Annotated in this window: 84 protein-coding genes, 3 tRNA genes and 4 pseudogenes (1 of these 91 running past the window's edge); 47 read left to right on the top strand and 44 right to left on the bottom strand. The window is 44.1% G+C overall.

Annotated elements, in window-relative coordinates:
* Positions 1-325 (top strand): annotated as a pseudogene (locus ACED28_RS03090) (IS5/IS1182 family transposase); the annotation flags it as partial.
* 56 nt (positions 326-381) lie between these two features.
* A pseudogene (locus tag ACED28_RS03095) lies at positions 382-600 on the top strand (hypothetical protein); the annotation flags it as partial.
* Between the two features lie 81 nt (positions 601-681).
* Here the strand turns inward: ACED28_RS03095 and ACED28_RS03100 are convergent.
* The 3 genes from ACED28_RS03100 to ACED28_RS03110 all read right to left on the bottom strand — a co-directional run bounded on the left by ACED28_RS03100 (position 682) and on the right by ACED28_RS03110 (position 4,975).
* On the bottom strand, positions 682-1,905 hold the full coding sequence (locus tag ACED28_RS03100) for a DUF819 domain-containing protein (RefSeq protein WP_371709255.1): 1,224 nt from the start codon (positions 1,903-1,905) through the stop codon (positions 682-684).
* Between the two features lie 526 nt (positions 1,906-2,431).
* Positions 2,432-4,357, bottom strand: a complete 1,926-nt coding sequence (locus ACED28_RS03105) for a monovalent cation:proton antiporter-2 (CPA2) family protein (protein WP_371709256.1) — start codon at positions 4,355-4,357, stop codon at positions 2,432-2,434.
* A gap of 3 nt (positions 4,358-4,360) precedes the next feature.
* Entirely contained in the window at positions 4,361-4,975 is a 615-nt protein-coding gene (locus ACED28_RS03110; protein ID WP_009845593.1) for an NAD(P)H-dependent oxidoreductase, read from the bottom strand.
* Between the two features lie 303 nt (positions 4,976-5,278).
* Between ACED28_RS03110 and ACED28_RS03115 the strand changes: the two genes are divergently transcribed.
* Positions 5,279-6,355 carry a low specificity L-threonine aldolase gene (locus ACED28_RS03115; protein WP_371709257.1) on the top strand — a complete coding sequence of 359 codons (1,077 nt, stop codon included), beginning with the start codon at positions 5,279-5,281 and terminating at the stop codon, positions 6,353-6,355.
* Between the two features lie 124 nt (positions 6,356-6,479).
* Here ACED28_RS03115 and ACED28_RS03120 read toward each other — a convergent pair whose 3' ends face one another.
* Complete coding sequence (locus ACED28_RS03120; protein WP_017060906.1) at positions 6,480-6,605, bottom strand: hypothetical protein; 126 nt, start codon at positions 6,603-6,605, stop codon at positions 6,480-6,482.
* Positions 6,606-6,852: 247 nt separating this feature from the next.
* Between ACED28_RS03120 and ACED28_RS03125 the strand changes: the two genes are divergently transcribed.
* Positions 6,853-7,287 carry a YccF domain-containing protein gene (locus ACED28_RS03125; protein WP_017111843.1) on the top strand — a complete coding sequence of 145 codons (435 nt, stop codon included), beginning with the start codon at positions 6,853-6,855 and terminating at the stop codon, positions 7,285-7,287.
* Positions 7,288-7,407: 120 nt separating this feature from the next.
* On the opposite strand, the gene ACED28_RS03130 is transcribed toward ACED28_RS03125, so the two are convergent.
* From ACED28_RS03130 to ACED28_RS03140, 3 genes are all read right to left on the bottom strand, one after another.
* Positions 7,408-8,331 (bottom strand): hypothetical protein, encoded by a 924-nt coding sequence (locus tag ACED28_RS03130; RefSeq protein ID WP_371709258.1) that lies wholly within the window; start codon positions 8,329-8,331, stop codon positions 7,408-7,410.
* A gap of 237 nt (positions 8,332-8,568) precedes the next feature.
* Positions 8,569-9,717 carry an L-threonine dehydrogenase gene (yiaY, locus tag ACED28_RS03135; RefSeq protein ID WP_012600397.1) on the bottom strand — a complete coding sequence of 383 codons (1,149 nt, stop codon included), beginning with the start codon at positions 9,715-9,717 and terminating at the stop codon, positions 8,569-8,571.
* Positions 9,718-9,954: 237 nt separating this feature from the next.
* Positions 9,955-10,140: a hypothetical protein gene (locus tag ACED28_RS03140; protein ID WP_009845588.1), complete on the bottom strand. Its 186-nt coding sequence runs from the start codon at positions 10,138-10,140 to the stop codon at positions 9,955-9,957.
* Positions 10,141-10,353: 213 nt separating this feature from the next.
* On the opposite strand from ACED28_RS03140, the gene yjjG reads away from it, so the two are divergent.
* Together yjjG and yddG are read left to right on the top strand one after the other, a co-directional pair.
* A complete protein-coding gene (yjjG, locus tag ACED28_RS03145; RefSeq protein ID WP_017103719.1) occupies positions 10,354-11,028 on the top strand; it encodes a pyrimidine 5'-nucleotidase in 675 nt (224 codons plus the stop codon).
* A gap of 186 nt (positions 11,029-11,214) precedes the next feature.
* On the top strand, positions 11,215-12,141 hold the full coding sequence (gene yddG / locus ACED28_RS03150; RefSeq protein WP_017101727.1) for an aromatic amino acid DMT transporter YddG: 927 nt from the start codon (positions 11,215-11,217) through the stop codon (positions 12,139-12,141).
* An 18-nt stretch (positions 12,142-12,159) separates the two neighbouring features.
* On the opposite strand, the gene ACED28_RS03155 is transcribed toward yddG, so the two are convergent.
* Positions 12,160-13,056: a cation diffusion facilitator family transporter gene (locus tag ACED28_RS03155; RefSeq protein WP_065105429.1), complete on the bottom strand. Its 897-nt coding sequence runs from the start codon at positions 13,054-13,056 to the stop codon at positions 12,160-12,162.
* Between the two features lie 282 nt (positions 13,057-13,338).
* Between ACED28_RS03155 and ACED28_RS03160 the strand changes: the two genes are divergently transcribed.
* Positions 13,339-13,689: a hypothetical protein gene (locus tag ACED28_RS03160; protein ID WP_009845584.1), complete on the top strand. Its 351-nt coding sequence runs from the start codon at positions 13,339-13,341 to the stop codon at positions 13,687-13,689.
* Positions 13,690-13,750: 61 nt separating this feature from the next.
* On the opposite strand, the gene ACED28_RS03165 is transcribed toward ACED28_RS03160, so the two are convergent.
* Positions 13,751-14,629 (bottom strand): LysR family transcriptional regulator, encoded by an 879-nt coding sequence (locus tag ACED28_RS03165; protein ID WP_009845583.1) that lies wholly within the window; start codon positions 14,627-14,629, stop codon positions 13,751-13,753.
* A 161-nt stretch (positions 14,630-14,790) separates the two neighbouring features.
* Here ACED28_RS03165 and ACED28_RS03170 point away from each other — a divergent pair, with 161 nt between their 5' ends.
* The 3 genes from ACED28_RS03170 (at position 14,791) to ACED28_RS03180 (ending at position 18,329) form a co-directional block, all read left to right on the top strand.
* The gene (locus ACED28_RS03170) at positions 14,791-15,390 is read left to right on the top strand and encodes a class I SAM-dependent methyltransferase (RefSeq protein ID WP_009845582.1); all 600 of its coding nucleotides are present in this window, start codon (positions 14,791-14,793) and stop codon (positions 15,388-15,390) included.
* 409 nt (positions 15,391-15,799) lie between these two features.
* Positions 15,800-17,365, top strand: coding sequence for a YjjI family glycine radical enzyme (locus ACED28_RS03175; protein ID WP_371708306.1), 1,566 nt, complete (start codon positions 15,800-15,802; stop codon positions 17,363-17,365).
* A gap of 49 nt (positions 17,366-17,414) precedes the next feature.
* The gene (locus ACED28_RS03180; RefSeq protein ID WP_371708305.1) at positions 17,415-18,329 is read left to right on the top strand and encodes a YjjW family glycine radical enzyme activase; all 915 of its coding nucleotides are present in this window, start codon (positions 17,415-17,417) and stop codon (positions 18,327-18,329) included.
* Positions 18,330-18,394: 65 nt separating this feature from the next.
* Here the strand turns inward: ACED28_RS03180 and ACED28_RS03185 are convergent, their stop codons facing one another.
* The 5 genes from ACED28_RS03185 to yccS form a co-directional block, all read right to left on the bottom strand.
* Positions 18,395-19,306 (bottom strand): LysR family transcriptional regulator, encoded by a 912-nt coding sequence (locus ACED28_RS03185; protein ID WP_009845579.1) that lies wholly within the window; start codon positions 19,304-19,306, stop codon positions 18,395-18,397.
* A 53-nt stretch (positions 19,307-19,359) separates the two neighbouring features.
* Positions 19,360-20,619 carry a hydroxymethylglutaryl-CoA reductase gene (locus ACED28_RS03190; protein ID WP_029223050.1) on the bottom strand — a complete coding sequence of 420 codons (1,260 nt, stop codon included), beginning with the start codon at positions 20,617-20,619 and terminating at the stop codon, positions 19,360-19,362.
* A 167-nt stretch (positions 20,620-20,786) separates the two neighbouring features.
* The gene (locus tag ACED28_RS03195) at positions 20,787-21,107 is read right to left on the bottom strand and encodes a hypothetical protein (RefSeq protein ID WP_009845577.1); all 321 of its coding nucleotides are present in this window, start codon (positions 21,105-21,107) and stop codon (positions 20,787-20,789) included.
* A 121-nt stretch (positions 21,108-21,228) separates the two neighbouring features.
* Positions 21,229-21,390, bottom strand: coding sequence for a hypothetical protein (locus ACED28_RS03200; protein WP_009845576.1), 162 nt, complete (start codon positions 21,388-21,390; stop codon positions 21,229-21,231).
* Positions 21,391-21,742: 352 nt separating this feature from the next.
* Positions 21,743-23,929 (bottom strand): YccS family putative transporter, encoded by a 2,187-nt coding sequence (gene yccS, locus ACED28_RS03205; protein WP_017098466.1) that lies wholly within the window; start codon positions 23,927-23,929, stop codon positions 21,743-21,745.
* Positions 23,930-24,106: 177 nt separating this feature from the next.
* Between yccS and helD the strand changes: the two genes are divergently transcribed.
* Together helD and ACED28_RS03215 are read left to right on the top strand one after the other, a co-directional pair.
* Complete coding sequence (gene helD / locus ACED28_RS03210) at positions 24,107-26,182, top strand: DNA helicase IV (protein WP_371709259.1); 2,076 nt, start codon at positions 24,107-24,109, stop codon at positions 26,180-26,182.
* Positions 26,183-26,334: 152 nt separating this feature from the next.
* A complete protein-coding gene (locus ACED28_RS03215; protein ID WP_017103728.1) occupies positions 26,335-26,685 on the top strand; it encodes a VOC family protein in 351 nt (116 codons plus the stop codon).
* Between the two features lie 185 nt (positions 26,686-26,870).
* Here the strand turns inward: ACED28_RS03215 and tkt are convergent, their stop codons facing one another.
* Both tkt and tal read right to left on the bottom strand, forming a co-directional pair.
* A complete protein-coding gene (gene tkt / locus ACED28_RS03220; RefSeq protein WP_122046270.1) occupies positions 26,871-28,862 on the bottom strand; it encodes a transketolase in 1,992 nt (663 codons plus the stop codon).
* A 90-nt stretch (positions 28,863-28,952) separates the two neighbouring features.
* On the bottom strand, positions 28,953-29,903 hold the full coding sequence (tal, locus tag ACED28_RS03225; protein WP_029223051.1) for a transaldolase: 951 nt from the start codon (positions 29,901-29,903) through the stop codon (positions 28,953-28,955).
* Between the two features lie 459 nt (positions 29,904-30,362).
* Here tal and ACED28_RS03230 point away from each other — a divergent pair, with 459 nt between their 5' ends.
* The gene (locus ACED28_RS03230) at positions 30,363-31,361 is read left to right on the top strand and encodes a sugar-binding transcriptional regulator (RefSeq protein ID WP_065679926.1); all 999 of its coding nucleotides are present in this window, start codon (positions 30,363-30,365) and stop codon (positions 31,359-31,361) included.
* Positions 31,362-31,407: 46 nt separating this feature from the next.
* Here ACED28_RS03230 and ACED28_RS03235 read toward each other — a convergent pair whose 3' ends face one another.
* The 7 genes from ACED28_RS03235 to moeA form a co-directional block, all read right to left on the bottom strand.
* On the bottom strand, positions 31,408-33,711 hold the full coding sequence (locus ACED28_RS03235; protein ID WP_371709260.1) for a putative bifunctional diguanylate cyclase/phosphodiesterase: 2,304 nt from the start codon (positions 33,709-33,711) through the stop codon (positions 31,408-31,410).
* A gap of 435 nt (positions 33,712-34,146) precedes the next feature.
* Positions 34,147-34,995, bottom strand: coding sequence for a sulfurtransferase (locus tag ACED28_RS03240; protein ID WP_032499412.1), 849 nt, complete (start codon positions 34,993-34,995; stop codon positions 34,147-34,149).
* Positions 34,996-35,030: 35 nt separating this feature from the next.
* The gene (locus tag ACED28_RS03245; protein ID WP_065679928.1) at positions 35,031-35,345 is read right to left on the bottom strand and encodes a hypothetical protein; all 315 of its coding nucleotides are present in this window, start codon (positions 35,343-35,345) and stop codon (positions 35,031-35,033) included.
* Positions 35,346-35,565: 220 nt separating this feature from the next.
* Positions 35,566-36,336 carry a hypothetical protein gene (locus ACED28_RS03250; protein ID WP_371709261.1) on the bottom strand — a complete coding sequence of 257 codons (771 nt, stop codon included), beginning with the start codon at positions 36,334-36,336 and terminating at the stop codon, positions 35,566-35,568.
* A 10-nt stretch (positions 36,337-36,346) separates the two neighbouring features.
* Positions 36,347-38,482 (bottom strand): LruC domain-containing protein, encoded by a 2,136-nt coding sequence (locus tag ACED28_RS03255; protein WP_371709262.1) that lies wholly within the window; start codon positions 38,480-38,482, stop codon positions 36,347-36,349.
* A 263-nt stretch (positions 38,483-38,745) separates the two neighbouring features.
* A complete protein-coding gene (gene moeB / locus ACED28_RS03260; RefSeq protein WP_102582322.1) occupies positions 38,746-39,495 on the bottom strand; it encodes a molybdopterin-synthase adenylyltransferase MoeB in 750 nt (249 codons plus the stop codon).
* Between the two features lie 12 nt (positions 39,496-39,507).
* Positions 39,508-40,743 (bottom strand): molybdopterin molybdotransferase MoeA, encoded by a 1,236-nt coding sequence (gene moeA, locus ACED28_RS03265; protein ID WP_371709264.1) that lies wholly within the window; start codon positions 40,741-40,743, stop codon positions 39,508-39,510.
* Positions 40,744-40,959: 216 nt separating this feature from the next.
* Here moeA and folE point away from each other — a divergent pair, with 216 nt between their 5' ends.
* Positions 40,960-41,613, top strand: a complete 654-nt coding sequence (gene folE, locus ACED28_RS03270) for a GTP cyclohydrolase I FolE (protein ID WP_004731548.1) — start codon at positions 40,960-40,962, stop codon at positions 41,611-41,613.
* 65 nt (positions 41,614-41,678) lie between these two features.
* Here folE and ACED28_RS03275 read toward each other — a convergent pair whose 3' ends face one another.
* From ACED28_RS03275 to ACED28_RS03295, 5 genes are all read right to left on the bottom strand, one after another.
* Entirely contained in the window at positions 41,679-43,151 is a 1,473-nt protein-coding gene (locus tag ACED28_RS03275) for a C69 family dipeptidase (RefSeq protein ID WP_371709265.1), read from the bottom strand.
* Between the two features lie 676 nt (positions 43,152-43,827).
* A complete protein-coding gene (locus ACED28_RS03280) occupies positions 43,828-44,409 on the bottom strand; it encodes a hypothetical protein (protein ID WP_371709266.1) in 582 nt (193 codons plus the stop codon).
* Complete coding sequence (locus ACED28_RS03285) at positions 44,402-44,941, bottom strand: YaeQ family protein (RefSeq protein WP_004731545.1); 540 nt, start codon at positions 44,939-44,941, stop codon at positions 44,402-44,404. The genes ACED28_RS03280 and ACED28_RS03285 overlap by 8 nt, the downstream gene beginning before the upstream one ends.
* Before the next feature lie 114 nt (positions 44,942-45,055).
* Positions 45,056-45,265 carry a cold-shock protein gene (locus tag ACED28_RS03290; protein WP_004731543.1) on the bottom strand — a complete coding sequence of 70 codons (210 nt, stop codon included), beginning with the start codon at positions 45,263-45,265 and terminating at the stop codon, positions 45,056-45,058.
* Positions 45,266-45,685: 420 nt separating this feature from the next.
* On the bottom strand, positions 45,686-46,798 hold the full coding sequence (locus tag ACED28_RS03295; protein ID WP_371709267.1) for a PQQ-dependent sugar dehydrogenase: 1,113 nt from the start codon (positions 46,796-46,798) through the stop codon (positions 45,686-45,688).
* Between the two features lie 297 nt (positions 46,799-47,095).
* On the opposite strand from ACED28_RS03295, the gene ACED28_RS03300 reads away from it, so the two are divergent.
* On the top strand, positions 47,096-48,289 hold the full coding sequence (locus ACED28_RS03300; RefSeq protein WP_371709268.1) for a multidrug effflux MFS transporter: 1,194 nt from the start codon (positions 47,096-47,098) through the stop codon (positions 48,287-48,289).
* A 156-nt stretch (positions 48,290-48,445) separates the two neighbouring features.
* On the opposite strand, the gene ACED28_RS03305 is transcribed toward ACED28_RS03300, so the two are convergent.
* A complete protein-coding gene (locus ACED28_RS03305; protein WP_017098449.1) occupies positions 48,446-49,231 on the bottom strand; it encodes an ABC transporter ATP-binding protein in 786 nt (261 codons plus the stop codon).
* A 61-nt stretch (positions 49,232-49,292) separates the two neighbouring features.
* Complete coding sequence (locus ACED28_RS03310) at positions 49,293-50,066, bottom strand: siderophore ferric iron reductase (protein WP_371709269.1); 774 nt, start codon at positions 50,064-50,066, stop codon at positions 49,293-49,295.
* A 219-nt stretch (positions 50,067-50,285) separates the two neighbouring features.
* On the opposite strand from ACED28_RS03310, the gene ACED28_RS03315 reads away from it, so the two are divergent.
* The 12 genes and pseudogenes from ACED28_RS03315 (at position 50,286) to ACED28_RS03370 (ending at position 67,503) form a co-directional block, all read left to right on the top strand.
* A complete protein-coding gene (locus ACED28_RS03315) occupies positions 50,286-51,194 on the top strand; it encodes an AraC family transcriptional regulator (protein ID WP_017103741.1) in 909 nt (302 codons plus the stop codon).
* 261 nt (positions 51,195-51,455) lie between these two features.
* Complete coding sequence (locus tag ACED28_RS03320; protein WP_371709270.1) at positions 51,456-53,585, top strand: TonB-dependent siderophore receptor; 2,130 nt, start codon at positions 51,456-51,458, stop codon at positions 53,583-53,585.
* 90 nt (positions 53,586-53,675) lie between these two features.
* Positions 53,676-54,629 (top strand): iron-siderophore ABC transporter substrate-binding protein, encoded by a 954-nt coding sequence (locus ACED28_RS03325; RefSeq protein WP_371709271.1) that lies wholly within the window; start codon positions 53,676-53,678, stop codon positions 54,627-54,629.
* On the top strand, positions 54,629-56,623 hold the full coding sequence (fhuB, locus tag ACED28_RS03330; protein ID WP_371709272.1) for a Fe(3+)-hydroxamate ABC transporter permease FhuB: 1,995 nt from the start codon (positions 54,629-54,631) through the stop codon (positions 56,621-56,623). The genes ACED28_RS03325 and fhuB overlap by 1 nt, the downstream gene beginning before the upstream one ends.
* Before the next feature lie 237 nt (positions 56,624-56,860).
* Positions 56,861-57,673: a crotonase/enoyl-CoA hydratase family protein gene (locus tag ACED28_RS03335; protein WP_371709273.1), complete on the top strand. Its 813-nt coding sequence runs from the start codon at positions 56,861-56,863 to the stop codon at positions 57,671-57,673.
* A 93-nt stretch (positions 57,674-57,766) separates the two neighbouring features.
* Positions 57,767-58,957, top strand: a complete 1,191-nt coding sequence (locus ACED28_RS03340; RefSeq protein ID WP_371709274.1) for an OmpP1/FadL family transporter — start codon at positions 57,767-57,769, stop codon at positions 58,955-58,957.
* Positions 58,957-59,646 carry a hypothetical protein gene (locus ACED28_RS03345; protein WP_371709275.1) on the top strand — a complete coding sequence of 230 codons (690 nt, stop codon included), beginning with the start codon at positions 58,957-58,959 and terminating at the stop codon, positions 59,644-59,646. The genes ACED28_RS03340 and ACED28_RS03345 overlap by 1 nt, the downstream gene beginning before the upstream one ends.
* A 333-nt stretch (positions 59,647-59,979) precedes the next feature.
* On the top strand, positions 59,980-61,092 hold the full coding sequence (locus tag ACED28_RS03350) for an NADH:flavin oxidoreductase (protein ID WP_371709276.1): 1,113 nt from the start codon (positions 59,980-59,982) through the stop codon (positions 61,090-61,092).
* A 409-nt stretch (positions 61,093-61,501) separates the two neighbouring features.
* On the top strand, positions 61,502-62,137 hold the full coding sequence (locus tag ACED28_RS03355; protein ID WP_371709277.1) for a CatB-related O-acetyltransferase: 636 nt from the start codon (positions 61,502-61,504) through the stop codon (positions 62,135-62,137).
* A 178-nt stretch (positions 62,138-62,315) separates the two neighbouring features.
* Complete coding sequence (locus tag ACED28_RS03360; RefSeq protein WP_371709278.1) at positions 62,316-63,962, top strand: ABC transporter transmembrane domain-containing protein; 1,647 nt, start codon at positions 62,316-62,318, stop codon at positions 63,960-63,962.
* Positions 63,959-66,197 (top strand): annotated as a pseudogene (locus ACED28_RS03365) (ABC transporter transmembrane domain-containing protein). The gene ACED28_RS03360 and the pseudogene ACED28_RS03365 overlap by 4 nt, the downstream one beginning before the upstream one ends.
* The gene (locus ACED28_RS03370) at positions 66,190-67,503 is read left to right on the top strand and encodes an HlyD family type I secretion periplasmic adaptor subunit (protein ID WP_017098437.1); all 1,314 of its coding nucleotides are present in this window, start codon (positions 66,190-66,192) and stop codon (positions 67,501-67,503) included. The pseudogene ACED28_RS03365 and the gene ACED28_RS03370 overlap by 8 nt, the downstream one beginning before the upstream one ends.
* A gap of 107 nt (positions 67,504-67,610) precedes the next feature.
* Here the strand turns inward: ACED28_RS03370 and ACED28_RS03375 are convergent, their stop codons facing one another.
* Positions 67,611-80,543 carry a VCBS domain-containing protein gene (locus ACED28_RS03375; protein WP_371709279.1) on the bottom strand — a complete coding sequence of 4,311 codons (12,933 nt, stop codon included), beginning with the start codon at positions 80,541-80,543 and terminating at the stop codon, positions 67,611-67,613.
* Positions 80,544-80,776: 233 nt separating this feature from the next.
* On the opposite strand from ACED28_RS03375, the gene ACED28_RS03380 reads away from it, so the two are divergent.
* The 5 genes from ACED28_RS03380 to ACED28_RS03400 all read left to right on the top strand — a co-directional run bounded on the left by ACED28_RS03380 (position 80,777) and on the right by ACED28_RS03400 (position 88,342).
* Positions 80,777-81,241 (top strand): hypothetical protein, encoded by a 465-nt coding sequence (locus ACED28_RS03380; protein ID WP_017059270.1) that lies wholly within the window; start codon positions 80,777-80,779, stop codon positions 81,239-81,241.
* A 99-nt stretch (positions 81,242-81,340) separates the two neighbouring features.
* Positions 81,341-82,780, top strand: a complete 1,440-nt coding sequence (locus tag ACED28_RS03385; protein WP_371709324.1) for a TolC family protein — start codon at positions 81,341-81,343, stop codon at positions 82,778-82,780.
* An 11-nt stretch (positions 82,781-82,791) separates the two neighbouring features.
* The gene (locus ACED28_RS03390) at positions 82,792-84,534 is read left to right on the top strand and encodes an efflux RND transporter periplasmic adaptor subunit (RefSeq protein WP_371709280.1); all 1,743 of its coding nucleotides are present in this window, start codon (positions 82,792-82,794) and stop codon (positions 84,532-84,534) included.
* Complete coding sequence (locus tag ACED28_RS03395; RefSeq protein WP_371709281.1) at positions 84,531-87,674, top strand: efflux RND transporter permease subunit; 3,144 nt, start codon at positions 84,531-84,533, stop codon at positions 87,672-87,674. Before ACED28_RS03390 ends, ACED28_RS03395 begins: the two co-directional genes overlap by 4 nt.
* A 107-nt stretch (positions 87,675-87,781) precedes the next feature.
* Positions 87,782-88,342: a cupredoxin family protein gene (locus ACED28_RS03400; RefSeq protein WP_371709282.1), complete on the top strand. Its 561-nt coding sequence runs from the start codon at positions 87,782-87,784 to the stop codon at positions 88,340-88,342.
* A 108-nt stretch (positions 88,343-88,450) separates the two neighbouring features.
* Here the strand turns inward: ACED28_RS03400 and ACED28_RS03405 are convergent, their stop codons facing one another.
* The 4 genes from ACED28_RS03405 to ACED28_RS03420 all read right to left on the bottom strand — a co-directional run bounded on the left by ACED28_RS03405 (position 88,451) and on the right by ACED28_RS03420 (position 89,325).
* Positions 88,451-88,708, bottom strand: a complete 258-nt coding sequence (locus ACED28_RS03405) for a hypothetical protein (RefSeq protein WP_371709283.1) — start codon at positions 88,706-88,708, stop codon at positions 88,451-88,453.
* A 316-nt stretch (positions 88,709-89,024) separates the two neighbouring features.
* Positions 89,025-89,099 (bottom strand) — tRNA-Gly (locus ACED28_RS03410).
* Positions 89,100-89,137: 38 nt separating this feature from the next.
* A tRNA-Gly gene (locus tag ACED28_RS03415) sits at positions 89,138-89,212 on the bottom strand.
* Between the two features lie 38 nt (positions 89,213-89,250).
* Positions 89,251-89,325: transfer RNA gene (locus ACED28_RS03420), tRNA-Gly, on the bottom strand.
* Between the two features lie 524 nt (positions 89,326-89,849).
* On the opposite strand from ACED28_RS03420, the gene ACED28_RS03425 reads away from it, so the two are divergent.
* The 3 genes and pseudogenes from ACED28_RS03425 (at position 89,850) to ACED28_RS03435 (ending at position 92,077) form a co-directional block, all read left to right on the top strand.
* The gene (locus tag ACED28_RS03425; RefSeq protein ID WP_009845522.1) at positions 89,850-91,013 is read left to right on the top strand and encodes a threonine/serine exporter family protein; all 1,164 of its coding nucleotides are present in this window, start codon (positions 89,850-89,852) and stop codon (positions 91,011-91,013) included.
* A gap of 178 nt (positions 91,014-91,191) precedes the next feature.
* A pseudogene (locus ACED28_RS03430) lies at positions 91,192-91,562 on the top strand (zinc ribbon domain-containing protein YjdM).
* Positions 91,563-91,606: 44 nt separating this feature from the next.
* On the top strand, positions 91,607-92,077 hold the full coding sequence (locus ACED28_RS03435; protein WP_371709284.1) for a GNAT family N-acetyltransferase: 471 nt from the start codon (positions 91,607-91,609) through the stop codon (positions 92,075-92,077).
* Positions 92,078-92,124: 47 nt separating this feature from the next.
* Here the strand turns inward: ACED28_RS03435 and ACED28_RS03440 are convergent, their stop codons facing one another.
* The gene (locus ACED28_RS03440; RefSeq protein WP_371709285.1) at positions 92,125-93,234 is read right to left on the bottom strand and encodes a helix-turn-helix transcriptional regulator; all 1,110 of its coding nucleotides are present in this window, start codon (positions 93,232-93,234) and stop codon (positions 92,125-92,127) included.
* Between the two features lie 20 nt (positions 93,235-93,254).
* Here ACED28_RS03440 and ACED28_RS03445 point away from each other — a divergent pair, with 20 nt between their 5' ends.
* Positions 93,255-95,261, top strand: a complete 2,007-nt coding sequence (locus tag ACED28_RS03445) for a TonB-dependent siderophore receptor (protein ID WP_371709286.1) — start codon at positions 93,255-93,257, stop codon at positions 95,259-95,261.
* A gap of 172 nt (positions 95,262-95,433) precedes the next feature.
* Here ACED28_RS03445 and ACED28_RS03450 read toward each other — a convergent pair whose 3' ends face one another.
* The 6 genes from ACED28_RS03450 to ACED28_RS03475 all read right to left on the bottom strand — a co-directional run bounded on the left by ACED28_RS03450 (position 95,434) and on the right by ACED28_RS03475 (position 101,424).
* Positions 95,434-96,378 carry an ADP-ribosylglycohydrolase family protein gene (locus tag ACED28_RS03450; RefSeq protein ID WP_009845518.1) on the bottom strand — a complete coding sequence of 315 codons (945 nt, stop codon included), beginning with the start codon at positions 96,376-96,378 and terminating at the stop codon, positions 95,434-95,436.
* Between the two features lie 192 nt (positions 96,379-96,570).
* Positions 96,571-97,497 (bottom strand): amino acid ABC transporter permease, encoded by a 927-nt coding sequence (locus tag ACED28_RS03455; protein WP_371709287.1) that lies wholly within the window; start codon positions 97,495-97,497, stop codon positions 96,571-96,573.
* Positions 97,498-97,674: 177 nt separating this feature from the next.
* Positions 97,675-98,484 (bottom strand): transporter substrate-binding domain-containing protein, encoded by an 810-nt coding sequence (locus ACED28_RS03460; RefSeq protein ID WP_371709288.1) that lies wholly within the window; start codon positions 98,482-98,484, stop codon positions 97,675-97,677.
* 12 nt (positions 98,485-98,496) lie between these two features.
* A complete protein-coding gene (locus ACED28_RS03465) occupies positions 98,497-99,294 on the bottom strand; it encodes an amino acid ABC transporter permease (protein WP_009845515.1) in 798 nt (265 codons plus the stop codon).
* Positions 99,294-100,040 carry an amino acid ABC transporter ATP-binding protein gene (locus ACED28_RS03470; protein ID WP_371709289.1) on the bottom strand — a complete coding sequence of 249 codons (747 nt, stop codon included), beginning with the start codon at positions 100,038-100,040 and terminating at the stop codon, positions 99,294-99,296. Before ACED28_RS03470 ends, ACED28_RS03465 begins: the two co-directional genes overlap by 1 nt.
* Before the next feature lie 235 nt (positions 100,041-100,275).
* Positions 100,276-101,424, bottom strand: coding sequence for an iron-containing alcohol dehydrogenase (locus ACED28_RS03475; RefSeq protein ID WP_371709290.1), 1,149 nt, complete (start codon positions 101,422-101,424; stop codon positions 100,276-100,278).
* Between the two features lie 193 nt (positions 101,425-101,617).
* On the opposite strand from ACED28_RS03475, the gene ACED28_RS03480 reads away from it, so the two are divergent.
* From ACED28_RS03480 to ACED28_RS03520, 9 genes are all read left to right on the top strand, one after another.
* Entirely contained in the window at positions 101,618-102,502 is an 885-nt protein-coding gene (locus ACED28_RS03480; protein ID WP_371709291.1) for an AraC family transcriptional regulator N-terminal domain-containing protein, read from the top strand.
* 664 nt (positions 102,503-103,166) lie between these two features.
* Positions 103,167-104,414, top strand: coding sequence for a RidA family protein (locus ACED28_RS03485; RefSeq protein ID WP_371709292.1), 1,248 nt, complete (start codon positions 103,167-103,169; stop codon positions 104,412-104,414).
* A 215-nt stretch (positions 104,415-104,629) separates the two neighbouring features.
* The gene (locus tag ACED28_RS03490; RefSeq protein ID WP_017102883.1) at positions 104,630-105,043 is read left to right on the top strand and encodes a lysozyme inhibitor LprI family protein; all 414 of its coding nucleotides are present in this window, start codon (positions 104,630-104,632) and stop codon (positions 105,041-105,043) included.
* 101 nt (positions 105,044-105,144) lie between these two features.
* Complete coding sequence (locus tag ACED28_RS03495; RefSeq protein WP_017101361.1) at positions 105,145-105,501, top strand: hypothetical protein; 357 nt, start codon at positions 105,145-105,147, stop codon at positions 105,499-105,501.
* Between the two features lie 94 nt (positions 105,502-105,595).
* Complete coding sequence (locus tag ACED28_RS03500) at positions 105,596-105,748, top strand: hypothetical protein (RefSeq protein ID WP_017102882.1); 153 nt, start codon at positions 105,596-105,598, stop codon at positions 105,746-105,748.
* A gap of 954 nt (positions 105,749-106,702) precedes the next feature.
* Complete coding sequence (locus tag ACED28_RS03505) at positions 106,703-108,112, top strand: EAL domain-containing protein (RefSeq protein WP_371709293.1); 1,410 nt, start codon at positions 106,703-106,705, stop codon at positions 108,110-108,112.
* A 128-nt stretch (positions 108,113-108,240) separates the two neighbouring features.
* The gene (locus ACED28_RS03510; protein WP_371709294.1) at positions 108,241-108,969 is read left to right on the top strand and encodes a hypothetical protein; all 729 of its coding nucleotides are present in this window, start codon (positions 108,241-108,243) and stop codon (positions 108,967-108,969) included.
* A 60-nt stretch (positions 108,970-109,029) separates the two neighbouring features.
* Complete coding sequence (locus ACED28_RS03515) at positions 109,030-109,695, top strand: hypothetical protein (RefSeq protein ID WP_371709295.1); 666 nt, start codon at positions 109,030-109,032, stop codon at positions 109,693-109,695.
* Between the two features lie 211 nt (positions 109,696-109,906).
* Entirely contained in the window at positions 109,907-110,425 is a 519-nt protein-coding gene (locus ACED28_RS03520) for a GNAT family N-acetyltransferase (RefSeq protein WP_371709296.1), read from the top strand.
* Positions 110,426-110,554: 129 nt separating this feature from the next.
* Here ACED28_RS03520 and ACED28_RS03525 read toward each other — a convergent pair whose 3' ends face one another.
* Complete coding sequence (locus tag ACED28_RS03525) at positions 110,555-111,001, bottom strand: DUF417 family protein (RefSeq protein ID WP_017102879.1); 447 nt, start codon at positions 110,999-111,001, stop codon at positions 110,555-110,557.
* A gap of 281 nt (positions 111,002-111,282) precedes the next feature.
* On the opposite strand from ACED28_RS03525, the gene ACED28_RS03530 reads away from it, so the two are divergent.
* Positions 111,283-111,645, top strand: a complete 363-nt coding sequence (locus tag ACED28_RS03530; RefSeq protein ID WP_135381529.1) for a RidA family protein — start codon at positions 111,283-111,285, stop codon at positions 111,643-111,645.
* A 144-nt stretch (positions 111,646-111,789) separates the two neighbouring features.
* On the opposite strand, the gene ACED28_RS03535 is transcribed toward ACED28_RS03530, so the two are convergent.
* Positions 111,790-113,376, bottom strand: a complete 1,587-nt coding sequence (locus ACED28_RS03535; protein WP_009845503.1) for a BCCT family transporter — start codon at positions 113,374-113,376, stop codon at positions 111,790-111,792.
* Between the two features lie 450 nt (positions 113,377-113,826).
* Between ACED28_RS03535 and ACED28_RS03540 the strand changes: the two genes are divergently transcribed.
* A protein-coding gene (locus ACED28_RS03540; RefSeq protein ID WP_371709297.1) for a chitinase C-terminal domain-containing protein crosses the window boundary here: on the top strand, positions 113,827-115,343 show its start. The gene runs 1,651 nt beyond the window's last position; only the first 1,517 of its 3,168 coding nucleotides appear in the window; its start codon is at positions 113,827-113,829; the stop codon falls past the right edge of the window.

A 115,343-nucleotide genomic window follows, 5' to 3' on the forward strand; every position in this document is an offset into this window, starting at 1 on the left:
AGCATGTCACGATGCAATTAAGATTAAGCGAGCCGTTGCGCTTATTCCTCCAAGAGAAGGGGCTGCCTTCTGGGAGCGGGGTCATCCCCGAAATCTCGCAGTAGGTTGCCAGAAGTTATATGGCTCAAATAAGTATTGGAAAGAGCGGTATGGTTACCACAAACGCTCCCTCTCAGAAACAGCGATGTATCGAGTTAAACAGTTATTTGGTGGTCGTTTAAGTTTAAGAAATTACAATGCACAAGTGGGAGAAACTTACGCGATGATAAAAGCGTTGAACAAGCTCACTGGGTTAGGTATGCCTGAAACTTGCCGTATTGACTAAGAAACGCACGAAATGGGGCTGCTCTGTCTCTAAACTGAATTACGCAACAAAGCCGCTCTGCGCCGACATTCTCGTATGATTGGAATAAGGATCAGGCGGAAATTCCGTTGAATATAAGCGTAAGCAAGACTACTGTGTTGAACGGACGTCCTTGGAAGTTTGGCATTGAAGCGAACTATTACCTTGAGAAAGACGAAGAAACGCGTCCAGATTTTATGTTGAGCTTTAATATCAGCCCAGTTGTTGAAAATAAGCTGGCGTCTTTGTTTGATTAATCTCAGTGTGGAAGAGTAGAAATGAAAAAGGCTGAACGATGATCGTTCAGCCTTTTGTGTTATTGGATTGAAGCGATTCTATTAACCCCCAGCAGCCTGCATGATGAGACCACAGATGTAAGCGCCGTATGTACCTAGTGCGTAACCAAGTACCGCCATTAGGATACCTACTGGCGCCAGAGCTGGGTGGAATGCAGCTGCTACGATAGGAGCCGATGCTGCGCCGCCAACGTTAGCTTGGCTACCGACAGCCATGAAGAACAGTGGTGCACGGATAAGCTTCGCCATCACAATCATTAGAATGGCATGGATAGTTAGCCATGTGATACCAATGAAGAAGTAGCCTGGATTGTCTAAGATAGCCGTCACATCCATTTGCATACCGATGGTTGCAACTAGGATGTAGATGAACGCTGAACCAACTTTAGACGCGCCGCTGTGCTCAAGGCTGCGTGTAGATTTGAAGCATGAAGCGATGAGCGCGAACGTTGTCACCATTACGATTAACCAGAAGAAGCCTGATGTAAGGCTGTATTTCGCGAGTTCTGGAGCGTTGGTCGAGATCCAAGGTGCGATTAGGTCACTGAATAAGTGAGCTAGACCGGTAAGACCGAATGCAATTCCCGTGATCTTCATTAGATCTGTTGTGGTTGTTGGGCGAGCGTTCTCTTCTTGGTATTTAGAAACCGTCTCTTTTAGCTCTTCGATAGATGATGTGTCTGCTTTTAACCATGCATCAATCTTCTTTTGGCGACCTGCCATGATAAGTAACACGGCCATCCAAATGTTCGCACAGATAACATCAACCGTAATCATTGCAGAGAATAATTGATCATCAACCTCGAACACTTCTTTCATTGCTGCTTGGTTCGCACCGCCGCCAATCCAAGAACCAGCAACGGTTGTGAGGCCGCGCCATACGTCGCCAGATACAAGCTCAGGGTTAATTTGGTCGATGATCAAGATAGCCAGCGGGCCACCGATGATAATGCCGACAGTACCGGTTAGGAACATGATGACGGCTTTTGAACCAAGGCCAAAGATTTTACGTAGGTCTGCTGAGATGATCAGTAGAACGAGTGCGCTTGGTAATAGGTAGCGACTTGCAACGAAGTATAACTTAGAGTTTGATGCGTCGATGATGCCTAAACTGTTAAGTAGAGAAGGCACAAAGTAACAGAGCAATAGACCCGGAACGAACGAGTAGAATTTTTTCAGTGCGCTATTTTGGCTACTTTCCGTGATAAAAACACCGCCAAGAATAACAGCTAACATGCCCATTATTACTGCATCATTAGTAATCATTATTATATCTCCTTTAAGGTGAGCGCAACCGCCTCACTTTTTGAAGTGCAGGACTATACCGACAACTGGCATGCGTTACAAATTGTAACGATAGACATACTTTGAAACGTTTGTGTTAATTTTTATGGTTTGGATTTGTGAATGCGGAGCGTTAATTATTGGCGATGTGAATGCTTTAGTGGCGACTTGTGAGGCGTGTTTAGATATATGCAATGTAACTCAAACGTTAGAGGATGGTCGCTACGAATTAGAACGACGACTGAAGGGCTTAAAAGAATGCATATATACCCGCACTAACGGTGTGGTTTTTATGGAGGGGTAATGTTTTATAAATGTAAAAAGTGAATTCATTTTTGACGGGTAGCTTGAGATTGAAAATTATAACTGGATCACATAAATGTCGTGGTTCATCTGATTTAGGTTCCGTGTTTTGGCTTCATCGGTCGTGCTATTCGTATTTAGAGAATGAAAAAGCGACCCGAAAGCCGCTTTTTGAGTGGTTGTTAACCTCGAATTTGAGCTCTGCTTAGGTTTGTTCTTCCTCAAAGCCATCTGCATAGCCTTTCGGTGGCGGTGTCCAACCTCGTTCTGAGCGAGAGTGCTTGTCTGAACGGTCCTTCTTCATGTCTTCTTTCATTGCTTCTTCAAGGTGAATGAAGATTTGTCGGTAGTTGTTGTCGTAACGTGGGTTCTCTTCAGCATCAGACCAAGCTTGGTAAAGCTTTTCAGACTTACGACTTTCAACACGTTGATACGTTGATTTTTGCTGTTCGACGAAGAAAGGGTGGTGCCCTAAAGAACGTAAAGCTTCTGCGCCCATTTCGAGTGCCGAGTGGTACGTTTCTGAGACTACAGAGTCTGCACCAGCTTCTCGTAGGCGGTAACTGTGACCACGGTCGAACGCACGCGCTAAAATTTTCACTTTAGGGTAGGTGTGTTTAACGTATTTTACTAATTCAACGCTTGAGTCTTGGTTATCGATAGCGACGACAAGCATTGCCGCTTCTTCGATTCCTGCGGTATGCAATAAGTCATGACGAGTTGCATCACCAAAGTAAGATTTGATATTGATGGAGCGTAACAAATCGACTTGGTTAGCTTGGTGATCCAAAACCACAGTATTGACATCATTCGACACCAATAAGCGGTTAACGATTTGACCGAATCGGCCAATACCAGCAATGATCACCGTGCCTTTCTCTTCGATAGTATCGGCCTCTCGATCGTTAGACTTTTGCTCGTAACGAGGAAGTATCACTTTATCAAATAGAATGAATAAGCCTGGTGTTAGGAACATTGAAAGAGCAACAACCAGCGACAGAGTTTGGACTATATCAGCAGGCAATACGTGGTTTTGAGCCGAGAAGCTAAGTAGTACAAAACCAAATTCACCGGCTTGCGCCAAGCTCAACGTAAACAACCAACGGTCGCTATTTTTAATTTTGAAGATCAACGCCAATGTAAACAACACCAAGGCTTTAAGTAGCATAACACCAAGAGTGAGGCCAATGATCAAACCAAAGTCGTTGAATAGAACATCAAAGTTGATGCCCGCACCTACCGTAATGAAGAACAAGCCAAGTAGCAGCCCTTTAAACGGGTCTATATTAGACTCAAGCTCGTGGCGGAATTCACTGTTCGCCAATACCACACCCGCAAGGAAGGTTCCTAAAGCTGGTGAGAGGCCGACTAGGCTCATTAGTGCAGCAATACCAATAACCAACATCAGTGCGGTTGCAGTAAAGATTTCTCGCAAGCCTGAGCTCGCCACAAAGCGGAACAGTGGACGACTCAAGAAGTGCCCGCCGACCACAACAATCGCAATAGATGCTGTGATCACAAGGCCATAAGCCCAGCCGGGTAGGCCAGCAACAAGACTCAACTCTTCATGGTGATCAGAAGTCGAAGCGACCGCGCTTTGTGCAGCTTCGATTAATTCTGGCAATGCCAATAGAGGGATAAATGCCAGCATCGGAATGACAGCGATATCTTGGAACAGTAAGACCGAGAAAGCATTCTTGCCGCCTTCTGTCTTGGAGAGCCCTTTCTCATTAAAGGTTTGGAGAACAATCGCGGTAGATGACAGTGCGAAGATCAAACCGATAGTCAGTGCGATCGTCCAAGGTTGCCCGAAGAACAGAGCAATCCCCATGACTATGGCCGTTGTGCCACCAACTTGTAGGCCGCCGAGCCCCATCAGGCGGTTTCTCATTGCCCAAAGCATCTTCGGCTCAAGCTCAAGCCCGACCAAGAACAGCATCATTACTACACCGAATTCGGCAAAGTGTTGAATGGTCGTGGTCTCTTCACCCACTAAGCCGATGATTGGGCCAATCACCACACCGGCAATCAGGTAACCAAGCACAGAGCCGAGGCCAAGCCTTTTGGCGATAGGGACGGCGATGACTGCCGCGAGCAAATAGATAAATGCTTGTAGAAAATATCCTGTCATGATCTAACCTCTGCTCATCATTTCATCGACATAATGGTTTAGCTTTTCAGCCTTGCTTGCCTTTTTAAGATCGACTTCTCCCGCAACAAAAGCCTCTAAAAGCGATTTGTAGCTATTTACATGATCTTGAATTCGGCCTTCTTCTAACGCAGTACGTGAACCAAACAAAGCCAATGGAGCCAAGTAGTTCATGCCGCACAAAGACGCCGTTTGTTCGATTGGGTGAAGCAGTTCACGGATGGTGAAGTGGTTATAACCGTCAGTTTGATAAGCCTCTTTTTTGCCGCCAGCGGTGATACTGCATAACAAGCTCTTACCTTGCAGTTCATTACCGTCGGTGCCGTAAGCAAATCCGTATTCTAGGACGAGGTCTTGCCATTCTTTAAGAATCGCGGGTGTTGAGTACCAATATAGTGGGAACTGAAAAATGATGATGTCATGGTCCAACAGGCGTTTCTGTTCACGATCGATATTGATCTTGAAGGTCGGGTATTCAGCATAAAGATCGACACAGGTGACGCCTTCAATACGCTTGGCTTGCTCAAATAAGGGTTTGTTCGCTTCAGAGCGATGCTGAGAAGGGTGGGCGAATAGCACCAAGACTCGATTTTTCGACATATAGCCCTCTTTGTCCATTAACGAATAATATTTATTGGAATTATAGATATACAATAATAGAAGAATGGTTGAACAACAACGAATTAGCCCATACTTATCTAGTTAGATGCGCGTGTTTTTAGGGACTTAATTATATAAAACACCCGTCAATTTGAGTATTTCCGGCACACGCAGCCGATGACTGCGTAAAACTAATTATTCGCTAATAATAAAAGCGAAGAGGTGCACTTTATGTCACCGTTGAAGGCTAACGTAAATAATTCAATCACCCTACATAGAACGACAATGAATAAAGGAAAAGGTATGAGCACGGACTTGCGTCAACAATGTAATTTGCTGCTTTCTGGTCACTTCGATCCAACACCAGCACAAACCTTCGCGCAAATGGCTGAATGGTGTGAGGCACCTAATGTGAGCCATGATAGCTACGGCGATGGTGAGTTTATCGAGAGCTTCGAAAACAAAGTCGCGGAACTGCTAGGTTATGAAGCGGCTGTATTTGTGATTACTGGCACAATGAATCAACCGACAGCGTTAGAGATTGCTTGCCAAGAAAAAAGAAATCCTTTGGTGGCGATGCACGAATCCAGCCATATTATGCGCCATGAACGCCAAGGGTATCAGCTCCAGAACCGTTTCAATATACTTCCGGTTGGTAATGTATTTCGCACTTGGAATGTCGACGACTTAAAGGCTTGGCCTGATGAGATTGCCGCGGCATTGTATGAACTACCGATGCGAGAGATTGGTGGTCAGTTGCCTGAGTGGGAAGAGCTTGAAGCGATAAAGCAGTACTGCAAAGAACAATCGATTCATCTGCATATGGATGGTGCTCGTTTGTGGGAGTGTGGCGCGTATTATCAAAAGCCATACAGCGAGATCGCGAAGGGGTTCGATACAGCTTATGTTTCGCTCTATAAAGGGTTAAATGGTCTTGGGGGGTCACTCCTACTAGGTGATAAGGCTTTCGTAGCAAAAGCTTCAGCGTGGATGAAGCGTCAGGGCGGAAATGTTTATCATCGCACGCCTTACGTGGTTTCGGCAGCAATGCAGTTTGATCAACGGATCGAGTTGATGCCAGCATTGTATGAGCGTACCAAGCAAATCTATCAAATATTACAAGATTACCCGCAGTTCAAAGTGAACCCGCAGCAACCCCAAGTAAACATGCTTCACCTCTATTTACCGGTGAGTTTTGAGGATGGCATTATCCTGCGCGACAATATAGCTAAGAAGCACAAGGTTTGGATAGGAAACCCAGCGATCAGCGAACTGCCTACCCAATGTAAGATTGAATGGTATGTGGGTGATAACTTACTAAACTTGCCAGATCATAAGCTGATCGACATTCTAGACTTTATTAACGAAGAGCTGATTTAATTAACTAAGAGTTGATTTGATCGCAGAAGAGTTGAATTGATTACAGCAGAAGTGAGTTAACTGAAATGAATACAGGACATGTTTCCTGTATTCATTTTTACGCCGATAGGATAGCGGGGGCTCGTTACATGTATTGGTTGATGTACACGTCGACTAAAAACATGAATACAGGCACTGTGCTGAGAAGTCCGAAGAAGACGATTGGCACCCAGTTTTTCATTTTCTTTTTAGGTTGCTCAGTGTTGTTCATAAATTCGGCCTTAAATTAGTTGTTGTAGCTGTTTAGCTTTGTGATACTAAAAATCTACGAACATGGTATCAAATAAAATCGATGATCCCTATGCGGATTTGGCGTTTCGTGGTGTGTATCAATCACAGAAAATGTAGGCGATTCATAAGCGGTTCATAAAGACTCAATAATAATGAACCTATTAGAACAAGTATTGCCTTACTCGGCATATGAAATAAACAGCATTCAAAGATTTGGATAAGACAACATGAGAACAATAGGAAACATCATTTGGTTTCTGTTTGGTGGCGTATTTATGGGATTGGCATGGTGGTTCTTCGGACTGCTCGCATTCCTCACCATCGTTGGTATTCCATGGGGTAGAGCGTGTTTTGTAATGGGCAACTTCTCATTCTTCCCATTTGGTCAAGAAGCGATTTCACGTGATGAATTGACCAATGAAACTGACATCGGTACCAGCCCACTTGGTCTGATTGGTAACATCATTTGGTTCTTATTTGCTGGAATCTGGTTGGCGATTGGTCACATCATGTCAGCAGTAGCGTGTTTCATTACTATTATCGGTATTCCGTTTGCGATTCAGCACCTTAAGCTTGCGGTTATCTCATTGGCGCCAATCGGTAAAACGGTCGTCGACAAGCGTGAAGCAGAGGCGGCACGAGTAAGAAACTACAAGGGTTAAGACTACAGTTTAAGCCTTATATAGAACTGAAAAAGCACATCACATGATGTGCTTTTTTGTGCCTCGTTTTCGATCTAACGATGCCCCAATCTCACAAACACTCACTAGATACTAGTTCCACTAGACATTGTTGAACAAGACTTCAAGCCTAAGGGTGATGTTGGCTTCTTCGGTATGTTTCTCATAGGGCTCTCGTTCCCATTGGTAGCGCGGAATCAATTCGTAGAACAGCCATTCTTTCCAAACGTTTTCTCGGTAGGTTATCGACACCTGTGAGTATTCGTAGTGGTTATACGGCACGCTGGTTGCTGCAATCGTCGCGCTGTATTGCAGAGCTTGGTCTTGAGAAAGATAGTGATACAAAGTTAGCCCCGTACCGTACTCCCAGCCTTTAAGGTCGTCGTTATAACCTGCAAAGTTCGCCCATCGCACTAAGAAGTCATCACTCAAAGAAAGATCAAAATCGATATCGGTGATCTCGCCAGTTTCTTGCTTTTCTTGATACACACGTTGGGTCAGCCTGAATACGGCATCGGTAGTGAGAGGGTAGGTAAAGCGATAACGAGCTTCAATACGCGGACGCAGTGTCGCTTTAATATTGAAGCTACTGTAACCCTTCGCATAAGCATCGTAACGAAGGCCGAGTGCGCTCTCTAATTCCTCTGAATCTTGTGGAAAGAAATCAAAGAACTCTTCATCGCTGACAGATTCGTAGATTAATTTTAGGCGCTTACTCGCAAAGGGAAGATGTAAACGTGCGTTGAGCTTGGTTGAGTAGTCGACGTCACCACCTTCTGAGTAAATAAAATCGTTGTACCAACGGACAGACGTGCCCGCTCGAGCATCTTCGGTAATGCGGTCATCGACAAAGAAACTGTCAAACCATAATGCGGGTTGGCAAAATTTACTGTTTAGGTAGTGATAGGCTTTTTCGACAGGGGCGTCTTCTAGCGGCTGACTGTGGCACTCATTTTGTTCCTCTGCTTGAGCGGAGTGGATAACGAGTGAAGCTAATAATGAGGTGCTAACTATCCAACGACTCAATGGAACCTGTTTGTCATTCTATATATCAATAGTTTAACTATAACCAAGCGATCGCAACAATGCGACTTTTTAGTGGTGAGCAGTGAGTGATTAGTCACTACTGATTAGTGATGAGGGTAAAGATCTGAAAGGTATCGGACAGATAAAAAAACGGGCTCAGAAGGTGAGCCCGTTTGTGTTAGCTATTTGTTTTTAGCAAGAGCCGCGTGTTTCTAGCTCGAATAAATTGTCGCTAGATTACATTGCCGCTTCGAAGATCGCTGAGATTTCTTCGTGAGTCGCTTGTTTAGGGTTAGTGAAACCACAAGCGTCTTTAAGAGCGTTGTCAGACAGAGTCGGGATGTCTTCCAATTTAGCACCCAGTTGAGCAATACCTGTTGGGATGTTCACGTCATTTGCTAGTTGAACAATCGCGTTGATAGCTGCTTCTGCGCCTTGCTCTGCTGTCATACCTTCAACATTCACACCCATCGCTTTTGCAACATCACGTAGACGATCTGGACAAACTTGAGCGTTGTAACGTTGAACGTGTGGTAGCAAGATAGCGTTACATACACCGTGTGGAAGGTCGTAGAAACCACCCAGTTGGTGCGCCATTGCATGAACATAGCCAAGAGAAGCGTTGTTGAATGCCATCCCCGCCATGAACTGTGCGTAAGCCATTTGCTCGCGAGCTTCAATGTCTTCACCGTGCGCTACTGCTGTTCTTAGATGTGCTTGCACAAGTTCGATTGCTTTAATCGCAACTGCGTCTGTGATTGGCGTTGCTGCGATTGAAACGTAAGCTTCGATTGCGTGTGTCAACGCATCCATGCCTGTTGCTGCCGTTAGTGATGCAGGTTTAGCAAGCATCAACTCAGGATCGTTTACTGAGATAAGCGGTGTTGTGTGCTTATCAACGATAGCCATCTTAATGTGACGAGCTTCGTCAGTAATGATGCAGAAACGCGTCATTTCAGAAGCTGTACCTGCTGTTGTGTTGATAGCAATTAGAGGCATCATTGGCTTTTCAGACTGGTCTACGCCTTCGTAATCTGCAATTTTGCCGCCATTAGAGGCAACCAGAGCGATACCTTTTGCACAGTCATGTGGCGAACCGCCACCTAGTGAAACAACGAAATCACAATCGTTGTCAGTTAGTAACTCAAGACCATCGTTCACGTTAGTGATGGTTGGGTTTGGTTGAGTGCCGTCGAATACAACTGCGTCTACGCCACGCTGGCTAAGAAGGTCTTGTACCTGTTTAACTACGCCAATTTGGTTCAGGATCTTATCAGTAACGATCAGACCTTTTTTAAAGCCTTGAGACTGAATGCTATCAGCAGCATCCTTCAGACAGCCAGTACCCATGAAGTTGATTGTAGGGATGTAAAATGCAGTAGACATTGGAAAACTCCGTTAATTATGATTTTTAATTTCCTACATGTTGTCGGCATTCAAGTGGTCGACCATTGTTCTGGAACAACTTTGATTCCGAACTACCACTTTGTGATTATGTGTTGTGATAGGGCTCATATAGCAATCGTTTTTATGGTTTTCTTATGTGTTTATTGTCAGTAATGGAAAGCGAACGATTGATAGATTTTATAACAGAATTACGTTCCATGACCATGAAAGTAAAGGCTATTCACTCAACGTCGGTTCAAGTTCAGTTTGTGTCGATGGTTTGCGTGAGTCATCGTTAGCTTCAATTTGAGGTTGCTGAGACTCATCGGTATCTAAGGCGTCAGAGGTGTCTTCTGGTTGTTCATCATAATACTTAACAAGGAATGGGGTGAGCATGACGGATGACGGTAAGAAGTGCTTCATGGTACCTCCCGGTACTTAAGTGTATTTCTTGTATGGTATTGGTTTAATATGTGGCAAAATTTGCGATACATCATGACTTGTTGCTTGTTTTCTATAAATTCTTAGAACTATATTCAGGCTCACAAAATTGATAGTAGAATGCACATCTGGCCTTTGAGGCAACGAGAAAATAAATACAAGCACTGCTCAACCGCGCGAATAATAGGACATAAAATGAAGTACGATTGGATATTCTTTGATGCAGATGAAACTTTGTTCCACTTTGATGCTTTTCAAGGAATGAAGCTGATGTTCTCCCGTTTTGGCGTGGACTTTAGCGAACAGGATTATTCAGTTTATCAAGAGGTTAATTTGCCATTATGGGTCGATTACCAAGATGGCCGTATTACGGCGGCACAACTGAAGCACGCGCGTTTTGAAAGCTGGGCAACAAAATTAGAGACAACAACGGCAGCACTAAACAGTGCGTTTTTAGCCGCAATGGCAGACATCTGTTCTCTGCTTCCTGGTGCAAAAGAGTTGATGGAGTCGTTAAAAGGCAAAGTGAACATGGGCATCATCACCAATGGTTTCACAGAGCTGCAGTCAATCCGTTTGGAACGAACAGGAATGACAGACTACTTTGACCATGTGATCATTTCTGAGGAAGTCGGTGTCGCTAAACCAGACGCGGAAATTTTTGAGCATGCGCACAAGCTGATTGGATTGCCATCAAAGCAAAGAGTATTGATGGTCGGGGACAACCCACACTCTGATATTTTAGGTGGCTTGGATTTTGGTATTGAGACCTGTTGGTTGAACCGCCAAGAGAAAGCGACGCCAGCAGGAATTAACCCTCATTATCAGGTCAAGTCTCTGGCTGACCTGCAAGCACTTTTGTTGGCATAATTGCTAATTGCTAATTGCTAATTGCTAACTGCTTTTAGAATTTTGAGTAAATGATTGATAGCCGAGTACAGTTATGTGCTCGGCTACTTATTTTTACTCACTGCAACTTATCGATAGTGGTGTTTAAGCCTACCTTTGCTTAAGCTCGCTTTGATTACCTAATTACAATAAAGAGAAGGAAGAGGCGTGCTGAAATCTCATCGCCATAGCTGCTACGGCATTGCTGCCATTTTACTATGGAGCTGCTTAATTGCATTGTCTCGTAGTGTGTCAGAACAACTGGGCCCAATTGGTGGTGCTGCCAGTCTTTATACAGTGAGCTCACTGTTGTTAGTCTGTGTTATGGGGTTACCTAAGCTGTCGCGCTTCTCTAAATCGTATTTGATGATCGGTGGTGCCTTATTCGTTTGCTACGAAATCTTCTTGGCTCTGGCTTTAGGAATGGCAAATAGCCGACATCAAGCCTTAGAAATGGCCGTTATCAACTACCTATGGCCTGCACTAACGGTGTTGTTTGCGGTGCTGTTGAGTGACAAAAAGATAAACTGGTTGGTTTATCCAAGTATCGTCTTAGCGTTTTTTGGCGTGGCTTGGAGTATCAGCGGCGATCAGGGGCTTTCTGTCGATCAAATCGCGGCTAATATTGCAACCAACCCTAAAACCTATTCGATGGCATTCTTCGGCGCGATTATTTGGGCGGTATATTGCAATTACACCCAACGCGTTGCTAAAGGACAGAATGCGATTGTGCTTTTCTTTATCGCTACGGCGATCACTTTGTGGATCAAATACGCATTGAGTGATGAAACCGGCATGGTGATGACTTCAAGTGCTGCGATTGACTTAGTGCTTGCTGGGGCATGTATGGGGGCTGGTTACGCGCTTTGGAACACAGCGATTCTGGGGGGGAATATGGTGTTTCTTGCAACCATGTCTTACTTTACGCCAATCTTCGCGACGTTACTTTCCTCGATGATTTTGGGCTTGTCATTGACCATGACGTTTTGGCAGGGCGTATGTATGGTAACTGTTGGTTCACTGGCTTGCTGGTGGGTAACCAGAGACAAAAAGACGACGGTTAACGCGTCGGCTTCTGAAGAGGTTCAGTCTTGAACTTAAGAGAGAATGCTCTTAGCTCGCGATATTGAGGTTCAATTGAAGCTCATAAGGCATCTTAGATAGGCGTCGCTTAAGTTGGCGGCGCGTACGTTCAATATCATCGACCGCAATCGCTTGTTGGTCGTTGGTATGAATATCAACATTGATTCTTAATTCAGGACCAACCTTAGTCACACCCATTAGCTCCAAATCTTGGTCCGCATCTTTGTCCACAGCGACAACATTCTTATCTACCGCGTCACAAATATCTTTGGTTGCCGACATCATTAGCAGTTCACGCATTGCTTCACGCAACATGTCGAACGGCACTTTGATGAAGTAGAAAGACATCAGCAACATCATCATTGGATCGGCATATACCGCGTATTCAGCAAACGGAGAGTAAGCCACCAACCAAGCAACAACGAAACCTGCCGTAACTGCCACACTCAACAGCGTATCCATTTGCCACTGTTTAGACTCAGCTTGAATCAAACCTGAAGAAATACGTTTGCTCTTGTTAGCGATGTACCACCAAGCGTAACCACAACCCAATACGTTGAAAATACCAAACAGAGTTGCGATAGAAGCATCAACTTCACGACCACCTGTCATCAGAGCACCAATCGCAGAGTAAAGCGAATAACCGACCACAAGCAGAATCACAATCGCTTTAATGGCGATTACGATTGGCTCAATGATTGCTCGACCGAACGGGAACTCCCTGTCTGATGGGCGATTAATGTATTTCGAAGCAGCTAGTGACAATAAAGTTAACAGTAAACTGATAAGAGAATAGACACCGTCAAATACTATGACTAGAGAGCCAACGAGAAGACCCAACACCAATCCGCCAATCGCGAAGCCTGATGCTAAAAGGGCTGAGAACAATAGTACTCGGTTTTCGTTTTGGCTTTTCCTGTCACACATAATATTTTCCAGATGTTTTTGATAACTTCATTGTTCTAATATTGAGCTAGCTTTACAAACTTTATCTGATGACGTTTATATGTCGGTAACTCGTTTTATACTCAAGTTATTATAATTCAATAGCTTAGTGACAGACTCGGGTGTCAGTAAAGTTGACGATGACTGTTTTCTAGAGATGGTGTGCAAGTAAAATAAGATCGCTTATGATTAATAAAACCGATTGGTTGCAAGCGTTTTATCGAATTGTGTTATTTGGCTGCAGTTTCAAAGGAATGGATGAAGATGAAATTTGATGATCTCAACGATAGCGAGTTGTGGGCGATTGCTAACCCGATCATGGACAATTTGATGGACGGTTCAACCAAGGTTGACCATGCTCAACACTGCCGAGACTTTACGCAGCGCATGAAGGATATTGTGACGCCTGAGTATCTGGAAAAGGTGTGTCATCATTATCAGCACAGTAATGGCTTTTTTGCTGAACGTGAGCCTGTGGCGCTATTCAGACGCTCCGATTCCATCGCCTTTGTTTGGAAGCAAGCGTATACCATTGCGAAAGGCGAATTTGTGGCAGAAATGGTGTTAGTTGAAGAAGACGGACGTTATTTAGTGGATCACGTGATGGTCTTCTAAAGAGAGGGCTTTCTATTTGTTAGACGATTTTAAGTGTCGAGATAGAACATTATCTGACACTTTAGAAATCAAACAAGTAATCGCTGATCTGATCCGCTAACCAATTCATACCTGGGTGTTCTGCCATACCTGCCGCGGTAAACATACAGTAGTCTTCTTGAGTCAGGCCATATGTGTGCTTGATCACTGCCAGTTCTTGTTCACGCAATAAATGGCGTATTAATGGCTCAGGCATTACGCCCCATGCATCTTCTCTTAGAATCGTATCCAACATAAAATCGAAGCTAGAAAAACCAATGTATCGGCGAGAGAAGGGCTCAAGCTCAGGGTTATCTTTTTCATTGAGATAAACCATGGTCGCTTGCATCGAATTTCTTAGTACTTCATCCGACACTCTTCGCATCGCACTCAAATCATGCCCTTTCTTACATACCGACATCATTCGGATCTTGCCGAGTGGGTTGTAGATAATTCTTGGGTCGTCGACACGCTCGTAATCGACACCAAACGCAAAATCAACTTGCTGAGTTTCGACAAGATTAGCCAAGTCGCCACTAGACGCGAGAACGAAGTTGAAAGAAGTGGAAGGGTATTTGTTGTTTAGGGCGTGCGACAAACTTTGCCACATTTCATCGGGAAGGGAATCGTCGCGTGCGATCCAAATCTCGGCGTTGAATTCACCCGAAACATGTAAGCAGGTTTGCTTAATGCGTGCTGCCGTTACCAACATGCCTTCGCAATCTTTGTAGATGGCTTTGCCTGCTTCAGACAGTTCGACATGGTTACCGCTGCGAACAAACAGTTCGACATCTAACTCTTTTTCCAAGGCTTTGATCGACATGCTCAGTTTGGTTCGGTTGCATTCAAGCTGTCGAGCAGCTTCAGAGACGGATCCTAAATCAGCAACAGAACAAAAGGCTTGGACTTGAGAAAGGTTCATTTCATTTCCATATTGAGCGGGTGGCGGTGCATATTATCTGAATATTGTGCTGACTATCTTAGAAATAGTCCATCTTTGCATGATAACTCTATGACGAATTGACTAATTTGGTTTATTCTGGGGGCGTTCCGAACCTACAAGAAGTAAAGATGGAGGCCATGATGGCGAAACAATGGGACGAGTACGCACCTGATTGGGATAACGACCCCGCTACTGCTGTATTCGCACAGTCCGCATTTGACCAGTTAACACAGCTCGTTGATTTGAACGGAACCCGTGTCCTTGATTTTGGTTGTGGTACAGGATTACTCAGCCAGAAAATATCTCCTTTTGCAAAAGAGATCATCGCTCTCGATATCTCAGAAGGGATGATTGAAGAGTTAGATAAAAAAGAGCTGTCTAATGTAGAGCCCGTCGTTGATATCTTATCGCGCGGACTTGCAGCCCAACACCCAGCATTCAGAAATCAGTTTGACTTAGTGGTAGCCTCTTCGGTATGTGGCTTTATTCCGAACCTACAAGATACGGTCAGCCTTATTTATACTCTGTTAGAAAACGATGGGGTTTTTGTACACTGGGATTGGTACTTAGAAAACGACAGCGAAGATTTTGGGGTCAGCGAACAGCGCTCCCAGAATGTATTGAGCGCAGCAGGTTTTTCGATTGTTGAAGTCTCAACACCGTTTTCAATCGACACCCCACAAGGTACTTTGAAGGTTCTGATGGGTGTAGGCCGTAAACAAGTGGTTCCTCACCTATAGGTTACTTGTCTGTAGTTGACGTATCTGGAGTTGACGTATAGATAACTCCAGATAACTGCACTCACGCTTAATTGACTAAACCCACATCAACGATCTTTGGATCCGTTATGTGGGTTTTCTATTTATACGCACTTGCGTTTTAAACTAAACGGTTCAATTAAGCGGCCTAATCTCTTCTGCTCATTCTTTCCCTTCCCCAACGACAATCATCGATAAACAACCATCGTTAATTGGCAAATGGCCAATTTAAAAACTGTCTATTCACAAAATTTATAAGCTATCTATTCATAAATTACTAAGTTACAAATGGTGTTTTCCATTTTGGAAATGTAGGCTTGCATACATTTCATTAGTGGAAATGTAAGTGTGAGATATAAAATAAGCCCATAAGAATATTAAGGGTTTAATCATGAGCCACCAATCTGCGTCATCTACTTCTTCAACACTTTCAGAACAACAACAATGCTTTAGCAATATCATTTCAGATGCCAACCTGTCCCCAAAACAGAAGTCGAGCTATCTTGCCTTAGAAGCTGAAGCCAGTCTGCCGTATATGCCGGTAAGCAATGAAGTAGAGCAAGCCTTACAACAAGGTGTGCTGTGTGACATGTTTGAAGGTCACGCCCCATTTAAGCCGCGCTATGTGCTTCCTGATTATTCTAAATACTTACATCAAGGCTCCAAGTATTTAGAGCTTAGCGCGGCTACTAATTTCGACGAAGCATTGAACATGCTCACCATCCTTTATCATCACGTTCCATCAGTGACTTCAATTCCGGTTTACTTAGGCCAGTTGGACGATGTGTTGATGCCTTTTGTTGGCGGTTTGACGGATGAGCAGGTATACCAAAAGCTGAAGCTGTTCTGGATCATGCTGGATCGCACGCTGCCAGATGCCTTCATGCACGTTAATATTGGCCCTAGTGACAACATTGTATGTCGCACTATTTTACGTGTGGATGCTGAACTCAAGCAGATCGCACCTAACTTAACCTTTATGTACGACCCTGCAGTCACATCTGATGACCTGCTTCGTCATGCTGCGAGCAATATCTGTGAATGCAGCAAGCCGCACATTGCCAATTATCCTGCACACGCCGCTGCGTACGGAGATAAGCGTTTTGGCATCGTGAGTTGCTACAACTCTTTGCCTCTGGCGGGTGGTTCAAACACGCTAGTACGTATGAACCTCAAGCAAGTGGCTCTGAAATCTGAAGACAGCGTAGACTTCTTACAGCAAGTACTACCTAACTACAGCAGCATCATGATCGAATTGATGAATGCACGTAGTCGCTTCTTACATGAAGAGTCTAACTTCTTTGAAGGCTTCTTAACCAAAGAAGGCTTGATTGAAGAAGATCGCTTTGCGCCAATGTTTGGTATTTATGGTATGGCAGAAGCGGTCAACATCTTAATGGAAAAAGAAGGCAAAGCAGGGCGCTATGGTCGCGATGAGTCGGCAAACCAGCTCGGTCATCGTATTTCCGAAAAGTTGGCTGAAATCGTTGAAAGCTCGGAAGTGAAATATGGGCTGGAAGGTAAGGCTCTGTTACACGCTCAAGGTGGTATCAGCCTAGATGAAGATGTGACGCCGGGTGTACGCATCCCTTATGGAACAGAACCGGATCCAGTGTCTTACGTACGTGCGACGGCTGGTCACCACAAGTTCTACACGTCGGGTATCAGCGACATTCTGACCATCGACGAAACGGTGAAGTCCAATCCAGAAGCGATGTTCAACCTGTGCAAAGGGGCGATTCAAGCGGGTTACCGTGAGTTCACCGCTAACGTAGCATCGAACGATTTGGTTCGTGTGACAGGTTATATGATTAAGCTGTCTGACATTGCCAAATATGACGAGCAAGGTTCACGCACCAATACCACTTTCCTTGGTGCTGAAGCTGCAAAAAATACGGGCATACTAGAGCGTAAACCACGCGTAGCGAGCTTAGAGATGTCGCCGACATACGAATAGCTTTAACGTACGCATGTTATGTGTTTCTCGAATACGAACAATGTGAATTATGAAAATTTCTGATCTAACAACTCAAATGGCTAGGGTTAAAAATAATAAGACAGAAAAACAAGCGAAGGTCAGCCGTGTGCTGACCTTTTCTTGTGTTGATGGACCAGGAAATCGCTTGGTGCTGTTCCTACAGGGGTGTAATTTCGATTGCATCACTTGTCATAATCCACACACCATCAATCACTGTAACCATTGTGGAGACTGCGTGAGTGGCTGCCCGAGCAGTGCTCTGAGTCTTATTGAAGGCAAAGTGAAGTGGGATCCGTTAGCGTGTACCAACTGCGATCAGTGCGTCGATATCTGTGATCATAAGTCTAGCCCCAAAATCACCACGATGACGGTATCAGATGTGCTTGAACTGGTTAGGCACAATCAATTCTTCCTGAGCGGTATTACCGTTTCGGGTGGCGAGGCGACCATGCAATTGCCGTTTATCATCGAGCTATTTCAGGCGATCAAAAGCGATCCGCAATTGGCACACTTAACGTGTTTTATTGATAGTAATGGCTCGTTGACACAGCAAGGTTGGGATAAGGTATTACCTTACCTTGATGGTGCGATGATCGACCTAAAATCATGGCAATCTGAAACGCATCAATGGTTAGTGGGTAGAGGGAACCATCGAGTGTTTGAAACCATTAACTACTTAGCTGATAAAGGCAAATTACATGAAGTTCGGTTACTGCATATTCCTAATAAAAGTGACCTAGATATCGAGGTAGAGCAGGTCGGGTATTACTTGAAGGGTTTGCCAAGTGATGTTCGAATTCGGTTAAATGCGTTTCAACATCATGGGGTAATTGGCGAAGCTTTAGAGTGGCCTAAATGCACCGAACAACAAATGCAGAGCTTTCACGATAAGCTCTACTCAATTGTTCAAAGAGCAATGCAAACCCCTGAGGTATATACTTAGTCTCTTATCAAATTTCAGTCTTTATAAAACCAGTCTTGTTAGTTCAATCTGCTTCTAACAAAGGTCTAGGCTTCTAAAAACAAGTCACACAACCATTTGATCGCCTGATCATTCATGTTTGGCTTGTTCCATACCAAACTATACGCTACTTTTCCGTAATCAAAAGGAAGCGGCTTACTTACCAAACCTTGTGCTTGTTTGGCATGCTCAGCCCATTGTTTTGAGCAAGTGAACAAGAAAGGTGTGTGGTGACATAGCACCGCAGCCGCGCCAAAGTCCGCTACCGATATCGCCATATCTCTAGGCTTATGACATTGCACTAAGTTTTGCTCAAAGTAAGGCTTAGACAGTTCGTTATCTAAGATTCCAATGTGTTTGTAATCTAAATAGCCTTCAACCGTTAGTTCTTGCTGAGCGAGAGGGTGGTGTGCACCCATCAAACAAACCATTTCATCAGGAAGAATCGTTTCCCACACCAGCTCTTTATTATCCGTTGGGGGTTGAGAGATATCGTGTGGCAACAGGATCAAGTTGACCTTACCACTGAGCAAAGCATCGAATCCAAGTTCTTGTTTCGAATAGATATTAAGTTTGGCTTTTGGTGCAAGTTCAGTGGTGATTTTGCTGATCTTCGAGGCAAACACTTCGAAGGTACTTTCACGCATCGAAAGTGAAAAGCTGCCTTGATACTCCTGAGGAGTAAAACTCTTTTGGTGAAGTAACCCGTTCATGCTGGAAAGAATCGCGTGAACAGTGGGCGCTATTTTCAGGGCAAAGGGAGTCGGGATCAGCTTGGTGCCGTCTCGATAGAAAAGTTCGTCATTAAGGATGTCACGCAGCTGAGACAATGTCTTACTCACACTCGAAGGGCTGACAAAGAGTTGCTCTGACGTTTGAGTGACGCTGTGGGTGTTCAGCATAATATGAAGCGCAGTGAGGTGTTTAAGGCTCACTCGCGATAAATGTAAGTAATCCATACACAACTCACTCAATGCGTGACAACGGTCGGTTTAAGGTTTTATAACAGAAACTAGCGCGCTAACTTGTGATGAGCGCGCGAAAAGTGACCCGCACAGAATGCGCCTACAATCGATAGCTCACCCGCCAAACATAAAGCCGCACAAACCTCAGCTAAGGCTTGTGATTTACCGTTGCCGTGTAGCCCTAGTAAATCGAGACACGCTTTTTGGCTTGGTAGGCCAGTACCGCCACCGACTGTTCCTAACATCAAGTTAGGCAGCGTTACACTCGCGTACAAACCACCTTCTTTGTTGAGCTCCATACGAGTCATACCAATCGCAGACTCAGCAACACACGCCGCGTCTTGACCGCAAGCAATGTAGAGTGCAGCAAGTGCATTGGCATAATGAGCATTGATACCAATCGTACCGCTTAGAGCGCCACCGACTGTGGTCATTTGTCCGAACTGCACCATCTTCTCTGGTGTGGTGTGGAGGTACTTAGCGACAAGTTCAGCAGAGATATTGACCTCGGCTGTGACTTTTTTACCACGAACGCTGCGCAAGGTTTGTGTATTGGCTTTCTTATCGCCTGATAAGTTGCCATCAAGGAAAGCATGATCGGGCTTAACCGGCGTATTTTCTATGATGTACTCAAATACAGCGTTGGTCGCGATAGTTACCATATTCTGACCAGAAGCGTCTCCGGTTAGAAATTCAAACACCAAGTAAACATGGTTACCTTCGATGTTGATATTGATGTCGGTAAGTTTGCCGTGCGACGTTGTTGATTCAGCTAAGGTTTTAAATTGGTCATACTGGGTCACTGCCCATGCCACAAACTGTCCTGCTTCAACTAATCCTTGGAATGCGAAACCAGGAGTGCGTGTTACGCCTTCATTGAGCAACATTGCACTTGCACCACCACAAGCTGTGATCAGCTTTGAACCACGGTTATACGACGCGACAAGCGCCGCTTCAGTGGTTGCAAGTGGGACTAGGTAGTCGCCTTTAGCAAACAGGCCATTGACTCTTAAAGGGCCAGATATACCAACAGGGACTTTTACCGTGCCAATAAAGTGCTCTATGTTTTTCTCATAAGCCTGAATCTGGCTTTGAGTATGAGGGTCGAGCAGTTCTTGCTGCGAGTCTGCATTATCGAGAGCCGCCCAGCGACGTGTAAGGTTTTTTTCAGTCAGGTAAGGGCTCGGAGTCAGTTTATTCACTGGCTTATCAAAATGAGGCTGGAGCTTCTTTTCTAATTCGTCTGCGGAGATGTCGCCTCCTAAAATAGAAACATAGTCACGGCGATGCAGATTTAGTTTTGGCATAAATAGTATGAAGTAAAGTTTGTGCAGCAAAATTGATTTGCGCTGATTCTACCGAGTAATAAACCAGAAACAAGTGCCTGATATAATGAGTTACAGTTTGTATGGATTTAGAGCCATTTGTTAGTCAAAAAGAGGGTAACCATCAAATCGATAAATAGTAGCTCGAATCAGATATGGATATCGAGAAGGCTACCAATGGCTTCGTTTTGACGATCAACCACACTCGCACCAACACGGTTGTAATTTGCGCTCTGTGTCAGCTTTAATAACGCTTCAGTAGAGGAAGAAGCTGGTTCAGGCTCTTTCTCTTTAAACGAAATGGGTTGTTCAGGTTCTATTTGATTGAAGCTCAAATCGCTAGTTTGGAAAGTGTCGTTGGTTTTTGGAGAGTGTTTGGAGTTTTGGTTAAGCTCGATAGCGGCTTCTTCAGCCATGTTGGTTGACTGCTGAATGATGGCGTAACCAGATTGAATACCAGATATCGACATAGCAGAACCTTTTATTGACGTATGAAATGAGTCTAGGCGGACGATATTTTGAGTGCAATGGAGAACGGCTACAAATTACTAAGATCAGGTGGATTTAAGCTAAAATAGTGACATTAGTCTATTAATTGAACAACTCATTCAGTACGTTTAACTCTTCATCTGTCAAAAGAGAAGGTTGATCTGTTTCAAGGTTTTCGTCTATTTCACCTTGAAGTGCTTTCAATTGCTGCGGGTTAAGGAGCTGTATTTTCTGCTTAAATGCTTCAAATTGCTGTGTATTCATAATGAGACCTTAGTTCAAATCCATATGCTCAATAGAGCATAGCTTACTGATTCAATAAATCAAACAAGATTAAGTGAATATTAAATGAAGTTTGAAGTTTCCTAAAACTAAGACAACTATAGATCCCTTTGGTTGTTTTTTGTCCGAGGAATGTTAGGCAAAGTTATGGATGAGTCAATCAAAGTCAGCAAGTTTACATGCGTGTAAGATTTGAACGGCCCTTGTAGATAAAGGGTAGGCAAGTGGTTGCTCTACCTAGATGAGCCTTTTGGTAGAGCAATGTATAAACACACGGAGTGTTCAAAAAATGAGCAGTTTCGTTATCTTTTTGTTTTTACTGTTGTTTTGTTTTTCATCTTGAAACTTCTTTTTCAAGCGGCTTTTCAATCTTAACTTTAACTGCAAATTTTGTGGCTAAGGTATGCAGTTCTGGAAGCATTCGATAAATCAAATGTAGCTGTTGTAGAACCATTCTAACAGAGCTCTCATCCTCTTCTCTCCATTCACTTAAACGCTTATCAAGTTCAGGATCGTAAGCGTTTTTTACTTCGCATTGTTCTTGATGACAAAACAGCTGGTCGTTGAGAGCGTCGAGATGCTCGTGTATTACTCTGTGTGCGTCCAGTACCAGTTTGTGTGTTGCTTCGTCATCGATACGTGTTCTATGAGCTCCCAGAGCAGAGATATAGCTGAGTAGTGCATGATTGAGTGTTAGGAATCGGAAGCTCTCATCTTCAGATGTACGATACTTACCCGGCTCAACCAGCATGCTACTAACAGCGGCAGTCAGATTTGCATCATTGTTATGTGCACTGCGGCGTGCAATACGATAGCTAAGGCTGTCTTTTTTGCCTACACGGTATTGGCCAATGATCTGAGCGAGATAATCTTTATTGGAATCAAGCGCATCTGCCATCACCTTGTGAAGTCGTTTTGATTGCCAGTCCGGTAAGATATAGCTAACCGCTAAAACAGCGAGCGCGCTGCCAATGAAGGTATCTGCTAGTCTGGGCAATACAACTGCGTAGCCTTCCCCTAATTGATTGAAGCAAAAGAGCACAAGCAGTGTGATAAAGGCGGTCGCGAAACCGTAGTTATTGATACGGAAAGCGAAGAACATCACGCCACTGACCACAATGAATACCAGCTGACTCTCTTGAGATGGGAAAAAGGTCAACAACGGTACTCCAATCAACAAGCCTGCGACGGTGCCAATGACACGAGCCGTCAGCTTTTGTCGCGTTGCACTGTAGTTTGGTTGGCACACAAACAGTGTTGTTAGCAAAATCCAATAACCTCTTTCAATCTCAAAACCTTGAATGATCCCGTAGCCGAGCGTCAATGTGATTGCCATACGAATTGCATGACGAAACAGCATCGAGTCGGTATTCAGGTTGGCTTTGATCTTGTGCCACATTGCCGTCAAAGTATGAGGGTTGGTATCGTCCAATACGTCTTCTTCCAACTTTTCCGCATCCGGGTTACTGATATTCGAGAGCTGCTTTTCGACGGTAGCTAGGTTATTGAATAAGTAATCCAGTTGGTTGAGCAGTGATTTCCACTCGGGCTTGTTCTGTTGGTTAAGATGGTTAAGCGAAGACATTAACTCATCAAGTGCTAATACAGACTTATCGCCATGTTGGTATTCAGCTCCGACTTTCAATGAGCTCGCCACTTCTTTACAGGCTGTGGCTTGGGCTTCTAGTAGATACTTGAATCGAAACAACACATCAGAGCGTTCAAAGTGCTTTGCCAGCTCTTGATAGCGGTAGTGGGTAGAGCTCACGCGTTCATGAATGTCTTGTGCGATGAAATAGGTGTTTAGGAATCGGTCACTCGGACCATCAATGTGCCCGCGCTTAGATCGGTTAAGCAGTGTTGCTTTACACATGTTGAGTGCATTAACGGTACTGGCGTTTAACTTAGCTTCAATAATGCGATGTGGCTGAGGAATAAGGTCAGATACAGGGTAGAAGAGTTCCGCTTTTGAGCCGATGTAATTGCCGATTTGATCGAATACCGTCGCCAGGTTTTGCTGTACGGGCTGCATCGGCCAAACAATCTGCCAAATCATCGACATGAAGTAGTACCAAGCGGCGCCGGTTAAAAGTAGAAGCGGTTGAAACCAAAGGTTGGTGCTCTCATGGGCACCGAGCATGGTATAGATAGCAACAAGCAGCGAACCAAACGCGATACTGGCATATTTAGGACCAATTGCCCCAAGTATAATAAAAGAGAAGGTTGAAACGAAAAGCCCTATCGCGAACAGCCAAGGGGTGTCGAAGAGAATTTCAATAGAGAAGGCTGCAACGGCAAAACAGATAAAGGTTAGCGTGAGTGCTTTCAAACGTCCGGTAAAGCTGTCATCACTTTCAGCAAGAGCCGCAGCAATAACCCCTAAAATTAATGGTGTGATCAGTGTGTTTTGACCATAATACCAAGCAGGTACTACAACACCGAGCAGAGTGATGAGAATTAATACGCTGTAATTTATGGTTTTATTCGCCCAATAAAGGCGTAGTTTTGCTGAGAAGTCCACAGTCGCTCACTTGACACACTAAAACCATAATCCTAACAGAAATCAAGCACAAGAATTTGATACTTATCCATAATTGCCCCTAGGTGGTCATGAAAGCGTCGATAAGCAGTGAGACATTATTAATTCTCACTGCATCATGATATAAATTCAATATTCCCAATTAAAGAGCACGCTCCAATGCAGCTAAGCGCTAATAAGACTGCACAGTTTTTTATTCAAAATGAATATCATCAAGTTGAGCTTGATGGTCCACGCCTGCTGTTATCTTCAGTAGGCAGTGAAGAACGTATCCCTTTCACTATTTGGAGTGGCAAGATCGCGATAAAGCGCGGATTGTTTTGGGGATCGTTGCAGTTTTTTGCTAATCAACAAGATGGCAAACAGCGAAGCTGGTTAGTCCAAGGCCTTCCATGGGAACAATGTCGTCAATTTGCGCGCGCATCGGTTGCTGCTTATCAGAAGTGGCATGACAGACAATGTGAACAGTTGGCAGAGCACGTTCCTCAATGGGAAGATGAATTGACACGTCTTGAGCAACTTCCTGCTTTCCTACCGCATTCTAAAGTGAAGACTTGGGTCGACATGGTCAACGCAGGTCTGGAAAATATGACGATGACTCTAGAGGAAGCGGCACAGCGCATGCCAAACCGCATTGCTCGAATGCAGCCATGGTTGTCTGAAACGGAAATTCAGCAAGCCGAGAGGAATCAACAGTGGTTAGAGACAGAAAGACAAAATTGGGAAGTATTGTTTGCTCAATGTGAGTCGTCACCCCTGAACTTATCGCAACAATATGCGGTCTTGATGAATGATGATCACAACCTTATTTTAGCGGGCGCAGGCTCAGGTAAAACCAGTGTTCTCACAGCTCGCGTCGCGTATTTATTGCAAAGCCACCAAGCTCAAGCTGAAGAGTTGTTACTGCTCGCCTTTGGTCGTGAAGCCGCGGAAGAGATGAAGCAGCGCCTTAACAGCAAAATTGGCATATCAGCCGAGAAGGTGCAAGTCAGTACTTTCCACCAGTTGGGTCTAAAGATACTGAATCAAGTTGAACCCGAACGCGTGGTTATTTCTCCGATCGCACTCGATGACAACCAACGCCAAGCATGGTGCATTGATTGGTTGAAGAAGCACTGGATGACGCCGACCAACTTTAAACGTTGGCAAAAGCACTTGTCTAAATGGCCAATTGCTTATTTAACCGGTGATGATGAGCTAGGTAGTCATGTTTCAAATCTTAAATTGATTGGTTGGCTTGAAAAGCAACTTGAACAGTTGAATGCATCGGGTTTAACGAAAAAAGAAGTACAGCAACAACTGATTGATCACCGTGACTATACGCGCCTCAATAGCGAGCTTTCACTGTGTTGGCCATGCGTAACCGCTTGGCAAAAGGAATTGAAAGAACAGAATCATATCGACTTCTCAATCATGATCAGCCGAGCGACACAGTATGTCGAGAAGGGGAAATTCATTTCGCCTTGGAAGTTCATCATGATCGATGAATATCAAGATATCTCACCAGATCGTTTAGCCTTGGTTGAAGCCTTGTGCAATCAATCGAAAGCGCAGCACCAAGCTTCTATTTTTGCCGTAGGTGATGACTGGCAGTCAATTTACCAGTTCGCGGGTGCAGATGTTGATCTAACGACGGGCTTTAAAGATCGTTTTGAGAGCTCGACAATTCATCATCTAGATACGACTTATCGATTTAACAATCAGTTAGGTTCGGTTGCCAATCGCTTTGTGCAGGAAAACCCGATTCAACTACCAAAAGAGCTCAACAGCTTCAAACAACAGAAGCAGAAGTCGGTTTATAGTGCGCCAAGCAAAGAAGTTGAGAAGATACTCGATCAGATAAACAGGCAAGCAAAAGGTAAAGCGAATAAATCCGTTATGTTGCTTGGGCGAAATCATTACCACAAACCAGAGCTGTTGGAAGACTGGAAAAAGATCTATACCTCAATTGATATCAGCTTCATGACTTGTCACGCGAGTAAGGGTAAAGAAGCGGATTTCGTGATTATTCTTTGCGTTGATGAAGGACAGTTCCCCGCGAAGAAGAAACAATTGCACATTGATGGCGCGTTGACTGAATCTTCGGATGTGTTCCCTTATGCGGAAGAGCGTCGTTTGTTTTACGTGGCAATGACGCGAGCGAAAGAAAAAGTATGGATCACGCACAGTGGCGACGGTTCTGGTTTTGTACAAGAACTGCATGGCTCTGATTACCCTGTCGTTCGTAAAAAGTGATGTCACTTGGCGTAATTGTCTAAGACTAGATCTTCAAGCACGCTCTCTATGCTCATTAGGGCGTAAGCTATTATCATTAGCGTGCTAGCTATTCTAATTAGGGCGTAAGATATTATCATTAGGAAAAAGGCATAAAGCAGAAGGAATCAGCTATGGAACACGGCTCTATTAACTACATTGAATTTGCTGCGCGAGACATCGCCGCTACGAAGGCGTTTTTCAGCCAAGTGTTTGGTTGGATCTTTGAAGACTACGGCCCTGAGTATTCTGCTTTTGAAGGTAAAGGCTTAATGGGTGGGTTTTATTTAGCGGATCTAGCGTCCAATGCTGAAAGTGGTGCGGCGTTGATGGTTTTTTATAGCGAAGATCTTGAGCAAACCGAGTGTGAGGTGTTGGATGCTGGTGGCGAGATAAACCGTGAGATATTCAGCTTTCCCGGCGGGCGACGCTTCCATTTTAGAGAGCCAAGTGGTAATGAAATGGCTGTGTGGAGCGATAAGTAGAGAGTTAAGATTCTGGTAAATAAAAAGCCACTATGTGAAATGATCCTGTAACGTTGGATATTTCTGTTAAGCGGTAATCAAGGCCTGACTATCGAAGTCAGGCCTTTTAGTTTCACTTTATACGTTTGGTATTGTAGAACTAATAATGCATCAACCCAATTAAGGGCGAGGCAATTTAATCAAGACTAAGCAAGAATCTCTTTTGCTGTGTTTACTACGTTTTCAGTAGTGAAACCGAACATCTTGAATAGCTCGCCTGCTGGTGCAGATTCGCCGAACGTTGTCATGCCGATGATCTTGCCACCGAAGCCAACGTATTTGTACCAGAAGTCAGCGATACCAGCTTCTACTGCGATACGTGCTGTAACGTCAGATGGAAGTACAGACTCGCGGTATTCTGCGTCTTGCTTGTCGAATGCGTCAGTAGCAGGCATAGAGACTACGCGTACTTTCTTGCCTTCAGCTGTTAGTTCAGCAGCAGCGCTAACCGCTAGCTCAACTTCAGAACCAGTTGCGATAAGGATAAGCTCTGGTTTGCCTTCACAATCTTTCAGGATGTAACCACCCTTAGCGATGTTTGCCACTTGCTCAGCGTCACGGTCTTGCTGTGCAAGGTTCTGACGAGAGAAGATAAGTGCAGAAGGACCATCTTTACGTTCGATTGCCAGTTTCCAAGCAACAGCAGACTCAACTTGGTCACATGGACGCCATGTGCTCATGTTTGGAGTTAGACGTAGAGAAGCGATCTGCTCAACTGGTTGGTGAGTTGGACCATCTTCGCCTAGGCCGATCGAATCGTGCGTGTAAACTTGGATGTTCTGAGTTTTCATCAGAGCAGCCATACGCATTGCGTTACGCGCGTATTCCATGAACATTAGGAACGTTGCGCCGTATGGTACGAAACCACCGTGCAGAGCGATACCGTTCATGATAGCCGTCATACCGAATTCACGTACACCGTAGTGGATGTAGTTACCAGAGAAGTCATTTGCTTCAAGAGACTTAGAACCAGACCACATAGTTAGGTTAGAAGGCGCAAGGTCAGCAGAGCCGCCCATGAATTCAGGTAGCATAGCACCGAACGCTTCTAGAGCATTTTGAGATGCTTTACGTGATGCGATGTTTGCTGGGTTAGCTTGAAGATCAGCGATGATTGCCGATGCTTTCTCTTCCCATTCAGCAGGAAGATCACCGTTTACTCGGCGTTTGAATTCAGCTGCCAGCTCAGGGTATGCTGCTTCATAAGCTGCAAGTTTCTCGTTCCACGCTGCTTCCTTAGCTGCGCCTGCTTCTTTCGCATCCCACTCTGAGTAAACTTCCGACGGAATTTCAAAAGGACCGTGCTCCCAACCTAGTTGTTTACGAGTTGCTGCGATTTCGTCAGCGCCTAATGGTGCACCGTGACAGTCGTGCGTGCCTGCTTTGTTTGGAGAACCAAAGCCGATTACTGTTTTAGTACAAATTAGAGTCGGACGAGGATCCGCTTTAGCCGCTTCGATAGCCGCGTTGATAGCGTCAGCATCGTGACCATCAACTGCTGGGATTACGTGCCAGCCGTAAGCTTCAAAACGCTTAGGTGTATCGTCAGAGAACCAACCTTCAACTTCGCCATCGATAGAGATGCCGTTGTCATCCCAGAAAGCAACCAGCTTACCAAGACCTAGCGTACCCGCTAGAGAACATGCTTCGTGAGAGATACCTTCCATCAGACAGCCATCACCCATGAATGCATAAGTGTAGTGGTCTACGATGTCGTGGCCTTCTTTGTTGAACTGTGCCGCAAGTGCTTTCTCAGCCATCGCCATACCAACAGCGTTGGTGATGCCTTGACCTAGAGGACCTGTAGTCGTCTCGATACCTGGTGCGTAGCCGTACTCTGGGTGACCTGGAGTCTTAGAGTGCAGTTGACGGAAGTTCTTAAGATCTTCAATTGAAAGCTCGTAACCTGCTAGGTGAAGCAGAGAGTAGATCAGCATTGAGCCGTGGCCGTTAGACAGGATAAAACGGTCGCGGTCAGCCCATTCTGGGTTTGACGGGTTGTGGTTTAGGTGAGAGCGCCAAAGTACTTCAGCGATGTCAGCCATACCCATAGGTGCGCCAGGGTGACCAGAGTTTGCTTGTTGTACGCCGTCCATGCTTAGAGCACGAATAGCGTTAGCTAGATGTTTGCGGTTCATAATTGCTTCCAAAATTGATTCGAAATTAAAAATTCGTGGATAGATGTAAAAGAGGAACGAAATTCGTTCCTCTTATTTATTCGGTAGTGATTACAGCTTAGCTGCGATCATGTCTTCTAGTTTGCCTTGATCTACGGCGAAGTTGCGGATGCCTTCAGCTAGCTTCTCTACAGCCATTGGGTCTTGGTTGTGATCCCATAGGAACTCAGCGTGAGTCATTGCAGCAGGACGCTCTTTAGTACCGTTAGAGTCGATTAGCTTCTCTACTACTTCGCCTTCAGCTGCTTCTAGGTCAGCTAGAAGTTGAGGAGCGATAGTTAGACGGTCACAGCCAGCAAGTTCAAGGATCTCGCCGATGTTACGGAAGCTTGCGCCCATAACAACAGTCTTGTAACCGTGCTCTTTGTAGTAGTTGTAGATGTCTGAAACAGAGATTACGCCTGGATCTTCTGAAGCTTCGAAATCACGACCTTCTTTCGCTTTGTACCAGTCCATGATGCGACCAACGAAAGGAGAGATTAGGAATACGCCAGCTTCAGCACAAGCACGAGCTTGAGCGAAAGAGAATAGAAGCGTTAGGTTACAGTTGATGCCTTCTTTCTCTAGGATTTCAGCAGCACGGATGCCTTCCCAAGTAGAAGCCAGTTTGATAAGGATGCGGTCGTTAGTGATGCCAGCGTCGTTGTACATTTTGATAAGTTGACGAGCTTTAGCAACGCTGCCTTCCATATCGTAAGAAAGACGAGCATCTACTTCAGTAGAGATGCGGCCAGGTACAACGTTAAGGATTTCTTTACCGATGTTCACGTTAAGCATGTCACAAGTGTCTTGAACTTGTTGTGCTTTGTCGCCACTTTGCGCTTTAGCGTATTCGATAGAAGCATCGATTAGAGGTGCGTACTCAGCAATTTGAGCGGCTTTAAGAATTAGAGATGGGTTAGTTGTTGCATCTTCAGGAGTGTACTTGCTGATAGCTTCGATATCGCCAGTGTCAGCTACAACAGTTGTTAGTTTACGAAGTTGCTCTAATTTATTGCTCATTTTGATCATCCTATGTATCGCAGAACACCCCTTTAATGGGAGAGGTGTGGGCATTTGCAAGCGAACTAATGAAGTTCCTCATGGTTGTACCAGTGAGTCAAACTTACATTAATTTAAATTTTTCTTCGAACGAACATTTGCACAGAACATTTGATCGCTCGATGAGTAAATGATGTAGCCATATTTATCCGATCTAGCCCCAAAGTCAACGGTAAATAGTGCTGTATGGTGACTTCAGTCAAATATATTTCGCTCTAGTAATCATGGGGTATGCAAGCAAACGTTTAACGAACAAAGTGAGGTGAATTAATCAACACCAAAACTATGGTTATGATGCTGAGCAAATGCTCCTTGATGTTACATATGTTCGGGGTGTAAGCTTGTGTATCACTTACTGAGCTCTCCTTTATTAGGAAGTGCAGCAGGTAAAATAATTGTTAAATATTGGTTGAGTGGTATATGAGTAACAATATCCAAGATGTTTCCGAAGAAAACACTGATCTCCTAACCGAAGTCGCCGTTGCCTACTATCAAGATGGTGCGACTCAAGAAGAGATCTCTAAAAAATTCTCTATCTCTCGTGCAAAGGTTGGTCGAATGCTCAAACAAGCCCGCGATGAAGGGATTGTCGAGATCACCGTGAAATACCACCCAGTATTCAGCGCGAAGATCGAACAACGTTTGATCGAACGATTTGGTGTTAAGCGTGCACTGGTTGCATTAGACCAACCGAATGAAGAGAAGCAGCGGTTACAGGTTGCGGGCTTGGTGTCGAACTACTTAACGAGCACCCTAAAAAACGGCATGGTAGTCACGGTTGGCCAAGGTCGAAACGTATCGTCGGTTGCTCACCATACTGGCGTAATTACCCCACGTGACTGTAAATTCGTATGTGGTATCGGCGGCATTCACCCAAGAGGCGGTATGTTTAACGCCGACCATATATGCAGACAACTAGCGAAAAAGTACGGCGGATCTTCTGAAACCTTGTACGCGCCTGCTTATGCAGAGAACAAAGCACAAAAATCCGCGTTCATGGAAAACAGTACTGTTAAGCAAACACTCGATCTAGCTCGTAAGGCAGATGTTGCATTAGTGGGTATTGGTGACATGAGTGAAAACAGCTATATGGTCGACCTAGGTTGGTTTACGGCGGGAGAGGTCGTTCAATCTCGTTTACTACAAGGAGTGGTGGGTGACTTTGCGGGTTATGACTTTTTCGACGTGCATGGTAAAGCGGCAAACACAGTAATGAGTGACCGAGTCATCGGCTTAGGTTTGGAAGAGTTCCGTCCTATCGCTGAAGTAATCGCCATCGCTGCCGAGAACAGTAAGCCATTAGCTCTGTTAGGTGCACTAAGAACAGGTGTGGTTGATGTTATTGCGACTAGTGTAAGTAATGCTTTAACGGTGCTTAACTTGGATGAGCAGATGAAACATGCTGAGTTAGATGATTAGCAAAATATAAACCAGGGGAGCCCGTTTTGGCTCCCTTTTGCTCTCGCTAAAGAATAGGTTCTGACTCTTTACTCGTGATTTTAGGGAGCGAGGAGAGATACGTGCACAGTTCGTCATAAGGAATAGGACGAGAGAAGTAGTAACCTTGCATCAAGTCACATCCACATGCTTTTAGAATCGCGAAGTGTTCGTTTGATTCTACGCCTTCTGCCAGCACCACCATACCGAAATTTTTACCGATAGCGATGATGTTCTGGACCATTGTTAGTGACTGTTGATCGACTGCTATGTTTTCAATGAAACTCTTATCAATCTTAAGTTCGTCGATAGGGAGTGCTTTTAACATGCTCAATGACGAGTAGCCCGTACCGAAGTCATCTAGAGAGATCTTAATATCGTTTTCTTTGAGGGCTTCAAACAGTGGTTTCACTATAGCCACATCTTCAATGAACAAGCTTTCAGTAATCTCGAGCGTTAAACAGCTTGGTGAGAACTGATATTTCTCAAGCGTAGCGAATAGGTGTTCGGAGAACAACCTATGCGAGAATTGACGGACTGAAATATTGATCGATAATCCGATATTTTGGCTCGTTGTACGGTGTAAATGAGCAATTTGGATAACACTGGATTCAATAATAAAGGTACCAAGTTTGTGCATTAAGCCTGTGCTTTCAGCAATAGGAATAAATACATCTGGCGGGACAAAACCCAGTTCATCGTCTATCCAGCGTACCAGCGCTTCTACACCGTGGGTGCTTTTATCTGCACGAACCAATGGTTGAAAAACCATAAATAAAGCTTGTTTATCGATAGCGATACGAAGCCTTTGTTCTACTCTCATTTTGTAGAGGTGGGCGTCTTGCATTTCGGTCGTGAAAATACTGTATGAGTTTTGCTGCTGTTTCGCTTTGTACATCGAAATATCGGCAGAGCGTAACAGGCTATCTAAATCTCTTCCGTGGTCTGGGAAGCGGGCAATACCTACACTGCAACTCAACAAAAATTGAGCGCTTTCAACTTCATAAGGTTGAGAAAGTACTTCAATAATTCGTTCTGATAGTCGCTTAATTTCAGATTCACTATTCAGCGTTGTTAAAAACAAGAACTCATCACTGGATTCTCGTACCAATAGGCTGACTCTGGAGCGAAACCGCATCAAACGTAATGCAATTTGTTTGAGTACCTTGTCTCCGAAGTCATGCCCATGGGTATCATTAACACATTTGAAGTTATCGATGTCGATAAACAGCAGTGAGAATGGCTCTGACTCATCTTCAATCCACTTGCCAATATTTTTACGCATATAGGAGCGGTTGGGGAGAGAGGTTAATGGATCGTGATTGGCTTGGTAAATCAATTGGCTGCGAGTTCGTTGCTCGTTCTTGGCAATCGATTTTACTAAAAAATAGAAACCAAACTGAAGAACAACAAAAACAAAGAAAAGAGCACCGAACTCTTTTGCGAATATACCATCAACGTGTGCTAGGTCTGTACGGCCGACAACCCAAAGCTTGTAGTCTGGAATGTATTTAGCGCTAACGAGCGATGGGAAAGCGCTTTCATCGATACAGAAAGAATATGTGTATTTTCCTGTTTTCGCTTCTTTGACACTGACAGTCACTTGCTCAGAAAAGCTTTTGGTTATGCGATCCATTAGATCGTTATCGACCGGTTTTAAATAAGCGTCTAGCGACTCGATATCGCTAGAAAAAAACTGACGATAGTTGTCGGTTCTAAGTAGAGTTAACGTGTTGTAATTGCCTGCGTGCGCATTGTTTTCAAACAAAATTGTGCTGTCTAAGCGTAAACCTGCGGTCATGACTGCATCAACGTTCTTGCCATCGAGAGAAATGGATTTTCTCATTGGGATCACGAGGCTGTTAAGAGAATCATGGAAATAGGTGCGCCCCAAAACCATTTTATTACTCGATATAGCCTCTAGAAATGAGTCTTTGGTGTATGGGAGATCCAGTAAGTTAAATTGGTCAGACAGCTGTAGGTTTGAGCTGATTGACAGGTAATCCCCTTGAGGATTTAGTAACCCGAAAGCGGCTATTGCAGGATGAGTATCAAGCAGTATATCTAATATTGGTCGAATTTGAATCGAAGCCGTTCGGGTAAAGTCGGACTGCTGAGCAAGTTGATGCCCAACCACTTCAAGCAGTGCTTCTTGGCTAGTTAATAGAGAGTTTACTGAGCTAGAGAAGATCTCGACTTGGATATGTTGTTGCTTGGTAAAGTCATCTCTGTTTGATTGCCACTTGGTTATGCCAAAGGCGCTGAAAAGTATCAGGGTAAGCAGCACGATCATAGCGTACAGCGACCAGATATTTTTCTTAAATAGAGCCATGAGATGCCTTTTGTTGGTGACTACTTTTAACAGACTGCAAGTGACAACGTTTATATCGCCAGTGTGATTAATACAACGAGGCATAAAACATCAGAGATGAATATATCAATGATTAAATAGTGTAACGGCTACGAACAGAGATTCTTGAATGAAATATTAACACTCATAAACGTGCTGACAATTAACTCATGATTAATCACAGTTTTTGTTAGAAACCGGATGGCTCTACACATAGGTAGTGTTAACTCTGTCACTACCTAGGTGTCTTCAAGTGACTACGTCTTCAAGTTACAACCGTGTTAAACGCTTGAGTTAATAAGTGCCTAGCTGATTGAGCAATAAGATGCTTAAGTGTCATGGGCTTCAGCCATAACCTTTAGTAAGCTCCGTATGCATGCGCAGTATATTCTAACAGTATCATTAAGCGAAGCTGAATTACTTTTTAGTTACGGCAATAGGTAGTTTTTCATTTGCGCCCCATTCAGTCCATGAGCCATCGTAAACGCCCATATCACTTGAATAACCAGCCAGTTTAGCGGCTAATAAAATGATGCAAGCCGTCACACCAGAGCCACAGCTAAAGAACATAGGTTGAGAGGGGGTTAAGTTTAGAGTCGAGAAAATGTCAACTAACTCTTCTTGAGGTTTCAATTTACCTGCATTTAAGACTTGTGCGAACGGCAAGCAAACTGAGTTTGGGATGTGGCCACTACGTAAGCCTTCACGTGGTTCTGGAACTTCTGAATCGAAGCGAGCTTGAGAACGTGCATCCAGAATGTTTGCACTTTTGTCATCGGAGTAGTTTTGGATTTGCTGAGCATTTACAAAGTGGTTGTCTTGAATTTGGCCTTCAAAATTGCCCGCTTTGACTTCGGTGCGATAGTCAGTCTCTGTCGCGTAACCGGCTTTTATCCAAGCAGGTAAACCGCCATCTAAGATGTATACGTTGTTATGTCCCATTGCCATAAACATCCACCATGCGCGAGGCGAGGCAAAAGTTCCTGAGTTATCGTAAACCACTATCGTACTGTCTTGATTGATACCAATTTCTTGTGCGCGTGTATTGAAGTGTTTTTCGGTCGGGAACATGTGAGGGAGTAGAGTGTGCTTGTTACAAAAGTTTTTGTCGTAGTCGAAACGAATCGCACTAGGTATCATTTGTCCTTTGATCTTTTCTGACTCACTTGGGATCTGAAATTCGATACTGGCGTCGAGGATTACAATGTTGTCTTCTTCTAGCAAACGTTGTTGAAGTTGTTCTGGTGAAATGAGTGGCTGATTCATTCTTCTTATATCCATTCTTGTTGTTATATCGGCGACTAAGGCGCAGCCCGGCAGTGGATGAACTGATAGCTGCTTTGTCCGGTTATTTGATTGTTTAATGTATCAAGCACGACCACAGAATCAAGAGGGCAGTCTGTTGTTGGTGGAATGGAAACGCGAAATATTTCGTTGTCTTGAGTTTCAACCGTGAGGTAGCGCCTATGTCCGTCTAGGGATTGAGTGAGCGTATTGGAGATGACTCTGGCTTCAATGCGTTCTCCGGTAGAAGATGTCATCGGGAAATAGGTGAGAAATAAAAGTAGCCCAATACCAATCGATAATATAACGAATCCCATTTTCAACTGTTTCATAAAGTAAGCCTTTGAAAGTCATCTTTAAAAGATAAGACAGGCTTTCGATAAAGTGAACATAACCAGTACTGAAAATTGAAATAGCGCCCAAATAAAAAGGTGAGCCTCATTGCTCACCTTTATGCATTGTTATTCGACTTTCGACTTCGAGACTGCTGTCTAACTCCAACTAAATTTAGTTATTGTTAAACTGAACTCAGCGCTTTTCATTCCTTTACGTTTACCAAGTGATTTGTGATCCGTCACTTGCAACGACTTGTTGCAGCGGCGCTTGACCATCATAAAACCAGATCTCAATTAACAGAATATCTTCGCTTAGCGGCGCCGAAAAGTTGGACGTAAATGTACCGTTGTCTAAAGGGCCTCCAATGACCTTACTTGAATAATCAGGCTTGTAAGTTGAGTCTGTCCTTGTGGTAAATCGACTATATACGGATACGAACGAACGATCGGTTGAGATGTGGCTGATATCAATATTGAGGTCGAATTGATCTACAGAGTTATAATCGAAACCATCAGGTATTACGAGCTCATCCATTTTGTACGCTTGCGGGCCGTTGGAGATAACCGCATTAACTGGTGTCGGTGCCGGATTTATAGCGACGGTGGCTGGTGATGAGACCACTAATGGTGATGTAACTGGCGCTGACGCCACTGGTGTTGACGTCGCTGGTGTTGACGTCGCTGGTGTTGACGTCGCTGGTGTTGACGTCACTGGTGTTGACGTCACTGGTGTTGACGTCACTGGTGTTGATGTCACAGGTGCTGTCACCGCTGGTGTTGAAGGCGATGGGTTAGGAGTTGATGCTCCTCCATCGCCGCCTCCGCCACCACACCCTACCAACGTTAGTGATGCGATTAGTAATGGAATACGTATTGACTGCGACTGAGCCGTATTTTTCTTAAGTGCAGCATTCGACAGACTAGATAAGATAGCATTGTTAAAGTTCCGGCGACCGTTTGTTACTGTCTGTTTAATTGGCATATTCATAATCATTCTCCTAAGGCAAGTAACATTGGTCAGCGGCAGGTGTTTGGAACCAATCGGTGGATTGAGTACCACCGGATTCAGCAAAGTTCGCAAAGTTTGGATAGGCGGTGACGATATCTACATATTCCAGTGGCCATTGCCATTCCGTGTCTGAAGTAATCAGCAGTGCCCAAGGGTGGTTGTCTGCGGTTTTGAAATATTTGCCTGTTGATGGATTGCTGTCATCAACGCCTAGTCCTGTTTCAAAGAGATTAGCGGTATCAAATGCCTCGGTTGGAGCTTGGTCTGGCAAATGCACCTCCCAGCTGCGCCCTGGATGTAGAGGTAGGTTTTCACCATGATAATACCCAGGCGTTGCGAAGATGAACGGGTCGTAAGGCATGTCAGTCCAACTGTCAGTACTCACTCCATCGCCAGCTAAAGTAATCCCGATTTGGAAAGCGAATTGCTCATCTTCTTTACAAGAGCTGATGGTGCGGTAGAAGGTACAACTAGTACTGATTTTCTCTGTAAGGTCGTTAGCAATAACAAAGATTGCCTCGCTACGTCCTTGCTCCAAGTCTAAATCAGTGAACACACCATTGTGCTTCATGTAAGAGCTTCCGCTACTCACTAAGCTTGGGTCTAGATTAGGAAGTCGAACCGCAAAACCATTTCTGTACGAAGCACCTACTGCAGCAAGACGTCCATCGATGGTGGATTTAACCACTTTTCCGTCTTTTAAGATCTCTGTGATGCGATACATAATCACAGCATCATTCATGTCGTAATCAGCTTTATAAGGCCAGTTATCTTCGTACGCGAGCGTTGCGTAGCCAGAAGCACTCGGGAAGTAACGAGCAGTGGCGCCATTATTAAGAACATCGACTTGAATATCGACCACCTCACCAGAGGTAGAGCCGCCAAAGTAGCTTAGGTTGGTTTGTTGACTAAATCTAAATCGAGCCCAAGTTGTTCCCGTTAATGCGTTGATATCGACATTAAGGAACAGGTCATTCTCGCCCGCATCCAGTTGGTAATCGGTAAATACTTGCTCATTAGCGCCGTCGAAGCTGCCATCTTGGTTCCAGTCGATCCAAGCTGAGAGGTAACCGGTTGTTGAAGCTTCAATCACCACTTTTGAATCAAGCCCGGCTTCAAGCGCAGTAACAAAACCGATACCACCGTTTGCCCACTCATCATCAATGCCAACACTTTCATCAGATTGCGGTGTAACGTAACCATCCAAGTCAGCATCTGGTGGTGTTGTACCCAACCAAGTGATGCCATCAAGCTCATGTCGTGGACCATTGCTCGCCAGTAACGTTAGGTAGCTGTCTGGAGCATCACCGAAGTCGATGTTGGAGTCTTCATCAACAACAGGTGCATTAGCACAACGAGCACCATCGTTTTGACCAGAAGCTGGGCCATTCGAAACAAATTCAACGGCTGGAACAATACCTGCCGCGATATTGGCAGCGTTGTCTGGAGACAGATTGATACGGTAGATTTTCCCGTCTTGATTTCGAGATACGTAGTAATAGCCGTTTACATCAAAATAACCCGCTCCGAATGTACCTAACTCACCAGTATCACCGATGTAAGTTTCGGCACCGGTTGTAGGATTGAAGCTGTATAAGCCTCCGGAGTTATTATCGATACCATATAAAGAACCATCACTTGGGTGGAAAGCGAAATCAGTCAGTTTTACGGTTGCCGGGCTACCAGCTATTTTGTTAACTGTAACAGTTGCGTTTGGGTCGGCGTCTAACGGCGATAGATCAACGGTGAATAAGCCTTTTCCTGTACGGTAAAGGTAATACACATGGTCATAGACATCGCCGACATAGAAAGTGTGATCGGTTGGTAATCCACTGGTATTGATCACTTCTGCTTGGAAATCCTGTCCAAGGCGCACCAAGCGTTTGTTGGTAGTGTCATAGCCATAAATATATCTGTCTTGAAAGTCGAAACCAACACCATTGATATTGGCGTTCATGCCCGTATCGTCTTCTAACAGGGTGGTTGAGCCTGTCACTAGGTTCACGCCCCAAACTTGTACGGGTGTCGATTGGAATAGGTAAGCCTGGCTCGGACAGGTATCGAATGGCGCTGCGTTGGCGACCAAAGGCGCACTTAATAGCAAACTTAACGTTGTAATTCTCATATCTACATCCTTGTCATAGAAGGTCTAGATACTTTTACAAGTTACGCGCCACTTTTAAGTTGTTGATTTTTATTGTTTATATTCTAAATTGCTGAGATGTGCAATATATTCTCAAAATGAGAGTTCAAATGAAACTAATCTTTTATAGATCACTTCAAATTGATAAATTGATAAATCGATTTGAGAAGCTGATGTTGAGACCTAAAAAAGCCCTGACTTTTAGTCAAGGCTTAGGTTGTCGATTAGAGGGGGATATGCTTAGTCTACCCGCACACCGAGCAATTAGGCATCTTCATTAAATTCATTTCACGCCAGCTGTGAGACATGGCATCGAGAATTAAAAGTTTGCCTTGCTTTGGTTGTCCAAACTGAGCAATAACCTTGATCGCTTCCAAAGCTTGAGCTGCGCCCACCATGCCAACTACCGGTGCCATCACACCCGCTTCAACACAGCTTAGTGCAGCGTTGCCGAATAGAGCACTTAAGCACTGATAACACGGTGCGTCAGTATCTTGATAAGTGAATACGCTGATCTGGCCTTCCATACGAATAGCAGCACCAGAAACTAATGGTGTTTTCGATGCGTAGCACAAGCGGTTCAACTGATTACGTGTTTCTACGTTGTCACTTGCGTCGAGAACAAGCGAGTGAGTTTCAATCAACTTGCCAAGTGCTTGGTCATCAAGCCTGTGGTCGACAGTTTCAATTGTCAGATGAGGGTTCAATACCTGCAGCGACTCAGCGGCAGAATCGACCTTCTTCTTACCAATGTCAGCATCGGTGTGAAGGACTTGTCGTTGCAAGTTAGAAAGCTCGACAATATCATCATCGATCAGTGTTAGCTTACCAATGCCCGCAGTCGCAAGGTATTGAGCGGAGGCACAACCTAAGCCTCCAGCCCCTAATACTAAGATTGAGCTCTGCTTTAGTGCTTCTTGGCCTTCAAAATCAAACTGCTTAAGAATGATTTGACGGTTGTAGCGAAGCATCTCTACGTCAGACAGTATTTCCATCAGTAAGCCTCGTTAGTAAAGCGTCGAGTTAAACAGTTGGATCTGAACCGTTTCACCGACTTCAACACGGCCGCGTTCGCGCTCTAGTACCACAAAGCAGTTTGCTAAACTCATTGAGCGGAAAGCGCCAGAGCTTTGGTTACCCGTTGTTTCTACCACAAATTGACCGTTTTCAATCGAGTAAATGCCACGCTGGTAATCAGTACGGCCTGGGCCTTTTTTGAATGCAGACTTGGTGATAGCAGGAATAGATTCCGGAGCTGTCCACGCTGTGTGACCAGCCAATTTAGCAAGCATAGGTTGAACCAAAACATACATGGTCATCATTGCCGACACTGGGTTACCCGGTAAGCCACAGAACCATGCGTTATCCAATTCACCAAATGCGAACGGCTTACCGGGCTTGATAGCTAGCTTCCAGAAGCCGATTTGACCGAGTTCTTCCAAAATATCTTTGGTGTAATCTGCTTCGCCAACGCTTACGCCGCCAGAAGTCACAACCACGTCTGCTATTTGCTGTGCTTTCTCGAAGGTCTCTTTAAGCGTTGCTGGGCAATCTGGGATGATGCCTAGGTCTATAGCTTCACAACCAAACGCTTCAATCAGCGGTTTAATGCCGTAGCGGTTGCTGTCGTAGATCTGACCGTCTTCAAGCGGTTGACCTAATGGCTTTAGCTCATCGCCGGTAGAGAAGAATGCGACTTTAGGCTTCTGTAACACAGTCACGTGGCTCACACCCAGCGAAGCAATCATTGGAATGTCACGAGGTGTTAAACGTTCACCGCGGCTAAGAACGATATCACCTTGTTTGATGTCATCACCAGTAGGGCGAATGTTATTGTTCAGCTTGATGTCGTCTTGTTGAATCTCAATACCAGCCTCAGTTTCGGCCGTATTTTCTTGCATGATTACGGCGTCACAACCTTCAGGGATCTTTGCGCCAGTCATAATGCGAATACAGGTGTTGCTTGGCCATTCACCTTCGAACGGTTGGCCTGCAAAAGATTTGCCTGCTAATGGTAGTACTTTACCGTTCTCTAGGTCTGCTAAGCGCAGTGCATAGCCATCCATTGCTGAGTTATCAAAAGGAGGTACGAAAATAGGGGAAAGAATATCTTCAGCAAGGACATAACCTAATGCTTCAGCAAGAGGTAGAGATAAAGTCGTTTGGATTGGTTTGATTGGTGATAGCAGCTTATCTAGTGCTTCTTCAATTGGCATTAAGCCCGGAGCGTCGCAACAGCCCATAATTGAAATCCTTTGGTCGTTATTATTTTGATTTAGTGGTTGGTAATAGTGGCTCCATAATTATCAAATCACAGATGTTCGCCAACGAAATTGCAGCCACTTTAGCATAGTTTAAGCCCCGTAAATAATGACCTCCCTTAAAATATGGGTGTATTTAATCAAAATTCCGAGTATCCTTGTTTGCCATCCAGAAGGGGTATTAAAAGAGGAAGTTCAATGTCAGGTCTTAGCGAATCAGCGAAGTTGGTTAAAGATGCGCTAGCAAGCCGCGGATTAGAGACACCAATGCGTCCTAACCAGGTTAGCCGAGAAGAGAAAAAGGAACGAATCGAACACCATATGCGTGAGATTCTAACTCTCCTTGAACTTGATCTTGCAGATGACAGTCTGGAAGAAACACCACAACGCATTGCGAAAATGTATGTGGATGAGATTTTCTCTGGTTTGGATTACGCCAATTTCCCTAAAATTACCGTGATCGAAAACAAGATGGGTGTTCGTGAGATGGTACGAGTAAAAGACATTACCGTAACCAGCACATGCGAGCATCACTTAGTAACCATTGATGGTAAAACCGCAGTGGCTTACATTCCGCAAGGTAAGATCATTGGTCTTTCGAAGATCAACCGAATCGTTCGTTTCTTTGCTCAACGTCCTCAAGTTCAAGAACGTATGACGCAGCAAATCCTTGTAGCATTACAAACGCTGCTAGAAACGGATGATGTTGCTGTCACCATGGATGCGGTTCATTATTGCGTGAAATCTCGTGGTGTAATGGACGCAACCAGCGAAACGACAACAACAGCACTGGGCGGTATTTTTAGATCAAACCCAGCAACGCGCCATGAGTTCTTACACGGCCTGCGTTAGAACTAAACCTATTAAAATCAAAAAACGGAGCATTATGCTCCGTTTTTATTGGTTGCTTCATAAGCCTACAGATTTACTATTTTCTTAAACTCTTCCTCTGAGTATTTCTTCTCTGTGCTTTTAGTCAAATCTGTAATCATTTTGTATCTAAGCTCAGTTGCCATATCTAAGGTACGCTTAAGCTGTCCGTATGAGTAGTCGGCAGCCATGTTCAGAGCCGCTTGTTTATCTACTTTATACATGTCTGTTAACGTTTTATCTAAGTGTGCGACCTGCTTGTATAGTTGAGTTTCTTCTTTGTCCCAAGTTGCTTTTAGTACTGGTAAATACTTATCTGGGTTTGTAGAAGCGAGGGCGGTTAAACTACGGAACTGCCAATAAGCAGAGTCATCACTGTAGTTATCATCGCCAACTTGGTACGCTTTTGGGTAATCTTGTAGGGTTGAGTATAACGGCACTAAAACAGATTCTGGTAACACGCCGAAGCTTTGCCAAATAATACCTTGAAGCTCTTCTGGCATCTCAGGGCGAAGCTGAATAATATGCGACTCTAGTTGACGCTCAACTCTAATTGGTCGTTTCGATTTTCCTTCCAAAACCGTGTCTTTATAAGTCGCGCTAAGTACCTCTGCCACATTTTCAACTGAGATTTTTGTATCAGGTTTCATAAACAAAGGGTATTGCGCCATTCGACTTTGTTGATGCAGCGAAGGTGTCAGTATTTTTTGGCCTAACCATTCACGATCGATATTATACTCATCACCAATAACTCCGAATGCTTTTGCAAAATTGAAAGATTTTTTATCTGCGTTATCAAGCAGTTTGTGTTGTTCTACGAACTCGAATATGTCTTTTGAATGCAGTACCTCTTTGTTTGCCAAGTTCACATCATGTACACGCAAGCCATTTGCAATCATGGCGTAACTGTCATCTGGCACTTTTACAGCAATCCAATGGTGACCTGAACCAATTTCAAATAACCATGCCTCATTGGTGTCTGCAATATAGAGACTGTTTCCTTCACCAGCACCATAGGTTTCGATGTAATGACCGAGTAACTCTACGGCTTGTTTTGCGTTTTCTGCCTGAGGAAGGATTAACGTAGGTATAATGGCTTCGATTACGCCATTGTCGATTAAAGGATCTACCTTGGCGACTTTGTCGTTTATTTCTGCGCTGGTTGTGGCTGAAATGGCAACGTTGTGTTCATTAATCCCACGTTCTTCATAGAATTTTCCGTCGCGATTAACGGTATCCGCATCCCAGTCTGGTATCGCAGAGTAAGCAAAGAAGTGCTTTGGCATCGGAACAATTAACCCGTTACCTAACTGCCAGTCACCTTCTTGGTTATCTTGCGCAGGTCGATACTTTAGGTATTTGTTCCAGTTGTTAATGCTAAAATCTTCATTACGAGCAATCATAATGCTACCGTCGTTCGACGCTTCTTTGCCAACAATAAGCCCAGTACAAGCTATCGCATTACTGCTTAGAGCGACAGCTACTGCAGTTGCAAGAAAGGATACAGACCATATTTTCATTTTAATTCTCCGCTTATAAAACAAGATAATTTAAAGTTAACGTTAGTTGTATTTGCAGGTTTTTTATTATCATTTTATAAAATTAAGTGTACTGATCATCACAAGAGAAAATGCTTCTGCTCGTCACATAACTGATATTTCCATTTGAGAATAATTATCTGAAAAATATGCACTTTTTGAATAAATTGATAAGTTATAGTTGTAAAGTAACCTTGCCATATACGTAGCTTTAATTCGTCGTGTTATGAGAAGTATCATTATCACAACAAGACTTTGTTCGTCTCTAACGTATGGTTTTTGGGTTGCAATCGGATAAACAACAGTGCTGAAGCGTGGTATCTTGTGGGGGCTTTTTTGTGCTTGCAATGAAGTAAACTGCAATGACTGAGAATGTCGTCATTCTCTAAAGCGAGGAACGAGTGTAATAGGGAATCTGTTTGTCTGTGTAGTTTCTGACTTGGTATGAGATCCCCAACTCAGTCGTTCCTCCTTCTCGGGGATGACGGGCAAGATTGATGACGTTGATTAGGAAATGGTCACGCTTTAACTCGAAAGAGCTGTCGTCATTCCCTAAAGTGAGGAACGAGCGTAATAGGGAATCTCTGGCGGCTAAGCAGAATAAGTGCGCTCTATAAAAATATAGAGCGTATCTAGAGTCAGTCGCTGGTGGGAATGCTTAAGAAAGATTAAACAAACGCTTAAAGTGGTGAACAAAACCGGACGGCTTGTTCTCAGCTTGATAGATATTCAAACCATCATAAAAACTTGCCATAAACTCTACGCGAATCTCATCATCACTGCTTCTCGATATGCGAGACAACAGAGTAGCGGTTACAGTAGCATGATCATTAGCAAGGCTGTAATCCATTCCTAGTCGTCCTTGAATGAACAACCACAAATGAGTGATTAACTGTAACTGCTGAGCGTTAGAGTTTTGAAACTTGTCGCTGTGCTCAGTACCCACTGTATTATCGAATACATTTTGCATTGCCTCATTCGCTTCTTTATTGCTTTCAAAGCGATAGCTTGCATCGATATGTACCTTGGTTAACAGGCCAAGCAACGTCTGACGTGCAGAGTTGTCCGGCTTGTTCTCGCAAGCGTGCTTAAACAGAGCATGGTTTTCATCAATAAATGACGATAGCACTTTTTCATAGCCAGTCGTCAGCGCTTTTACTGAATCGAGACCAGCGAGCTGCAAACACGCTTCGAGCTTAGTTTGGCGCTGAGGTTCAGTCTGAGTTTGGATCTCAGTCATTACTCTGTAGCTCTTCCCACGTTACTTCTGCAGATTGCGTGTCGCTGTTTACGAACGCAGAGTTACCCGACAGCATTACTGAAAGGTCCATAGTACGCTGTGTCATCGCTGCTAGCTGCTCAATACCATCGTTGTCTAGACGAACGATCTGAGCTTTCAGGTAACCAAATTTACCTTTGTTCTGCTCCCACCAAACGTTCGACTTAGTGTTGAAGCTGAACACGCTCACAGACTTAGATAAGCGAGTCGCCTTCTTAACGCGTTCTGGATCGGGTTCGCCAACATCAATCCATTCTAAGATTTGGTCATCTAACGACTTCTGCCATAAATCCGGTTCTTCAATGCTAGACAACCCTTTAGTGAACTCAAGTTCAGGAGATGCATTGATACAGAAAGCAATGATACGAGCCATCATGCGTTGTTCTGTTTCAGAAGGGTGTTGTGCAACCGTTAGATTAAAAGAGTCGTAATAGTCGCGATTCATATCGGTTAAAGAAATACGAAACTTATAGATTGTTGGTTTGAGAGCCATTGATAGGGTGTCTTAGATAGAAATAGTGGGGGGATGTTACCTTAAATCTCTGAATAGCGGGTAAAAAATAGCCAGCAGAGGCTGGCTATTTTTAGAAAGCTTTAAAATACTAAATTAAAGTACTTTGATGCTGTCAGCTTGTGGGCCTTTTTGACCTTGAGATACAGTGAACTCAACTTGTTGGCCTTCAGCAAGAGTTTTGAAACCATCGCCTGTGATTGCAGAGAAGTGTGCAAATACGTCTGGGCCGTTTTCTTGCTCGATGAAGCCGAAGCCTTTAGTTTCGTTGAACCATTTTACTTTACCAGTAACTGTGTTAGACATGATGATATCCTAAAATTAAATTTTTATTTTGAGCCAATTGTGGCACTGATAGCGCGGAAAAGTTTATTGCTATTGCGTACAACACAACGGGGTTACTAGTAATCCAACGAAATGTTTATATACAAAGAACTTTCTTTCTAGCCGAGATGAAGTCTAAATCAAATTAGGGGATAGTCAATCGAATCCATAGTGAAAGGTTGCAGAAACTTGGGGGTAGTCAAACTTTGCATTCCTTAAATATCATGGAGTTACAGTTGTATGGTGATTTGTTGTAGTTTTTGTGAAAAAGGTGGTCGAAATTGATGACGAATTTGGAGTAATTGCACTGTTTTGGCACATTTATTTTCCAAATTATTAAGCCGCTAATTGGTGCCTGGCCTCAGTTTTAACGGCTTATATTTATAAATCTCACGGTAAGCATCATGTGTCTATTGGAGCGAGCTTTTGACTACTTTTCAAGCGATACAGGTTGCCATTATCGGTACTGAAAAAGATGTCGCCGCTTGGTGAAGTTTCAATGTCTCTTATCCTCTCGCCTAAATCTTCTAAAATACGTTCCTCTTTAATTGTTTCACCTTGTCCATTGACTGTCACAATATTGATGTGGGTAAGCTTAAGTGCGCCAGCCAGCAGCTTTCCTTTTAACTCTGGGTATTTATCCCCTTGGTAAACAATTAAGCTCCCCGGAGCGATTGAAGGAACGTAGACTTTTTTAGGCGCTTCAATGCCATCCTTAGTTTCAGATTCACCTACGCTTATTGGGCCCCAATACTCTTTTCCGTGTGATGTGACAGGCCACCCGTAGTTGGCACCTGCTTTTATTAAGTTGATTTCGTCACCGCCTCGCGGACCATGTTCAATCGACCACAGCTTCTGGGTCGGGAAGTCGTAATACAAGCCTTGTGGATTACGATGGCCATAGCTCCAAATCTCATTGAGCACCTTGCTGTTATCCGAGAATGGGTTATCGCTTGGTGTGCTTCCATCAGCATTCAATCGTAATATTGATCCGGCGTGAGTCATGGTGTCTTGGCCGTTGTCTCGATCACCACGGTCGCCGATTGAAAAATACAGGTGGCTATCATCAAAGGTGATACGGCTACCAAAGTGACGTCCGGTGTCCGTTCTGGATTTAGATACAAACACGACTGTCCAATTGGTAACTTCATTATTGCTGTAATTAGCAGAAGCCAGTGTCGTTACGCCTTCACCATCGACGTCTTTACTGTAAGTGACGTAGAACTTTTCGTTTTCAAAAGGGGAGAGCGCGATATCCAACAGACCACCTTGGCCTTTCGCCCAAACATTGGGCAGCCTGAACAGCGTGCTTTGCTCACCCGTCTTTAAATCAACCTGTTTAATGACGCCAGCTTTTTCTGTTACTAGCATGGAGTTATCGTTGATATAAGCCAACCCCCAAGGGATCACGAGTCCGTCGGTGATCTTCTCTACTTGCCATGCAAAAGCAGAGGATATTGGACTCGATGCGATGAGTGCCAAAGCACAGGAAATAAGACGATGATGATTCTTCATGGGAGTCCTTTGTTTTCATGACGTGGTATTAGTTTAGCTTGTGGTCGACAGGTGCAAAGGTTGGGTTACTGAAAAGTGACTATTCATTTATTTAGTTCAACCAGTGTTGTATGAGTAAGCAAGCTCACGTATGTTTAGCCTGCCATTCTCTATTCGATTCCTTCGGAGCATAATGAATACTACCCTTGCAACATCTTCGCTGTTTTCTCTGTCTGTATGTTGTCAGGTTGATACCCAAGCTATCTATTCTCAAACCACCCGATCTCAAAACAGCTGTTATATTGGATACTTTACATCATGAGTCGTCGATTTGACTTTAAATCGATCCTACTTGCGTGTTTGGTCATCAGCATCGGCCAACTCAGTATGGGGCTGGTATTTCCATCATTACCTTGGATCGCGAAAGACTTTGATGTTTCGCTAGAGCAAGCTCAGCTTCTGGTGAGTGTCTATTTGTTAGGTTTTGGACCTTCTCAGTTTATCTATGGTCCAATTTCCGATGCTCTAGGGCGTAAGAAGGTGCTGTTAAGTGGTTTGTTGATTGCGATGCTTGGGCTATTAATGATCATCTTCTTTAGCCATTCATTTACTAGCATGGTGATGGGACGTTTTCTGCAAGGCTTAGGAACGGGTTGTTGCGCTGTACTTGCTCGTGCTTCCACGCGGGATAGATTCAGTGGGGCAGATTTACCTTTAGCTATGTCCTACATTGCGATGGTCGCGTCTATTACACCTTTGATTGCGCCCGTAATCGGCGGCTTTATTAACTTCCATTTTGGCTGGAGCATGGTGTTCATCTCGCTACTTGGCTATGTCTCATTAGCTTGGGTGGTTTTGGCGTTCAAGTTTAAGGAAACCGTCACTCAGATCTCCGCTATTCCTTCGCCAAATAAAATGGTTTCTCAATACAAAGAGTTGCTAACTTCTCGCTATTTTATGAGTTTTGCGAGTCTTGGCTGGCTTAACTTTAGTTTGATGATCACTACCGTATCAGTGATGCCATTTATTATGCAAAACCAGATTGGCATGACGTCTGATGAATACGCGATGTGGGCGGTGATTCCTGCTTTAGGCATGCTGGGTGGAACAAGTTTATGTAACCGTATTCGCCCCATGTTGGGCAACAAGAAAACTCTGTTATGTACCCCTGTATTGCATATCTTCGCGGCGTTGTGGCTTTTCTTTTGCCCACTTGAGCCTTTGTATCTCATGCTTGGCCAGTTCTTGATGATTCTTGGCAATGGTATTGCATTGCCTTGTGCTCAGGCGTTGGTGATGTTGCCTTATAAGAAGAACGCTGGCGCTGCTGCTGCGATGTCTGGCGGCGGGCAGATGGTGGTGTCTTCAATGGTGAGTATGGGGCTAGTTCAACTAGGGCTAGGAGAAGCGTGGCATTTATCGCTTGTCATCATGTTGTTCACTATTATTACTCTGATTAATATTTTACGTGGTTTCAGTAGTCAAGAAGCGAGAGAGTCGCAGCTGAGCTAATTAGTTAATTAGTTAATTAGTTATTTAATTATTTAGCTAGCGAGTGAAAAACGAAAAGGCCATTGAAGTTTATGATTTCAATGGCCTTCTTTATGCTTAGAGCTTAGAGCTTAGAGCTTAGAGCTTAGAGCTTAGACTTAAGCTGAAATGCCCGAACTATTCACAGACGACTGCAACCTTCTCACTTGCTGCTGTCTTAGCTGGAACTGGATGATCGATCAGTCGAATCGGAGACTCATACAAAGCTGACAGCGCTTGTTCATCAAGTAACTTATCCGCACTGCCTTCAAAAGCAATCTGACCTTTTTTCAGTGCAACGATGTGTGTCGCGTAACGCAGTGCTAAGTTCAAATCGTGCAAAATGACGATCACCCCAACATTTTCCGTTTTGTTGAGTTCAGACAGTAAACCCATAAGCTGAAACTGATGATGCACATCCAGTGCCGAAGTTGGTTCATCAAGGATTAGTACTGGTGATTGCTGAGCCAACAACATCGATACCCACGCGCGTTGACGCTCTCCTCCAGATAAATCATCCGCCAAGGCTTGCGAGAATTCAGTGACACCGGTTCTTTCCATCGCTTGTTGGATAATCGACTTATCTTCTGAATTCCAACGGCCTAGCGCGCCTCTCCATGGGAAGCGACCTAAACGAACCAACTCTTCTACGGTTAAGCCTGCAGAAGCGGGGAGCTTTTGCGGTAGATAAGCAATTTTTTTCGCTAAATCTTTGCTTTTGAATGAAGAGAGGGAAGCGCCGTCTAGTTCCACGCTGCCGTGATCCGGCGACATCTGCCCTGAGAGTAAATTAACGAGTGTAGATTTACCCGAACCATTATGGCCAAGAACGACTGTCAGTTCATTGGTCGAAATCGTGAGGTCTTCGATTGAGAGAATGGTTCGTTCATCACGAACAATTTTTATGTTTGAAAGCTGAAACATGTCAGTCCTGTAATTAGATCAGTAGCGAAGCTCAATGGGAGAAGGCTCGTCGTATTGAACTTTAATAAATGGCGTGACTAAGCGATTTTTTGTTGTCTGGATGCCTAGGGCAATTATCACAGTACTTTCTTGAATCGCACTTATAAACCAGGCAGCAGCTGATTCTGATCAGTTTTAACATCCCCGAACTAGAATCCATTTTAAGGCTGTCTAAATGATTTTCAGACAACTGGCATGCTTCTAACCAAAGCTTAGCTTGCGCAATAATGTAATCGTTGGTCAGGCTTGGTTCGTGTTGCTGAAGTTTTATCAAACTGCCTAACAATAGATCGGCCAATAAATGATTGGTAAATCCTGGGCGAATACGTGTCCATTCACTGATCTGGCTTCGATAAAACTCAGTCAGTGCAAGAATGGCTTCACCAGCATCGGGAATCAGCTCTTCTGGTGAACCATGTTGATGATCACCATTAAAGAAGCGGTAGCCAGTAATGAACTCTTTGTATCTAAATTGACCGATATTCTTGATGTCGGGCAATGAATGAAGCCCATAGATAGAAATGAAAGTCACATAGATAGGCTGCCAACACACGAGATCCCAGGTTCGCGTTAACCAATACGCTTTGCCTGCTTCTGGGTGGCTTTGCGAAAGACCATCGTAAACTCGTTTGAGCTCTTTATGGCTATTCTCATTTGTTACCGCAATGCTCTTGTTATTATGTGCACCAAAGCTTCCGCTTAAATAAGGGCTCACTTGTTTTGAGTAAGCGAAGATTTTTTGATGTAGAGACGGGGCTTTCCGACGAGTGATAATATTGTGCAGTTGGGGAAGCATCTTAAATCAATAAATGAGAATCAGTTGCGTTATCATAACGAACATAGTCGAGGATAACCATACAAAATGGAGCATCTACTCGGTGCTTTTTACGTTTTTGAGATTTATAAAGTTTGGGTGGGCTGTCCTTTTTTCAGTGATAAAAGCCACTTTAAGTGATAAAAGTATTGTTGAACCCAACACGCCCTAGTCAAAAATAGAGAAGATGAAAGCTTGAATATGAACACACCTGCATTTGACCGTATCAGCCGCGTTCTGGCTTATATCCATGCGAATCTTAGCTCTGCGTTATCGCTAGAAGATTTAGCGACGCAAAGCTGTTGGTCTCGTTGGCAGCTGCAAAGAGTGTTTCAAGCCGAAACCGGGCTTACCGTGGCGAACTATGTGAGAGAGTTAAAGTTAAGTCAGGCTGCCGAAGAGCTGCTTGATGGAAAAGATCGTGTTATCGATATTGCGCTTGGTCTCGGATTCAATTCAGAAATAAGCTTTAGCCGTTCGTTTAAGCAAATGTTTGGGGTAAGCCCAAGTCAGTATAGAAAAGCAGGCAAAAGAGTAGGGCTAAAAAAGCCGATACAAGTATCAGAAACGGTGAGTAATTCAGAAAATAGGGCGTTAAGTTTTGTGGAAGTGCGCATTGATGAAAGAGAGCCTTTCTTAGTGAAAGGAATGACATCAGAAATCAGTGGCTTGTTTTCACTCACGCAAGACTTCGCACAGAAAGTCCCTCAGCTATGGTCACGTTTAGAAGGTGAGGTTGAAATCCCTGACGCCAACATGCTCCAGTTTATTGGTGTTGTTGACCTGACTCAGTCTTGTTTTGACGGAACCAATATTTACTATTGGGCGGGCGTTGAGCTTCATGACGAGATCTCTATCCCGCAACTGCCTAGTATTATCTCTGATAAGTTAGAGGTGCTGACCATCCCTAAGCAAACCTATGCTGTAGTAAAGCACCGTGGTCCTATAGAGCATCTACCCCATACTCTAAGTTGGTTTGTGCTTAATTGGCTTCCAAATTCAGGTTATCGTGGCGTTGATGGTTATGAACTTGAGATGTACCCATTTGGCTATCAAGCTCATGCTTCTGATGCGGAAATGGAGTACTGGGTTCCTATTATTAAATCGTAGTCATATTTCAGCTCTCCGACTTTCTCCCCCCTTCTCAAAAGCCTTTGTGTTACAAGGTCAAAGGCTACAAGGTCAAACGCTACTAGGTCAAATGTTACTAGATCAATTGTGTGTTTAATCAGCAATTGACCTAGTTTTACTCAAAATAGGCCAAGTTCTTTTTGAATTTGCACCAAATTGTTAATTATCCCTTCTCTAGATACATACAATGCAAATGAGATTTATTACTATTTACAATTAAGCATTGGTACCGAGGGAATCATGACCACTCACACTCGTTTTAAGTATTCATCATTGGCAGTCGCGTTGCTGACTGCGTTTTCAGCGCAAGCATTCGCGAAAGATACCGCTACTTCCGCAGATTCGAATGTAGAAACTATTACTGTTATGGGTAAAGCCTACCGTAATACAGCAACGAAAACCGTTTTAGCGCCAGAAGAAACGCCGCAAACACTTAACGTTATCGAAAGCGAACAGATGGAACAACGTGGTGTTAAGTCTGTCATGCAAGCTCTTCGTTATGCACCAGGTGTATCAACCGAGAATAAAGGTGGTGCAGTGGTTCTTAGTGATTGGGTTAAAATTCGCGGTTTTGACTCTACGAATAACTATTATGACGGAATGATGTTGCCAATCCTTCCTGGATGGAACGTACAACCTCAGATTGATCCTATTGCGATGGAGCGTTTGGAAATATTTAAAGGTCCAACATCGGTACTTTACGGATCAATGCCACCAGGAGGCATGGTTAATATCATCGCAAAAGCGCCTAAGTTTGAAGAGTCTACAAAAATTGGCTTAGCAACGGGTTTAGATAACTTAGTTGAAGCGTCAATTGATACAACGGGTGCTTTGAGTGACAACGTTGCTTATCGCTTGGTTGCTTTGGGTCGTAAGAAAGATACGCAAGTAGACGGTGTTGAGGAAGAGCGCTATGTGATTGCGCCATCAATCGATTGGTATGTGTCTGATAAAACCTTTATTAACTTCAATCTTTATTATCAGAATGACCCTGCACTAGGTCAGAACGTGACACTCCCATTGGCGGCGATTGAATCAGGAAAAGTCTCACCTTCGACATTTGCCGGGGATGTTAATTACAACACCATCAAACGTGATTTCTTAATTACTGGTTATAAATTTAACCATGATTTCAACTCAAATTGGGCATTTCTTCAGAATTTCCGTTATATGAAAACTGACTTTTATCAAGAAAGTACTAGCAGTGGCAATTTTGATGCTTCAACTGGCTCATTAGCTCGTTCGGCATATAGCACCGATGAAAGTTCTACGGGTATTAGTGTTGATAACCAACTATCGGGCTTAGTGTCGACTGGCTCATTGGATCACTATTTACTTTTTGGTGTGGATTATCGAAACACAGAGGGTGATGTAGCCTACGACGCTTTCGCAGGTGTTGATAGCATCAACCTTTACAATCCAAATAACAATAAGCTGAATCCGAATGATTTTACAAAAACGTATTATCAAAATAACGACATTGAAGTGAGTCAGCTTGGATTCTATTTCCAAGATCAGATGTTGATTGATAATTGGGTGTTCATTGCTGGTGGTCGTTTTGACAAAGTCGAAACAACGACAAAAGTATCAGTATTGGGTGGTGCACCAAGCAAAACGGATACTGATGATACAAACTTCTCATACCGCTTAGGCGCTTTGTACAAATTTGATAACGGTTTATCTCCATTTGCTAACTTTGCTACCAGTTTTGAACCGAGTGTAAAGTTAGATACTAACGGTAATAACTTAGATCCTGAAACCGGTGAACAAGTCGAGTTGGGCCTTAAGTATGACTCATATGAGAATATGATTTCAGGCTCGATGGCTCTGTTCCAAGTGAATAAAAAAAATGTGGGCGTTCGTCCTGATGGCGCTTCACCATGGACTTCAGTTGGTGAGATTCGCTCACAAGGTATTGAGTTAGAAGGACGAGCACAAGTCACTGATAACTTGGATGTGTTAGCGAACTACACATACACCGATATGGAAATTACGGAAGATAGAAATGCGTCAAATATCGGACAAACACCAGTATTTGTACCAGATCATACTGCAAATGTTTGGGCTAACTACTTTGTACGCAGTGGTGCAATGAGTGGCCTTAGAGTCGGCGGTGGCGTGCGTTATGTGGGAGAAACTGTTCTAAACGATACGTCAGACAAAAATAAAGGCCAAGTACCATCATATACTTTAGTTGATTTGTCTCTAGGTTATGACTTAGGAGAGGTTAACAGCTCGCTTAAGAACGCAACAGCTAATGTCGTTGCAAATAACATATTCAATGAAGAGTATTACACTTGTTGGAATGAGAGCTATTGCTGGTACGGTCAAGAGCAAACTGTAGAATTTAATGTCAATTACGAATTCTAACTAAGTTAGGGTTATCAATTTAAAGCAGCCTTAACTGGGCTGCTTTTGTCGTTTGAATAAATATAGAATTTAGATTGAGTAGACAACAATATGAATTTACAACGAATCGCTTCCCATGTTTCTAAAATAAAGAGCTTGCATATAAAGCTGGCGTTATCCGTATTAGCGAGCGCTTTATCGTTTAATGCGATGGCCGATTACCAAGTTGAAGACAGCGAGGGCGTTAAAACACTTGAAGCTCAGCCTGTTAGAGTGGCTGCGTTGAACTGGGACATAGCCGAACAAGTGATTGAACTCGGTGTTACGCCAGTCGCGGTCCCTGATATTGCAGGTTATACCGATTGGGTTGTTCAACCTGCGATCCCTGAAGGCGTGGCGGACATTGGCACTCGAACTGAGCCCAACTTTTCTGCTTTGAAGAAGCTAAACCCTGATGTGATTCTCATCGCTTCACCGCAGAAAGATCTTCAGGATCGACTCTCTGAAATTGCGCCCGTGCTTTACTACCAAACGTACAGTGAACAACACAGCAATGCAGCGGCTGCTATCGAGAACTTCAAAAAGATAGGTCAATTGCTTGGTAAAGAAGAACAAGCGAACCAAAAGCTGGCCGCAATGGATGAGCGTATCGCTGTCCTTAAGGCTGAACTGGATAAAGCGTATCCGGGCGACAAACCGAAAGTGACCTCTTTCCGTTTTGCGAGCACCACATCGGTGTTTATCTACGGCGATAACTCGATTCCGCAATATGCGCTTGAACAGTTAGGTTTTGAAAATGCGATGGATCTTCCTGCGAGTCAGTGGGGCATCAGTCAAAAACGAATGACAGAGCTTAAGAACGTAAAGAAGGGCATTGCGCTTTACTTTGAACCTTTTCCATATCAAGAAAAGTTAGACCGATCTCCGGTTTGGAAGAGCATGCCTTTTGTTCGTAACGGTCAGTTTAGCCCAGTCGCGGCAAGTTGGAGTTACGGTGGTGCAATGTCGATTTTGTATAACGCAGAAGCTATGGCGCAATCGCTGTTGACGTTAGCGGAGCAGTAATGAAATCCAGTGGTTTGGTGATGGGGGCAGCGCTGTTTTTCGCTTCCCTTGTTCATTTATGGTTAGGGCAATCTGAATTTGGCCCTATCGGTGAGCTGCTCCAGCAAGTTTCACTGATCAGTGACAGCGTGACATTCAACTCAATGGTTGATGATTCATTCGAGTTGATGGCGTTAATCTATGTCAACTTGCCTCGCTTGGTCATGGCGATTTTGGTTGGTGGAACACTCGGCACCATAGGTAGCCTGTTTCAACAACTGACGCAGAACCGAATGATGTCGCCGCTTACTTTAGGTACGTCGTCAGGGGCGTGGCTTGGTTTGGTTATTCTGAATGTGGTTGCGCCGATGTTGGTCGCTCAGTATTCAGTTTGGTTCGCTCTGATCGGTGCACTGCTGGCGATGGGGCTGATTGTTTCGATTGTCGGAATCAAAAACATGAGCGGCTTGCCAATTGTTTTGTCGGGCATGGCAGTTAACTTACTGTTAGGCGCATTTGCGACTGCGATTATTTTGCTCAATGACCAGTACGCCCAGAACTTGTTTGTATGGGGAGCGGGTGATCTAGGACAGAACGGTTGGGAACAAGTAATTTGGCTGATGCCTAAGCTACTTCCGATCTTTGCCATCATCTTATTGGCGCCAAGAGTCCTGACTTTGCTTTCGATCGGGACTGAAGGGGCAGCAGCGCGCGGGCTCAATATTGGCGCAACATTCTTTGTATTGATGGCGGTTGGCGTTTGGTTGGTGTCGGTGTCGATTACCTCAGTGGGTGTGATCAGCTTTATTGGTTTGATAGCTCCAAACATCGCGAGACATTTGGGCTTTTTAAAGGCGAAATCTGAACTCATCGCAAGCTGCGTGTTGGGTGCGCTGTTGCTTTGTGTGACCGACAGCTTAGCAATCTTCTTGGCGCAATGGTCTTTGGATATGATTCCAACAGGGACGGCAACCGCGGTGATTGGCGCTCCAGCGTTGATCATAATTGCGAGAAAGCAATTATCGGCTCAAGATCAGCTGTTTTTCTCGATGCCTAAAGGCCCAAAGTTTATTTCACCTTTGGCTTACTTCTTGTTGGGCACAATGATTTTTGGGCTGTTGGCGTTGAGTACGCTCTCACAGCCTTCTTCTGATATGGGCTATTTTGTTATCCCAGACGCATTTGAATGGTCGATTCGTTGGCCGAGAATATTAACGGCGATATTCGCTGGTGGCGGTTTGGCGGTGGCGGGCGTGATTTTACAAAGGTTAGTCTACAATCCGCTTGCAAGCCCGGACATTCTTGGTGTGTCGGCGGGCGCTGTTCTGGCGTTGATTTTCAGTAGCCTATTCATGGGTTATTCGATTCACTCATTGAGCCCTTGGATTGCTTTCTTAGGCAGCGCGATTGCACTGTGTTTATTGCTATTCCTTGGCAAGAAGCATCAGTTTGCACCTTCGATCTTGATTCTCACAGGTATCTCATTAACCGCAGTTTTGGAAGCTTTGGTGCAATTCTCTTTAACGCGAGTGGGTGAGGGGAAATACACTTTATTGGCTTGGTTGGCAGGCTCTACCTATCGTGTTGAACCTGAGTCGGCAATGATTATGACCATGGTGATAACGGCTTCTATCGGGGCTGCTTTGCTATTGAGCCGTTGGGTGACCTTAATTGCGACTGGCCGACAGTTCGCGAGTGCCAGAGGGCTGAATATCAGTATCGCCTACGTGGCACTGTTGTGTATTGTTGCGATCTTATGTTCGGTCGTGACAACCACCATGGGACCAGTCGCGTTTGTCGGCTTGTTAGCTCCGCATATCGCAGCAATGGTGGGCGCTCGTTTGGTTCGAGAGCAGATCATCTTGTCGTTTTTGATTGGTGCAGCATTGATGCTATTTGCAGACTGGTTAGGGCAAGTGGTGGTGTTCCCAGCGCAGCTTGCCGCAGGGACGTTAGTTTCAATTATTGGTGGCAGTTATTTCATCTTCTTGTTACTGAAATCTCGAAGAACATAGGTTCTGTCAAAACAGAGAGCCCTTGATTATCAAAGCTACTGGTATTCAAAGCTATTGGCAATAAAAGCTACGAATGAAAAGCAGTGAATGGAGCGAACCATCACTGCTTTTTTATTGATGTCGTTTGTGTAAGGGGGAGGTGTTAAGCAACACAGGTCTCGCTTCTTAATGTGCAAGTTTGGCATATGTTAATAAAATGTATAATCTAAAGGTCTGACCACTCATAAGGTAGCCACCATGCCAAACCTCGATCGTATCACTTGTTCCATTGATGAAAACCAAATTGCCACCGTTGTGCTGAATAGACCCGATAAGCTCAACGCTATTGATATGGCGATGTTTGAAGGCGTCAATAATATGATCAGAGAACTCAAAAAGAATAACGAGATTCGCGCTGTGATAGTGAAAGGTAATGGTACGGATTTTTGTTCAGGGCTCGATGTTAAATCGTTATTGAACAGTAAAGTTGGAGCGATGAAGCTTTTGTTCAAATGGTTGCCGACGTTGCCAAATGCGGCTCAGTATTTTTCTATTGGTTGGCGAGAGATCCCTTGCCCTGTCATTTTTGCGATTCACGGGCGTTGTTGGGGAGGTGGGCTTCAATTAGCCAGTGGTGGCGATTTTAGAATCGCTAGCCCAGATGCGAACTTCTCGATATTGGAAGCGAAGTGGGGGTTGATTCCTGACATGGGAGGCGCTATCGCATTTAGAGAGCTGATGCGTAAAGATCACACCCTAGAAATGGCGATGACGGCCAAAGTGATCGACTGTGAAACCGCGAAAGAATATGGATTGGTGACCAAGATTGCTGAAGACCCTTACGCTGAAGCCTATGCGTTGGCACTTGAGTGCGCGAATCGGTCGCCAGATGTTGTCGCTGCTAATAAGAAACTCTACAACAAGACTTGGTGGTCCAGTCCTGGGTTCGCCTTATTTTACGAGACTTGGTATCAAATAAAGGTAGGGTTAGGTAAGAACAGAGCAATTGCTGCTCAACGTGAAATTCATCCAGACAAGCCGCGTCCATACGTCGCTAGAAGGTTCAAATAGCGCTTGTAAAGTAATAACGGGTATTCCCATTGTTTATAGGGCTTTGCGGTAACCTTAGATCAATTTAATGTCTAAGGCTAAATGAGCAATCTGATGAACAAAACTTTTACTTACTCGCTAGCTGCCACCGCAATTTTTACAAGTTTAAATGCTTTCGCAAGTGGTCTATTTTTACAAGAAGCTGTCGTCGCCAATGCCGGTACAACTGGCGCAGGTGACGGTGTTTACTCTCGTTCAGCTGCTGCGATGTGGACCAACCCAGCAACCATGTCTCACATGGGCGAAAGCAAAACGACTATCAATACCATGGCGTTTGACCTTGAGATGAAATATCAAGACAACCAAGACTCTAGCGGTGATGGTAAAGGCCATTCAGTGTTGCCTTCATTTGGTGCTTTCCACGCGCATCAAGTAACAGACCAACTGCACCTTGGTATCGCACTTGGCGCTGTTGGTGGCTCAAGCCTTGATTACGGTAGCGATTGGGCAGGTGCTGCCCTTCTAGAAGAAATTACTCTGACCGCAATGCAAGTGAATCCATCACTGAGTTATAAGCTGAATGACCAATGGTCTGTTGGCGCAGGTATTCAATTGAGTTGGGCTGCATTACAACAGTCATCTTCTCTTTTTATAGCCAAGCAAGATACTGACTGGGCTTATGGTTATAACCTTGGTGTTATGTACACTCCAACAGAGAAGTTAAAACTGGGTGCGAGTTACCGCTCGAAACTAGAGCACGAATTTAACAATGATGTGAATGTCTTTACTGGCGGTAAACGTTCATTGAATACTGGTATTGATGTACCTGAACTCGTTGATGTCAGTGCAAGCTATGCATTGAATTCTCAATTAGATTTCTTGGCAAGCATCCAGTTTCATCGTTGGAGCCAATGGGACAATACTGTTTTGGATCTAGGTACCAACGAAAATGGGGACTTCCCAATTAGTCAAACTCTACAACGTGACTGGGATGATGTTTGGAAATTTGCTGTTGGTGCTGACTACCAGCTGAACTCTGACTGGCGTTTAAAGGCGGGCTTCTCTTACGAAACCTCTCCACAAGACGATCCTTCAATGCAGTGGGTTGATCTCCCTGTAGGCGAACAGTATCGCTACTCGGTAGGTGCTTCAACGTATTGGGATGATATCTTGATCGATGTGTTCTACGAATACGCGGACTTAGGTTCGGTTGAGATGAATCGTGATGGACCTACAGGGCGCAACTTGCTCAATGGTTCTTTCGATGGCCGTATCCACTTTGTTGGCGTTAGTGCGACCTTCTAATGGCATTACGTACTTTATTACTTGCTGCTGCTGCAACGTTCGGGTCTATGGGGGCTTTTGCTGAAGAGAAGCACCCTGATGATCCGACTAAGATTGTAACCAAAGCTGGCGTTGCTTATAACGAAGAGCTTAAGTTTTCGGGCTCTATTGGGCTGGATGAAGCGCGAATGATCAACGCTCGTGTCAACGCTGATGGAGAAGAGTGGCGATTAGGCGGTTCATGGCTGTTGCCGATGGGTATCGTGAATTTCAACTTTAGCCGTTCTGAATATGATAACGATGCTTATAAGAACAACTACAGTATTGGCACATTTATACCACTGAGCTATTTCGATATTGAGCCGTTCGGTTGGCAAATCTTCCCAATGGCTGGTTACAGCTACAACGATGGTGAAGTAGCCGTATTCGATGGTGAGAATGTGGGTTCTGATTATGTATTGATGCCGAGCTCGACACATGGTGGCTATATCGGAGCGTTTGGCTTAAAAACGATAACCGATGAATGGTCTATCATGGGCTTTGGTGGTGGTTCAATGGGTTCTGACGATTACTCTGGCTATTGGATTGGCGTTGGTGCGAGTTATAAATTGAGTGATGCTCAATCATTCAATTTCTTCACAATTTTTGCTGAGGATGATTTTGGAGAGAACAACAGTGTTGGCGCATCTTACACCTATGAGTTCAAATAGCTGTTAGCAATTCGCAGGTGGACGTCTCTCGTAAGAACCATTCACTTAGTCCAGATTAAATTGAACAAAGTCGCTTATTAAAACTGAGCGACTTTCTTTTATTCTATTTCCCAATCTTTTTTATCTCTTTCTGCTGCTTTCTATCTCTTTCTAATGTGAGAGTACTGCTCTCTTAATCTAGATTAAGTTTTCCTCGTCTTATTCTCTGTACTATCCGCATAAATCAACGCCCATTCAGTAATGGACAAAAGATAGTTACTTTGTGAATAAGAAGTGGTTCTCTTTTGTCTTTTAAAATGGGCAAACATAATAAAGATTTAATGAGGATAAGACTTGAGCACTTTGTTTACAGAAACCCACATTGGCAAGATGACACTAAAGAACCGCTTTATGAGAAGTGCAACGTGGGAAAATATGGCTACCGAAGATGGGCATATGACAGATAAACTGTACGCTATCTATGAAGAGTTGGCTCAAGGTGAAGTCGGCCTGATCGTGACGGGTTACGCGAACATCGTTGAAGAAGAAAAGCCGAATGCGGGCATGATGGGGATGTATAACGACTCGTTTATCGAGGAATACAAAAAGCTCACTCAATTGGTGCACGACAACGACTCTAAAATCGTCATGCAATTGGCATACGGTGGCACAAAGACCACGCATGATCTTGGCGAACGAGTGATCTTTGCCCCGAGTGAAGTTCCTGAAAAAGGGACTCAGACACTGGGTAAAGCGATGACCAAAGACGAAATTGATTACATTGTTGATGCCTTTGCTCAAGCGTCTTTGAGAGCTCAAAAGTCAGGCTTTGATGGTGTTGAGATTCATGCTGCTCACACTTACCTGATTAACCAATTTTTAAGCCCTTATTACAACCAACGTGAAGATGAATACGGCGGTAGCCTAGAGAATCGCATGAGATTTCTGTTAGAGATCTATACTGCGACACGTAAGCTGGTGGGCGACGACTTCCCAATTTTAGTTAAGCTCACGGCCTCTGAATTTTTTGACGGTGGTGTTACCTTCGATGAAACACGTCTCGTGTGCAAAAAGTTAGAAGAAGTGGGTGTTGATGGCATCGTGGTGTCAGGCAACATCCATGGCAAAGCCGACACCATGATTGGCGAATCTCACGATGGATTCATCATTCAAGCTGAAGGTTATTTTCACGAATATGGTCATGCTATCAGCCAAGACGTTAATATTCCGGTGATCACGGTTGGCGGCCTAACGGATTTCGATGCCATTGAAGCCATCGCAAATAACACGGGCATTGAGTACTTCGCGCTTTCAAGACCGCTGCTTTCTGAACCCCATTTAGTTAAGCGTTGGAAAGAAGGGGACAGAAGCCCTGTTGAGTGCGAAAGATGTTCAAAATGCCGAACTAAACGTGGCAACTTCTGTGTCGTCAATAAAGACAGAAAAGCACAGCTTGCTCGTATGTAGTCGTTGAGCCTAGAACCAAGCGTAAGCCTAAATTTATAAGCAAGTCTAAGTTTGAGTCGGTGTTAATCACAGACTCAAACTTATATTATACAAATCGATATTTGAAACTTTATTAATCACATTCCTCTGTCAATTTGGTGCGCATAAACCGGTACAATGCGCCCGTAAATTTATTAACCGAGTTATCGTTAACAAACCGAGTCTACTGTGAAATTACTTCCTCTCTTAAAGCAACCTCGAATCCACTGACGTCTCTTTAGTTTCTGCGACATTACGATCATTTCAACAGTGACTACACTATTGATGTATTAGGGCACCCAGTGCTATTACGTCAGCGAAGCTGTGCACGTTGAATCTGTATTGTCGAATATATTGATATTTAACTAATAAAGATTAATCAGAGGTAAAAATGCAAAACAAGCATTGGTCCAAATTCGAGTTGCTGCATGAAGTCGTAACCAACCCCAATATTCATGTAAAAGGTCAACACAGTTATTACAGCGATTGCTGGGATAATGGTTTTGAACAATCGGTAGTGCGTTATTTACACGGCGACGAAGTCAGCCGCCAGTGGGATCCTCGATGGAAAATCGACGAACTCTATATCGGCGATTATGTCTGTATTGGCGCAGAAGTCGTGATTTTGATGGGTGGCAACCATACCCACAGAGTTGATTGGTTTTCACTGTATCCATTTATGGATGTTATCGACGACGCCTACATTGGCAAAGGCGATACTCACATTGAAGATGGGGTGTGGTTAGGTATGCGAGCGATGGTGATGCCCGGTGTGACGATTGGCGAAGGCGCTGTGGTTGCAGCGAATAGTGTGGTGACTAAAGACGTCGCTCCATACAGCATTGTCGGTGGTTCACCAGCTAAAGTCGTCAAATACCGCTTTGATGAGTCCGTTATTGACGAACTCATGTCATTCAAAATATACGAGTGGCCCTCAGATAAATTTGAAGCGCTGAAACCGTATTTATGTAACTCAGACTTTTCAAAGTTAAAGCAGGCGATAACGGATTACGACAATTGTTTGTAAGGAGCGCTTGTAACGAGCATTTGTAAGGAGCGTTTTTAAGGTACGGGTATAGCCACAGATTTGTGTAGAAAGATCTGTGTCATATTTATATTGAAAAACACGTTAAATCAGTTCGTTACCTTGCAATACTCAACATGGTGTACCAATCTTATTTCATAAGCATGGATAAGGATTGTGTATGCCCGCAAGTTCAATGAAAAACAAAGGGGTGGTGGGGAAAGTCCTACTGCCTTCTTTACTCATAAATCTTCTCTCTCTCGCCGTTCCGTTAACGGTTTTACAAATTTACGATCGTATTTTACCTAACCAAAGTTACGGTACTGCCACTTTGTTGTTGGCGGGTGCAGCGTTGGCTGTTGCCATGGAAGCATTGATCCGGTTTGTGCGTACTTGGCTTTTGTCAGCCGCGGCCAGCAATACCGAGAAAGCGACCTATCAAACTTTGGTTGAAAGAGTAACAACGGCTTCATCAGGCCATCTTCGCCACATTGGTGTTGGCGGCGTGGAAGAGGGGCTTGGTTCTGTATCCAAAGTCAAAGATTGGTATTCCGGTGGTGTGATTGCAGGCTTTATTGATTTGCCTTTTGCCTTGATCTTCTTGGGCTTGGTGGCTTACATCGGCGGTGAGCTGGTGGCGATACCTTTGGCAGTTTGGCTGATTACTCTCGGAATCGTTTGGTTATCTTCTATTCGCGTTAAAAGCTTAAGTGAAGAAGCTTCCCAAGATGAGCAGGAGCGAAAAGCGTTCTTGATTTTACTGAGCCAAACCATTCAGGGAATCAAACGCCAGGCCGTTGAGTCTCGAATCTTCAATCAGTTTAAATCCCTCAATAATGTTCGCTCTCAGTCTAAAGCGAGAGAAGAAGAACAGAACGCCTTCGCCCAAGAATGTATTCAGCTTGCTGCATTAGCCACGTCAGTTTTACTCGTGATCACGGGCAGCTTATGGGTGTTGGATGGTCAGTTAACTACTGGTGGCTTGGCGGCATGTTCTATCTTATCTGGCAGAGCGGTTGCGCCTTTGAGTGCTCTGGTTGGGGTTAGAATCAAGCTTAATTCAATACGCAGTGCCAATCAGGCAATAGAAAAATTGAGTGACTTATCACTATCGGACTCTTCAGATTCTGAGCAAGTTGAGAACCACTTATCTGACTTTGAGACGTTGGAAATTAAGCAAGCGACCGTTGAAAGATACGGTGAACTCTCTCATGCAGATGTCACCTTGAATAAAGGTGAGTTGATATTGTTAGAGAGTGAGGATCGCCACACTAACAGTCATTTATTGTCGTCGATTGCAGGTATTGATGATCTAAAAGCGGGGGAGTGCTTCATTAACGGAGCTGCCGTTTCAATCGCATCGGTAACCAACATTGCAGCCTACTGTGGCGTTAAAGGACAACTGGTGTCGGGGACCATTCTTGATAACTTGTGTGGCTTTGACCCTGAGAAAACGCAAAGTGCCAGTGACTATGCTAAGCGTTTGGGTTTAACCAAGGAAATCACTCGATTACCCGATGGACTAGAGACACAAATTGGCCATACGAGTGCTTCTTTGTTGAGTATGGGTAACGTGAAAATGCTCAATATCGCGGCTCAATTGGCAAGTGATAAACCCATAATCATGTTGGAAAGGCCGGATTCTTCACTTGATTTAGACGCCCTTGGGAATCTAGCTAAGGTGTTGGAAGAAGAAGTAACGGCAGGACGCACGATACTGATGGTGAGCTACCATTCGAAGCTTCGCGAATTTGCTAATCGAATCATTACAGTGGAAAGTCGAGCTATTGCGGTCGACAGCGAGAACAACCAGGAGGCTATCGTATGAATCGTTTAGATATTGGTAACCCTTCAGGTACGAACAACCGTGCAGATACCAGCGGTCGACAAGAGGTGATGAACCATTTAGAAACCGAGAGCCTTTCCGTTCTTAAGCAGTTGGAAGTTAATGCTAATATCCAGTTGTTCGCACATCAATGGGTCGATGAAAATGGGATTGAATCAATCGACGATATGTTTGCCTTGTTCGACAGGCTTGCACTACCTTATCGTTTGGTTGCCAACCTAGATGAAGTTGGCGAACATAAATTAGTATTACTGGTGCTTGGCGAACATGAGTTGCTCTCTGGTCATATAGAATCGAAACAGTTTATTGCTTTTGATGACAATGAAGACATTACTGATGTCCCTCAGTTTTGTATTGTTATCGAAGGTCCACCACTAGAGAAGGCTTCTCCTGATTGGGTTGGGGAACGGCTGCATGCGTTTCGCCCCATTATTCCTAAATTGCTGCTAGTCAGTTTTATCACTAACTTATTTGCGCTTGCGGTTCCTTTCATCACGATGTCGATTTATGACCATGTGATTGGTGGTGATGCAGGGCATGAGTTGCAAGGTATCGCCATTGGCGCAGCGTTGTTGTTTGTGATGATGGGTTGGTTGAGAACATTACGTAGCCGAGTGTTTGCTTCAGTTTCCAACCGAGTAAGTCGTGAGATTTCTCAATCCCTCGTACAGCGTCTGCTTCGTAATAGCTATGCTCAAAATCAGCAAACAGCTTCTTCTAGTCAGCAAAACCAAGTGATGCTGTCAGAGCGTATTTCAGGTGTGCTATCGGGGCCATTAGGAAATGCGTTATTTGACCTACCATTCATTCTTATTTTTGTACTTGCGATAGGTGTTTTAGGCGGGTGGTTGGTACTGGTTCCAGTCGTCTCTTTAATCCTTTATTACTTGCTAGCAAAACGCTCGATACGCTCTAGCAGCAAGCGCTCTATGCAATCGACAGTGGCAGGTACGAATCGTCAAAACATGACTAATGAGCTGTCATCCAAGCTTGCCTTTATTCGCAGTGCTGGATTCTCAGAGCACTGGATTCAACGTTTCAAAAAGGCCAATCTTCTTGCTTCAACAGTGACCTTTAATCAATCGGTTCTCCAGAGCCGGTACACCTCGATTTACTATTTCATTGGTGTGGGGTCGACACTCGCCGTGATGGGGTTAGGAATAGGACTTATTTTTGAACAAGTGATGACGCCCGGTGGTTTGATTGCTTCAATGATGTTGATATCTAAGGTGACTGGCCCAGCTCAGGTGTTGGCAAACAGCGCTATGCGTTTTAATAGCTTTAATCAATCCAAGCTGCAAGTGAACCGTATTTTGTCTCAGCCGTCTGAGCGTGAATTCAGTTACCAGCATCACCCGTTACCTGTGGTAGCGCCTAACTTGAAATTAGACCAAGTGACACTGCGCTATCCCAAACAGAGTCGCCCGGCCTTGAACGGTGTGAGTTTTGATATTGAAGCCGGTGAAATTGTCGCGATTACCGGCCCTTCTGGGAGCGGTAAATCAACATTAATTGAAGTGCTGTCTGGCTTGCAGCCTATCCAAAATGGCATGGTCGAGCTTGAAGGCGTTAACCTCGTTCAATACGATCCGCAGCTTTATCGCCACTGGTGTTTTATTCGAGCCGCATATCCTGATTTGCTTACGCTGAGTATTCGAGAGTGGCTAAACGACGGTCACAAAGTCGAAGATAAGAAAATGATATCTGCAATTGAAATGATGGGCGGAAAGCGTTGGTTCGAGACATTATCAGGTGGGCTCGATACTTCCATCAGCAGTATTCAGCCGGACAGCCTTTTTGACATGTTGTCTGGCAGCGTCGCGCAGATCCTCATTGATGCAAAAGCGCTGGTTTATGACTACCCAATGTTCTTAATGGATAATCCTGTGCCTGATGCTCACCCAAATGCTAAACGTATATTTGGTGAGTTTGTGCAGTCGAAAAAAGGAAAAGCAACGGTGATTTACACGTCCCACGATCCGGATTTAATCAAGCTTGCCGATAAAGTGGTGGTATTAAATGAAGGTGCAGTGGTTTATGCCGGTCCATTAGAGCCGGAGCAGTCTTCGAAGCAGGAACAGCCTTCAGAGCCTCAAGCTTCTCAAGAACCAACCGTTATCTCAAGAGCTACAGCCGTCAACTCAAGAGGCGTCTGCTCAAAAAAATGCAGCCCAACAAGAACAATCAAAGTCTAAGCAAGGAGTCGCTAATGACTAAACAATCTATCGAGAAGGGCAAGCGCTACGGTGAACTTGTTGAATCACAAAATACGGCTCGTACATTGGCGCTGGCCACATGGTCGGTTGCCTTATGTGTTATTGCTTTTGCCACTTGGTCTGTAGTCACTCAAGTTGATGAAATCGCCAAAGCCAAAGGTGCTGTGATTCCGGAAGGCGAGAAGCAAGTATTACAAAGCGCGATTGGCGGGAAGTTAAAGCAAATTCTCGTTAAAGAAGGGCAGTTGGTTGAGAAAGGCCAGCCGCTTGTTGAGTTTGATGCCACTTTCCAGCGTACCGCCCTTGAAGAGCTAAAGTCCCAACAAGTGACGCTTCTAGCCAGTGTGGAACGTATGAATGCGCTGCTTGAGCAGCGTGAGCCTAACCTTGCTGAGTTTGAGGTCGATTACCCAGAGATCGTCAGCCAACAAAAAGCGCAGCTGAACGCGCAAAAAGCCCTCTACTTCCAAAAGCGTGTGGTGCTTGAGAAAGAGAGCGAACAAATTGCAGAGCAGCTTCGTAGTGTAGAAAAGGCCTTGCCGAGTTATGAGAAAGAGTTGAATGCGACTAAGCAAGAGTTGAATATACTAGAAAAGGGTTATAAATCGGGCAACATTTCACGCTTACGTGTGCTTGAAATGCGTCAAAAACTGGCCAGTATTGAGCAGAAAATTGAAGAAGCTCGTGGCAAGAAGTCGGTATTGATTAGACAAGCTGACAGTAATGACCAAAAAATCATACAGCTTCTGGCCGAGGCGAAAGCTAAAGTGAGCGATGATCGTTCTAAAGCCGTCTCTGACTTGTCAGCCCTGAACGCCAGAGTACGTTCAAGCCAAGCGAAACTGACCAACACCATGTTAGTGTCGCCGCTACAAGGTTTGGTGCAAAGCCTGCCAAGTACAAAGAACGGAGGTGTTATTCAGCCGGGTGGGACAGTGGTTGAAATCGTTCCTGTTGGTGGGAAAGCCGACTTTAAAGCTCGTTTGTCGCCAAGAGATATTGGTTTTGTGAGTGTAGGGCAGCCGACTCGTATCAAGATTGATGCGTTTGATTACAGCCGCTTTGGGGCGCTAAAAGGGGCGGTTGAGAGTATTTCACCGACCACAAGTCAAAGCGAGCGTGGCGAGATCTATTATGAAGTCGTCGTCTCGGTGGATGTTCCCTATTTCCGTGATAATCCTGAGAGCTTTTCTATCTTGCCAGGTATGACGGGCGAGGTAGATATTACAACCGGTGAGAAGTCAGTATTCCAGTATTTATGGAAACCGATTTATACCAACGTGAGTGTCGCGTTTGGGGAGCGTTAGTTTGTTTTATAGTTAAAAGTTATAACTGAAATTTAAAAGAGAATAGAAATAAAAAGGAACACTAAATAGTGTTCCTTTTTTGGTTTTAGTGATTGGCATTTTATGCGTTAACTATTTGGATCAATGTCCGGTAACCCATCGATATCGTTGTGGTGGTGGTGCTCATCATCTTGGTTATGGTTGATGTTTGCATCATGGTGTTCCAGCGCGTCTGACATATCCAAGTGCGCTTGGTCATGTGTTGCTGCATCTGGTTGGTCGACTTGTGCAAGTACGATATCCATATCCGCAGGTTGATCGTGAACCGTTGTCGATGTCGCATCGGGTTTAATGCCCAATGCATCCAGATAAGCGGCTGCACCATGGTGACTGCTTTTCTGATCGGGTTCTTGATGGGTCTGCTGGGTTAAATCTAGATTGCTATCATCGCTTAGTGTGACCGTAAAGTCGGCTTGCGAAGCCATGTCTGGCTCGTCATGTTGAACAGGAGGCGGTGGCGGTGGAGCAGGGTGCGATGTATGGACTAAAGGTGTGATCGTCATATCAACCACTTCAGTTCCAACTGTCAGCTTTCCACTATTTCCTGGCCCATGACTGAGTATCTGGATGTTCACATGGGCGACCACTTCATCTTGATTTGACCCTTGTAATGCTACTTCAAATTTATCTTCGTGTTGACCGATACCTGAAGCGCTGCCATGTGGGCCCGTATGAACCTGAGCTTGCTCTTGGTAATGTAAGTGGCCGGTTTGAGGGGCAATGGTTAATGTTCCATATTGCCCATGGTGGCTGGTGACATATTGTCCATTAGGTAAATGGATTCGCCAACCGCTTTGTGCTGTTGGTACCGGAGTTAACGATGGTAATAGTGGTGGCACCCCAAGTGTGCCAGACACTTGGTGGCTTCCCGATGGCGGTCTGACAATAATTGGTTCAGGAATAGCGCTTGCAGCAAAACCTTGGCTACCTGCGGTATTACCGTGTTCGTCAGTCATTGTTGCTTGTACATTAGAACCCGGATGAACTTCAATTTGTATTCCGTGCTGTAGAGTATGAGCATCTAATACATGATCCTGACCGTTAACGACAAGATGCTCACCGATTTTGGCATCACCAGGAGGCGTAACGGTTGCAGTGATCGTGTTTGCTTGTCCTCGGGCGATTTCAGCTTTGCTGTATAAGTTGTCTGCCCCTGCGTTTTCAAAGGTAATTGTAGGAACGCTAACCTGTGTATCGACTTGGTAAGTAACATCTGCAGTGGCATGAGCGCTATTACCTGCGCTATCTGTTACCGCTACTGATGCCTCTATTTTTTGGTCAGCATCGGCAATGAGTTCACTTCCAGGTACGGCAATTGAATAGTGTCCTTTTGCATCGACCACGCCAGTATGCTGTGTCCCATTTACATCTAAAGTCACAATGTCGCCTGCATTATAATCGCCAGAAACGGATCCGGTGATGTCAATGGAGCTGTTGGATTCTTGAGCATTAATCACATTGTCGGCGGTAATTGGGTCTGTTTGAATACCGACGTGTACTTGTGTATCTATATGGACGGAAAGAAGCGAAGATATTGTTGATAGCCCAGATGAAGGAGTTAATGCCTTAGCGGATAGATTATGATTGCCATCGGTTAAGCTATCGACCACTACGCTATATTGACCTGAAGCATTAGATACCGCATGTCCAATAGGTTTTGAACCATCGTATATCGTCACTTGAGAATATGGAATATCGGTGTGTCCGGTAATTGTTGGAGTGGCATCATTAGTCAGATTGTCAGTGTTAGACGAACCTGAATCACTTGTGGATGAAAGCTTAATAGTCACATCAACCACAGGAGCAATAGTTAAGGTCCCTTGAGAAGGCGCTGAATCTTTTAAACCATCACTAACACTATACTGAAAGTCTACATCTCCGTTAAAATCTTTGGCAGGTTGAAAAAGCAGCTTCCCGATATCATAAACAGGAATCTCCTGTCCTGCAGTAACAGCATGCCCATTGATGAGCAGTTGTCCATGAGCAGGATCTGGTAGTTGAGTGATAGTGACGTGATCTAAGGGATCACCATCTTTATCGCTATAACCGAAATCTTGCTCACTAAAGTGATAAGTTTGATCTTCGTCTCCGAGCATTATGGATTGAATAATGTCTGGAGCTGTATCCGTCATCACATCACTTACGTGCATGCTGGTGTTATCAGCTGCACTAGTTGCTGTGGTGCCATCTGGACCAGTCGTGGTCACATCCACATGCAAACGGACATCGCCAGTAGGTGCTGTGTTAGGAAGCACCACGCCAATGCTTGCACGGATCCAATCTTGCACGTCGATTGCTTGACCGTTATGAACCGTTGCTGTGTGCCCATGACCATCATCAAGCATTGTCCCGTCAGGCAGACCTGTGAGTTTAACACTGGTTACATGGTCGTCAGGATCGGTTGCTTGCACATCCAGATTTAGTTCATGATGGAGCGGGTCACCGCCAATTAGTGGGCTATTCAACGAGTGATGTTCTAATGCAGTGGATTGGTGCCCTGTATGATCAACTATTTGTCCACCTTGAACACCCAAATCGAGTAGTACCTTATCATCACCAAGTCCAGGTGTTTGTGCATTGAGAGGGCCAGCTGCCACCTGACCTGCTGTAACGCTACCTTGTACAATAACAGCTGATGAAAACTTTGCATCGACACTAAGGTCACCACCTGCTGCGTGCATCTGACCATCACTACCCATGATTTCATGTTTGTTATTCCCTAAAGGGTGCAATCCATCACCCAAATTCAAGCCATTATCACCCATACGCTCAGCGATGAACTTAGGATAATGCTGCAGTGAACCTCTTGGCGTCGAGTCCAACAAAAAGCCTTCACCTTTTAGTACCGAATCGTCACCAGCAAATTCGCCACTGAGTCGGACGCGGGTACCTTTAAGGTCTGCAATCCAGTGCCAAATGTGTGCTGAATCAGTATGGAAAGCTTGGGCACCATCCTCAAATACGGTCGCGCTATGTGAAGCCGTATCTACAGTAAATGTATATCTATGAGTCCCAGAATCTGTTGTTGTATCGATACCTGTTTGAATAGGCATATGACCAGGCATCCACAAGGTAAGGTTTTGTGGGTTTGTGACGGAAAAACCATGATGGGTGCCATAATATGAGCCATCTCCGGTGTGCTCTTCCAAAGCAACTGGATTATTCATCATGGTTCCCTTTGCTGCAGCATGACCAAATTGTAAGATCACTGCATCAGGGTTGGTGTTTGAGCCGCTTTTCATCCGTACAACAATTTCTGCTGTGATAGATGTTTGGCCATTACCATCAGAGAGATGACTACCATCCAAGTGGCTAACAGCAAGTCCTTTTCCTTGTGCTGATTGCATAACGGCATCAGATGCCGTGTGGATATGAATACTTGCAGCATCGGTGACACTGTCTACCGCCACATGTGCTGAAGCTACTGACGATTGCAAGCCATTTTCACTGACTGAAAACCCAAAGGTAGCGTCTCCGTGATAATTTTGTGCAGGGGAAAAAACCAGCTGTCTAATCTGACCCGAAGCGATGTGTTGACCTGCAGTGACAGGCTGCCCATTTAAGGTCAATGTGCCATGTGAGGCATCTGGCAGTGAACTGATGGTCAGTTGGTCGTAGTTACCAGTACTGAACTCTGCTGCTGTAAAGGTATGTGGACTATCTTCATTGGTCTGAATGGAAAAATCAGTAACGCCAAGCACAGGCTGATCTAAACCATTTACAGTAACGCTGAGTGAATGCTTCGTCCCATCAACGGAACTTATTTCTACTGTATCGATAACACTATCTGTAGAAGTGAGCGATTTGGCAGCCTGATTAGGAGAGAAGTGCCAGTTTCCATCTTTTTCAATAACAAACTCACCATGGGCTGATGTAATAGTCTGTTGGTTAAAAAATGATTCACCCTTGTCAACATCAGTTATATCCAGTTTCCCGGAAACTATCGAATTTTCATCGGTTGTTAGGGAGCTAATACCTCTAATGGTAGGGTTATCATTCGTGCCTTCTACTTGAATATGAATAGTCTCTGTTCTAACTAATTGTCCATTCTGATACCCATATAAGGTGAAAGAGTCAGGAACAACTTGTCCTCCCCTAAGAGCATTGAGATCTGAGTTCGCATAATGAGCATCACCGTCATGATCGATAACGTAATGCCATGTACCACCAGTAGATACCGATAAATGCCCATACTGTCCGTCCGCATGATTTAATGAATCAGATCCATCGGCTTTCATGTGCCAAATGATGTGTTGTCCATTGTGGTACGCATCAAGTTGTCCAGTTGCATCAAGCTGATGGTTCTTTGCTCGACCATCTTCTTTCACATCTCCTTGTAGTTGTCGTACTGCTATATGGAAATCTTCATGATTATTTGCACCGTGACTATCTGTTGCAGTCACTCGAATATCAAAATCACCGGAAACCTCTGGTGGAGGCGTACCCGTCAATTTCAGTGTCGACGGATCAAATGTTAACCAGTTAGGAAGACTCGACACACCAGATGTTGTCACCATTTCTACTGAATAAGTAATGGCATCGCCCTCTGGATCAATGAACAGATTCGCTGGCAAAGTCATATCGATTGATTGATGATTATCATCGTTAAAACTCTGCTCTTGTACATTTAAAATTGGTGCATTGTTAGCCCTTGGTGCCGTCGCATTTATCACGGATGAGGTATTACCAACTTGGTCAGTAATACTCGCTGTCACTTGTGCCCCTGGAGCCACTTCTACATTGACGACTTTCGCCAAAATTTCAGCATCGGTAATAACGTGGGGCTGTCCATTAATCGTGAGTGTATCTCTTGGGTTGATATCCGCAGGCAGATGAATGGTACTGGTGATGGTATTGGCTGCACCAGCGGCCACCTCAGCAGCACTGTAGATGCTATCAACTCCGGTACTTTCAAAGCTGATAGTCGGTGCAGATGCTTGAGTATCAACAGAGAAATGATTATATTCACCAGAATAACCCGAGGCTGTGGTGTTGCCTGCTTTGTCGGTTGCTTGAATATAAGCGGTGTAATGACCATCCGGTAGGTTGGTCGCATCAACCGTGTATCCCCCTTTGCCATCGAGTGTGGCATGCAGGGTTTCAATGACGTTCGTTCCGTCTTTGATGACGATATCGACGCTTACGGTATCTGTACTCACCGACCCACTGAATGTTGGTTGGTGAGTTGTTTCTGTTAGTAGATTGACCTTCGAAATTGTAGGGGCCGTGTAGTCGACCTCTACAGGTAAAGATGCGGTGCTTTTATTTCCAGCTGCGTCGGTAGAGGATACCGTGAACGTGTGTTTACCCTCGGCAATATCCGATGTGGTGAGCTGGTAGATACCCTGGCTATTTGCTGTTCCAGTAGCAATGACTTTGCCTGTTTCATCGGTAATAGAAATAGACGAGTTTGCTTCAGCCGTGCCGGTGATTATCGGGGTATGAATGTTCGTAAGATCGTCGTTTGCAGACACTCCCGAATCAGTTGACGCTTTCAAATCAATGGAGGGCGCAGCGATTTGATCATCATAAGTAAACGTTAGTGATGTTGGAGTGGATACATTTCCCGCAGTATCAGTCTGTCTTACACTCACTGTGTTGGAACCTGATTGCGGCGTGAAGCTTGATGTCCATATGTGTCCGCCATCGGTTGAGTACTCAACGCTAGCGCCTGCTTCTTGCCCTGTGATTGTGAGTGAGCCATCGCTGGAGATTAAATCAGAGGTGCTACTTCCTGAATCGTGAGTTAATGATACTTGGAGCGGCGCAATTACAGTATCAACGTGCAATGAAAGAATGGATGATGTTGCTGGTAAAACTGAAGAAGGAGCTAACGCCTTGGCAGAAAGGCTATGATCGCCATTCGATAAGCTGCTTACCGCCACACTATACTGCCCCGAGCCATCAGACACGGCATGTCCAATAGGTGTGGAGCCATCATAGATGGTGACTTGTGAGCAAGGAATATCCGTGTGCCCGGTGATTGTCGGTGTGCTGTCTTTAGTTAGGTTATCGGTATCGGAAATACCAGTATCATTAGATGCCGCTAAGTCGACGGTGACTGCATTATTTGGCGGAGTGTTTGTCCCGGTTGGTAAACTTGGTTGCGTGGTTGTTACTAGTGGGTTGGAACGCACAGAGGTTGAAATCGTCGGTGATTGTCTTGGCACAACTGAAACATGACCGTTGGTATCAAAGGTGATGAAGTTCGACGATTTGCCACCGTGATTGTCAGATACTTTTACTTCAAACACATCGGTGCCGTGGTATGTGTGTGTCGCCGCGTTATAACTCATTCCAGCAACCGACCCATTGGCTGTGTATACATACGCGCCCGAATCTGGGTCGACCGATAGAGAACCAAATTGCCCTGTTGAACTAACGACAGAGAAAGTATGAGTGTCGCTCACGTCAACATCGCTCTCGGTAAGCGTGCCTGTTGTGGGGGTTGTCTGAGTTACCGATAAAACAGGGTCGTCATTAGTGCCGTTTATTGTGATGGTAATGACATGAGGAGTCCCGTCTTTAGAATGAATAGTAACGGTGTCAGTTAAATTTTCACCTGTGCCTAAGCCCTGAACTTCAGGCTTACGGTTATCAATGTAATAGTTCCACTTGCCATGCTGATCTATTTCCAGTTGCCCCCCCAGTTTCGATTGGTAAGGTGCCCATTCAGGATGAGCCGAAGCCGTCATCAATGTTTTAAAATCGAAGCCTGATTCACCGATATCCGTATCTGTTGCAGTTAATGTTCCGCGTGCCTCGAGCATATAAGAATAGTTTCCTTGTACGGAAACATGGGCGTTGTGATCTTCGGTGACATTTCCTGTATCGACACCACCAAAAACAGCAGCATCATTAACAGCAGCAAGCGTTGTGTTTGCTCCTGTATGAGCAATACCACCGTGTCTATCAGCAACATCATAAGTGAAGTGGACTGCCCCATTGTAATTAGGGTCGGGATTAAAGGTGAAACTGCCATCTGAATTTGATACCAAACTACCGTGGTCGGCCGTCAAGTTTTCAACGTGTAACCAACCTCTATCGTTTGCATCAACATCGGTAGCATTGGCGATTAATTCAGCTTGGGTAATATGTATTGAAGTATCTTCCTTACCTGAAGGTAAAGTGACCTCACCGCTAACTGTTGGTACATCATTATTGCCATGCACAACAACCGATACACTTTTCGAAACGTGGCTACCATCAGTAGACACGGCCTCAACCGTAAAGTGCTCCCAATATTCGTCGCCGTCTCCTAGTTTTGTCGCTTTGCTCTGATCAACGTCATAATGCCATTGCCCATCTGCACTTAGATGGAACGTTCCATACTGACCGCTAATGCCACCTGTTGGTGTTTGTGTCCAGCTCACCGTATCGTGGAGATCAACATCGTGTGCGACTACATTGCCGGAAACTGAAGCACCTGTTTGGGCATTTTCTACGACATGACCAAGTTCTGACTTGGAATCGATTACGACCCCATCCTCTGTGCCGCTAACCTTAACCGTAATAGGAAATTCAGTACCATCGGTTGCTATTAGTTTTATAGATTCGGTTAATGATTCGCCATGCTTTAATTCTTGAACATGAACATTATTATTGTCGCCAATATAACTCCAAGAATGCTCACCTTTGTGAGATCCACTTGCGATAGTGTGGAACTGGAATTTGCCATAAGGAGTCGTAACATCTAGGTCACTGCCTATATTCCATGTGTATTGTTTGCCTGCAAATTCGACCGTGACTTGAGTGTTAGGGTTGTCTACATCCGTAATTTGTAGCGCTTGCCAATCAACAGCGTCCATAATATGGGGATTCGTATAAACAACAGTGGCTACATCTTCAGTCGCTACACCATGGTCAACGCCAGAAATAATGGTTTTGTCATCGACTGCCGCAAGTGTCGTACTCGCTCCGGTATGGGTTACTCCGCCGTGTGCATCTTTGACGTCATAGGTGAAGTGTACATCGCCGTTGTAGTCTTTTTCTGGGGTAAAGGTGAAGGTGCCATCGGCATTGTTTAAAATGGAACCATGGTCAGCATGAAGATTTTCAATAGACAGTAATCCGGCATCGTTTTTATCGACATCGACGGTATTCGCTAATAGTTGAATTGTAGTTAGAGTTTGGCGAGTATCCTCGCTACCACTTTGTAGCACCACTTCTGAAGAGCAATATGGCCTGTCGTTACTGCCATGAATAGTGATGACGATGTCGTGAGTTGTACCATCTTTTGAGTGAATAGTAATCGTGTCGGTTAGACTTTGGCCTTCACCGAGCTGGTCAATAGCAGTGCCACGAGTTGTCGTAGTACCGCAAATAAGTGCTCTGTGCCCTGCATCAGCATGATAATGCCAAGTACCATCAGTGAGTAATACTAAGTCACCATAGGTACCGTGATAGTCATAACCATTGCTACCTTGGTGCTCAAATTCTGCTTCGCCAACATCGGGATCTGTGATGGTTAGCTTGCCATCAGCATACAGTGGTTTATTGCCAAGTGTGGCTATGCCTGGTTGGGCATAGTCAGGTGACATGTCCACGCCGGCAGTATTCTCGGATATCGATCCTGTATCAATCCCAGCGATAGTCGCAGCATCGCCAACCGCCGAGAGTGTCGTTGATGCGCCAGTGTGCGTCACTCCGCCGTGTGCATCTTTGACGTCATAGGTGAAGTGTACTTGACCGTTGTAATCTTTGGTTGGTGTGAAAGTGAAGGTACCGTCTTGATTATCTAGGATAGAACCATGATCGGCATGAAGATTCGTAATCGTTAGTTTGCCTATGTCGTTCGTATCTACATCTAAGGTGTTTGCCAATAGCTCAGATGCACTGATGGTTTGAGCAAGATCTTCTTTACCGCTGTTGAGTTGCACCTCACCAGAACAATACGGACGGTCGTTATCGCCATGAATGGTGATAACGATATCGTGTGTGGTGCCATCTGCAGATTTAACGGTGACAGTATCGGTTATTGATTCCCCTTTTCCCAGATGATCAATAGCTCTGCCGGTTGCATCTTGGCCGATGGAAGCAAAGTAGCTCCAGTCCCCGTTAGTTTGAAGTATGACACGACCATGTGAACCATAATAAACGCCTGTTTGGGCATAGCTTTCACCAGCATCAGCATCAACTATCGATAGGTGGCCATCGGTATGAATTTCATCGTTCCACAATTTCCCTATGTTTCCATGCATATGATCAGGTGAACGGTCATCAACATAGCCGCCAGTCATACTACCGTCTGGTGCGGTGAAAGTGTGCCCTTCATGGACATCGCCAGTATCCACACCTGATATAGCGGCTTTATCTCCAACCGCATCAATATGCAGGGTATTGGTAGTTTCTAACGAATCTTCATGTCCATCATTTACTGTAAATTTAAACTGAACATCGCCATTAAAATCTTGCGCAGGAACGAACTGAAGTTTACTGATGTCAGCTGTAGAGATGTGTTGCCCCGCTGTAACATCGTGTCCATCAAGTACAAACTTACCTTGTGTTGCTGATGGTAGATCTGTGATTGCGATGGAATGTAACGTATCGCCTGTGTCGATATCACTGAATCCAAACTGACTGGCTTGCATTTGGTAATGCGTATCTTCAGTGCCATGTGCAAGTGTCGTCGCAGTAATGCTCGGTTGATCGTTGGTGCCTGTCACCGTTATTGTTATATCGTGAGCAGTGTGGTCTGCAGAATAAACACGATATACAACCTTTTCTACTTCACCTTCAGCTAATGCTTGCAAGCGACTATTGGCTACTTCATATCCCCAAGCGCCACTTGGTGTAATGCGTAAAAAACCACCAAAGGGATCGTGAATCGCCTGTTCTCCTAATAACAGATTGACCTGAAAATGGTCTTGCCCTGCATCAGGATCTGTCACACTCAGCAAACCTGATGCAACGACAGGCTGCAATGAACTGTGACCCACATTATGATCTTCAATAATCGTTCCGGTATCACTACCGCTTATAACCGCTTTATCAGCAACTGCACTTAAACTGCTGGTAGCTCCAGTATGAGTGACACCGCCATGTGCATCTTTGACATCATAGGTGAAATGAACTTTACCGTTATAGTCTTTTTCTGGTGTGAAAGTGTATGTACCATTTTGGTTATCTAAAATCGAGCCGTGATCTGGATGAAGGTTTGCTACTGTAAGCAGTCCAGAGTCATTTTTATCGACATCTATTGAATTTTGTAACAGTTGTGCAGCTGTAATGGTTTGTCTCGTATCTTCAGTACCTGCGTTGAGTTGTACTTCTGAAGAGCAATAAGGCCTGTCGTTACTACCATTGATAGTGATGACTATATTATGTGGTGTTCCATCTTTTGTGTGAACGGTGATAGTGTCTGTGAGTGTTTCACCCTCACCTAATTTATCGATAGCGGAGCCTCTGGTCGTGGGCCTTCCACCAATGTGACTGAGACTTCCAGCATCGGCAAAGTAATTCCAATCTCCATTGGGATTTAAAATTAAGTCACCATATGTACCATGATAGTTATACCCCACATTATTATCAGCAAAGCCAGACTGACCAGAGTCAGGATCAATCGCAGATAAATGTCCATTAGCGTTCAGTGTACTAACTCGAAGTGTCGCCATACCCGGTTGAGCATGATCTGGTGACATATTATCTCCAGCCGCTTTCTCAGTGACACTTGCAGTATCTACTCCACCGACCACAGCATTATCATTCGTGCCGTTCACTGTAATGGTGACTTGATGAGGTGTGCCATCGGCTGAATGAACGGTAATGGTATCAGTAGCGGTTGCGCCATTACCTAACGCTTGAACTGCTGGGTTAGTGTTATCTAAGTCGTACGTCCAAGCGCCATTATCCGTTAGATGTAATGTACCTAAGGTGCCTTGGATATCGGTATTCGCAAAGTGTGCTTCACCGCCATCGGTATCAGTAATGGTTAATGTGCCAGTAGTTTGTAGTTGTGTCTCTTCTGTTACTGCGGCAGCACTTGTACCGCCAATTACAGCCGTATCATTGGTGCCATTTACCGTAATCGTCACTTGGTGTGGCGTGCCGTCTGCAGAGTGAACAGTAATGGTATCGGTAGCTGTTTTATTCGCGCCTAACGCTTGAACGGTTGGGTTAGTGTTATCTAAGTCGTACGTCCAAGAACCAGTATCAGTCAGATGAAGCGTACCAAACGAGCCTACGATATCGGTGTTGGAGAAGTGTGCCTCGCCAGTATCCACATCCGTTACCGCAAGTGTGCCCGAGGTCTGAAGTTGGGACTCTTCGGTTACCACGCCGGCACTGGTTCCGCTTATCACGGCTTTATCATTGGTGCCGTTAACGGTAATTGCAATTTGATGAGGAGTGCCGTCGGCGGAGTGGATGGTTATGATGTCTGTTGTCGCAGAGCCTTGACCAAGAGCCTGTACTTTTGGGTTTTTATTATCTAGGTCGTAGCTCCAATCGCCATTGTCTTTAAGGTGTAAAGTACCCAGTGTCCCCTTGAGGTCGGAATTAGAAAAATGCGCCTCTTTTGAGTCGATATCGGTGATGTTGAGTTGGCCCGAAACCGTTAGGTCTTTATCTTCAGTAACTTGGTTTGAGCCATTACTTGTCCCGATAGCGAAAAACGAACTTGGTGAATTTGCTGTACTACTCGTGATTACCGCATTGTCGTTGGTGCCATTAATCGTAACCATAACTTGATGCGCTGTACCATCAGCTGAGTGAACAGTGACGATGTCTGTCGCAGTTGAACCTTGGCCAAGTCTTTGAATTGCTGGGTTATTGTTGTCTAAGTTGTATGTCCACGCACCGTCTTTGGTGATGCTTAGCGTACCGAAATTGCTAGTTATTTGTGATGCCTGAAAATGATCTTCTCCTAGATCTGAATCTGTTACCGAAAGCAGCCCTTGAACTTGTGTCGTTAAATCTTCAGTTAACGTGCCAGCATCCACACCCGTAATTACGGCATTGTCGTCGTTTCCGCCAATCGTCATATCGATCGTTTGCGGTGTGCCATCTTTGGTGTGAATAGTGAAGCTTTCATGCAGTGAAGTGGCTGCGGTTAAAGCTTGAACATTAGAGAGCGAGTTATCAACTTGATACTGCCAATGTCCATCAGCATCGATAGTTAATGAACCATATTTACCTGAGATAACTTCCGGTGTAACCGAACTTTCATTTTGGTCAGGGTCTATGACATCGATTTTGCCGTTCGCATGTAACAAGCCTTGTGAATCAATATTGTGATCTTCTGTTACCACACCTGTTAAGTCTCCAGAAATACTTGGCGTGTCTTGCTTACCTGTTACCGGTATCTGAACAATGATGCTCGAGCCATTAGATAGGTGTAACGCAAAATGGTCAGTACCTGGTTGGTGCTGATTTAACAGGATGTATTGAGGAGAATTTGGATTCAATACGAATGTGTATTGACCATTTGCATCAACATGAAGCTCTCCGTACGTACCTTTTATGACTTCTGGCATAAAGGTGACAGGTAAAGCGGGCGTCGTAGGCGCATTCGAATGAGTCGGCTGACCGTTACTCCCTGAGGAGATAGTCGGCATCGATACCGAAGGAATGTAATGGACTTGCGGGTGAGAAAGCGTCGATAAATGATGAGAAGGAACCAAGTGAGAGCTCGAACCATGGGCGGCATGACTTGCACTTAAGGTTGAGTTTACGTCGTTGTCACTCGTCTGAGCTTCTTGGAGAGCAACCGCTGATGAGTCCGCCTTGCTATGGTCATCGGTGACATCTTTTTCGGTCACGTTATTTGCGATTACTTGATCTGCAGCGTCGCTGGAATTGTCTATACTCTCTGCAGCAGCGTGTTTAGCCAATGATGGCAAAATCATCATGAGTGACTGAAAAAGTGGGATATTCACTTTTAGATGTGAATGCAGTCTGCGCTTCTTTTTTTGTGTTGGTTTCTTTTGCTCTAGCTCGTTACTTTTCTTACTTTTGATTTCTGTATTTTTCTTGTTTGCTTTGACGTTCTTTTTGTTAGCCATTTTTATCATCCGTGAATCGTGGTTGCACTATCTTAAGTAAAATACACAGATAGAGGTTTCGCTAGCTAATTGGATAATTTTTAAAGAAAAAACTGCAAAGTCGAAGAATTATCTCATTTTGATGAAAGAGAGGATGAATACTTTTTCAACGGTCAGGTAAATATCGGCACAATGGCATTGACCTTACCCTAAGGGGAACGTTTATAGTTGCGTTGTAAATTCAAAGGTAAACTATGACAAACACATTCCGAAAAACTTGGATTATTGTTTTCAGCATCATTGCGATGTTGATGTCTAGCTATGCCTCAAGCTCCTCAGCCTTGATGACTGAAGTAATGATGATGGAAATGGGGTCGAGCAAGTCGGCTTGTTACCACAGTGATACTTCGGTTAATGATTCAATGGCAGGGTGTCATGTGATGAGTGAAGAAGTACACGCTGAAGACTCTAACATGAGTGCCCATGCTTTGATGGCTCAATTCGATATGTCTTCAATGAGCGAAGACGGCAGTCCGATGATGGGTAACCATTGTTCGAGTGCCGATTGCTGTGCCTCAATGTGTTCTGCAAGTCCCTATCCAATTCAGGCTGTTCAAGCCGTTGATCAACTTTCCTTTTCATTAGCTCGTTTTCAATCGGTCACGATTGGCCAGAAAGTCGCACGCGCTCAATCTTTGCTACGCCCACCTTCCGCATAAATCTATATCTAAAAATACAGCTATATCAGTTAGATAAACCTGATAAGCCATTCTTTTTTATGCGCTAATTAGCGCTAGATATGGACATTCATTGTGAATATGAAACCAACAACCTCTGTGTTTTTCATGAACACGAGCTTAGTGGTTGCTGCCTTGCCTATGGCCTTGTTTTCAAGTGCTACGCTCGCGGCTACCACGGCGTCAGCTTCAAATGCTCAACACATTTCAGCACATGACCAAGCAAGCTCGACGCAGCAACTCAATACACTGATTGAGATTGCTTTAAGCGAAGATGGAAATCGCAAACAGTACTTTGCTCAGTCTCAAGCGATGCGAGAAACGGGCATTGCCAGCTCGACCTTAATGGACCCGAAATTGAAAGTTGGATTTGGCGGTTTGCCTGTCGATAGCTTTCAATTCGACGAAGACCCGATGACCAATATATCGGTAGGGTTGATGCAGCAGTTTGAGCGTGGCGATACGCTTAACCTTCAACAGAAAAAGGCAGGCCAACAGGCAGATGCTTTAGCTTTGCAGGTGCAAGCAAGAGAATTGACGGTTGCGAATAGCATGACGCAGCTTTGGCTTGAGTTAGGTTATCAGCAAAAGGCTGAGTCGGTGATTCGTCAAAATCGTCGTTTGTTGGTTGAGCTTGAAAACTATGTACAAACCAATTACTCAATTGGTAAAAGTGAAGCTCAAGATCTGCTTAATGCTCAGCTTCAAGTGAGCAAGCTTGATGAGAAACTTCAGGCAAACCAGCAGGTTCAGCGCCGCTTAATCTCTCAGCTTTCTGAATGGTTGGGTTCTGATTGGCTAGGCTCTCAGGTTCTTGATTCTCAGGGTACACTGAATGCAACTAACCAAATCGATTGGTCGTTGTTGGAAAGCAAATTAGCGACCACTATCGATTCAACTAAGCACTACCAGCTACTGACTGACCATCCTTTGGTTAAGATCTCCGATGTCAGTATTTCCTCCAATCAAACTCAGGTTGAGTTAGCCGAGCAAGCTTATACCCCGCAGTTTGGGGTGGAAGTGATGTATGCACACCGTCAAGCCAATAACATGGCGGGTGAACCAGCTTCTGATCTTGTGAGTGCTTATCTGACAGTCGACATCCCGCTGTTTACAGGGAGCCGACAAGATAAAAACTTATCGGCTGCTCAGTATCAAGTTGGTGCGGCTAAATCTCAAAAAGACACCTTACTTTCCCAAATGAACGCGCAAGTGAACGCATTGCTGGTGGACAGATCAAATCTGATCCAGCGATTAGATCGCTATCAAACGTCCTTGCTTCTTCAAACCGCAGAACGAATCAGCGCGGTTGAGAGGGGCTATCAAAACAATACCGCTCAGTTTAACGATGTCATTTTAGCAACGACCGATGAGCTGGCGCTTAAGTTAGAGCAACAACGTTTGATCACCGATCTCAACATCGTTAACAGCAAACTGGCGGCGTTAGTCAGTGGCTTTGAATACCAAGTAAACCAACCACAACTCAACTCAAGCGCAACTAAACACACAGCCAATCAATAAGGAAATAGGCAATGAATACAGTAAAAGTAGCGACTATCGCTTTATTGGTCGGTGGTGCATTGGGTTTTGGTGTGAACCATTTTCTAATTAATCCAGCACACGACATGTCAGCAATGGCAACGAGTACAGACGCCGAAGTAAGTAAACAAACCAAGGATGAACCTCTGTACTGGGTGGCTCCGATGGACCCAAATTATCAGCGTGATAAGCCGGGCCAGTCACCAATGGGGATGGATCTTATCCCTGTATATGCTGACGATGTGAACGGCGGAGCCAAAGATAAGCCCGGTACCGTGTTCATTGATTCTTCGGTAGAAAATAACCTGGGTGTCAAAACAGCGAAAGTTAAGTTCGAAGCGCTGTCTCCTCGGATTGAAACCGTGGGTTATGTGGCGTTCGATGAAAGTACATTGTGGCAAACCAACGTAAGAGCAGCTGGTTGGGTTGAGAAGCTCTACATCAACGCTGTGGGTGAGAAGGTAAACAAAGGTGATGTGCTTTTCACACTCTATTCTCCAGAGCTTGTTAAAGCACAAGAAGAGTTGATCAGTGCTTATAAAACGGGTCGTAAAGGTTTGATCAAAGGCTCGACTGAACGCTTAATTACCTTGGGTGTTGATAAGACGCAAATCCGCGCTATTACGCGCAAAGGTAAAGCCTCGCAAACCATTGAAATTAAAGCGCCAGCCGATGGTGTCATTGCAAGTCTGAATATCCGAGAAGGTGGTTACCTTTCACCTGCACAAGCGGTGATCAGTGCAGGCCCACTAGGCGAAGTATGGGTTGATGCTGAGGTGTTTGAGCGTCAAGCGCACTGGATCTCGTCAGGCAGCAATGCGGTGATGACGCTAGATGCCATTCCCGGCAAAGAGTGGTTGGGTAATGTCGATTACGTTTACCCAATCCTTGACCCAAAAACTCGAACTTTGCGCGTTCGTTTGAAGTTCTCCAATCCAAATGGTGAGCTTAAGCCAAATATGTTTGCCAATATTGCGCTGAAACCCATCAGTGATGAAGCTGTTCTTACTATTCCAAGATCTTCGGTGATTCACTCCGGTGGTATGACTCGAGTGGTGATGTCTGAAGGTTCTGGCAAGTATCGTTCTGCGCGTATTGAGGTCGGTCGTGAAGCTGGCGAAAAAATAGAGGTGCTTCAAGGGCTGGAGCAAGGTGAGAACATTGTCACTTCTGCGCACTTCATGTTGGATTCTGAATCGAGCCAATCTGCTGATCTGTCACGCATCAATAGTGTTGAGGAAGAAGCTGAAACCGTATGGGCGAACGGTGAAATTTCCGACGTTATGCAAGGCAGTCGTATGGTGATGATTAACCATCAGCCTGTTCCAGAATGGGATTGGCCGGGCATGGTGATGAACTTCACCTTTGCGGAAGGCTTGGACATGAGTGACGTGCAACGTGGTAAGGCAATTGACTTTGAGATGCGAAAGACAGAGTCAGGGCGATACGAGGTTGTTGATTACAAGGTCAACAAACACAAGATCGCCGGCGAAGTTTGGGTAACGGGTGACATTACCATGTTGATGGCAGATTTTGGCATGATCACTGTAAAACATCAGCCAGTCCCTGAGTGGAATTGGAAAGCGGGTGAAATGAATTTCCAAGCCAGTGATGACCTTGATTTATCTGAGTTTGCCGAGGGTCAAACCATTCGGTTTCTAGTGGCGAAGCAAGGTTCTGATTATGTGCTCAAATCTCTCGAACCGACGAATAGCACGGGTGAGGGCGAACTATGATCAATGCAATTATTCGCTGGTCTATTAGCAACCGTTTCTTAGTGCTGGTTGCCACTGTCGCCATCGTATTTGGCGGTTCATACAGCGTTAAAAATACACCTGTCGATGCCATTCCTGATTTGTCAGATGTTCAGGTAATCATCAAAACCAGTTATCCGGGTCAAGCCCCACAGGTGGTCGAGGATCAGGTGACCTATCCATTGACCACCGCCATGTTAGCTGTACCGGGTGCTGAAACAGTTCGTGGCTACTCGTTCTTTGGTGATTCCTATGTCTATATCATCTTCAATGACGATACCGATATGTACTGGGCGCGTTCACGAGTGTTGGAGTACTTAAGCCAAGTTGCACCTAACTTACCATCGAGTGCCAAGCCAACACTAGGACCCGATGCAACCGGTGTGGGCTGGGTTTACAGCTACGTGTTGCAAGATAAAACAGGTCAGCACGACTTAGCGGAACTTCGTAGTTTGCAAGATTGGTTCTTGAAGTATGAATTGCAAACTGTAGAAGGCGTGTCTGAAGTGGCGACCGTTGGCGGCATGGTGAAGCAGTATCAAGTACAGATTGATCCTGCCAAGTTACGTGCATATGACCTGACGCTTCAGCAAGTCAACAAGGCGATCCAAGATGGTAATCAAGAAACAGGAGCGTCTGTTGTTGAGATTGCGGAAGCCGAACATATGGTTCGTACCACCGGTTACCTGACAAGCATCGAAGATATTCAATCTCTGCCGCTAAAAGTGACCGACAAAGGTACTCCGCTGCTATTAGGTGACATTGCTGACATTAATCTTGGCCCGCAAATGCGTCGTGGTATCTCGGAACTCAATGGTGAGGGTGAAGCGGTTGGCGGCGTTATTGTGATGCGCTTTGGTGAAAATGCCAGTGAAGTGATCGACTCGGTGAAATCCAAGCTCGCTGAACTGCAAGCTGGCTTACCTGATGGTGTCGAGATTGTCGCAACTTATGACCGTTCTACTTTGATTGATTCAGCCGTTGAAAACCTTTGGAAGAAGCTGGCTGAAGAGTTCATCGTGGTCGCCGTCGTGTGTGCGCTGTTCTTGTTCCATATCCGATCATCACTGGTTATCGCGCTAAGTCTGCCTGTCGGTATCTTAGGCGCATTCATCGTTATGCATTGGCAGGGTATTAACGCCAACATTATGTCTCTTGGCGGGATCGCGATTGCGATTGGCGCCATGGTGGATGGTGCCATCGTGATGATTGAGAACGTTCATAAACACATTGAACGGACTCCGCTCACTGACAAAAACCGTTGGCAGGTGATTGGTAAGGCAGCAGAAGAAGTTGGCGCACCGCTGTTCTTCTCTCTGATTATCATTACCTTGAGCTTTGTGCCTGTGTTCGCGCTAGAAGGGCAAGAGGGCAAGATGTTCTCGCCACTTGCGTTTACCAAGACGTATGCGATGGCTACAGCAGCCGGTTTGGCAATCACGCTGGTGCCTGTGTTAATGGTTTATTTCATTCGCGGTAACGTGCTACCTGAACATAAAAACCCAGTAAACCGTAGCCTAGTGGCGATGTATAAACCGCTTCTAAACCTCAGCCTAAAATATCCCAAGGTGATGATTGTTATCGCACTTGGCTTAATGGCGTCTGCTTATTACCCAACCAGTAAGCTTGGCAGCGAGTTCATCCCTCCTTTGGACGAAGGGGATTTGATGTACATGCCAACCACGTATCCGGGCATCTCAATAGGTAAGGCTCGTGAGTTGTTGCAACAAACCAACAAGCTCATCAAAACCATTCCAGAAGTCGAAACCACGTGGGGCAAAATTGGTCGAGCAGAGACGGCAACCGATCCTGCGCCACTGACCATGATTGAAACGGTTATTCAGCTTAAACCGCGAGAACAGTGGCGTGACGGTGTCACTACTGAGTCTCTGCGTAAAGAGTTTGATGATCTGATTCAATTCCCCGGTTTGACCAACGCTTGGGTCATGCCAATCAAAACCCGTATCGACATGTTGGCGACGGGTATTAAAACGCCAATTGGTATCAAAATCGCAGGCCCAGATCTGAGCGTGATTGAGGATATTGGCTCTCAACTTGAACCCATCCTCAATAGCGTGAGTGGTACTGCTTCTGTCTACGCTGAGCGTGTTGCGGGTGGTCGTTATGTGACGATAGACATCAAGCGCCGCTCTGCTGCTCGTTACGGATTAAGCATCAAAGAGGTTCAGCAGGTTATTTCGACCGCAGTTGGCGGTATGAATGTCGGCGAAACGGTAGAAGGGCTAGAGCGTTATCCAATCAATGTCCGTTATCCGCAAAGCTATCGTGATTCTGTCGTTAAGTTGCAGAACCTGCCGTTAGTGACACCAAACGGAGCGCGAATTGCTTTGTCTGATGTTGCAGATATTCGCTATGAAGATGGACCACCAATGATTAAGACGGAGAACGCGCGTCCTAATGGCTGGGTGTTCGTTGACATCGAAGGTCGCGACCTTGGTTCTTATGTGGCAGAGGCGCAAAAAGTCGTTACAGATAAAATCGTCTTGCCTGCTGGATATTCATTGGCGTGGTCTGGTCAATACGAATACATGGAGCGCGCCAAAGAACGTTTAAGTGTCGTTGTGCCAATCACCATCGCCATCATCATGTTGTTGCTCTACCTCAGCTTCCGCCGCGTTGGTGAGGTGATGATGATCATGCTGACGTTGCCACTCGCAATGGTTGGTGGTTTATGGCTGATGCATGTCCTCAATTACAACTTCTCCATTGCAGTGGGGGTGGGCTTTATCGCCCTTGCCGGGGTAGCTGTTGAGATAGGTGTGATCATGTTGGTCTACCTAAATCAAGCATGGCACTACAAGAAGTTGGATGCGGAGCAGAACCAGAAAGCACTTCAGCGTGAAGACCTAACGGATGCTATTCGTGAGGGCGCAGGACTGCGTGTTCGCCCAGTTATGATGACAGTACTTACGGTGATTATTGGCCTCATTCCAATTATGTATGGCGAGGGTACGGGCTCTGAAGTGATGCAGCGAATTGCTGCGCCGATGATAGGCGGAATGGCGTCTGCACTATTGCTTACCCTACTGGTGTTGCCTGCAATCTTTAAGCTCTGGAAACAGCGTGAGATTACGCATAGCCAAAACGAACCAAACAAATAACGTATTGATTATTAGCCCTTACTGACCAAAAACAGAGTGAGTAAGGGCGTACCACATGAACATGTGAAACTAACAAATAAATAACTGAATTAATCTAAGGAACGATCATGAAAAAGACACTTATTGCGATTGCATTGACGTTAACTACTGCAACGGCTTTTGCTGAAATGGACCATTCGATGATGAAGAGTGGAGAGATGGATCATTCAAAAATGGATCACAGCATGATGAAGGATGGAAAGATGGACCATTCGAAGATGATGAATATGGATGGAATGATGAATATGGAAGGCATGTCTGAAGTGGGTATGCCTGCGACAGGCGCAAAGCCGGATAAAGTGGTTCATGTTCTGTTAAGTGACGATATGAAAATCACCTTTAAGAACAAGGTTGATATTGAGCCGAACGACGTGGTGCAGTTCGTTGTTATGAACACGGGCAAGATTGATCACGAATTCTCGATTGGTTCTGCTTCAGAGCAGTTAGAGCACCGTGAAATGATGAAAAACATGGGTAATCACGCTCATGACTCGGGAAGTACAGTCACAGTTAAGCCGGGCAAAGCGAAGCAGATACTTTGGCATTTCCACGGTGATAATCAAGTCGAATTTGCCTGCAATATTCCAGGACACGCGGAAGCGGGCATGGCGAAGTCGATAACGCTTTAGGGATTATCTAATAGAGCTAGAAATAGCTGCTGGGAAAGTACTAAAAACAGAAAGCTAAAAGATAAGTCTTAGCTCATCGCGCTAGTTGAGACTTATCTTTCTTGGCCATTACTGTAATAGGATCGATGTTTCCAGTAGGTGGTGAGCTTCGCCACTGAGGTGTGGTAGCTCTGCCATGATCTTCTTAAGTTTGTCGTCGATCGATTCCACTTCATTCAAAGAACGAAACGCAAGCACGGCCTGTTCTGGTTCGCTGCTCGCATAACCTTTCAACTTATTAAGCTGAATTTTGTTCGCATTTTCGACTTTTGACAGTGCGACATTGATTGCTTCGATGTTTATTGTTAACTCATTGCTTTTAAACATTTTTAATTATTTTTGGTTGTTGCTAATGCGCGCACATTAACACAACTGTTTTTTCGGATATTGACCAAGATTATTAAATTGGAACAATTTTGACAATCGTTAAAAGCTAGACTGCAATATGTGATGGGAAAGGTTTAAGAAATTCGAAGCGATTTAAGGAGTTAATAGCGCTAGCTACTTAATTAGCGTTGGTTGGTTAGACTTAACAAAATGGGTTTAAGCTATATAGATTAATGCTTATAGATTTAACGAGCGGAGAAGTTTTTTGAATAGGGTATCGCTGGAAGAAAACACGTAACGAAACATAAAGAGGAATTGGAGCGTGCAGCGGGAATCGAACCCGCATCATCAGCTTGGAAGGCTGAGGTAATAGCCATTATACGATGCACGCACACTGTCTTAAGAGTAAGACTGAAACATCAAGAAGACTGGAGCGTACAGCGGGAATCGAACCCGCATCATCAGCTTGGAAGGCTGAGGTAATAGCCATTATACGATGCACGCACACTGTCTTAAGAGTAAGACTGAAACATCAAGAAGACTGGAGCGTACAGCGGGAATCGAACCCGCATCATCAGCTTGGAAGGCTGAGGTAATAGCCATTATACGATGTACGCACATCGTCTTAACGAGTTTGATAATGCCACATCTAACTGAAAACGAAACCTTTTTCTTTCATTTTTATTCTAAGTGCTCGCATAACCACCACTCCGCTAGTTTTTCCATCATGTTCGGCGCTTTTAGAGTGAATAAAATGTGACTAAACTCTCGTTAAACGTAGGGCGAGAAACAACAAAGAACCCTCCACTCTTTCTAAGACCCATTCAGTTGGATTTATAAACCTATTTTAGTGGTGTTTTCTCATCATAAAATCAACATAAATACAGGCAATTTGACCGTTAACATAAACTGATTTCCATTCGTATTTTGATGCCCAATAATAACAATCTGGATGCATTGTTTTAACTTGCCAGTCTGCCAAAGTATTCATCAAGCGAATCCGAAGCGGGTGGAGTTATAGGCTCCTCTAAGCGTTCGAAGGAAAAAGTAACGAATTTAGTTGATAATTCATGCAAAACTCTCGTCATTACGTCTATCGTTTGGTACATTTGCCGCACATTTTGTCTCCCCTAAAATTCCCATGCCTTCTCAGTTCCGAATTAACAAAATTGTTGAAATTGGTGACACTCTTCATCGCAGTGGTTGTGCTCCTTACAAGCTAGAGAAATACACCCAATTCTATGCAAAAAAGCATGGTGTTGATGTGATGATCCAAGCAACGCCAACCGCGATTAATTATCAATTTCCAGACGATAACAACGCCGTTATTCTTAAGCGTCTAAAGCCTGCTTCGATTAACTTGAGTTTGTTGGCCAATACCATCATTCGTATTAACCAACCGAGCAGTGAGCCTGTGCCAGAGCCTGTCGGTTACTCTAAACTTGTGACGGCACTGGCCAATATGGGTATTCCGCCAGCGTATCTGATGCTAATTGGCAGTACGTTAGAAGCGGTTGGCTTTTCTGCATTACTGGGTCTGATGGTTTGGGTATGTCAGCAAGTTCTTCATTCACGTCGCGCTATTGCGGTTGAATTCATCTCGGCACTATTAACGGGTATCTTCGTGGCATTTTTGGCAAGCACAGGGTTGCCGATCCCGGTGTGGGCGTTATGTATCGCTTCGATTGTCTTGTTTGTCCCCGGGTTATCCATAGCCAACGCACTAGAATGTTTGGCGTTTAATGATCTCGTCTCTGGTACCAGTTTGTTAGGGCAGAGCGCATTAACCCTGATAAAGCTGTTTGTCGGGATTATTATGGGGCTCAACATTGGTGAAGCGATATGGGGACAAGCGGTCTCCATTGACTATACGAATGCGGTTCCGACATGGATGCACATATCTGGTTTGGTGTTGATCTCGGTGTCGATTGGTGTGATGTTCAATGCGCGTCCTAAAGACATCTTACTTGGCTTGCCAGTGGCAGTTCTGGGTATGTGGGGGCCGTTCTATCTAGGTTTTGACAGTGGTTGGGTTGTCGGTACTTGGGTTACGACGGTTCTTATTACTTTGTACGGGACTTGGATTGCCAAGAAGATGGAGCTCACGGGCTCTATTTATATCGTGCAGGGGATCATCATCTTGGTTCCGGGTAGTCGAGTATTAGTGAGTGCCAGCCAGTCGGTGTTTGAACAATCGATTTTACCTATTCCGAGTATTGGTTTGTCGGCGTTGTTCATGTTCTCTGCAATTGTGGCAGGGCAAATCACCGCTTACTCGATTTACTCACCAAAAGTCGAACGTTAATCCGTTCCGCCTCCCAAGCCCTTAAACAAACACAGCTTAGCGGCTGTGTTTGTTCGTTTTAGGTACTGATCTTTTTTAAGACAATTAAATCTCCGTAAAACTTGTTAGATTTATGCTCGCTAAGCCTGACAAGAGTCATTAAAATGGAACAAATTCTATTTAAATGAAGTATTAACGTATGTCTTTACCTCCTTGCCCGCAATGCCAATCTGAATATGTCTACCCAGACCAAAACAACCTAATCTGCCCTGAGTGTGCCTATGAGTGGAACCCAGAAGAAGAGCGTTTAGAAAGAGAAGCCGCGCGTGTTAAGGACGTAAATGGCGTTGTATTGGAAAGTGGTGATAAAGTTACCTTCATTAAAGATCTAAAGATCTAAAGATCTAAAGATCTAAAGATCTAAAGATCAAAGGCAGTTCTTCTGTACTGAAAATCGGCACTAAAGCGGTAATCAGACGAATCAATGAAGGCAAAGATCATCAGTTAGATTGCAAGCTTGATGGTGGTGGTGAAATGCTCGTTACAGCGAAGTACGTTAAGAAGCAGTAGTCGAGCGTTGGCTATATAGTTCGTTGATTATTGTTGGAGGTATTTTGAAGTATTCGACAAGGCCCGCTCAGTTATCAGATTACGAATTTCTGTTTGAGCTTAAGAAGGCCGCTGAATTTGAGCCCATCAAAGCTGTATTTGGCTGGGATGAGCAGGTTCAACGAGATATACACGCTGAAGAGTGGGCAGAAGAACGGCCTGAAATCATTGAATATCAAGGTAAAGCGATTGGTTGTGTGTTGTTGCAAGACAAGGGCGACCACTTCTATTTTTGCCGATTCTTCTTGCTGCCTGAGTATCATGGAAAGGGAATTGGTAGCCAAGTACTGAAAGACTTCTTAACTAAGGCTGATTGCTTAACTAAGGCTGACAGCCTCAATAAACCCGTCGAACTTTGTTATCTACAAGGTAATCGAGTTGGGGAGCTGTATCTAAGATTTGGCTTTGAAATCACCTCGCAAAACGATCAGTTTGTTTATATGTGGCGGTCACCTGGCCAACATAGCAGATGTTAGATATAGCCTTTTAAAGTTATAGAACAAATAGTTTTATATCAATGTAACTAAGTCTTAATCGCTATGTCTTGTGGCGGCACACCGAAGGTTTTCTTAAAAGCATTGGTGAAATTAGAAGGGTGCTGATAACCCGCTTCATAGGCGGCCTCGGTGATTGAAACCAACCCTCGTTCTAAATGCTGGCGTGCGATCTCTAATCGTCTCAAACGGATGTAACCGTTGATTGTCATGTTGTATGACTGCTTAAAACGCCTTTGAATATTAGATACACTCATCGAAAAATGCTCAGCAAGCATTTTTAGGCTCAGCTCTTGGTCGAGATGAATTTCAATAAAGCAGATTACAGCCTCAATTCGTTCGTCATAACTTTGATGTTCAATGTTAGTTACACGTGTCGCTGGTTTTATTATTTTTGGTTTAGTTTGGTAAGCCAGACAGCAAGTTTGTGGTAGTTGATGCATCGAATTCTCAAGGATCTGTTGAGTTAAGGATTCTATATGCAACTTCTGATGGAAGTTATTGGGTGAAGAGCAAGTCGTCAATTCTTGTGTCAGCTTCCAGATTTCTTCCGTCACTTCTAATTGGAAGTTGGCATTATGTGTATTGATGAAGTTTCGGCATTCACACTCTTCGGTTACTCGAGATTCGAACCATTTTGGTTTGACTAAGATGTTAATCTTATTGAGTTTATTGCTTGCTGTCATCACTCGACGGAAATTGGCGGGTTTAGTGAGGTTGACCACCACACCTTGAGGTTGATGAGTGGCATCGAGATCAAATTCGAGATCATCGTAACCAAATGACAGCTTACCTTCCAAAAGAATGGTGATCAGAACTGAAGCGTGAGCGGTAGAGATTATCTTAGTATCGACGAGCTCAATACAGCGGCCACCGTGGATAAATATTAGTTCATTATATTGATAAGAAAGAAATTTCCCCTCAGCCAGTGATGTCTGTGTAGTTTGACCTTGTGTGACAATAATCTGCTTTTCTGTTTGCTCCAACTTTTTAGTCAGAGTGACTTTGCCAATTTTAGCTCGTTTAGACGTTACTTCACTCATTTGACCGTTCCTCATAACAGCTGTGCGTTTTTGCATAAGCAAATCATCTGTGCATTTATAGGTTACAACTCTATCATGATTGATAATTATTATCATTTACATCTAGGATTGAATCTATGGAAAGCCCAGTCAGATCAACAATTAAGCTTTCAGCCCTCTATATCGCAATTGCCAGCACGTTTAGTAGCTCTGTTATGGCCGAAGAAAGTACATCGCACTTCGATGAAGTTGTGGTTTGGGGAACGAAAGTCTCAAGCAACACTGAATCGATCATTGCAGATGACATGTCACTGAAGCAAGCTGACCATATGTCAGATTTGCTGCGCGAAATCCCCGGTGTTGATGTTGGGGGAACGCACTCGATCAACCAGCGAATTACGATTCGCGGCCTAAGCGAAACTGACTTAGACATTCGATTAGATGGCGCTTCTCAGCACGCCAACATGTTCCATCATATTGGTAATTTGACTCTTAACCCTGACATATTGAAATCAGCTGATATCCAAGTAGGTAACAACTCGGTGACGCAAAATGGGTTAGGCGGTTCAGTGCTGTTTGAAACCAAAGATGCCAAAGATCTACTTCGCTACGACGAGACTTTTGGCGCTCGTGTTTACGGCGGGTATGCCACGAATGCAAGCCAGCAAGGTTCACTTACTGTGTATGGTTTGTTGTCAGATAACGTCGATGCCATGCTTTACAGTCATTACATGAGCCGTGACAACTTTGAAGATGGTGATGGTACTGAAACCTTTGGCTCAGAAGGGGATGTATACAATATTCTAGGTAAGATTGGTTTTGAGCCAAGTGACTTACACCGTTTTGAACTCTCTTATGATATGTACCGTGATAACGGTGATTACAGTCCACGCCCTGATATGTCGGGTGGTACGAACGTGGGTTTGTCTAAAAACATCCTAATTCCCACCGATTACAACCGTGACACCATCACGGCCAGCTACGAGCTGCGTGGTGAAAGTCATCAAGGTAACGTGACTCTATACAACACGGAAACTGAGATTCAGCGAGATGAAAGTGTTATGGCACCACGTTGGCCTGCTAATCGCTTATCCAAAAACACGGCTAAAAACCAAAACTTTGGTCTCAACGCAAAGTTCCAATCCGATTATCGCCTGATGTCGTTTGATAACATCGCGACTTATGGCTTTGACTATATGGACAAGTCATCGAGCAGCTATTACGGCAGCAGCAAGTTTATGGACGAGTCAGCAATCTCTACAGCCCTTTTTGTTGAAGATCAGTTCTACTTTACTCAAGCATTCTCGGTCACGGCAGGGCTTCGTTTTGATGATTACCAACGTAAAGCAGAAGTTGGTAGCGAAGATTTTGACGATGTAACTTGGTCGTTGGCCACTCAATGGGATGTTACTCAAGATTGGACGCTGTTCGCGAGTACACGTTCGTTGTTCAAAGGCCCGGAGTTGATGGAGAGCTTTATTGCTTACCAAGATGTCGCTTATTTGGCTAACGATCTGAAGGCTGAGACAGGGCAGAACACGCAAGGTGGTGTCCGTTTCGACAAGCGCTTGGATAATCACTTTATTGGTGCCAACCTGACAGTATTCCAAACTAATATTGATGACTATATTGCCGAAAAGTATCAACGTGCAAGTAAGAGTTATTTGATTTATAACCTAGGTGACGTTGAGATAAAGGGCTTCGAGGCGAGCCTATCTTATGGCTACGAGATGTTTAACAGTAAGCTGTCCTATGCGCTTTCAGAGACTAAAAATAAAGATACAGGCGGTGCAGTCGCAGGTGGCAATGGTCGAAGTATTGATATGGGTGACAGCATTACGCTGACACTCGATTATCAGTCTGAAGCGCTTGAGACTATCTTTGGTTGGAATTCGATGTTTGTTAAAGACGAAGACAACGTATTCGATGGTCAGCCGATCAAAGAAGGCTATGACGTTCATAACCTGTTTGCTCAGTGGGTGCCATCGAATCTTGATGGATTGTCTGTCACCTTTGGTATCGATAACGTGTTTGATGAGCAATATACCTCACACGCTTCTCGTTCAGGTACGGCAAGAGGCTTTACCTTGGATGACTATGAACCAGGCCGTAACTACAAGCTTTCTGCTGCTTATCAGTTCTAGAGAAGGCTTTAGCGTTTAGGTTTGGTTAGCGCAATAAACTGGCGGTCGTAGAGATCCGGAAGGGGTATTGCTCGAAATTGAAGTTATCCGTTTAAGTCATTCTAGTGAAAAGAAAAACGCCTCTCGAGCAAGGAATCGAGAGGCGCTTTCGCCTTATTTGTTATTGTGGGAATCACTCAATAGGTAAAGACAGCACACCACAATTGAGTTCTACTTGGCTCAGCCATTCTGTTGGAATCGCTCCGTCTTCTTCGTAGAAACACGCCGCTAATACCGCGCCAATCACAATCGCACGCCCGCAGCTGTCACCGCCACATAAGATATTGTCTCGAATACCTTGTTTATAGCTCTGAGCACCCGCAATGATGCGAATTAGCAAGGGAAATGCGGCACTCAGTTCACAATGCAATCCAAACTTCTTCGCGGCATCTGTTATTGAAAGCTCAGGTTCAGCCAATGCTTCATCGATTTGATCATGTATAAATCTGCTGCAAGTTTGTCGCACCATTTCTACGGACTGTAATGGTGAGTTGCCTTGAATCGCTGCTTGAATCAACAGGGTGATGGCTTGCGCCCATTCCACGGCTTTGTCGTTGTTGTTGGTCACTCGTACCGCGCTCTCTACCATCGCTGGTAAGGTGTGAGAGGTATAAGTACAGGCTACTAATGGAATGATCTTTGAAACTGCGGGGAGCTGCGTATCGTCTGCGCCACAGGCAGTAATCGGGGCGCCCTCTAGTTCTAATTGATGGATGTTCAGCAAGCTCATGCGCGTCGCTTTATCAATGTAGCCTTGCCAACTACCACCGAAATCAAACCATTTGCGGAAATGTTGAATATAGCTCGCTTCATCGTATTTTTGGTTGTCGACTAAACTATCGACCATCGCCAATAACTGAGCACCGTATTGCGAGTGCTCACCGGACGTTTTTCCTTGGTGCGCAAAGTAGCCTTTGTCTTGATAATCGAACTGATTCGGTGAGCGAAATTCTGGCTCGAAACCAGCCACGTGTAAGATCCTCTCTTGGTCATACAGCCAGTGCAACCCCATGGAAGCGGCGTCTCCAACCAATGCGCCGACAACGGCGTAAAAAGCTCTTTCTTTATGATTGTCCATGCTGAGTGATGTCCTTGAGAAGAATCAACGTAGTTCGATACTTCAAGTATAGTGATTAGACGAGTATTTCGCTGTGTTTCTAAGAAGAAATATGAAGGGATAAATCCCGATTGGTCAATAGCTTAAACCAATCAGGTGAACTTGATAAGGGAAAGGAATGGTCGGGCGAGTCGGTACTATTAATTAATGACGTTACTGATGGTTAAGGTAAGCACTAGAACGTTGTTCAGTCACTTTGAACAGACGCGAAAGCGCAAAGCATAAAGCAAAATATACGAAGCCTACAATCAGCCAGATCTCGAAGATCAACCCCGATGAGTTTGCCATCTCAGTACCAACAAACGTCATCTCTTGGATCGAAATCAGAGACACAATCGACGTGTCTTTAACCAAGGAGATTGCTTGGCCTGCCAATGGTGGGGTGATGGCAGTTAATACTTGTGGGCCAACCACAAATCGATACTTAGACAATGCAGACAAGCCAAGCGAATCGGCCGCTTCCCATTGGCCTTTAGGGATAGCTTCTAAACCCGCTCGAATCACTTCCGCAATATAAGCAGAAGAGAGCAAGCCAATACAGATAACACCAGACGCTAAGTTTTCCCAAAGGTTAGCTGGGCCGAACAGGAAACCTTGAACAGCGTTAATCTCGCCATTATGTTCACGTAAGATACTTTCTAAACCAAGTAATGGAATCAGTTGGTTAGAAACGAAGAAATAGAAGATGAAGACAAACACCAGTGGCGGAATATTTCGAACCAACTGGATAAAAATCAGTGCAGGCGTTCTGAAGAAAGCAATCTTGGAGTGCCTTGCAACACCGAGTAATGTCCCAAAAGAAAGAGCTAACACCATGCTCCAGACACTCAAGCGCAGTGTAGCGATCAAACCTTGAAAAAAGTAGGGAATACTGCCTTGAGAAGGTGGAATGAAAATTAGGGTAAACGCATCTTCCCAGCGCCACTGGTAGTTGATACCAACAGCAGAACGATAATAAAGCCAGCCTGCAAACACACAAATGACAGCGAGTAACACGCCATCTAAAAGAGTAATGCGTTGATACCAAGGCTTCATATGAACGTTGGGCTTAGGTGTTGTTAATGCGCTAGTACTACTCACGTCATTCCTGTTTAAACATCAATTATTATTGGGTTGTTGCTTGGATCTAAAACGAATCAAATAAAGCTACTTAAAAAGGCTACTTAAATCGTCGATGAGAAGGCAGTACAAACAGTGCACTGCCTTGATTTAGATTCGACAGATTAGCTCATATTAAAAAGTGAGCTCAACTTCAGATTACTGACCTTGAGCAATCTGGTCTTGCCAATCTAAAGTAGAGAACCAGTACTCGTAACGCTCTTTCAACCAACCGTCTTCAGTACGTGCTTTGATCCATTCGTTGAAGAATTCTGCCTTGTCAGTTTCACCTAGGCGAACTGCAAATGCTTCGTTACCTTTGGATAGACGCTCTTCAAATGGAATAAATAGCGTGTCTGCGTTTTTAATCGCTTCGTGTTCTGGTTTCGGGCTAGACGCGATAACTGCGTGCGCGTTGCCGTTTAACACTTCTTGGAATGCTTGAGCATCGTCATCGAACTGTAAAACTTTCGCTTTAGGGAAGGTTTCACGAGCCACTTGAACTGTGAACGCACCACGACGAGCAGCAATTTTCACGCGACGAGAATCAAAATCAGAGATCTGAGTAAAACCGTCCGCTAGCTCTTTGTTAGCAGCCAGTTGAACACCAGAGTGCGAGTATGGTTCAGTGAACAGCACGCTTTTAGCTCGCGCTTCAGTGTTAGACATACCGCCGATGATCACATCAAACTTCTTCGACAATAGAGAAGGGATGATTCCGTCCCAAGCTGTAGGTACAAATTCGACTTTCCAACCAGAATCTTCGGCAAGGCGCTTCGCCACGTCGATTTCAAAGCCAACGAGATCGCCTTGTTTGTTACGCATCGCCCAAGGAACAAATGTCGACATGCCAACGCGCAGTGAGCCACGTTCGTTGATTTTATCGAGGTTAGGCGTTTCAGAAGCAAGTGCAGGCAAACTTACGGCAAGCGCAAGTAGGGCTGTAATCGCGGTTTTAAATAGCTTCATGCTGATAAATCCTTATTGTGTTCGCCAGTTAGCCCCGAGCTTATGCTCAAGCCAAGCAGCAACGGCAGAAAGTGAAAGTGTAAGAGCAAGATAAATGATCGCCACAGAGAACCAAATCTCGAATGGCATCGCGGTTTCAGAAACAATGTTTCTGGCTTCAGTCGTCAGGTCAAAAATAGCCATGACACTCACAATTGAAGAGTTTTTAATAAGAGAGATCACTTCATTAGTCAAAGGTGGCAAGGTACGTTGCACCACCTGAGGAAGAATCACATCCCAGTAAGTATAGGTCTTTGATAAGCCCAAGGATTGAGCTGCTTCAAATTGTCCTCTCGCAATACCATTTAAACCGGCACGAAATATCTCGGCGGTGTAAGCGCCTTGGAAAAGTGCCAAGGCTAAAACGGCAGTGCTAAAACGATCCAGCCCTAACACGGGGCCAAATACAAAATAGAGCAAATAAATTTGTACTAATAACGGCGTGTTACGAATCAACTCAACATAGCTGGTGGCTAAGGTGCGTCCAACCACAGAATTTGAGTTCCTCAATAGCGCCGTCGTTAAACCAATGATCAGCGTAGCAACCAAAGAAATCAGAGAGATATTGATGGTAACCAGTAGCCCTTCAACTAATTCTGCAGGCCACCATTCACCATCTTCATAGAAAGCAATATAGTCCGGCACACGCTCCCATTGCCAGCTGTATCCCATGGTTTGTGCGCCAGAGTCGAGAATCCAAACAACAGCAGCCACCAGTACAACAATCTGTACCAAAGCAGATAGGGCGGGTTTAATAATTCGAATCAACATCAATAAGTCAGGATCTGATTTAGGAACGCTTGAGTACGTTCATGTTGAGGCTTTTCAAAGAGCGCTTGTGGCGTATTCGATTCCACAATTTGTCCTTCATCCATGAAGATAACGCGGTCGGCCACTTGTTTCGCAAAGCCCATTTCGTGGGTCACACACACCATGGTGATACCTTCGCTCGCCAGTTCAACCATCACGTCGAGCACTTCGTTGATCATCTCCGGATCAAGCGCTGAAGTCGGTTCATCAAAAAGCAGTAATTCAGGCTTCATGCACAGCGAACGGGCGATAGCTACACGTTGTTGCTGACCGCCAGAAAGTTGTACTGGGTATTTGTTGGCTTGTTCAGCGATGTGTACGCGCTCGAGATAGTGCATTGCAAGCTTCTCGGCTTCTCGTTTGCTTTTTTTCAGCGTACGTATTGGAGACAGAGTCAGGTTTTCAAGCACGGTAAGATGGGGGAATAAATGAAAATGCTGAAACACCATTCCGACTTGGCCAGGTGTGTTGAATTTACTCGGAAGTACTTGTTCTAACACGCAAAGCTCGCCACTTTCGAAAGGTTCTAGCTGATTGATACAACGGATTAAAGTTGATTTACCCGAACCTGATGGCCCGCAAATCACCAGTATCTCTCCTTGTTCAATCTTTAAATCGATATCCTTTAGGGCATGAAAATCACCATACCACTTGTTAAGTGACTTAAACTTAACCATTTCCTTGAGATTGTTCAAATCGTTGTTCATACCTAATAAAGAGACAGGTTTACCTTAACAATATAGAAATATGATTGCACATTAAATTAAGGACTTATGAGAATTTAATAGCATCTTGTAGGGCAAATTAAAAAGCAGCGCCTGATTTGGACGCTGCTTGAGGATATACGCAAAGGCAAAGAATTTGGTTCAGTTTCACGGAATAAATTTTTAGATTATGGTGATTTTCTTTAGAACCTTGTTTTCCTTGCTTTAATTTTGACAGCTATTGAATTGCAGACTCTAAAATCTCACGCGTTTTCTGAGGCGTGATTGCTTTGTTCTCGCCAAGCTCTAGGTAACCGTGTGATTCAAGTTGAGCAACAACGTTGTCGATTGCTGCCGCTTTAGTTGATTCGTAACCGTCGAACATAGTTGCAACGTCTAGGCTGTGGTAGAAGGCTTCGATTGCAGCAATAGTGCGCTCGGCTAAATCTGCACCCGCTTCTAGGCCAAATACGTTGCGACCCATTTGCTCTAGCTTGCCACGCTTCGCTTCGATTTGATTACGAAGTAGTGAAGGTTGAACAATCGCAAGAGAACGTGCGTGGTCTACGTGCCATAGTGCTGTGAATTCGTGGCCAATCATATGTGTTGCCCAATCTTGAGGAACGCCAGTACCAATCAGGCCGTTAAGCGCTTGGTTTGCAGTCCACATTAGGTTTGCACGCCATGCGTCGTTGTCACGCTCGTCGTATTGCTTACCCAGTACAAGTAGGTTCTTAAGCAGTGTTTCTGCGTAACCGTCTTGAACCATCGCGTCTGTTGGCATTGTGATGTATTGCTCACATACGTGAACCCACGCATCAACTAGACCGTTGATCAGTTGGCGCTCTGGCAGAGACTTCATTACGTCTGGGTCCATAACCGCGAACTTAGGTTGTACTGCAGGGTTCATGAACGCCAGTTTCTCTTGAGTCTCTTTACGAGTGATTACTGCACCCATGTTAGATTCAGAACCTGTCGCAGGGAGTGTCAGTACAGCACCAATAGGGGTTGCTTCAGTAACTTGGTGTTTGCCCGCTAGGATGTCCCAACCGTCACCGTCGTATTTAGCCGCTGCAGCAACATACTTAGAACCATCGATTACTGAACCACCGCCAACAGCGATAATGAACTCTACGTTTTCTTCTTTAACAAGAGCGACGGCTTTATCTAGCGTCTCTTTGGTTGGGTTAGCTTCAACACCAGCGAACTCAATCCAAGCGTGATCCTTTAGAGAAGCGACAACCTGGTCGTAAACACCGTTGCTTTTGATTGAACCGCCACCGTAGATGACTAGTACTTTCTTCGAAGTATCAACCGCTTGGCTGATAGCGTTGATTTGGCCTTGGCCGAAGTGGATAACTGTAGGGTTAACATAAGTGAATTGCATTAGAGATTCCTTGTGTAAAGCTCAATTTGTTATTTTATTTGATTGCTCAATTTCTATATTTGCATATTAGTACAGTAATCTAGGGTGATGAAGAGCTGATTCTCCAAATAAATTGCCTATTTCTACAAAATTGATATTCTTTCTCTGCTTTAGCTTACTTACTCTTAGCACTTGGAATGGAAAGTCGCCACTTATGAAAACACTCGCGCAGTTGTTACAGTCTTATGTAGAACACAAAGGTTGGGATGATCTCGAAGGGATCAGAGAAACTGAAATTGGCGGTGTGTGGTTGTATAGAAGCAGTGGCGGGAATCAACGTCAGCCATTCACTTACCAGTCGGGTATTATCATGCTCGGGCAGGGCAAAAAGAACATCTATATTGGCGATAGACCCGTTACTTACGCGGCTGGTGATTATCTTGTGGTAGGCGTGCCAATGCCATTGGAGTGTGAAGCCTTACCTGTAAATGGCGAACCATTGCTTGGTTTGTCGATAAGCATCGATTCTCAGCGCTTGCACAGCTTAGTCAAAAAGCTGGAAGACCAAGGCTTTCTAGAGAGCTACTGCAACAAGCACAAGCAGAATTCGAGCGGCTTAGAATCGACGCCAATGGAAGAGCAAATGCTGGAGAGCTTTACTCGATTGGTCAAAACTATACATTGTGACATTGAAGCCAATATATTGGGCGATGCCATGGTCAGCGAAATTGTCTACCGCGCCCTAACCGGTTCAGAAGGGCGTGTGCTGTTTGATTTAGCTCATCATGACGGCCATTACGCACGTGTCGCTAAAGCGCTGTCTAAAGTGCATGAAGAGTACGACCAAACCATCACTGTTCAATCGCTTGCCGACGAAGCCAACATGAGCGTGTCTGCCTTCCACAATGCATTCCGTAATGTCACCTTTGAATCTCCTCTTCAATATTTGAAGAAGGTAAGGCTAAACAAAGCCAAAGAACTGATTCAGCTAGAAGGCCTTCGCATCAGCGATGCTGCTCGCCGAGTCGGCTACTCGAGCCCATCCCAATTCAGTCGCGAATTTAAGCGCCACTTCAATACCACTCCAAGAGCGGTTTAGCTCTTCTTTCAACGAAACTATCTGTTGAGAGCTATGGTGTTGAGAGCTATGGTGCCAAAAGCTATGGTGTCGATTGCTCTTCGTTGATGCCATCGTGATTCCTGAAAGTCCCATGTCTTGGCTGAACACCATACTTCTCATGTCATCCCCCTGAGTCTCATATTTGTTGAATTATATGAGTAAATGTATCTAATCATAGGCATTGTCAGATTGTAGGTATTTGATTCTCGAATATATTATTAACGTACTTATATAAAATAAGCTCTCGAAAATAATTAATTAAATAGCCTAAGAGTTTATGCACGGGTATAAGGGATAAAGTTACTAACCTAGCTAGTAACGGAGTTTTAGTGTGAACAACCTATCAAATATCATCTAAATTCTGGTAATTATCCTTTCAATTACCTGAGAGAGTATTCAGGATTATTGAATAGACTTAAAATTAAAGAGAATTTAGCAGTTGATAAAGCCTAATGTGACGGATAATTAGTCGCTTGATGACTAATTATCCTGTAACTTGCTGATTTATAGTCAACTGAGAGTCTGATGTATATCACGTTTACCCTAAAATAATTCACTTAACATGGCGCTACTTAAATCATTCTTTCCAATACGATTGTTAAATATAAATACGTATTCCTATATTATTAAAAGGATAATTCCGATGAGTAGCGATATCATTAAAATTTCAAGAAATACTGAAAATGCACCAATTAATTCTGTATCTACACAAACGGTCGCTTTTTCTCATTATAATAACTTTTCTGCTCAACTGCCTGTTGACCCTAAAACAGGTGAAGTAGTGATTGGTGATATTAAAGACCAGGCAGCCCAATGCTTAAATAATATTAAGGCCATTGTTGAAAGCATCGACCATGTTATGGATGATGTTGTGAAGATTAATGTTTTCGTTAAGAATATTTCTGATATCGATGCTATTGATGAAGTTTACAAAAGCTTCTTCCAAAACAGCCTCCCTACACGCACAGTCGTGGGCGTAGCTGCGCTACCTAACAGTGACGCTTTAGTTCAAATGGATGCGCTGATTTCAAACGGCGAAGGCACTAAACCACAAGCACCTTGCGCGCTAGTTAAGGTATCAAGAAATACAGATAACGCGCCTCAAAGTACTGTATCGACGCAGACTGCGGCTTTTTCTCACTACAACAACCTTTCGGCTCAATTGCCTATCGATGTAAATACAGGTGAGTTGGTTTCAGGTGGTATCACAGAGCAAACGGCACAATGTCTATCAAACATTAAAGCGGTTCTAGAGAGTATCGGTCATGTCATGAATGATGTGGTTAAAACGACTATCTACGTGAAAAATATCGCAGATGCGGAAGTGGTAAATGAAGTATGTGCTAAATTCTTCCCAAGCTACGTTCCTGCTCGTACCGTTGTTAACGCCGCTGAACTACCAATGGGCGCTTTAATTCAAATTGATACATCCGTTTCACATGGTGACGGTACACCGCCGCAATTACCAGAAGACACTCGCTTACTGGTTATTGAAGCTAATAATACTGTTGCTGCACCATTCATGCCTTATTCGCACACCGTTGCTTTCTCTCACTACAACCATATTTCAGGACAATTACCTTTAGATCCGAAAACAAATGAAATTGTTGCTGGTGGGGTAAAAGAACAAGCTGAACAATGTTTAAACAATATTAAGGCTATAATTGAAAGCGTTGATCATAGCATGGACGATACAGTGAAAATCAATATTCAGCTTAAAAATGTTTCAGACATTGATACAGTGAACGAGGTCTACACAACATTCTTTAATGCTGAATTACCGGCAAGAACGGTGGTTGGGGTTTCAGAGATTTCTATGAATGCTCTAATTCAAATTGATGCAGTCGTTTCCAACTGCGAAGGTACACCACCACAAGATGTTATTGCTTAAACATAATTAAACCCACTTCAAACTAAGCGGTCAGATTGTCGGTGATGATCTGATCTGCTCCTTCTTGAAATTGTCGGCTTGTGCCGAACACTCTCATACCGTTAGAAATAGTTAGTCAAACGTTTAGCTAGCCTGAGCCCGAAGAAATGATCAATACTGGTGATTCGAACTACTGCTTGTCGAGTAGATATTGCAGATTTTGAACTGTATTGGAGATGCTTTTGAAAAAGTCATTAATTGTACTGGCGTTAGTTACTACATCTTGTTTCGCTGTTGATGATGAAGACCCTTGTAACGTTGAAGGTGGAGGGGTTACTGCGGGTTATCTGTGTGTCGAAGAGAAAATGAAAGTAGCAAATATCGATCTCAATAAAACATATCAAGAAGCCATTATGCGAATAGTCGAGGAAGAAACCGAATTGCAAAAAATCGAGTTTCACATCGATCTAGAAGGACCTTTCCGAAGAGCTCAACAAGCTTGGTTGAAATACAGAGACGCAGATTGTGAATTTATAGGTCAAGCGTATACGCCTTCCGTTTGGGCCGGGGTTCAAATCGAAGAGTGTAAGCTAAGAATGATTTTAGAGCGTATCGAGTATTTTGAAGGTACCTATTCAGTTCCAGATTGAAGAAGCTTAAACTTGATTCTGGGTAATTAAGTTGGGGTTCATAGAAGCGATGTACCAAGAACCGAAAATAGAATTAGAATGTGAGAAAGAAAATTAAGTGTATGCAATTTCGAGTTATTTTATTGTTGTGCCTAGCGATAGTGGGGTGTTCATCTAATCAAGAGCTAACACCTGATCCGACAACTATCACGCTTTTTTATGGTGAGACGTCGATCTCGGCGGGTGTGTTAGAAGATAAAACATTTAATTCGGTTCTAGCCGATAGAAGAGAGAGTGTTACTCTCTCGGGCTCACTATCAAAGCAAAACTCAGGTTACTTAGTTGATATCTTAGTGATCAGAGAAAATAGAGCACCACGTTCAAAGCGCCAATTAAACACCTTACTTCTTATGAAGCCGGGAGAATTAGTGGATGTTGGCGGTGTGAACAATGATGTGTTCAGAGTCATTCTAGAGTAACAATCCCGAAGTAATCAATTAATGTGAAATTTTTCTTTACCTCAACCTAACTTCAAGTCTTAAGCTTCTCTTACCCAATAAGAAGGAGCTTATTATGCAAAATAACTACGTAAAAGAACTCGCCGTTAAAACTTACCAAGAAGAACTTCAGAAAGAGTACGTTAAATCTAAAGTTAGACCATTCCACGGCCCGAGTTTTATCGGCGGCGTACTGTTGTCAGTCGTGTTGGTTGGGTTGTTTTATTGACTTGAAAGCGTACAGGCCATTGAGATAATTTACTGCAGGATACTAATAGCCTAATTGTTGTGAAAGCTAAAATAATCAGAGGTATCGAGATAAACATAGTAACCTTAATTGCGTTATCTTCTACCGATGATTTGGCAAACTCACAGTAATACTGGCCAAATATATCCAGTGACTACCCATTCGACAGTAAATTAGTGTAATTACACTAAACTATTCATTGTAGATTGCCTTGACCAGCCTTTATGTAGCTTTACTACCTCAGTGCTGATTTGTACTGGATGATTCTGCTAATACCTACAACAACGTTAGCTATTGACGACTTTACGTCGCTATGAACTATGACTCTTCGTTAGTTTTCCTAGCATCAATTATTGTTCAGTTAATTATGCAGAACGACTCCCTCTTTTATTTAGTTTTATCCATCAAAATGTCCTGCTCTCCTTTCAATGGAGATTTCCCATCTATTCAGATAGTTGAGGTTAGGATTAGGTGTTTGCGTTAGGACTTAACTTACCCTCTAGCGTGCATTTGATTAAATTTATGGTTTGTTTCACTTCCAAACAGATTGGTTTCATCAAGGGTATGTAGTGATGTAACCCAGATAAAGTTGCTGATTTCAATCCCTCCCCATTAAATATCGCGATCACTGTCAGTTTTTTATAGCGTAAATAAATACTAAAAAAAGCGATGCAATCATTACCCCCCTGAAATGGCACTGTGGCGTAATTTGGTGGCTATTATGTTATGAAGTTGTCGGGATATTACGGGATGTACAATATGCGGGTAGTGGTGTTTTCGTGCGTGATATTTATAAATTTGCACAATTACACTCAATTCAAGTAGATGACTATTAAGTGGTCAGATTTGTTTTTATTTGTGTGAATCTCATAAGTAAGAATACAATCATTCTGTTGCATCGCAAAGTGCGATGCATATCACTTTATTCGGGGTGCCGTGTTGTCTACTGTTAATTTACTTTGTCTGTTCTTTATTACATTACTAATAATATGCACATCATTTCATCTGAAGTCGTCGGAAGGTAAAAAAAAGCTATCTTTTGTTCAGCAAAGACTTGAACGAGAACAAAATAAACAAAGGCTCAAACGTTTTTTCTGTGAAGAAACAGATTTACCTAACATCAACTATATTCAAGAAAAATTATTAAGAACAAACAGAAGTACCTACAAGATCATGCATGTAATCTGTGTTGGGAGATCTGCAGATTTCTATAAGTTTTTCGATTCAAAAACTAGTCGAATAGTTAAAACAGAATTACATCACTACCTAAGTGAGACACTTTCACCAAGGGTTATCGGTTTGTTTGAAGACAAATACATTGTTCTTGTATTTGAAAGCGATACCCCCTGGGAAGAAAAAAAAATCCTTGAGCAGCAACAAAAAATTCAATTCTCTTTGCCTCATGAAAAGAAAGTAGGCGATAAAACCCTAACTTTTGATTATTCTCTTGCTAGCATGATCCTATCTAATTTTGATAAACCCCAAGATAAAAATCAGTTGTTTAGAAGAATGGCTTACAGTGTTAAAAAGTCACTTCAATCTATTGATGGTGTCTACGTATATAACATTAATGACTATGAAAAAAACGTTAGAACCCGTTCGGTAATCCAAGCTTTACATCACGATATAAAAAAGGGAGGGACTCAGTTCGAGCTTTTTTATCAACCCGTCGTTTATAGTATGAATACTTCTAAAGAGTACCTTTGGGAAATATTGCTTAGGTGGAAACGCACAGAGTTCGGAGGTCCTGGTGTATTTATGCCATTATTGGCAACGGAGCCGCACCTACATTACTCATTAACCATTATAATTTTTAAAAAAATAATTGAATACGCAAAAAACACTCAAGATACACTTCCTAATATCAGTGTTAACATTAGTCATGCAGATTTAAGTATCGTTGACTTTTATGATTATGTAATGGAATTAACCAAATTAGTTCCAGAGTTAAGAAGTAAGATAATATTTGAAACAGTTGAATATAGTGAGGGTCTTTTACATAGTTATGCTAAAGAAAATATAATTGCTCTTAAAGGGGCAGGTTTTCGATTTGCTATTGATGATTTTGGATGTGGTTACTCCAATTTTAACCTTTTATCAGAAAAATATTTTGATTTTATTAAGCTAGATAAGTCGTTACTACAAAAATGTCAGGAAGATATTGTGGCCAATGAGACACTTAAGTTTATGGTTAAGCTATCTGAGCGTATTGATGTAACCTTGATTGTCGAAGGCGTTGAAAATCCTCAACACCTACGACTACTTCCAAAGAGATCTAATATATTATTCCAAGGCTTTCATTTTTCCAAACCAAGAAGGTTAATTAGCAATGTGAAAACAGGTTGATATATGTATGGGTAATAATATGTGAAGGGCTGTAAATGACATTAAACAACATCGAATTCGTTAACTAATTTAAGAGTATTACTATTTTAATATTTTTAAATCTCAACAAGTAATAGAGATCCATTTAAATGAAAATGATGATACCAATTTTGTGCGTTCTGGCCTTATCAGCTTGTGGTGGCGGCGGTGATGGTGGGAGTAATCCGACAATTCACAAAAAAGCTACTGGAAAAGTAATCGATGGTTATATTGTAGGCGCTACCGTTTTTCTAGATATAAATAATGATGGTAAGTATAACGCAAACACTGAACCTAGAGCTTTAACTACAAAAGGTGGTAGTTATGAGCTTGACCTAAATGAAACCCAAGATAAATGCCTTGGTTATGCTCCGACGATAGTAGATGTTCCTGTTGGCGCTATTGATGAAGATTTGGGGGCTGTGAAAAATGCTTATCGTATGGTCTTACCCCCTGAATTTAAAGAACAGGTCGATTTCAAAAACCGTTTTATCACCCCTTTAACTTCATCTTTATGGGCGACAGTAGAAACCAGTAATGGTAAAAGTAACTATACGTGTCAGGATCTAATGAGCGATATAGAAAAACAAACTAAACAGGCTCAAGCGTTAGAGCATGCTCTTACAGAAACAATTCGCACATATAATATTTCTGAGGCTAAAATTTATGGTGACTTTATTGCATCCGAAGATAGTGACCTTGCCTTAAAGGCCCAAAATATCGTAACAGGTCTAAAGAAATCGTTCACAGATACAAAAGATTTACAACAAACCAACCCCAATAGCTATGTGCAAGTTCATTACTACTTCAAAGATGAAAACGGCGCTAGGAATTGGTAGAAAAAGGTTTATATTTCTTCTCTAGGTACTAATCAATCAGCAAAGCAAACAACCACAAAAATGAGCGATGATTTGTTAACAGAGGTGGAAGTGTTGTCTGAGTCCACATCGGTTAACCTTTCAACTCAGTGGGGTGTTTACAACAATACTTTTGATATTGCTAGTATTAACAATTTTAATAGCAGCATCCGTCCGGGGTGTACATTCACAGAGAAAATCATTATTAAAGATGATAAATTTGATAATGTACTATCTAACATTGCCTACGATGGTAATATACACAACTTAGCAAATTGTCAATCTCTGGATCTAACAAATAAAATAGTCTCTAGAACTACTTCAACTTGGAAATATAACAAGAGTATCAAAGAACAATTAAATCGTACTTATGTCGACTGGAATGAGCATACTTTTGGAAAAGGCGATGACTTTGGATTATCGACAGTCGTTAATGTTAAAAGTCATTTAAATAGTTTAGATACTGAAAATATCAAAATAAACATTATGGGTAGATATAAAGATTACTCTAGTAATGAATTAGGTGACGCATCTAAGGTCATACGGTCAAAGATAGTTAATGATCAGAGTAAAGAAATCACCTATTGGAAAACACTCTTTCGTGCATCTCCGACGACATATTCACGAAGAATAACATCGTCAGATCAAACTTCTGTATACGAAAAAAGTACTGACGGATTTAATTGGGTAGTATCGAGTAAACCGTAGTCGTTAAGTATGTATATAATTGATGGGGTGGGTTGCTTAAATGTCACGCCCCATTCACTTCTATTAAAAAATATCTTCCTATGCCCACTAGAACCTCACTTTCAGCTGCTAACTCTGAAATAAGTAGTGACGTACCGTTTACTCAGAGATTTGGGTACTCGAGTTTCAATCGTAGGCAAGGCTTTCGAAATAACCATTGGGAGTATTCGTTATGGATGTATTTTTGCATTTACTTCAAACAAGTGATGCTAGTGCGCTCTTGGAATTTGAAGTAGACAATAGAGATTGGTTCGAGATGTCTGTACCACCACGGGAAGAAAGTTTTTATTCACTTTCAGGTGTAGAGAAGCAGATTGCTAGTTTTTTAGCGGAATATGAAAGTGATGAGATGATTCCTATGTTGATAAAAGATGAACAAGGGATTATCTGCGGTAGGATTAATGTACGTGATATCGACCAGAACGCTGGAAGTGGGGAGCTAGGTTATCGAGTAGGTCGACCCTTTGCTTCAAAAGGCATTGCGTCTAACGCGGTGAGGAAGTTACTTATCTATTTGGCGGAGCAATCTTCCCTTAAATATGTGGATGCCTATGCGTTAGGGGGTAATGTTGGTTCCAACAAGATTTTATCCAAGGCCGGTTTTGGCTTAGTAGAGCGTGTAGAGAATTACGCGTTATTCAAAGGGCAAAATCAAGACGCTAATTATTATCGTAAGGTGTTAGCTGAGTAGCTGAGTAGCTGAGTAGCTGAGTCTCAGTGCCTTATTCATTAGAAGCTGGCAGCGTCCTTCTAGCCAGCTTATGGTTTTATGTTACTAAAAATAGATCTTTAGGTTTACGGCCACTTATTAGGTTTACATTTACTTCTGAGGTTTGTTACGTTCGATTACGCTAATAGCGATAGCCAAAAACAGAATATCTTTCACTAGGAAGAAGTTAGTGACTAAGATGCCATCCGATACTTTCCAAACGTTTGGCGTGGTGACTAGAAAGCTCAGTGTCACAACAAAGATAGCCGCTGCTGCAATACCTGAGTAGAAAGCAATAGTCGGCTTCTTAAATCCCACGATCAATCCAATCGCGACGATGATCTCTGCACCACCCACCATGTTAGACACTGCTTGTACCGAGAATAGATTGTAAAGCCAGTTCATTGCTGGGTGGTTTGCAATTAAAGGCTCAATTAGCATCGCTTCAGTTGGCGTAAACTTGTAAATACCAATCCAAGCTAACACTAATGCTACACCAATCACGCCTAGGTTGTATCCGACATTACTCTGTTTTAAATCATAGGTTTGAACATGCATAAAAGTACTCCATTTAATAAAATCTCTGAATATGACCGCAAGAGTTCAGATTAAATTTCGCGTTGAGAGTGATACTTAATATATTTATCTACAAACTCAATAGATGGTGATTTATTGTTTTGATATTAATGCGTAGGCTAGTGATGTTGAACACCAAAGTCATAGGTTGGCGATAGTGCTGTTTAGCAGGTACTACGAGCTTTCTAATTTTTGTTTTCAATGTTAGGAATTTGGATTAGATTACGCTGATGTGCACCCTAATTATAAGAAGAGTATAACCTGTGAAAATTCATAGAATTAATCCGACCAAGCGTTGGTCTGATGTGACTGTGTTTAACGGTATTGCAAGCTTTGTTGAAGTACCAGAGACGGATACAACGGCAGGAATTAAGAATCAGGTTCAGCAAATCTTCGAACAAGCTGAAGAAATGATGAGTTTGGTAGACAGCGATAAATCTCGTGTATTGTCAGTGACTATTTACCTAACGGATTTCGCTAACTTTGATGCACTCAATGAAGTGTGGGAAGCGTGGTTCCCTGAAGGCTGCGCGCCAAGCCGTGCGTGCGTGAAAGCAGAACTCGCTAACCCTGAACTATTGGTTGAGATGTCATTCATGGTTGCTGCTGGTGAAAAGTTTCAATAAGCCGAAATATCGGTAGATACAAGCGTTAGTAGACAGAACCATTAATAGAGTCGACAGCGAACAGATAAAACAAAGCCACTCAGGTGAATCACTTGAGTGGCTTTTTAGTGTTCTACGCTATCCGAAACTAAATCGGATTAGGTATTAAGCGAGGCCTTGATCTCTTGCCATCTGCTTTGCAATCTTCGGAGCATGCCATAGACATGGCAGCAAGATAAACGAAACAGGAACGGCAGTGATCACAATGAACGACTGCAGAGCTGAGATGCCGCCAGAGCCCATTGAGATAAGCGCGATAGCCACTGCCCCCATAATGACGCCCCAGAATGTTCTAACTGCTGAGTTAGGTTCTGTTGTACCAGTCATTACTACACTGATGGTGTAGGTCATTGAGTCACCTGTGGTCACGATGAACGTGGTCGTCAGGATAAGGAACAGGATTGCAATCAGAGTCGGGAATGGTAGTTGCGAAGTAATAGCCAGTAGTACAGCAGGAAGGTTGAAACCTTCGAATGCGCTAGATATTACGCCTGGGTTCTCTAATTCAAACGCTAAGCCACTACCACCAACAATGCTGAACCAAAAACAAGTCACAAGCGGTGCAACGATGCTGATAGAAACGATCATTTGGCGAATAGTTCGGCCACGTGAGATGCGAGCAATGAAGATCGCCATCATTGGGCCGTAACCTAAGAACCAACCCCAGAAGAATACTGTCCAGCCGCCTAGCCAAGCAGTATCTTGGCGGTACAGTGCCATTGGAATGAAATTGTCGACCATTTCACCGATGCCTTGTAGGTAACCATCAATGATAAAGCTGGTTGGGCCAACAAGGAGAATGTAAACGATTAGGCACACCGATAAGATGATGTTGTAACGGCTTACCAGTTGGATACCTTTACTTAGACCACTTAATGCCGACAGCGTATACATTGCAATAGCGAATAGAATAACGACGCTTTGGGTAGCAAAGCTGTCAGAAATTCCAAACAGCTCGCTCAACGCATAGCTGATCTGTAGGCCAAGGAAGCCGATAGGGCCGATTGTACCTGCGGCTACTGCCACAATGCTGCACGCATCAACGACGTTACCAATCCAACTGTTGATTGCCTTGTCGCCCAGTACTGGGTAAAGCAGGGTGCGTGGCTTAAGAGGAAGGCCTTTTTCGTAGTGCAAGTACATAAGCACAATCGAAGAGAGACCACCTAAGATAGCCCATGCAAGGAAACCCCAGTGCATGAAAGATTGTGATAGTGCATTGAATGCCATCGCTTGAGGGTCTGCATTGCCATACAGCGGTGGAGCTGAAACAAAGTGAGCAATTGGCTCTGCAGCTGCCCAGAACACGCCACCACCCGCAAGGAGTGTACATAGGACGATAGACATCCATTTAAACGTGGTCATTTCTGGTAGGGCAAGCTTCCCTAAACGAACATGGCCTGTGCGACTTAGTGCAAGCACTAAACCGATAATGAAATTGAGTAGTAGTAGGACTTGCCAGAAAGCACCGAACCATTTAGTTGAGTAACTAAAGCCGATGTTGACAAGTTCGGACAATACGGAGGTGTTGGTGAAAGCAAGGATGACAAAGAGGGTCAGGAAACTGCCACTCAGCCAAAAGACTGGGTTTCCGAGTTCCAGTTTTTCACCCAAAGATTGAGCTCTATTGAAATCGATAGAAGTAGATTCTGCGTTGATGTTTTCGTTGGCGACTTGCGTCAAGTTGGACATTATTTCTTCGCTATATTTGGCTCTTTCAAGCCTATGTATTTCTCCCACATTCGGATAAAAATGTGAGGCTCGTCAAAAAAGCCGCTGATACTAACATATTTGTTATCCAAAAGTGGGCGATTTCATAAAATAATCTCAAATCGCCCCTAATTCCCTACTTTTTGGTTAGTTTTGATACGAATTTTTCTCAAACTCAAATCACATTTCTGACTCTTGAGACATTATTTTTTTAGCTTTCCGAAATAAATTAATATTAGTTGTTGGTGCAAAATAAGTGTCGAATCATTGCATGCTATAAACAAATTAATGCGAGTCATTTTATAAATAGTAAATATTTTAGGTGTTTAATTGGCACTGTTACCTACAGTTGTTTTTCGAAGGAATTTAAGTGGCAAAAAAAGTGTCATTTACTTTAAATATCTTAAAACAACAACTTAAGGGACTGCTAACATGCACCTAAATCAAGGAAGAGTGGCCAAAAAGGTTTTTACACTCAGTACTCTCACTGCGTCATGCTTAATGGCTTTCAATAGCTATGCGGCTGTGGATTGCTCAACGTTAGAAGCGTGGGATCCTGCCACGGTTTACACAGGCGGCGATCAAGTTTCACATGACAGCAGCGCGTACTCAGCAAATTACTGGAATCAGAACAACAACCCAAGTCAATTTGAAGGTGACTACGCACAGTGGAAAAAGCTAGATGTGTGTAGCGGCAATGGAGGTGGAGGTACACCAAATGAAGCACCAACGGCTTCGTTAACGACTCCATCTGCCTCTGACATGTTCACTGAAGGCGATAACGTGGTGTTGAGTGCAACGGCGCTAGATTCTGACGGCAGTGTTACCTCGGTTGAATTCTTCATTGATGGAACTTCAGTAGCGGTTGTAACAGCTGCACCTTTCGAAGCGGCTTGGGCTGCAACGTCTGGTAGCCATCAGGTTTCGGTTGTTGCAACAGACAATGAAGGCGCGGCTAGCTTAGTGAGCGCGGTCTCTATTTCTGTCGATTCAGTTACACCTGGAAATGAAGCGCCGACAGTATCGGTTGCGCTTTCTGCATCTTCGGTTGATGTTGGTGGTGTGGTAACGCTTACCGCAACGGCAACAGACAGCGATGGTACGGTTGATAAGGTCGATTTTTATGTGGCAGGTTCTTTAGTCGGAACGGCTGCGACAAGCCCATACACGCTTAACTACACAACCACTCAAGCCGGTTCTTTAGCGGTTTACGCAAAAGCGACTGACAATCAAGGCGCAACGACAGATTCAGCGCTGGCTTCTTTGACGGTGAATGGCGTACCAACGGTGAGCACTTGTCGACCTGATGGCTTGTATCAAACTCAAGGTGTCGATGTTCCTTATTGTACGATTTACGATGATGAAGGCCGTGAGAAAATGGGCGCGGATCACCCACGTCGTGTCATTGGTTACTTCACCAGCTGGCGTGCAGGGGATGACCCACAAGCTGCTTACCTAGTAAATGACATTCCTTGGGAACAACTCACACACATTAACTACGCTTTCGTGAGCATCGGCTCAGATGGCAAAGTAAACGTGGGTGATGTGAACGATCCGAACAACGCAGCGGTTGGTAAAGAGTGGCCGGGCGTGGAAGTTGACCCAGCATTAGGCTTCAAAGGTCACTTCGGTGCATTAGCGACAGCGAAGAAAAAACACGATGTTAAGACTTTAATCTCAATCGGTGGTTGGGCGGAGACCGGTGGCCACTTCGCCACTGATGGTAGCCGAGTGGCTGATGGTGGTTTCTATACCATGACGACCAATGCTGACGGTTCTATTAACCATCAAGGTATCGAAACATTCGCAACTTCAGCGGTTGAAATGCTTCGTAAATACCAGTTCGATGGCCTAGATATCGATTACGAATACCCGACGTCAATGGCGGGCGCAGGTAATCCGTACGATAAAGACTTTATGGAACCACGTCGTCAATACCTATGGGCTTC

This window comes from Vibrio sp. 1F253 (genome assembly GCF_041439295.1).
GTDB lineage: Bacteria > Pseudomonadota > Gammaproteobacteria > Enterobacterales > Vibrionaceae > Vibrio > Vibrio tasmaniensis_A.

Excerpts from the sequence above, each read along its gene's own strand:
- ACED28_RS03345 (WP_371709275.1), top strand. The coding sequence starts at position 58,957 with ATGGCATTACGTACTTTATTACTTGCTGCTGCTGCAACGTTCGGGTCT.
- ACED28_RS03485 (WP_371709292.1), top strand. The coding sequence starts at position 103,167 with ATGAGTAGCGATATCATTAAAATTTCAAGAAATACTGAAAATGCACCA.
- ACED28_RS03490 (WP_017102883.1), top strand. The coding sequence starts at position 104,630 with ATGCTTTTGAAAAAGTCATTAATTGTACTGGCGTTAGTTACTACATCT.
- ACED28_RS03140 (WP_009845588.1), bottom strand. The coding sequence starts at position 10,140 with ATGAAGCACTTCTTACCGTCATCCGTCATGCTCACCCCATTCCTTGTT.
- ACED28_RS03320 (WP_371709270.1), top strand. The coding sequence starts at position 51,456 with ATGACCACTCACACTCGTTTTAAGTATTCATCATTGGCAGTCGCGTTG.
- ACED28_RS03185 (WP_009845579.1), bottom strand. The coding sequence starts at position 19,306 with ATGGATTACTTACATTTATCGCGAGTGAGCCTTAAACACCTCACTGCG.
- ACED28_RS03440 (WP_371709285.1), bottom strand. The coding sequence starts at position 93,234 with ATGATAATAATTATCAATCATGATAGAGTTGTAACCTATAAATGCACA.
- ACED28_RS03335 (WP_371709273.1), top strand. The coding sequence starts at position 56,861 with ATGCCAAACCTCGATCGTATCACTTGTTCCATTGATGAAAACCAAATT.
- ACED28_RS03195 (WP_009845577.1), bottom strand. The coding sequence starts at position 21,107 with ATGTCGATATCTGGTATTCAATCTGGTTACGCCATCATTCAGCAGTCA.
- ACED28_RS03460 (WP_371709288.1), bottom strand. The coding sequence starts at position 98,484 with ATGAAGCTATTTAAAACCGCGATTACAGCCCTACTTGCGCTTGCCGTA.
- ACED28_RS03425 (WP_009845522.1), top strand. The coding sequence starts at position 89,850 with ATGCCTTCTCAGTTCCGAATTAACAAAATTGTTGAAATTGGTGACACT.
- ACED28_RS03110 (WP_009845593.1), bottom strand. The coding sequence starts at position 4,975 with ATGTCGAAAAATCGAGTCTTGGTGCTATTCGCCCACCCTTCTCAGCAT.
- ACED28_RS03360 (WP_371709278.1), top strand. The coding sequence starts at position 62,316 with ATGCCCGCAAGTTCAATGAAAAACAAAGGGGTGGTGGGGAAAGTCCTA.
- ACED28_RS03160 (WP_009845584.1), top strand. The coding sequence starts at position 13,339 with ATGAAATTTGATGATCTCAACGATAGCGAGTTGTGGGCGATTGCTAAC.
- fhuB (WP_371709272.1), top strand. The coding sequence starts at position 54,629 with ATGAAATCCAGTGGTTTGGTGATGGGGGCAGCGCTGTTTTTCGCTTCC.
- moeB (WP_102582322.1), bottom strand. The coding sequence starts at position 39,495 with ATGGAAATACTGTCTGACGTAGAGATGCTTCGCTACAACCGTCAAATC.
- ACED28_RS03400 (WP_371709282.1), top strand. The coding sequence starts at position 87,782 with ATGAAAAAGACACTTATTGCGATTGCATTGACGTTAACTACTGCAACG.
- ACED28_RS03535 (WP_009845503.1), bottom strand. The coding sequence starts at position 113,376 with ATGTCCAACTTGACGCAAGTCGCCAACGAAAACATCAACGCAGAATCT.
- folE (WP_004731548.1), top strand. The coding sequence starts at position 40,960 with ATGTCAGGTCTTAGCGAATCAGCGAAGTTGGTTAAAGATGCGCTAGCA.
- ACED28_RS03240 (WP_032499412.1), bottom strand. The coding sequence starts at position 34,995 with ATGAATCAGCCACTCATTTCACCAGAACAACTTCAACAACGTTTGCTA.
- ACED28_RS03155 (WP_065105429.1), bottom strand. The coding sequence starts at position 13,056 with ATGTGTGACAGGAAAAGCCAAAACGAAAACCGAGTACTATTGTTCTCA.
- ACED28_RS03395 (WP_371709281.1), top strand. The coding sequence starts at position 84,531 with ATGATCAATGCAATTATTCGCTGGTCTATTAGCAACCGTTTCTTAGTG.
- moeA (WP_371709264.1), bottom strand. The coding sequence starts at position 40,743 with ATGGGCTGTTGCGACGCTCCGGGCTTAATGCCAATTGAAGAAGCACTA.
- ACED28_RS03245 (WP_065679928.1), bottom strand. The coding sequence starts at position 35,345 with ATGAAACAGTTGAAAATGGGATTCGTTATATTATCGATTGGTATTGGG.
- ACED28_RS03120 (WP_017060906.1), bottom strand. The coding sequence starts at position 6,605 with ATGAACAACACTGAGCAACCTAAAAAGAAAATGAAAAACTGGGTGCCA.
- ACED28_RS03475 (WP_371709290.1), bottom strand. The coding sequence starts at position 101,424 with ATGCAATTCACTTATGTTAACCCTACAGTTATCCACTTCGGCCAAGGC.
- ACED28_RS03500 (WP_017102882.1), top strand. The coding sequence starts at position 105,596 with ATGCAAAATAACTACGTAAAAGAACTCGCCGTTAAAACTTACCAAGAA.
- ACED28_RS03480 (WP_371709291.1), top strand. The coding sequence starts at position 101,618 with ATGAAAACACTCGCGCAGTTGTTACAGTCTTATGTAGAACACAAAGGT.
- ACED28_RS03100 (WP_371709255.1), bottom strand. The coding sequence starts at position 1,905 with ATGATTACTAATGATGCAGTAATAATGGGCATGTTAGCTGTTATTCTT.
- ACED28_RS03450 (WP_009845518.1), bottom strand. The coding sequence starts at position 96,378 with ATGGACAATCATAAAGAAAGAGCTTTTTACGCCGTTGTCGGCGCATTG.
- ACED28_RS03445 (WP_371709286.1), top strand. The coding sequence starts at position 93,255 with ATGGAAAGCCCAGTCAGATCAACAATTAAGCTTTCAGCCCTCTATATC.
- tkt (WP_122046270.1), bottom strand. The coding sequence starts at position 28,862 with ATGAACCGCAAACATCTAGCTAACGCTATTCGTGCTCTAAGCATGGAC.
- ACED28_RS03285 (WP_004731545.1), bottom strand. The coding sequence starts at position 44,941 with ATGGCTCTCAAACCAACAATCTATAAGTTTCGTATTTCTTTAACCGAT.
- ACED28_RS03340 (WP_371709274.1), top strand. The coding sequence starts at position 57,767 with ATGAACAAAACTTTTACTTACTCGCTAGCTGCCACCGCAATTTTTACA.
- ACED28_RS03465 (WP_009845515.1), bottom strand. The coding sequence starts at position 99,294 with ATGTTGATTCGAATTATTAAACCCGCCCTATCTGCTTTGGTACAGATT.
- ACED28_RS03525 (WP_017102879.1), bottom strand. The coding sequence starts at position 111,001 with ATGCATGTTCAAACCTATGATTTAAAACAGAGTAATGTCGGATACAAC.
- ACED28_RS03215 (WP_017103728.1), top strand. The coding sequence starts at position 26,335 with ATGGAACACGGCTCTATTAACTACATTGAATTTGCTGCGCGAGACATC.
- helD (WP_371709259.1), top strand. The coding sequence starts at position 24,107 with ATGCAGCTAAGCGCTAATAAGACTGCACAGTTTTTTATTCAAAATGAA.
- ACED28_RS03275 (WP_371709265.1), bottom strand. The coding sequence starts at position 43,151 with ATGAAAATATGGTCTGTATCCTTTCTTGCAACTGCAGTAGCTGTCGCT.
- ACED28_RS03170 (WP_009845582.1), top strand. The coding sequence starts at position 14,791 with ATGGCGAAACAATGGGACGAGTACGCACCTGATTGGGATAACGACCCC.
- ACED28_RS03380 (WP_017059270.1), top strand. The coding sequence starts at position 80,777 with ATGACAAACACATTCCGAAAAACTTGGATTATTGTTTTCAGCATCATT.
- ACED28_RS03250 (WP_371709261.1), bottom strand. The coding sequence starts at position 36,336 with ATGAATATGCCAATTAAACAGACAGTAACAAACGGTCGCCGGAACTTT.
- ACED28_RS03105 (WP_371709256.1), bottom strand. The coding sequence starts at position 4,357 with ATGACAGGATATTTTCTACAAGCATTTATCTATTTGCTCGCGGCAGTC.
- ACED28_RS03390 (WP_371709280.1), top strand. The coding sequence starts at position 82,792 with ATGAATACAGTAAAAGTAGCGACTATCGCTTTATTGGTCGGTGGTGCA.
- ACED28_RS03200 (WP_009845576.1), bottom strand. The coding sequence starts at position 21,390 with ATGAATACACAGCAATTTGAAGCATTTAAGCAGAAAATACAGCTCCTT.
- ACED28_RS03235 (WP_371709260.1), bottom strand. The coding sequence starts at position 33,711 with ATGGCTCTATTTAAGAAAAATATCTGGTCGCTGTACGCTATGATCGTG.
- ACED28_RS03290 (WP_004731543.1), bottom strand. The coding sequence starts at position 45,265 with ATGTCTAACACAGTTACTGGTAAAGTAAAATGGTTCAACGAAACTAAA.
- ACED28_RS03255 (WP_371709262.1), bottom strand. The coding sequence starts at position 38,482 with ATGAGAATTACAACGTTAAGTTTGCTATTAAGTGCGCCTTTGGTCGCC.
- ACED28_RS03355 (WP_371709277.1), top strand. The coding sequence starts at position 61,502 with ATGCAAAACAAGCATTGGTCCAAATTCGAGTTGCTGCATGAAGTCGTA.
- ACED28_RS03300 (WP_371709268.1), top strand. The coding sequence starts at position 47,096 with ATGAGTCGTCGATTTGACTTTAAATCGATCCTACTTGCGTGTTTGGTC.
- ACED28_RS03295 (WP_371709267.1), bottom strand. The coding sequence starts at position 46,798 with ATGAAGAATCATCATCGTCTTATTTCCTGTGCTTTGGCACTCATCGCA.
- ACED28_RS03125 (WP_017111843.1), top strand. The coding sequence starts at position 6,853 with ATGAGAACAATAGGAAACATCATTTGGTTTCTGTTTGGTGGCGTATTT.
- ACED28_RS03405 (WP_371709283.1), bottom strand. The coding sequence starts at position 88,708 with ATGTTTAAAAGCAATGAGTTAACAATAAACATCGAAGCAATCAATGTC.
- ACED28_RS03180 (WP_371708305.1), top strand. The coding sequence starts at position 17,415 with ATGAAAATTTCTGATCTAACAACTCAAATGGCTAGGGTTAAAAATAAT.
- tal (WP_029223051.1), bottom strand. The coding sequence starts at position 29,903 with ATGAGCAATAAATTAGAGCAACTTCGTAAACTAACAACTGTTGTAGCT.
- ACED28_RS03370 (WP_017098437.1), top strand. The coding sequence starts at position 66,190 with ATGACTAAACAATCTATCGAGAAGGGCAAGCGCTACGGTGAACTTGTT.
- ACED28_RS03115 (WP_371709257.1), top strand. The coding sequence starts at position 5,279 with ATGAGCACGGACTTGCGTCAACAATGTAATTTGCTGCTTTCTGGTCAC.
- ACED28_RS03385 (WP_371709324.1), top strand. The coding sequence starts at position 81,341 with ATGAAACCAACAACCTCTGTGTTTTTCATGAACACGAGCTTAGTGGTT.
- ACED28_RS03375 (WP_371709279.1), bottom strand. The coding sequence starts at position 80,543 with ATGGCTAACAAAAAGAACGTCAAAGCAAACAAGAAAAATACAGAAATC.
- ACED28_RS03310 (WP_371709269.1), bottom strand. The coding sequence starts at position 50,066 with ATGCTTCCCCAACTGCACAATATTATCACTCGTCGGAAAGCCCCGTCT.
- ACED28_RS03190 (WP_029223050.1), bottom strand. The coding sequence starts at position 20,619 with ATGCCAAAACTAAATCTGCATCGCCGTGACTATGTTTCTATTTTAGGA.
- ACED28_RS03515 (WP_371709295.1), top strand. The coding sequence starts at position 109,030 with ATGAGCGATGATTTGTTAACAGAGGTGGAAGTGTTGTCTGAGTCCACA.
- ACED28_RS03315 (WP_017103741.1), top strand. The coding sequence starts at position 50,286 with ATGAACACACCTGCATTTGACCGTATCAGCCGCGTTCTGGCTTATATC.
- yiaY (WP_012600397.1), bottom strand. The coding sequence starts at position 9,717 with ATGTCTACTGCATTTTACATCCCTACAATCAACTTCATGGGTACTGGC.
- ACED28_RS03520 (WP_371709296.1), top strand. The coding sequence starts at position 109,907 with ATGGATGTATTTTTGCATTTACTTCAAACAAGTGATGCTAGTGCGCTC.
- ACED28_RS03175 (WP_371708306.1), top strand. The coding sequence starts at position 15,800 with ATGAGCCACCAATCTGCGTCATCTACTTCTTCAACACTTTCAGAACAA.
- yjjG (WP_017103719.1), top strand. The coding sequence starts at position 10,354 with ATGAAGTACGATTGGATATTCTTTGATGCAGATGAAACTTTGTTCCAC.
- ACED28_RS03305 (WP_017098449.1), bottom strand. The coding sequence starts at position 49,231 with ATGTTTCAGCTTTCAAACATAAAAATTGTTCGTGATGAACGAACCATT.
- ACED28_RS03470 (WP_371709289.1), bottom strand. The coding sequence starts at position 100,040 with ATGAACAACGATTTGAACAATCTCAAGGAAATGGTTAAGTTTAAGTCA.
- ACED28_RS03510 (WP_371709294.1), top strand. The coding sequence starts at position 108,241 with ATGAAAATGATGATACCAATTTTGTGCGTTCTGGCCTTATCAGCTTGT.
- ACED28_RS03230 (WP_065679926.1), top strand. The coding sequence starts at position 30,363 with ATGAGTAACAATATCCAAGATGTTTCCGAAGAAAACACTGATCTCCTA.
- ACED28_RS03495 (WP_017101361.1), top strand. The coding sequence starts at position 105,145 with ATGCAATTTCGAGTTATTTTATTGTTGTGCCTAGCGATAGTGGGGTGT.
- ACED28_RS03280 (WP_371709266.1), bottom strand. The coding sequence starts at position 44,409 with ATGACTGAGATCCAAACTCAGACTGAACCTCAGCGCCAAACTAAGCTC.
- ACED28_RS03165 (WP_009845583.1), bottom strand. The coding sequence starts at position 14,629 with ATGAACCTTTCTCAAGTCCAAGCCTTTTGTTCTGTTGCTGATTTAGGA.
- ACED28_RS03325 (WP_371709271.1), top strand. The coding sequence starts at position 53,676 with ATGAATTTACAACGAATCGCTTCCCATGTTTCTAAAATAAAGAGCTTG.